The 115,343-nt window shown below is 57.3% G+C and carries 101 protein-coding genes and 2 pseudogenes (2 of these 103 cut by a window edge); 65 read left to right on the top strand and 38 right to left on the bottom strand.

Annotated features, from left to right (window positions below; translation table 11 throughout):
- From ACODS3_RS01285 to ACODS3_RS01270, 4 genes are all read right to left on the bottom strand, one after another.
- A protein-coding gene (locus ACODS3_RS01285; RefSeq protein ID WP_304575520.1) for an ABC transporter permease subunit crosses the window boundary here: on the bottom strand, positions 1-545 show its 5' portion. Its footprint begins 229 nt before the window's first position; only the first 545 of its 774 coding nucleotides appear in the window; the start codon lies at positions 543-545; its stop codon lies off the left edge, out of view.
- Entirely contained in the window at positions 542-1,162 is a 621-nt protein-coding gene (locus ACODS3_RS01280) for an amino acid ABC transporter permease (protein ID WP_201018745.1), read from the bottom strand. The genes ACODS3_RS01285 and ACODS3_RS01280 overlap by 4 nt, the downstream gene beginning before the upstream one ends.
- Complete coding sequence (locus tag ACODS3_RS01275; RefSeq protein ID WP_201018746.1) at positions 1,159-1,980, bottom strand: substrate-binding periplasmic protein; 822 nt, start codon at positions 1,978-1,980, stop codon at positions 1,159-1,161. The genes ACODS3_RS01280 and ACODS3_RS01275 overlap by 4 nt, the downstream gene beginning before the upstream one ends.
- A gap of 120 nt (positions 1,981-2,100) precedes the next feature.
- The gene (locus ACODS3_RS01270; protein WP_489032917.1) at positions 2,101-2,829 is read right to left on the bottom strand and encodes an amino acid ABC transporter ATP-binding protein; all 729 of its coding nucleotides are present in this window, start codon (positions 2,827-2,829) and stop codon (positions 2,101-2,103) included.
- Positions 2,830-3,124: 295 nt separating this feature from the next.
- On the opposite strand from ACODS3_RS01270, the gene ACODS3_RS01265 reads away from it, so the two are divergent.
- Positions 3,125-4,840 carry a sigma 54-interacting transcriptional regulator gene (locus ACODS3_RS01265; protein WP_489032915.1) on the top strand — a complete coding sequence of 572 codons (1,716 nt, stop codon included), beginning with the start codon at positions 3,125-3,127 and terminating at the stop codon, positions 4,838-4,840.
- 50 nt (positions 4,841-4,890) lie between these two features.
- Here ACODS3_RS01265 and ACODS3_RS01260 read toward each other — a convergent pair whose 3' ends face one another.
- The 4 genes from ACODS3_RS01260 to ACODS3_RS01245 all read right to left on the bottom strand — a co-directional run bounded on the left by ACODS3_RS01260 (position 4,891) and on the right by ACODS3_RS01245 (position 7,601).
- Positions 4,891-6,189: an NAD(P)/FAD-dependent oxidoreductase gene (locus tag ACODS3_RS01260; RefSeq protein ID WP_201018749.1), complete on the bottom strand. Its 1,299-nt coding sequence runs from the start codon at positions 6,187-6,189 to the stop codon at positions 4,891-4,893.
- Positions 6,190-6,255: 66 nt separating this feature from the next.
- Positions 6,256-6,429, bottom strand: a complete 174-nt coding sequence (locus tag ACODS3_RS01255; protein WP_201006294.1) for a DUF3094 family protein — start codon at positions 6,427-6,429, stop codon at positions 6,256-6,258.
- A gap of 36 nt (positions 6,430-6,465) precedes the next feature.
- Positions 6,466-6,975, bottom strand: a complete 510-nt coding sequence (locus ACODS3_RS01250; protein WP_201006292.1) for an MOSC domain-containing protein — start codon at positions 6,973-6,975, stop codon at positions 6,466-6,468.
- Complete coding sequence (locus tag ACODS3_RS01245) at positions 6,972-7,601, bottom strand: DUF1780 domain-containing protein (RefSeq protein WP_201006290.1); 630 nt, start codon at positions 7,599-7,601, stop codon at positions 6,972-6,974. The genes ACODS3_RS01250 and ACODS3_RS01245 overlap by 4 nt, the downstream gene beginning before the upstream one ends.
- 199 nt (positions 7,602-7,800) lie before the next feature.
- On the opposite strand from ACODS3_RS01245, the gene ACODS3_RS01240 reads away from it, so the two are divergent.
- The 9 genes and pseudogenes from ACODS3_RS01240 to ACODS3_RS01200 all read left to right on the top strand — a co-directional run bounded on the left by ACODS3_RS01240 (position 7,801) and on the right by ACODS3_RS01200 (position 31,914).
- Complete coding sequence (locus ACODS3_RS01240; RefSeq protein ID WP_201006288.1) at positions 7,801-9,207, top strand: TolC family outer membrane protein; 1,407 nt, start codon at positions 7,801-7,803, stop codon at positions 9,205-9,207.
- Between the two features lie 149 nt (positions 9,208-9,356).
- Positions 9,357-11,519, top strand: a complete 2,163-nt coding sequence (locus ACODS3_RS01235; protein WP_307726220.1) for a type I secretion system permease/ATPase — start codon at positions 9,357-9,359, stop codon at positions 11,517-11,519.
- Entirely contained in the window at positions 11,512-12,933 is a 1,422-nt protein-coding gene (locus ACODS3_RS01230) for an HlyD family type I secretion periplasmic adaptor subunit (RefSeq protein ID WP_201018750.1), read from the top strand. The genes ACODS3_RS01235 and ACODS3_RS01230 overlap by 8 nt, the downstream gene beginning before the upstream one ends.
- A gap of 227 nt (positions 12,934-13,160) precedes the next feature.
- Positions 13,161-13,505: a hypothetical protein gene (locus ACODS3_RS01225; RefSeq protein WP_201018751.1), complete on the top strand. Its 345-nt coding sequence runs from the start codon at positions 13,161-13,163 to the stop codon at positions 13,503-13,505.
- Between the two features lie 146 nt (positions 13,506-13,651).
- Positions 13,652-13,918, top strand: coding sequence for a hypothetical protein (locus tag ACODS3_RS01220; protein ID WP_201018752.1), 267 nt, complete (start codon positions 13,652-13,654; stop codon positions 13,916-13,918).
- A gap of 38 nt (positions 13,919-13,956) precedes the next feature.
- Positions 13,957-14,682: pseudogene (locus ACODS3_RS01215) on the top strand (hypothetical protein); the annotation flags it as partial.
- A 975-nt stretch (positions 14,683-15,657) separates the two neighbouring features.
- Positions 15,658-28,704: pseudogene (locus tag ACODS3_RS01210) on the top strand (calcium-binding protein); the annotation flags it as partial.
- 656 nt (positions 28,705-29,360) lie between these two features.
- A complete protein-coding gene (locus ACODS3_RS01205) occupies positions 29,361-31,244 on the top strand; it encodes a methyl-accepting chemotaxis protein (protein WP_489032910.1) in 1,884 nt (627 codons plus the stop codon).
- 202 nt (positions 31,245-31,446) lie between these two features.
- On the top strand, positions 31,447-31,914 hold the full coding sequence (locus tag ACODS3_RS01200; RefSeq protein ID WP_201005866.1) for a hypothetical protein: 468 nt from the start codon (positions 31,447-31,449) through the stop codon (positions 31,912-31,914).
- Here ACODS3_RS01200 and yacG read toward each other — a convergent pair.
- Genes yacG through pilB form a run of 5 tightly spaced genes read right to left on the bottom strand, consistent with a single transcriptional unit; the run spans position 31,908 to position 36,525 of the window.
- The gene (gene yacG / locus ACODS3_RS01195; RefSeq protein ID WP_095067745.1) at positions 31,908-32,117 is read right to left on the bottom strand and encodes a DNA gyrase inhibitor YacG; all 210 of its coding nucleotides are present in this window, start codon (positions 32,115-32,117) and stop codon (positions 31,908-31,910) included. The two genes, ACODS3_RS01200 and yacG, sit on opposite strands and share 7 nt — an antisense overlap.
- Positions 32,114-32,737, bottom strand: coding sequence for a dephospho-CoA kinase (gene coaE, locus ACODS3_RS01190; protein ID WP_201018756.1), 624 nt, complete (start codon positions 32,735-32,737; stop codon positions 32,114-32,116). The genes yacG and coaE overlap by 4 nt, the downstream gene beginning before the upstream one ends.
- On the bottom strand, positions 32,734-33,606 hold the full coding sequence (locus ACODS3_RS01185) for a prepilin peptidase (protein WP_201018757.1): 873 nt from the start codon (positions 33,604-33,606) through the stop codon (positions 32,734-32,736). Before ACODS3_RS01185 ends, coaE begins: the two co-directional genes overlap by 4 nt.
- A gap of 1 nt (position 33,607) precedes the next feature.
- Positions 33,608-34,825 carry a type II secretion system F family protein gene (locus tag ACODS3_RS01180; protein WP_489032907.1) on the bottom strand — a complete coding sequence of 406 codons (1,218 nt, stop codon included), beginning with the start codon at positions 34,823-34,825 and terminating at the stop codon, positions 33,608-33,610.
- Between the two features lie 2 nt (positions 34,826-34,827).
- Positions 34,828-36,525: a type IV-A pilus assembly ATPase PilB gene (gene pilB, locus ACODS3_RS01175; RefSeq protein WP_489032905.1), complete on the bottom strand. Its 1,698-nt coding sequence runs from the start codon at positions 36,523-36,525 to the stop codon at positions 34,828-34,830.
- A 226-nt stretch (positions 36,526-36,751) separates the two neighbouring features.
- On the opposite strand from pilB, the gene ACODS3_RS01170 reads away from it, so the two are divergent.
- The gene (locus ACODS3_RS01170; RefSeq protein WP_489032903.1) at positions 36,752-37,141 is read left to right on the top strand and encodes a pilin; all 390 of its coding nucleotides are present in this window, start codon (positions 36,752-36,754) and stop codon (positions 37,139-37,141) included.
- Positions 37,142-37,176: 35 nt separating this feature from the next.
- The gene (locus ACODS3_RS01165) at positions 37,177-38,616 is read left to right on the top strand and encodes an O-antigen ligase family protein (protein ID WP_489032901.1); all 1,440 of its coding nucleotides are present in this window, start codon (positions 37,177-37,179) and stop codon (positions 38,614-38,616) included.
- 4 nt (positions 38,617-38,620) lie between these two features.
- Here the strand turns inward: ACODS3_RS01165 and ACODS3_RS01160 are convergent, their stop codons facing one another.
- The gene (locus ACODS3_RS01160; RefSeq protein WP_201018760.1) at positions 38,621-39,169 is read right to left on the bottom strand and encodes a DUF1523 family protein; all 549 of its coding nucleotides are present in this window, start codon (positions 39,167-39,169) and stop codon (positions 38,621-38,623) included.
- A gap of 122 nt (positions 39,170-39,291) precedes the next feature.
- Between ACODS3_RS01160 and ACODS3_RS01155 the strand changes: the two genes are divergently transcribed.
- The 13 genes from ACODS3_RS01155 (at position 39,292) to ACODS3_RS01095 (ending at position 50,802) form a co-directional block, all read left to right on the top strand.
- Positions 39,292-40,290: an ATP-grasp domain-containing protein gene (locus ACODS3_RS01155; RefSeq protein ID WP_201005857.1), complete on the top strand. Its 999-nt coding sequence runs from the start codon at positions 39,292-39,294 to the stop codon at positions 40,288-40,290.
- A 52-nt stretch (positions 40,291-40,342) separates the two neighbouring features.
- Entirely contained in the window at positions 40,343-41,479 is a 1,137-nt protein-coding gene (locus ACODS3_RS01150; RefSeq protein ID WP_201005855.1) for a trypsin-like peptidase domain-containing protein, read from the top strand.
- A gap of 68 nt (positions 41,480-41,547) precedes the next feature.
- A complete protein-coding gene (locus ACODS3_RS01145) occupies positions 41,548-42,681 on the top strand; it encodes a phosphoribosyltransferase domain-containing protein (protein ID WP_304575538.1) in 1,134 nt (377 codons plus the stop codon).
- Complete coding sequence (locus ACODS3_RS01140) at positions 42,674-43,432, top strand: HAD family hydrolase (RefSeq protein ID WP_201018764.1); 759 nt, start codon at positions 42,674-42,676, stop codon at positions 43,430-43,432. The genes ACODS3_RS01145 and ACODS3_RS01140 overlap by 8 nt, the downstream gene beginning before the upstream one ends.
- Complete coding sequence (locus ACODS3_RS01135; RefSeq protein WP_201018765.1) at positions 43,425-44,519, top strand: cysteine protease StiP domain-containing protein; 1,095 nt, start codon at positions 43,425-43,427, stop codon at positions 44,517-44,519. Before ACODS3_RS01140 ends, ACODS3_RS01135 begins: the two co-directional genes overlap by 8 nt.
- Entirely contained in the window at positions 44,519-45,469 is a 951-nt protein-coding gene (locus ACODS3_RS01130) for an HpcH/HpaI aldolase/citrate lyase family protein (protein WP_201005848.1), read from the top strand. The genes ACODS3_RS01135 and ACODS3_RS01130 overlap by 1 nt, the downstream gene beginning before the upstream one ends.
- Complete coding sequence (locus tag ACODS3_RS01125; protein ID WP_201018766.1) at positions 45,470-46,174, top strand: HAD-IB family hydrolase; 705 nt, start codon at positions 45,470-45,472, stop codon at positions 46,172-46,174.
- 47 nt (positions 46,175-46,221) lie between these two features.
- Complete coding sequence (locus ACODS3_RS01120; protein WP_201018767.1) at positions 46,222-46,815, top strand: TerD family protein; 594 nt, start codon at positions 46,222-46,224, stop codon at positions 46,813-46,815.
- On the top strand, positions 46,812-48,014 hold the full coding sequence (locus ACODS3_RS01115; RefSeq protein ID WP_489032896.1) for a TerD family protein: 1,203 nt from the start codon (positions 46,812-46,814) through the stop codon (positions 48,012-48,014). The genes ACODS3_RS01120 and ACODS3_RS01115 overlap by 4 nt, the downstream gene beginning before the upstream one ends.
- Positions 48,015-48,067: 53 nt before the next feature.
- Positions 48,068-48,517: a tellurite resistance TerB family protein gene (locus ACODS3_RS01110; RefSeq protein WP_201005840.1), complete on the top strand. Its 450-nt coding sequence runs from the start codon at positions 48,068-48,070 to the stop codon at positions 48,515-48,517.
- A 29-nt stretch (positions 48,518-48,546) separates the two neighbouring features.
- The gene (locus ACODS3_RS01105; protein WP_201018769.1) at positions 48,547-49,581 is read left to right on the top strand and encodes a TerC/Alx family metal homeostasis membrane protein; all 1,035 of its coding nucleotides are present in this window, start codon (positions 48,547-48,549) and stop codon (positions 49,579-49,581) included.
- A 27-nt stretch (positions 49,582-49,608) separates the two neighbouring features.
- Positions 49,609-50,184: a TerD family protein gene (locus ACODS3_RS01100; RefSeq protein WP_201005834.1), complete on the top strand. Its 576-nt coding sequence runs from the start codon at positions 49,609-49,611 to the stop codon at positions 50,182-50,184.
- 39 nt (positions 50,185-50,223) lie between these two features.
- Positions 50,224-50,802: a TerD family protein gene (locus tag ACODS3_RS01095; RefSeq protein WP_025261815.1), complete on the top strand. Its 579-nt coding sequence runs from the start codon at positions 50,224-50,226 to the stop codon at positions 50,800-50,802.
- Between the two features lie 167 nt (positions 50,803-50,969).
- Here ACODS3_RS01095 and ACODS3_RS01090 read toward each other — a convergent pair whose 3' ends face one another.
- The 3 genes from ACODS3_RS01090 to nadC are packed head-to-tail and all read right to left on the bottom strand — an operon-like array spanning position 50,970 to position 54,206.
- Positions 50,970-52,202, bottom strand: coding sequence for a VWA domain-containing protein (locus ACODS3_RS01090; protein WP_489032893.1), 1,233 nt, complete (start codon positions 52,200-52,202; stop codon positions 50,970-50,972).
- Between the two features lie 46 nt (positions 52,203-52,248).
- Positions 52,249-53,325 (bottom strand): TIGR00266 family protein, encoded by a 1,077-nt coding sequence (locus ACODS3_RS01085; protein WP_489032891.1) that lies wholly within the window; start codon positions 53,323-53,325, stop codon positions 52,249-52,251.
- A 32-nt stretch (positions 53,326-53,357) separates the two neighbouring features.
- Positions 53,358-54,206, bottom strand: a complete 849-nt coding sequence (gene nadC / locus ACODS3_RS01080; protein WP_201005827.1) for a carboxylating nicotinate-nucleotide diphosphorylase — start codon at positions 54,204-54,206, stop codon at positions 53,358-53,360.
- A gap of 345 nt (positions 54,207-54,551) precedes the next feature.
- Here nadC and ACODS3_RS01075 point away from each other — a divergent pair, with 345 nt between their 5' ends.
- From ACODS3_RS01075 to ampE, 3 genes are all read left to right on the top strand, one after another.
- Positions 54,552-56,807: a DUF1631 domain-containing protein gene (locus tag ACODS3_RS01075; RefSeq protein ID WP_304575543.1), complete on the top strand. Its 2,256-nt coding sequence runs from the start codon at positions 54,552-54,554 to the stop codon at positions 56,805-56,807.
- A 132-nt stretch (positions 56,808-56,939) separates the two neighbouring features.
- Entirely contained in the window at positions 56,940-57,488 is a 549-nt protein-coding gene (ampD, locus tag ACODS3_RS01070; protein ID WP_489032888.1) for a 1,6-anhydro-N-acetylmuramyl-L-alanine amidase AmpD, read from the top strand.
- Between the two features lie 16 nt (positions 57,489-57,504).
- Positions 57,505-58,341, top strand: a complete 837-nt coding sequence (ampE, locus tag ACODS3_RS01065) for a regulatory signaling modulator protein AmpE (protein ID WP_489032886.1) — start codon at positions 57,505-57,507, stop codon at positions 58,339-58,341.
- 6 nt (positions 58,342-58,347) lie between these two features.
- Here ampE and ACODS3_RS01060 read toward each other — a convergent pair whose 3' ends face one another.
- Both ACODS3_RS01060 and cra read right to left on the bottom strand, forming a co-directional pair.
- Positions 58,348-59,142, bottom strand: a complete 795-nt coding sequence (locus ACODS3_RS01060; protein WP_201018811.1) for a TatD family hydrolase — start codon at positions 59,140-59,142, stop codon at positions 58,348-58,350.
- Positions 59,139-60,134 (bottom strand): catabolite repressor/activator, encoded by a 996-nt coding sequence (gene cra / locus ACODS3_RS01055; RefSeq protein WP_201018776.1) that lies wholly within the window; start codon positions 60,132-60,134, stop codon positions 59,139-59,141. The genes ACODS3_RS01060 and cra overlap by 4 nt, the downstream gene beginning before the upstream one ends.
- 337 nt (positions 60,135-60,471) lie before the next feature.
- On the opposite strand from cra, the gene ptsP reads away from it, so the two are divergent.
- The 6 genes from ptsP (at position 60,472) to ACODS3_RS01025 (ending at position 69,459) form a co-directional block, all read left to right on the top strand.
- On the top strand, positions 60,472-63,339 hold the full coding sequence (ptsP, locus tag ACODS3_RS01050) for a phosphoenolpyruvate--protein phosphotransferase (RefSeq protein ID WP_489032884.1): 2,868 nt from the start codon (positions 60,472-60,474) through the stop codon (positions 63,337-63,339).
- A complete protein-coding gene (gene pfkB / locus ACODS3_RS01045) occupies positions 63,339-64,280 on the top strand; it encodes a 1-phosphofructokinase (protein WP_489032882.1) in 942 nt (313 codons plus the stop codon). Before ptsP ends, pfkB begins: the two co-directional genes overlap by 1 nt.
- Before the next feature lie 12 nt (positions 64,281-64,292).
- A complete protein-coding gene (locus ACODS3_RS01040) occupies positions 64,293-66,032 on the top strand; it encodes a PTS fructose-like transporter subunit IIB (protein ID WP_489032880.1) in 1,740 nt (579 codons plus the stop codon).
- 80 nt (positions 66,033-66,112) lie between these two features.
- Complete coding sequence (locus ACODS3_RS01035; RefSeq protein WP_489032878.1) at positions 66,113-67,669, top strand: alkaline phosphatase D family protein; 1,557 nt, start codon at positions 66,113-66,115, stop codon at positions 67,667-67,669.
- A 191-nt stretch (positions 67,670-67,860) separates the two neighbouring features.
- Complete coding sequence (locus tag ACODS3_RS01030) at positions 67,861-68,319, top strand: REP-associated tyrosine transposase (protein WP_304575545.1); 459 nt, start codon at positions 67,861-67,863, stop codon at positions 68,317-68,319.
- A gap of 198 nt (positions 68,320-68,517) precedes the next feature.
- Complete coding sequence (locus ACODS3_RS01025) at positions 68,518-69,459, top strand: AEC family transporter (RefSeq protein ID WP_201018781.1); 942 nt, start codon at positions 68,518-68,520, stop codon at positions 69,457-69,459.
- Here ACODS3_RS01025 and ACODS3_RS01020 read toward each other — a convergent pair.
- From ACODS3_RS01020 to gatC, 6 genes are all read right to left on the bottom strand, one after another.
- Positions 69,456-69,839: a carboxymuconolactone decarboxylase family protein gene (locus ACODS3_RS01020; RefSeq protein ID WP_201005813.1), complete on the bottom strand. Its 384-nt coding sequence runs from the start codon at positions 69,837-69,839 to the stop codon at positions 69,456-69,458. The two genes, ACODS3_RS01025 and ACODS3_RS01020, sit on opposite strands and share 4 nt — an antisense overlap.
- 16 nt (positions 69,840-69,855) lie before the next feature.
- Complete coding sequence (locus ACODS3_RS01015; protein WP_201018812.1) at positions 69,856-70,887, bottom strand: calcium/sodium antiporter; 1,032 nt, start codon at positions 70,885-70,887, stop codon at positions 69,856-69,858.
- 53 nt (positions 70,888-70,940) lie between these two features.
- Positions 70,941-71,309, bottom strand: coding sequence for a septal ring lytic transglycosylase RlpA family protein (locus ACODS3_RS01010; protein WP_201005812.1), 369 nt, complete (start codon positions 71,307-71,309; stop codon positions 70,941-70,943).
- A gap of 102 nt (positions 71,310-71,411) precedes the next feature.
- A complete protein-coding gene (gatB, locus tag ACODS3_RS01005; protein ID WP_201005811.1) occupies positions 71,412-72,857 on the bottom strand; it encodes an Asp-tRNA(Asn)/Glu-tRNA(Gln) amidotransferase subunit GatB in 1,446 nt (481 codons plus the stop codon).
- Positions 72,858-72,869: 12 nt separating this feature from the next.
- Positions 72,870-74,321: an Asp-tRNA(Asn)/Glu-tRNA(Gln) amidotransferase subunit GatA gene (gene gatA / locus ACODS3_RS01000; protein ID WP_201005810.1), complete on the bottom strand. Its 1,452-nt coding sequence runs from the start codon at positions 74,319-74,321 to the stop codon at positions 72,870-72,872.
- Positions 74,322-74,335: 14 nt separating this feature from the next.
- Positions 74,336-74,623, bottom strand: a complete 288-nt coding sequence (gatC, locus tag ACODS3_RS00995) for an Asp-tRNA(Asn)/Glu-tRNA(Gln) amidotransferase subunit GatC (RefSeq protein ID WP_201005809.1) — start codon at positions 74,621-74,623, stop codon at positions 74,336-74,338.
- A gap of 208 nt (positions 74,624-74,831) precedes the next feature.
- Between gatC and mreB the strand changes: the two genes are divergently transcribed.
- From mreB to tldD, 8 genes are all read left to right on the top strand, one after another.
- A complete protein-coding gene (gene mreB, locus ACODS3_RS00990) occupies positions 74,832-75,869 on the top strand; it encodes a rod shape-determining protein MreB (RefSeq protein ID WP_002555108.1) in 1,038 nt (345 codons plus the stop codon).
- A 184-nt stretch (positions 75,870-76,053) separates the two neighbouring features.
- Positions 76,054-77,175, top strand: coding sequence for a rod shape-determining protein MreC (gene mreC, locus ACODS3_RS00985; protein ID WP_201005883.1), 1,122 nt, complete (start codon positions 76,054-76,056; stop codon positions 77,173-77,175).
- Entirely contained in the window at positions 77,168-77,659 is a 492-nt protein-coding gene (gene mreD / locus ACODS3_RS00980; protein WP_201005807.1) for a rod shape-determining protein MreD, read from the top strand. The genes mreC and mreD overlap by 8 nt, the downstream gene beginning before the upstream one ends.
- A 63-nt stretch (positions 77,660-77,722) precedes the next feature.
- Positions 77,723-78,322 carry a Maf family protein gene (locus tag ACODS3_RS00975; protein WP_201018784.1) on the top strand — a complete coding sequence of 200 codons (600 nt, stop codon included), beginning with the start codon at positions 77,723-77,725 and terminating at the stop codon, positions 78,320-78,322.
- Positions 78,319-79,776: a ribonuclease G gene (rng, locus tag ACODS3_RS00970; protein WP_201005803.1), complete on the top strand. Its 1,458-nt coding sequence runs from the start codon at positions 78,319-78,321 to the stop codon at positions 79,774-79,776. The genes ACODS3_RS00975 and rng overlap by 4 nt, the downstream gene beginning before the upstream one ends.
- A 172-nt stretch (positions 79,777-79,948) precedes the next feature.
- Entirely contained in the window at positions 79,949-83,764 is a 3,816-nt protein-coding gene (locus ACODS3_RS00965) for a YhdP family protein (RefSeq protein WP_489032854.1), read from the top strand.
- 45 nt (positions 83,765-83,809) lie between these two features.
- Entirely contained in the window at positions 83,810-84,655 is an 846-nt protein-coding gene (locus ACODS3_RS00960; RefSeq protein WP_201018786.1) for a carbon-nitrogen hydrolase family protein, read from the top strand.
- Between the two features lie 2 nt (positions 84,656-84,657).
- On the top strand, positions 84,658-86,097 hold the full coding sequence (tldD, locus tag ACODS3_RS00955) for a metalloprotease TldD (RefSeq protein WP_304575323.1): 1,440 nt from the start codon (positions 84,658-84,660) through the stop codon (positions 86,095-86,097).
- 57 nt (positions 86,098-86,154) lie between these two features.
- On the opposite strand, the gene yjgA is transcribed toward tldD, so the two are convergent.
- Positions 86,155-86,676 carry a ribosome biogenesis factor YjgA gene (gene yjgA, locus ACODS3_RS00950; RefSeq protein ID WP_117165779.1) on the bottom strand — a complete coding sequence of 174 codons (522 nt, stop codon included), beginning with the start codon at positions 86,674-86,676 and terminating at the stop codon, positions 86,155-86,157.
- A gap of 107 nt (positions 86,677-86,783) precedes the next feature.
- Between yjgA and pmbA the strand changes: the two genes are divergently transcribed.
- The 8 genes from pmbA to ACODS3_RS00910 all read left to right on the top strand — a co-directional run bounded on the left by pmbA (position 86,784) and on the right by ACODS3_RS00910 (position 92,935).
- A complete protein-coding gene (gene pmbA, locus ACODS3_RS00945; RefSeq protein ID WP_489032851.1) occupies positions 86,784-88,130 on the top strand; it encodes a metalloprotease PmbA in 1,347 nt (448 codons plus the stop codon).
- Between the two features lie 176 nt (positions 88,131-88,306).
- Positions 88,307-88,702: a FagA protein gene (locus ACODS3_RS00940; RefSeq protein ID WP_489032850.1), complete on the top strand. Its 396-nt coding sequence runs from the start codon at positions 88,307-88,309 to the stop codon at positions 88,700-88,702.
- On the top strand, positions 88,695-90,071 hold the full coding sequence (locus ACODS3_RS00935) for a class II fumarate hydratase (protein WP_489032848.1): 1,377 nt from the start codon (positions 88,695-88,697) through the stop codon (positions 90,069-90,071). Before ACODS3_RS00940 ends, ACODS3_RS00935 begins: the two co-directional genes overlap by 8 nt.
- A 24-nt stretch (positions 90,072-90,095) precedes the next feature.
- Positions 90,096-90,557 carry a DUF2753 family protein gene (locus tag ACODS3_RS00930; RefSeq protein WP_201005788.1) on the top strand — a complete coding sequence of 154 codons (462 nt, stop codon included), beginning with the start codon at positions 90,096-90,098 and terminating at the stop codon, positions 90,555-90,557.
- A 1-nt stretch (position 90,558) separates the two neighbouring features.
- Positions 90,559-91,170, top strand: a complete 612-nt coding sequence (locus tag ACODS3_RS00925) for a superoxide dismutase (protein ID WP_201005786.1) — start codon at positions 90,559-90,561, stop codon at positions 91,168-91,170.
- A 29-nt stretch (positions 91,171-91,199) separates the two neighbouring features.
- The gene (locus tag ACODS3_RS00920) at positions 91,200-92,087 is read left to right on the top strand and encodes a ZIP family metal transporter (RefSeq protein WP_201005784.1); all 888 of its coding nucleotides are present in this window, start codon (positions 91,200-91,202) and stop codon (positions 92,085-92,087) included.
- A 115-nt stretch (positions 92,088-92,202) separates the two neighbouring features.
- Positions 92,203-92,385 (top strand): type II toxin-antitoxin system HicA family toxin, encoded by a 183-nt coding sequence (locus tag ACODS3_RS00915; RefSeq protein ID WP_200994626.1) that lies wholly within the window; start codon positions 92,203-92,205, stop codon positions 92,383-92,385.
- 148 nt (positions 92,386-92,533) lie between these two features.
- Positions 92,534-92,935: a type II toxin-antitoxin system HicB family antitoxin gene (locus ACODS3_RS00910; protein WP_201018790.1), complete on the top strand. Its 402-nt coding sequence runs from the start codon at positions 92,534-92,536 to the stop codon at positions 92,933-92,935.
- A 114-nt stretch (positions 92,936-93,049) separates the two neighbouring features.
- Here ACODS3_RS00910 and ACODS3_RS00905 read toward each other — a convergent pair whose 3' ends face one another.
- From ACODS3_RS00905 to ACODS3_RS00860, 10 genes are all read right to left on the bottom strand, one after another.
- Positions 93,050-93,322 carry an HPr family phosphocarrier protein gene (locus ACODS3_RS00905; protein ID WP_201018791.1) on the bottom strand — a complete coding sequence of 91 codons (273 nt, stop codon included), beginning with the start codon at positions 93,320-93,322 and terminating at the stop codon, positions 93,050-93,052.
- 16 nt (positions 93,323-93,338) lie between these two features.
- Positions 93,339-94,196 carry an RNase adapter RapZ gene (rapZ, locus tag ACODS3_RS00900; protein ID WP_201005778.1) on the bottom strand — a complete coding sequence of 286 codons (858 nt, stop codon included), beginning with the start codon at positions 94,194-94,196 and terminating at the stop codon, positions 93,339-93,341.
- 2 nt (positions 94,197-94,198) lie between these two features.
- Complete coding sequence (ptsN, locus tag ACODS3_RS00895) at positions 94,199-94,663, bottom strand: PTS IIA-like nitrogen regulatory protein PtsN (RefSeq protein ID WP_201005777.1); 465 nt, start codon at positions 94,661-94,663, stop codon at positions 94,199-94,201.
- Positions 94,664-94,674: 11 nt separating this feature from the next.
- The gene (hpf, locus tag ACODS3_RS00890) at positions 94,675-94,983 is read right to left on the bottom strand and encodes a ribosome hibernation-promoting factor, HPF/YfiA family (protein WP_025261779.1); all 309 of its coding nucleotides are present in this window, start codon (positions 94,981-94,983) and stop codon (positions 94,675-94,677) included.
- Positions 94,984-95,059: 76 nt separating this feature from the next.
- Positions 95,060-96,553: an RNA polymerase factor sigma-54 gene (locus ACODS3_RS00885; protein WP_201005776.1), complete on the bottom strand. Its 1,494-nt coding sequence runs from the start codon at positions 96,551-96,553 to the stop codon at positions 95,060-95,062.
- Between the two features lie 184 nt (positions 96,554-96,737).
- Positions 96,738-97,463, bottom strand: a complete 726-nt coding sequence (gene lptB / locus ACODS3_RS00880; RefSeq protein ID WP_201005775.1) for an LPS export ABC transporter ATP-binding protein — start codon at positions 97,461-97,463, stop codon at positions 96,738-96,740.
- Positions 97,464-98,009, bottom strand: a complete 546-nt coding sequence (gene lptA, locus ACODS3_RS00875) for a lipopolysaccharide transport periplasmic protein LptA (RefSeq protein WP_201005774.1) — start codon at positions 98,007-98,009, stop codon at positions 97,464-97,466.
- A complete protein-coding gene (lptC, locus tag ACODS3_RS00870) occupies positions 97,996-98,568 on the bottom strand; it encodes an LPS export ABC transporter periplasmic protein LptC (protein ID WP_201018792.1) in 573 nt (190 codons plus the stop codon). Before lptC ends, lptA begins: the two co-directional genes overlap by 14 nt.
- Positions 98,569-98,580: 12 nt before the next feature.
- On the bottom strand, positions 98,581-98,733 hold the full coding sequence (locus tag ACODS3_RS00865; protein WP_201018793.1) for a hypothetical protein: 153 nt from the start codon (positions 98,731-98,733) through the stop codon (positions 98,581-98,583).
- Positions 98,733-99,707 carry a KpsF/GutQ family sugar-phosphate isomerase gene (locus tag ACODS3_RS00860; RefSeq protein ID WP_489032842.1) on the bottom strand — a complete coding sequence of 325 codons (975 nt, stop codon included), beginning with the start codon at positions 99,705-99,707 and terminating at the stop codon, positions 98,733-98,735. Before ACODS3_RS00860 ends, ACODS3_RS00865 begins: the two co-directional genes overlap by 1 nt.
- A gap of 317 nt (positions 99,708-100,024) precedes the next feature.
- Between ACODS3_RS00860 and ACODS3_RS00855 the strand changes: the two genes are divergently transcribed.
- The 10 genes from ACODS3_RS00855 (at position 100,025) to hisC (ending at position 108,023) form a co-directional block, all read left to right on the top strand.
- Positions 100,025-100,834: an ATP-binding cassette domain-containing protein gene (locus tag ACODS3_RS00855; RefSeq protein ID WP_201005768.1), complete on the top strand. Its 810-nt coding sequence runs from the start codon at positions 100,025-100,027 to the stop codon at positions 100,832-100,834.
- Positions 100,834-101,631 carry a lipid asymmetry maintenance ABC transporter permease subunit MlaE gene (mlaE, locus tag ACODS3_RS00850; protein WP_201005767.1) on the top strand — a complete coding sequence of 266 codons (798 nt, stop codon included), beginning with the start codon at positions 100,834-100,836 and terminating at the stop codon, positions 101,629-101,631. The genes ACODS3_RS00855 and mlaE overlap by 1 nt, the downstream gene beginning before the upstream one ends.
- Complete coding sequence (gene mlaD, locus ACODS3_RS00845; RefSeq protein WP_201005766.1) at positions 101,631-102,098, top strand: outer membrane lipid asymmetry maintenance protein MlaD; 468 nt, start codon at positions 101,631-101,633, stop codon at positions 102,096-102,098. Before mlaE ends, mlaD begins: the two co-directional genes overlap by 1 nt.
- A gap of 10 nt (positions 102,099-102,108) precedes the next feature.
- On the top strand, positions 102,109-102,762 hold the full coding sequence (locus ACODS3_RS00840) for an MlaC/ttg2D family ABC transporter substrate-binding protein (RefSeq protein WP_201005765.1): 654 nt from the start codon (positions 102,109-102,111) through the stop codon (positions 102,760-102,762).
- Positions 102,759-103,064, top strand: coding sequence for an STAS domain-containing protein (locus ACODS3_RS00835; protein WP_201018795.1), 306 nt, complete (start codon positions 102,759-102,761; stop codon positions 103,062-103,064). The genes ACODS3_RS00840 and ACODS3_RS00835 overlap by 4 nt, the downstream gene beginning before the upstream one ends.
- 114 nt (positions 103,065-103,178) lie before the next feature.
- Positions 103,179-103,418, top strand: coding sequence for a BolA family protein (locus ACODS3_RS00830; protein ID WP_025261768.1), 240 nt, complete (start codon positions 103,179-103,181; stop codon positions 103,416-103,418).
- Between the two features lie 22 nt (positions 103,419-103,440).
- Entirely contained in the window at positions 103,441-104,706 is a 1,266-nt protein-coding gene (gene murA / locus ACODS3_RS00825; RefSeq protein ID WP_025261767.1) for a UDP-N-acetylglucosamine 1-carboxyvinyltransferase, read from the top strand.
- A gap of 159 nt (positions 104,707-104,865) precedes the next feature.
- Positions 104,866-105,501 carry an ATP phosphoribosyltransferase gene (gene hisG, locus ACODS3_RS00820; RefSeq protein ID WP_201005761.1) on the top strand — a complete coding sequence of 212 codons (636 nt, stop codon included), beginning with the start codon at positions 104,866-104,868 and terminating at the stop codon, positions 105,499-105,501.
- 123 nt (positions 105,502-105,624) lie between these two features.
- Positions 105,625-106,971 carry a histidinol dehydrogenase gene (gene hisD, locus ACODS3_RS00815; RefSeq protein WP_201018796.1) on the top strand — a complete coding sequence of 449 codons (1,347 nt, stop codon included), beginning with the start codon at positions 105,625-105,627 and terminating at the stop codon, positions 106,969-106,971.
- Positions 106,971-108,023, top strand: a complete 1,053-nt coding sequence (gene hisC, locus ACODS3_RS00810; RefSeq protein ID WP_201018797.1) for a histidinol-phosphate transaminase — start codon at positions 106,971-106,973, stop codon at positions 108,021-108,023. The genes hisD and hisC overlap by 1 nt, the downstream gene beginning before the upstream one ends.
- Before the next feature lie 61 nt (positions 108,024-108,084).
- Here the strand turns inward: hisC and algW are convergent, their stop codons facing one another.
- A complete protein-coding gene (gene algW, locus ACODS3_RS00805; protein ID WP_201005755.1) occupies positions 108,085-109,245 on the bottom strand; it encodes a Do family serine endopeptidase AlgW in 1,161 nt (386 codons plus the stop codon).
- A 110-nt stretch (positions 109,246-109,355) separates the two neighbouring features.
- Here algW and ACODS3_RS00800 point away from each other — a divergent pair, with 110 nt between their 5' ends.
- From ACODS3_RS00800 to ACODS3_RS00785, 4 genes are all read left to right on the top strand, one after another.
- Positions 109,356-110,114, top strand: a complete 759-nt coding sequence (locus ACODS3_RS00800) for a Nif3-like dinuclear metal center hexameric protein (protein ID WP_201005753.1) — start codon at positions 109,356-109,358, stop codon at positions 110,112-110,114.
- A 215-nt stretch (positions 110,115-110,329) separates the two neighbouring features.
- Positions 110,330-111,247 (top strand): sulfate adenylyltransferase subunit CysD, encoded by a 918-nt coding sequence (gene cysD, locus ACODS3_RS00795; protein WP_201005743.1) that lies wholly within the window; start codon positions 110,330-110,332, stop codon positions 111,245-111,247.
- A gap of 172 nt (positions 111,248-111,419) precedes the next feature.
- The gene (cysN, locus tag ACODS3_RS00790) at positions 111,420-113,318 is read left to right on the top strand and encodes a sulfate adenylyltransferase subunit CysN (RefSeq protein ID WP_304575326.1); all 1,899 of its coding nucleotides are present in this window, start codon (positions 111,420-111,422) and stop codon (positions 113,316-113,318) included.
- A 329-nt stretch (positions 113,319-113,647) separates the two neighbouring features.
- Positions 113,648-114,130, top strand: a complete 483-nt coding sequence (locus tag ACODS3_RS00785; RefSeq protein ID WP_304575327.1) for a hypothetical protein — start codon at positions 113,648-113,650, stop codon at positions 114,128-114,130.
- Between the two features lie 332 nt (positions 114,131-114,462).
- On the opposite strand, the gene ACODS3_RS00780 is transcribed toward ACODS3_RS00785, so the two are convergent.
- Positions 114,463-114,900, bottom strand: coding sequence for a Z-ring associated ZapG family protein (locus tag ACODS3_RS00780; protein ID WP_117165805.1), 438 nt, complete (start codon positions 114,898-114,900; stop codon positions 114,463-114,465).
- Positions 114,901-115,044: 144 nt separating this feature from the next.
- On the opposite strand from ACODS3_RS00780, the gene ACODS3_RS00775 reads away from it, so the two are divergent.
- Positions 115,045-115,343, top strand: the start of a protein-coding gene (locus tag ACODS3_RS00775) for an alpha/beta hydrolase (protein ID WP_201005739.1). It continues 331 nt past the right edge of the window; the window shows 299 of its 630 coding nt (coding positions 1-299); its start codon is at positions 115,045-115,047; its stop codon lies off the right edge, out of view.

The following is a 115,343-nucleotide window of genomic DNA, read 5'->3' as shown; positions in this document are numbered from 1 at the left end:
AAAACCACAATGGAGATCGCGCCCAGCGCCGGGACGCAGGAGATAAGCGCCTGGGGCAATATGATGCGAAGCAATGTTGTTCTGCGTGACAGGCCGGTGATTTCAGCGGCTTCGATCTGTAGCTGTTCGACTCCCGCGATTGCACTGCGCAGGGCTTCGCAATAATAGCTTCCCCCGATCACGGTCAGTGCCACGACTGCGGCCGTTGCGGGTGTCACTCTGAACGGTAATACCTCCGGTGATACCAGATAGGCTGCGCTGATAATGAAGAGCGGCGGCACGGCTTGAGTGGCTACAACAATGAAGCCCCCGATAAAACCCGCAAGGCCTCCGGCAAGCCGCAGACTTGCCAATAATCCACCGAAGAGCAAACCCAGTACTACGCCTGCCAGGGAATAGATGGCTGTCGTATAAAGACCCTCCAGAAAAAACTGCCAGGACGAAGCCAGTTCTTTCCAGATCGGATCGAGCAGAGCCCATACACCAAAAAGAGCCAGGATGATCAGCAATCGGTATCTGCCAATAATGGACAGGACGGTTTTCATATCCTGCTCCGTAATCTTTTTTCCATGAAATAGCCGGCGGCCATTATCGGGAGTGTCAGCACTGCATAGGAGGCCGCTGCGGCGAGGAAACCGCGCAAGTATTCAAAGGTTTGAGACTGCAATGTTTCCGATGCGCCGGTGAGTTCTACAACACCAATGAGCGAGACTATCGAGGTGTTTTTAATGATTTCTGCGGTTTGCAGTACCAGCGAGGGAGCGACCAGACGCAAGGCTTCCGGTAGCCGGATTGAAAAAGCGGTTCTCGACCATGACAAACCTGAACTCAGAGCAGCGTCTTCATACTCGGTGGGAACGGCTCTCAGCCCTCCCGACAGGATTTCGGCGCAATACCCGACTTGATGCAGTACAAGCGCAATGACTCCGCATATCAGTGGATTGAGTTGCAGAAGATAAAAGCACACGAAAAGTTTGACGATCAAAGGGACTTTCATCGCGAGGTCTACATATCCCCGGGCCCATGCAGACCTGGCATGCAGTGCCAGAGCGACAGGCGCACTGAGGATTGCAGTAATGCCCAGGCTTATGACGGCCAAAAGCAGAGTCGTGGTAAAAGCCGAGGCGAACAGAGTGCTCGCCTCATCCCAGAACGATATCAATTCTCGATACCTGGCTGCAGTCTGTATTGAGACCAGAGGGTGAATTCAGGTTTGTAGCCAAAATGCTTTTCGTACAGTTCGGCAAACTCGCCACGGGCCCAGATCTTCTGAATGGTATGGTTCAGATAATTACGCCAGAGTGAATCGTTCTGTCGCACGATGATTGCCTGTGGATCGGTAAAGAATGCTTCGCCAATCTTCAGGCTGTCGCCATAACGTTTGGCGTAGGCCTTGGCTGAAAAACTGTTGAGCAGCACGGCATCTGTCTGATTGGAGCGCAGGGCTTCAACGGCATCGCTGTAGTTGTCAAAGAACGTCACCTGGCCGGTTGGCACAAGGTCTTTGAAGAGTTGAGCCGCGTAATTGTTCTTGGACGTGGAAACACGTTTGGGTGGCGTGTAGGTCTTGATATCGCCACTGTCACCGGCCCGAACCAGCGGCACTACATAGTCCCAGTTATAAACGATGGTGAAATCCAGTACCTGCTCACGTTTTACAGTGGGTGTGGTCGACCCGAACATCGCATCGATGTCGCCGTTCTTGATGGCGGGAATCTGAACGGCTCCGGAGATGGGTTTGAACTCGACACTCACATTCAGCTCTTTAGCCACGGCACGGGCAAGATCCGGGGCGAAACCGACGCTCTGACCATCCGCGCCGATCTGCGCCATGGGCGGGGCGCTGGGGTCTACGCCGATAACGAGCTTTGAGCGCTGTTTGACCTGATCCAGTATCGATACCGGTTCGGCTGCGACGGCTGGCAGAGAAAGACAAGAGGAGATGGCCAGAATCCCTGCCCATAACAAATTTGTTTTCATAGGCATACCCCATATAAGTATCCAGTAGGTTGTTTCGGAATACAGTTATTCTCACTGGCCGCTATCGGTAGAGGTCAGTGTGTTGTAACGGTATGGCGGAGAGTTTTTATTAATACGTTATTAGCGATGTAGGATACTTTCGATAAACCGAGCGGCCCGATCCGTTTGCGGGCTTCTGAAAAAGTCCTCGGCAGGTTGTGTTTCGAGGTTTTTGCCCTGGTCGAAAAAGGCCACTTCATGAGCTACTTCCCGGGCAAAGGCAAGCTCATGGGTTGCCACGGCCATCGTTGTCCCGCCGCGGGCCAGACCGCGCATGACTTCAAGCACTTCATGGACAAGTTCCGGGTCCAGAGCAGAAGTGGGCTCATCCAGCAGCAGTACATCCGGCTCAAGCGCCAGCGCGCGGGCTATGGATGCGCGCTGAGCCTGGCCACCGGACAACGTAGCGGGCCAGGCCGTGCTTTTGTCGGTAAGGCGAACTTTGCCAAGGGCTTCATAAGCCTTCTCTTGCGCGTCCTGATGAGACAGTTGCCTGACTTTACGCAAGGCCAGCGTGATGTTTTCCATCACTCGCATATTGGGGTAAAGCGCCGGACGCTGGAAAACAAAGCCAATACGGCCACGCACTTCAGGCTTGCGCAAGGCTTCACGGTTGATGGGAGTATCGCCAAGAAGAACCGCACCACGAGTGGACGGCTCAAGTCCGCTCAAGATCCGCAGTAAAGTACTTTTTCCACAGCCACTGGGACCGCAAAGTGCCAGAACCTTTCCCTTTTCAAGTGAAATGGAGACGCCGTCCAATACCATTCTATCTCCAAAAAATTTATATAATTCTTTGGCTTCTAGCATGAAATAACTCCACGGTGGGAAACGAGATATCCCTTGATACTGCCGGGTAAGTTCAGCGTATGGAGATTCCACAATATGGTCGGTAAACTATCAGTCGTTTAAATGCTTTGCAAATAACAAAAGATTCTATTCTTAGAGATCGGGGTGAGGGCGTTTTTGATTTGTTGTAAAAAAACTTTACATTTATGTGAGTGTGGTCATATCTTCACAGTGCTTGAACGGTAAAGGATTAACCGATTTTGAGCGGGCCTGCAGGCCGGTGTGATTTTATGGTAGAAAGAGAGCGATAATCTACATGGCAGGCTATGAAGTGGGCATCAATGGAATGAGGGCATCGCACCACGGCGAGCCTTGTGATTTTGATTATGAGTTGAACCTGGTGTGGGATGTGTTGGTTCCTGTTGTTGGCGAGTACAATTTCTCGCTCGCCATTTACGATCATAACAGTAGTGTTGTTGCGTCTCGTGGCCTGGTTTATATTCCGAGTATGCTGCCTCAAGACCTGAAAGAGCGCTCAGGGGTATTGCCCTCAGACAAGAGTCATGCGCATTTACTGTACTGGAAGATATTGCCTGATCAAGTCGATATGTTTTTTGTCGTTTCCATCAAGAAAGACGGCAGGGCGCCAGTCGATGAAAGTATCCTGTCGGTGGTCGGCCGCATCGGTGTTCACTTCTTTGGGCAAAATATTCTGCTCAACAAGTTTTCAATATTTCTCAGGCAGTCCATTCGCGAGCGAGATGCCGTGAGCGGGCTGATTGAAGACGGCTTGCTTGTCCTCGATCAGTCCGGTTTCCTCAAATACATAAATGACGCCGGGAAGAAGATTCTCAAGATAGACGATGCGAAACGCCAGTTTCGCGATCTTCTCGGGTTTGAGCCTGTCATTGGTGATGTCTTCAAGCAGAAGCGTGGTTATGTAAACAAGAAGGTTGTCATTCTGCGAGGTGAAGACGAGATTCCGTTGGTGGATACCGCCATACCCATTGCAGATGATGACGGCAGAATTGTTTCCGTTGTAAATATATTCAGAAGGTTTTCTACAGCGCCCACGCTTCCCGATCCAGGTCTGAGGAGGGAGTCAGGCATCGGGTTCGATACATTGGTGGGAGCGTCCACGCTCTTTCTGAGCGCACTGGATATTGCGAAGCACTATGCCGGGTTGAGCGAAGTCGTGTTGATCTCTGGGGAGCCGGGCACCGGAAAGAGCACCTTTGCACAAGCGATTCATGGTGTTGATGAAAGTCCCCAAAAAGGCATGCTGGTCATCGACTGCCCTGGGTTGTCTGTTTCGGATTTCAAGGAAAAGGTCCTGTCGTATGTCATCGCGGATGATCAAACCGGCAGGTGGGAATTTCATCCCGATATTCTTCAGGATGCCTATAACCGAACCTTGTTTATTGATGGCGTGGATGTGCTTCCCGTATCAACACAGTTGTACCTTGTTCAAGCCCTGAAAGCATATGGAAAAACATCCGGGCTCAAGATTGTCATGGCCACAACCGATGCGATGGACGTGGTACTTCACGAGCAGAGGCTGCATCCAAAACTGCTCGGGATATTGAGTCGTCATAATCTTGAGCTGCCACCTTTGCGCAAAAGGCCAAAAGATGTGGAGCTGTATGCGAGCTTTTTCTGGAATGAGGAAAGTACGCAGGGTAAAAGATCAGCTATTCCCGCTCGTCTTTGCAAACTTCTGAAAAAACAGGACTGGAAAGAAAACATTTCACAGTTGAAGCGGGTGGTTCGGAAACTTGTCAATGCTCCCCGGCGCTTCAGGTCCGAGGAAGAGTATATTAATGAAGTCAATGAGCTTGTCAGGCAATCTGCTGTTTCCCATCAGGCGATACGCCCTGACTTTGATCAGCCCTTGATGCACGATGCCGAAAAACAAGCCATTTTTCTTGCACTGCAAGCCATGAACTTCAACGTCTCCAAAGCCGCTCTGGCGTTGGGAATAAGTCGCCCGACACTGTATTCGAAAATGAAAAAGTACGAAATAAGCGCCTGAACCTCCAGGCGCCTATTTAAACTTTACAGCTTACAGCTTACAGCTTACGCTTAGTGCAACTTCATCCTTGGCTCGGTCCCTTTACCAATCTTGCTCCCGAGCATCAACATCAAGGTACGGAAAGTGCCATATAGCGCCATCTGGTGCATGCGGTACAACGAGATATAGAACATCCGCGCCAGCCAGCCTTCAAGCATCACGCTGCCCATCAGATTCCCCATCAGGTTACCCACAGCCGAGAAGCTCGACAGGGAGATCAGGGAGCCGTAATCCTTGTAGGTGTATTCCGGCAGTTCCTTGCCCTCGATCCGCAGACGCAGCGATTTGACCAGCAACGACGCCTGTTGATGAGCGGCCTGGGCGCGGGGTGGAACGTTGCGGTCGGTGCCTTTTTGCGGACAGGCAGCGCAGTCGCCAAAGGCAAAGATGTTTTCATCTCGCGTGGTTTGCAGAGTCGGCAGCACTTGCAACTGGTTGATGCGATTGCTTTCCAGCCCGTCGAGTTCATGCAGGAAAGCCGGTGCCCGAATGCCCGCTGCCCACACCTTCAAGACCGCCGGAATGACCTGGCCGCTGGCCGTGATCAGGCCTTCGGCAGTCACTTCGCTGACTGATGCATTGGTCAGAACCGTAACGCCCAGCTTCTCCAGGGTTTTATGTACCGGCGCACCAATGCGCTCAGGCAAGGCGGGCAGCACCCGTGGGCCGGCTTCGATCACTGTGATTCGCAGGTTTTCCGGTTTGATCTGGCCCAGTCCGTAAGACGCCAGCTCATGGGCGGCGTTGTGCAGTTCGGCGGCCAGTTCCACGCCGGTTGCGCCAGCGCCGACGATGGCCACGGTGATTTCCTGAGCGCTGTCGGCTTGTCCGGCGTGAGCGCGCAGGTAGTGGTTGAGCAGTTGCTGGTGGAAGCGTTCTGCCTGTTTGCGACTGTCCAGGAACAGGCAGTGCTCGGCTGCGCCCTTGGTGCCGAAATCATTGGTGGTACTGCCCACGGCCAGCACCAGCGAGTCGTAACCCAGGCTGCGTGCCGGAACCAGTTCTGCACCGTTCTCGTCCAGCGTGGCGGCCAGGTGAATCTGGCGGCTTTCACGATCCAGCCCGGTCATGCGCCCGAGTTGAAACTGGAAGTTGTTCCACTTGGCCTGCGCCACGTAGTTCAGCTCATCCTCATAAGAGTTGAGCGAGCCGGCGGCAACCTCGTGCAACAGGGGTTTCCAGATGTGAGTCAGGTTGGCGTCTACCAGCGTCACGCTGGCTGTGCCTTTCTTGCCCAGGGTTTTACCCAGGCGGGTCGCCAGTTCCAGACCGCCAGCGCCGCCGCCAACGATGACAATACGATGAGTCATAAGGATTACTCGGAAGGTTTAAGGAATTCGGGGGTGAGAGCTCGATCTTCGCGAGCGCCAGGCTGCTCATAGCGTCAGATAGCTCAGTAAACGGCTCAACAGACCCAGACCGATGACCACGGCAAGCACCAGAACAAGGAGCAGCCATGGCCGAAAAGGCCTGCGCTCGACTTGATGCTGGGGGGCGTTGAGGTAGTGTTGGACACGTCTTTGGTCGTCCGGGTTCAGACGGCTGCTCATTTTTGCCTCTCGCAGACGTTGCCTGCTGTCAGTACGTTATACCGCGGGCAGATCCAAGGGTTCTACTCGCAGCATATCGTCCAGTCGGATGATTCCACTTTGTATCACTCGGGCAGTAATTCCGCCATGGCCACGTACAGCCTGGAAGGTTCCATGCCCCAGGCGTTGCTCAAGCCGGGCGCAGGGCTGGCACCAGCCGGTGGTTTCCAGGATCGCCTGACCGACCCTGAAGCGTCGGCCCTTGAGGCTGAACAGGTTGATGCCGCTGATGACCAGGTTGCGGCGCAGGTCCTGCGGCACGATGGGGTTATCCACAGGGCGACCCAGCAGTGAACTGACCACCGCCAGATGTTCCCACTGAATCAGCGTGACCTGCCGAGCATTACGGGGGCCGGGACGCGAGTGATCCCCGGTCAATCCTGCTTCGCGACGAGCTTCCACGGCTTGCAGCTCGATCATGTCGAGGCGTGACTGCGGACGCACGCCGATCCAGCGCACCAGGCCTTGTTGAGGCACATCGGCCAGCAGTTCTTGCAGGGGGCTCATAAACTGATTCCAACATCGAAGACGACACTGCGTCCCAGGTTGGTTCGCAGAAAATCCGGAGCATCTGGATGGGCAAACAATACTCGGGCGAAGGTCGGGCCTACCAGCGACAACGAGCGCCAGCCCTGGCGCAGGTATTCAGTCGGTGGTGGAAAGTGGCTGTTGAGGTCCAGCACTTCGCGTTTGAGGCTGGCAAAAGCGATGATATCCAGCTCGCCCAGATTCAGGCCGCGCTCACGGTAATTACTGGCTTTCTTGCGCAGTGTAGGCGCCAGCCTTCGCAGTAGCTCTGACGCCGGAATACGTTTGGGCTTGGCCTCCCGTCGTACCAACTGGCTCAGCGAGAACGCGCTACGTCGTCGTTCCAGCTCCTCACGCCACTCATCATTGAGGCGTCGTCCTTCATCCAGAACAAAGAACACCTCGAAGCAGGCATCCCGAAACAGCACGTCAGGAGGCTCCTGACCCGCAGGCAGGAAGTCTTCGTGGCGATGGGAAATATTCAGGCCTTGCAGCAGCCGCTGACAAACCCAACGCTCGCGCTCCCACTTTCGCGCATTGGAAAGGAAGGAGTTGGCTTGTTCGGCCTGGCTCGTGAGCAGGCGTAAATAGTCTGAGTCATCCATGGCCCAAGCTTAGCGCCCAAATGTGAACGTGAAAAACAAAGACTGAGGTGTTTCGAGAGTTTTTTGTGGAGGGAAGAGGGCATGGATGCCTTCTTTAAAAAATACCGTTTTTACGACCTAAAGCTTTTCCTTTTTACGCCGAACCCATGGCGAGCCAATTAAATGACGCTCAGGAATTCCTTTCTTGCATGGAACGTAGATGAATCCCTCATTTTCTCTTGGCCTTGTCATCCTGTGCTGCGCCTGTGCATACAGCGGCTCGGCTTTATCACGTGATTTGTCTGGGCAACATGCGGATCTGCTAGGTGTTTATCAGGCCGCAGCAGTCAACGATGCGCAATTGTCGGCTGCACGCCATGCCTACAAGGCCCAGCGCGAAGCGGTTCCGCAGGCGAGGGCAGGACTGCTTCCGAATCTGACCGCCGGGGCGACGTCTGAAGTAACCCGTCTGGAGCGGGATGAGCCCTCGCTGAATCGCGAGCGCAGCGGCACGACCTTTCGTGCCAACCTCAACCAGCCGTTGTTCCGTATCGATCGCTGGTTCCAGTTGAAAGCAGCACAGTCGAGCGTGAGCCAGGCCGAACTGACGCTTTCCGCTCAAGAGCAGACGCTGGTGCTGACGGCTGCTCAAGCCTACTTTGAAACCCTGCGCCAACTGGACGGTTTTGCCGCTGCCCAGGCTGAAGAGGCTGCACTGTTGCGCCAGCGCGATCAGGCTCAGGGTCGTCTGGAAGACGGTGCTTCTAGCATCACCGACGTGTATGACGCTCAGGCTGCCTATGACAATGCCCGCGCCAACCGTCAGCAGGTCCAGCGAAGAGTGGACGATGCCTATGAGGCACTGGAGCGCCTGACCAAACACACTTACACCTCGATTGCCGGCATGGGCCATCAACTGCCGGTCGAAGCGCCTGTTCCTAATGATGCCCGCGCCTGGGTGGATACCGCCGTGCGGCAGAACCTGGAGCTGCAAGCCAGCGAACATGCGGTCACTGCCGCCGAGCAGACGCTCAATCAACGCAAGGCCGGGCATGCGCCGACCATCGATGCCGTGGCCTCCTATCGCAAGGGCGACAACGACAGTTTTGGCTACAGCAACCCTACCGATTTTGGCAGTAACGGTTATCGCGACAAGGTTGCACAAAGCAGCATCGGCATTGAGCTCAGCATTCCCCTTTATTCGGGCGGGATGACCAACTCCCAGATCAAGGAGTCCACCGAGCGCCTTTATCAGAGCCAGGACGAACAGGAAGACCGCCGCCGCGAAGTGGTGTTGAACACGCGCAATGCCTTTCGCGGTATCAACGCCGGGATAGAGCAGATCACGGCCCGCCGGCAAAGCATTGTGTCTGGCCAGAAGTCCGTGGAAGCCAACCAGGTCGGTGTGGATGTCGGCTCGCGCAATATTGCTGACGTGCTCAATGCCCAGCGCCAGTTGTACGCGGCAGTCCGTGACTACAACGATGCCCGCTATGACTACATTCTCGACAATCTCAGGCTTAAACAGGCGGCTGGCACCCTCAGCCCCGATGACCTCAAGGCGCTCGCTTTGTACCTGAAACAGGACTATGACCCGGCCCGGGATTTTCTGCCGCCAGGGCTTTGAGCGAGGTTTTTGAGGGTGCGTAGCTCAAAAGTAACGATGTCGATACATTAGTTTCAAAAAGTGTGATACTCGTCACAGTGGCTTATTGCTACTGTTTAACAACTTGATCAGATTTGCCCATCCAAGTGGCATGTCGGCAGGGAAGCGCTATGAACGATTCAGGAATGGGCACTGCGGTGCCCGAAAGCGCCCCGCGCCTCGACACTGGCCTGGCCTCGCTGGTCATGCTTGCCCGCTTTCATCAGGTGGCGGCTTCGCCTGATCAACTCGCCCATGAGTTCGGCAGCCCCGACCAGAATCTGCCCCTGGAAAGCCTGCTGCTGGCCGCCCGCAAGCTAGGCCTCAAGGCCAAGGTTGCCAAAACCAGCACAGAGCGTCTGGACCGCACGCCACTGCCTGCCATCGCGGCGGATAACAACGGCGGCTTCTTTATCATCGCGCGTCTGGACCAAGGCAAGGCGCTGATCCATGACCCTCTCGCCCAGCGTCCTGAAGTCATTACCTTCGAGGCCTTGCAGGAACGCTGGACCGGCCAGTTGGTGCTGATCCGCTCGGAAGCCGGCACACCGGGCGAGTCCTCCCGTTTCGATTTCACCTGGTTCATCCCGGCCATCGTCAAATATCGCAAGTTGCTGGGTGAAGTGATGCTGGTGTCCTTCGTCCTGCAGATTTTCTCCCTGATCACGCCGCTGTTCTTTCAGGTGGTGATGGACAAGGTGCTGGTGCATCACGGCCTGACGACGCTCGACGTGATTGCCATCGGTCTGGCTGGCGTCATGCTGTTCGAGTCGGCGCTGTCGGGCTTGCGCACTTATGTCTTCGCCCATACCGCCAGCCGCATTGATGTGGAACTCGGCTCGAAACTGTTTCGTCACCTGATTACCTTGCCGCTGTCGTACTTTCAGGCGCGTCGCGTGGGGGATTCCGTGGCGCGGGTTCGTGAGCTGGAAAACATCCGCAACTTCCTGACCGGCAACGCCATCACCCTGCTGCTGGATGTGCTGTTCTCGGTGGTCTTCATCGCCGTGATGTTCTACTACAGCGGCTGGCTGACCTTGATCGTCTTGCTGTCGCTGCCCTTGTATGTGCTGGTGTCGGTGCTGATTACCCCGGTGCTGCGTAAGCGCCTCAATGACAGCTTTGCTCGCGGCGCCGAGAACCAGGCGTTTCTGGTGGAAACCGTCAACGGCATCGATACCCTCAAGTCCATGGCCGTGGAGCCCCAGGCCATCCGCAAGTGGGACAACCAGCTCGCAGGCTATGTCGCTGCCGGTTTCAAGACCCAGAACCTGTCCACCATTGCCAACGAAAGCGTCTCCCTGATCGGCAAGCTGGTAACCGTCGCGACCTTGTGGTTCGGCGCCCGATTGGTGATCGACGGCCAGCTTTCGGTCGGCCAGTTGATTGCCTTCAATATGCTGGCCGGGCGCGTGGCCCAGCCGATCATGCGTCTGGCGCAACTGTGGACCAACTTCCAGCAGACTGGTGTCTCCGTTCAGCGCTTGGGCGACATCCTTAACACTCGTAACGAACTTTCCCAGGCCACTCGCAGCGCCTTGCCGCCCATCAAGGGCCGCATCGAGTTCGATCAGGTTCATTTCCGCTATCGCCCTGACGGTTCTGAGATCCTGCGCGGCATCAACCTCACCATCATGCCGGGCCAGGTGATTGGCGTAGTGGGTCGCTCGGGGTCGGGTAAAAGTACCCTGACACGCCTGTTGCAGCGGCTTTATGTACCCGAGCGTGGTCGCGTGCTGGTGGACGGCATGGACCTGGCGCTGGCTGATGTGTCCTCGCTGCGTCGACAGATCGGTGTGGTGCTGCAGGACAACATGCTGTTCAACCGCAGCATCCGCGAAAACATCGCCCTGAGCGATGCCGGCGCGCCGCTGGAAACCGTCATGCAAATGGCCAGACTGGCGGGTGCCCATGATTTCATCCTGGAACTGCCGGAAGGCTACGACACCATGGTCGGCGAGCACGGGGCCTCGCTGTCGGGTGGTCAACGCCAACGCATCGCCATCGCCCGGGCCTTGATGGGCAACCCGCGCATCCTGATTTTCGACGAAGCCACCAGTGCGCTGGACTATGAGTCCGAACGCATCGTCCAGCAGAACATGCAGGCCATCTGCAAGGGCCGCACCGTGATCATCATCGCTCACAGGCTGTCGGCGGTGCGCGATGCCAACCGTATCGTGGTCGTTGATCGCGGACAGATCGTCGAACAAGGTACCCACGCCGAATTGCTGACTCATCAGGCTGGCCATTACTCACGTCTGCATCGCCTGCAGCAAGGAGGCGGTCATGTCTAACGCCGAATCAAACGGACTGCTGCAACGTTATCGCCGGGTATGGCGCCAGTCCTGGCGTCGCCGTCATGAAATGGATGCGCCCAAGCGTCTGGCCCATGAAGTGCAATTCCTGCCCGCAGCCCTTGAGTTGCAGGACAAACCCAGCCACCCCGCACCGCGGATCTTCATGTGGGCGATCATGGCCTTTGCCACACTGGCATTGCTCTGGGCCTGCCTGGGCCGGATCGATGTAGTGGCCACCGCCAGCGGCAAGGTCATCCCCAGCGGCAAGACCAAAACCATCCAGTCCAGTGAGACGGCGGTAGTCAAGGCGATTCATGTGCGTGACGGGCAATCGGTCAAGGCTGGCCAGTTGCTGCTGGAGCTGGACTCCACCGCCGCCGATGCCGATGTCGGCCGCGTACGCAGCGACCTGTTGGCAGCCCGCATCGACAGCGCCCGTGCTGCCGCCATGCTCGACTCCATCAACCAGCGCAAACCGCCTCGGGACCTGACGGGCACCATCCCCGAAGCCGACCCCGAACACGTGCTGGCCGCCGAGCGCTGGCTGCAAGGCCAATACCAGGAATACCGCAGCAGCCTGGACTTGGTCGAAGCCGAGATCCAGCAACGCCAGGCCGATATCCAGGCCGCTCGTATCCAGGTCGCGAGCTTGCAGAAAACCCTGCCCATCGCCACCAAACTGGCCAACGATTACGAAAGCCTCCTGCAAAAACAATACATCGCACGCCATGCCTACCTGGAAAAGGAGCAGGCCCGTCTCGACCTCGAACGCCAGCTCAGCGTCCAGCAAGCCAGCGTGCTGCAATCCACCGCCGCCCGCCAGGAAGCCGAACGCCGCCGCGAAGGCGTCGTGGCCCAGACCCGCCGCGCCATGCTCGACCTGCTGCAACAGGCCGACCAGAAAATCGCGGCCTTCAGCCAGGACCTCACCAAAGCCCGCTATCAGGAAGACCTCACCACCCTCGAAGCCCCGGTGGACGGCACCGTTCAGCAACTGAACGTCCACACCGTCGGCGGCGTCGTCACCCCCGCACAACCCCTGATGATCCTCGTCCCCGATGGCCAGCCCGTGGAAGTGGAAGCCATGCTGGAAAACAAGGACGTCGGCTTCGTCCGCGCCGGCCAGCCCGTCACCGTCAAAGTCGAAACCTTCACCTTCACCAAGTACGGCACCATCGAAGGCGAAGTCATCAGCGTCTCCAGTGACGCCATCGAAGACGAAAAACGCGGCTTGATCTACAGCAGCAAGATCCGCCTCAACAGCGACACGCTGAATATCAATGGGACAGATATCAAGTTGTCGCCGGGTATGGCGGTGACGGCGGAAGTGAAGACGAACAAGCGGCGGGTGATTGAGTATTTCCTGAGTCCGTTGCAGCAGCATGCACAGGAAAGTTTGAGGGAGCGGTAGAAGAAAGTTTTATGTGGCCAATAGCAAGGATGAGCAGTTTGAAGAGTTCTTTATTGCTGTTTTACTGTTGTTTCTTATTGGTCGTATTTTCGTTTCCAGAGACCTCTCAATCCTATGATGGTCGCTGTGACGTTGCTCGAATGGAGTTTAGTGTTTCCTCGGCGACGTGTGACATATTGAAGTCTACTTCTTCGGGTGTTGTGACGTTTGGCGTTAATACCGAGGACATGAGTATCGTTGCTCCTGGGAAGGCTAGGAGTAATCAGGTCATTGTACGTATTCGTCGTGTCGAGATACCGGTTGCGCGCTCGCAAATTGGTTTGCGCGGTTTTGAGCCTGTTTCAATCAACGAGGGACGCTCGAAATACGAGGTTCGCGGCCGTGTGGTTTATACATTTATCGATAAGAGCGGTGAAGTTGTATACGTGACTCGCGGCCTGAGTACCTATGAAGGCAATCGAATTTTGAAAGGGGGTATTGAGCTTTTGTATCAGTTCGATATTGCTCGCGATGATTTTGAGTCGCTGAATGAAAAGCTGTTGAAATTACTTGAATCTATGGGCATTCACTGAGAGGGACGTCATGAGTATTGTAAATCTTAATCCAGGCCAAGTCTCCACGTTAGGTAGTTTGCAAGCTCAGGGTAATTATCCCGGTGCGTATGCCTATCTTAAAACTATTGTAGATCAGCAGGTGGCATCCGATCCCGGTGGGCAAAATGCGGTTGAGCTGGGGAAAATATCAAACTGGCTTTCTGCTGCTCAGTCCATCAATCAGAATGATGGTAGTTTTTACAGTGACATGGTTCGTGGATCGGTACGTTTTGCCGCCGCTGCCGATGGCAGGTCTTTATCGGATGCCGATTTTCAAATTGCATCTGATGCGCTGGCGAATAATGTTCTTAATGATGTCATTGGGCAAAATGGTATTCCACCGTTACAGGATATTATTGATGCTGATGTGCAATCTGCTGTTTCAGATCTGAATCTTCAGCGCTGGAACTGGGCTGGGACTATTGGAGATATGCTTCCTCCACCCTTGGGGCTTGATGGTGACTATGTGCAAATAGGAGGGGATACCTTCAGCGAGTACATGGGGAATCTGACAGAAGCCTTGCTTCAAAACGTTGCGGGCCTGATGAAGTATTCGGGTTTGGATGAGCCTATCGCCTCTGTTTTTGAATGGATGTGGGACGACCTTGGCTTAGATGAATTTGGCAGGTCACTGGGTGGATTTATCTATGACACCGTTCAGAAGTACTTCTCTGACGCATATTCATATATCGATCCTTTGGTGTTGGATCTTGATGGCGATGGTGTCGAGACAGTTTCGCGAGATAAAGGAATCGTTTTTGACCACGATGGAGATGGGCATAAGCTTGGAACGGGTTGGGTCAGCGCGGATGATGCACTGCTGGTACTCGACAAAAATAAAAATGGCACCATAGACAATGGTTCTGAATTGTTTGGTGTTAATACTGTATTGAGGAATGGTAAAACCGCTTCAAACGGGTTTGAAGCTATTGCGGATCTTGATGATAACGAAGACGGCATCTTTGATCAGCAGGATGCCGCTTTTGCTTCGGTCAAGGTCTGGCAAGATCATAATCAGGATGGTATTTCCCAGTCGAATGAATTAAAGACGTTGGCAGCTCTGGGCGTTACGTCAATCAATGTGACAGGTGCAGTACACGGCTCTGCCAATAACGGAAATATCATATCCAATCTGGGCTCTTATACGCGTATCGATGCCCAGACAGGAGTGGAAACCCAAGGTATCGTAGGTACCATTGATTTCGCCCAAAATACGTTTTATAGAGAGTTTCCCGACAAGATAGCGTTGGATGAAGAGGCAAGAAAACTGGCCGATATGCAGGGCTCAGGCACTGTGCGTGATCTTCGTGAAGCCAGCATGCTCAGCAGTTCTTTAAAGCAGGCTTTGTCTGAGTATTCATCCGCTACTACTCGTCAAGCGCAGTTGGCGTTGGTAGATCGTTTGCTGGGGGCATGGGCTGGGACGAGCACCATGGATTCCTTTGATGAGCGAGTCGAGGACCTGGGGACCGGTTTTTATCAGGTAAAATTCAGTTACTCGTGGGAAAAGCCCTCGTCCATTTTTATAGCCAGTGATAATGGTGGGAATAATACACCTCCCCCTTCTCGAGAGCCTACTGCTACACAGCTTGCTCAGCAAAATGCTCTTGAAAAGATAAAGATACTGGAAGCATTTACGGGTATTGAGTATTTCAGTTTTTCTTCCCGAGAGGAAGGTGAGGGTGATAACAAGAAAGTATTCTTGTCAGCCAGTTCCGGGAACAGTGCCGGGGGGCATCGCACGGTTGGCGCTTTGCTGATGGGAACAATATATATAACTGAAGAAAATCTGAGCTTGCAAAGCTTTCAGATTGACCAGATCAACAAAGCTTATGATGCTTTGGTCGAGTCGGTTTATAGAGGCCTGTTGTTGCAGACGCGTTTGCAGAATTATACCTCGCTGCTGGGCATTTCATGGAGTGGGGATGGTTTCGTCATTGATTACAATGCCATCACTCAGGAGCTAGCGCGCGTTCATGCACTTGATCCGGTCAAGGCCATTGTAGACGGAGCAGAGTTGGGCGCTTCGTTGAAGAAAGGTATGTGGAACGAGTCGATATCAACTTGGCTAAATGAGCTTGATGATGTTGGCCTGGCACAGTTGAAAGATGTATACGGTGGAAAAAATGCCGTGCTGTTGGGTACGGTTGCCGGAGATAGTTACAATGGTACGGAGCAAGACGATTTTCTGGTCGGTGCAAAAGGTAATGATTATTTAGCGGGCGGCGGTGGCAATGACTTCCTTATTGGAGGTGATGATAATGATTATCTTGGTGGCGGAGTGGGTGCCGATGTACTAAGTGGTGGGGAGGGCAGTGATAATATTTATGGCGACGTTGGTGATGATCTTCTGCTAGGTGATGCCGGTAATGATTACCTCTACGGTGGCGATGGCTCGGATACCTATTTCTTTCGTTCCGGCTGGGGACAAGACACTGTCAATAACTATGACCTGACGACTAACAAACAGGACGCCATAGAGTTTTCCGAAGAAATTGCGCCTTCCGATATTATTGTAAGCCGTTATTATGATGATCTGCTGTTGAGTCGACGTGGCAGCACTGATCGTATCACTGTCAGTAGCTATTTCAACCGTGACGCTGCTGGTCCTTATGCACTGGAAAGCATACGTTTTGCTAATGGTACTCAGTGGTCTGTAGATGAAATCAAGGCGATGGTTGTCGTCGCTACTGATGGTAATGACTCTATATGGGGTTATTCCTCAGACGATACCCTTCGTGGCGGCCTGGGTGATGACACGCTTCAAGGTCTGGCGGGTAATGACACCTTGCTCGGCGAAGCTGGCAACGACTATCTGTACGGCGGCACTGGTGCAGATCAACTGTCAGGTGGCGATGGCTCGGATTATTTGACTGCCGGTGAGGGCAACGACACGCTGCTGGGCGATGCGGGCAATGACACTCTGTATGGCGACTCGGGCAACGATATCCTGGATGGCGGTATCGGCAACGATTATCTCTATGGCGGAGAGGGTTCCGACACTTACCGTTTCAGCCGTGGCTGGGGTCAGGATTCGATCAATAACTACGACTCCAGTGTTGGCAAGCTCGATGTTATCGAGTTCGCGGCAGATATCTTGCCGACTGACATCGTTATCACCCGTTCAGGTTCTGATCTTGTCTTGTCGTTGAAAAACGCCTCTGACAAGATCACTGTTTCCAGTTACTTCCATAATGACGGAGATACTCCTTACGCTCTGGAGCAGATCCGATTTGCTGACGGGACTCAATGGAGTATCGAGCAAGTCAAGGTCATGGCTGTCCTCAGCACCGATGGCAGCGATGTTCTTACGGGCTACGCATCTGATGATCGTGTCAGTGGCGGCCTGGGAGGCGACACCCTCAGCGGCCTTGCCGGTGACGATGTGCTGAATGGTGATGGTGGTAACGACACCTTATACGGCGGCATTGGTCAGGACACCCTGAACGGTGGTGCCGGCTCGGATTACCTGTATGGCGAAGACGGTAACGACATCCTGGATGGCGGCACCGGCAACGATACCCTTGATGGTGGTCGTGGCTCCGACACTTATCGGTTTGCCAAGGGCTATGGTCAGGACGTTATCAATAATGGTACCTACTCCGAAACAGCCTCAGACAAGGTTGATGCCATCCAGCTCGATGGCCTCAATCCAGCCGATCTGCGGTTCTCGCGTTCGAGCGACGACCTTGTCATTCAGATCAAGGCGACAGGCGATACCCTGACCGTACGTTCGCATTTCAGCCAGGACGGCACCACGGCCTATGCCATCGACCAACTGAAGTTTGCCGATGGTTCCGTGTGGGATGGCGCGCAGATAAAGTCTGCCGTTATCCAGGCTTCGGAGGTGGCTGACACCCTTACAGGTTATGCCACAGCAGACAGCCTTTCCGGGCTGGATGGAAATGACACGCTCAGTGGCCGTGCAGGCGATGACGTGCTTGACGGCGGCAACGGTGCGGACACCTTGAATGGTGACGAAGGTAACGACACCTTGCTGGGTGGTGCAGGTAATGACTCGCTCAGTGGCGGCTATGGCAATGACGTACTTGATGGCGGCAGCGGTAACGACTCGTTGGATGGCGGCTATGGTTCCGATACCTATGTCTTCCGCAAGGGCTCTGGCCAGGACAGCATTTCCAACGGCGTCTACAACGAAACTGCGGTGGGCAAGCAGGATGTGATCCGTCTGGAAGGGCTCAACCTGAGCGACATCAGTCTGCGTCGCGAGTCCAGTGACCTGGTCATCCAGATCAAGGAAACCGGCGATACCCTGCGGGTTTCCTCGCACTTCTCTCCCGCCAGTACTTACTACAACTACGCCATCGATCAACTGCAGTTCGCTGACGGTACGGTCTGGGGCGTGGAGCAAATCAAGGCATCTCTGCTGACGGGGGGCGAGTTCAACGACACGCTTACCGGTTACGACACCGACGATACCCTCCAAGGTCTGGCAGGCAATGACACGCTCTATGGTGCCCTTGGCAACGACACTCTGCTGGGAGGTGCCGGGCGCGATACGTTATATGGCGACGACGGTGATGACACGCTGCTCGGCGGTGCCGACAACGACAGTCTGAGTGGCGGAAACGGTAACGATGTTCTGGATGGCGGTGCGGGTAATGACACGCTTGAAGGCGGTAAGGGATCGGACACCTATATCTTCGCCAAAGGGTCTGGCTCCGATGCAATCGATAACTCGACTTACAACGATACGACTGTCAACAAACTCGATGTAGTGCGTCTCGATGGTTTGAATGGCGAAGATGTCAGTCTGCGTCGCGAGTCCGATGATCTGATTGTGCAGATTCGTGAGACTGGCGAAACCCTGCGTATCCGTTCGCATTTCAGTGCTGATTCCAGCAACTGGAGTTATGCCATCGATCAACTGCAATTTGCCGACGGCACCGTCTGGGATCGAGCGCAAATTACCGCCAGCCTTCTCAATGGCACTGAAGGCAACGACACCATCACGGGTTATGACACTGCCGATACGCTGTCCGGGTTGGCTGGCAATGACACCCTCAACGGGCGTAATGGCAATGATGTACTCGATGGCGGTGACGGTCGAGATACCCTGAACGGCGAGGCGGGTGATGACACCCTTCTGGGTGGCGCTGGCAATGACACGCTCTCTGGCGGTTCTGGCAACGATATTCTGGACGGCGGCAGCGGCAATGACTCGCTGGACGGCGGCTTTGGCTCCGATACTTACGTGTTCCGCAAAGGTTCGGGCCAGGACACCATCAGCAACTATGCCTACAACGACACTACGCTGAACAAGCTCGATGTTGTCCGTCTGGAAGGCTTGAACGCCGATGACGTGAGTATCCGCCGCGAGTCCGACGATCTGATTATTCAGATCCGTCAAACGGGCGAAACTCTGCGGGTCAGTTCGCATTTCTACAGCGATCAAAGCTATGGCTATGCGATCGATCAGTTGCAGTTTGCCGATGGCACGGTCTGGGACCAGGCCAAAATCACTTCAGCGCTTTTGATTGGCACAGAGGGCAGCGATAGCATTACCGGCTATGCGACAGCTGATGAGCTGATTGGCCTGGAAGGTGATGACACACTTAATGGTCGTGCTGGCGACGACTTGCTCAGTGGTGGTGATGGTCGCGATACCCTCTACGGCGAAGAGGGCAATGACACTCTTCTGGGTGGTCTTGGCAACGATACCCTGTCCGGTGGCGCAGGCAACGATACGCTCGATGGCGGTGCCGGTAATGATTCCCTGGAGGGTGGCAAGGGCTCTGATATCTATGTTTATCGCAAGGGCTCCGGGCAGGACACCATCAGCAACTACTCCTATAACGACAGTACGCCCAACAAGCTGGATGTCGTTCGCCTGGAGGGTCTGAATACCAGTGATGTCAGTATCCGCCGCGAATCCGACGACCTTCTGATCCAGATTCGCCAGACCGGCGAAACCCTGCGGGTCAGCTCGCATTTCTACAGCGATCAAAGCTATGGCTATGCGATCAACCAGTTGCAGTTTGCCGATGGCACTGTCTGGGATGAGGCAAAGATCACGGCAGCCTTGCTGATTGGTACTGAGGGTGATGACAGCGTTACTGGCTATGCCAGCGACGATGAACTCATCGGCCTGTCGGGCAATGACACCCTGAGCGGCCGTGCTGGCGATGACCTGCTCGACGGTGGGGACGGTAAGGACACACTCTCCGGCGAGGAAGGTAACGATACGCTGCTGGGTGGCGCAGGTAACGATGCTCTGAGCGGTGGAACGGGTAACGACCTGCTTGACGGTGGTGCCGGTAACGACACCCTGGACGGCGGTAAAGGCTCTGACACCTATGTATTCGGCAAGGGGTATGGCCGCGACACTATCAACAATTATGCCTACAACGACACCACGCCGGACAAGCTGGATATTGTGCGTCTGGAGGGGCTGACCACGGAAGATGTCAGCATCCGCCGCGAGTCTGATGACCTGGTGATCCAGATTCGTCAGACGGGCGAAACCCTGCGGGTCAGCTCGCATTTCTACAGCGATCCAAGCTATGGCTATGCGATCAACCAGTTGCAGTTCGCTGACGGTGTCGTCTGGGATCAGGCTCAGATCACAGCAGCCTTGCTGATTGGCACAGAAACCGACGACAGCATTACCGGTTACGCGAGCGATGACCGTTTGTCCGGCGCCCAGGGCAACGACATTCTCTACGGCCGTGCCGGTAACGACACCCTGGAAGGTGGTGACGGCAAGGACACGCTCTACGGTGAAGATGGCAACGATACGCTGCTGGGCGAGGCAGGCAATGACACCCTCACCGGTGGCTATGGCAATGACACCCTGGACGGCGGCGCTGGTAATGACTCGCTGGATGGCGGCTATGGCTCCGACACCTATGTGTTCCGCAAGGGCTCGGGCCAGGACACCATCAGCAACTATGCCTACAACGACACCACGGTCAACAAACTGGACGTGATCCGTCTGGAGGGCCTGAACGCTGCCGATGTGGTGATGCGCCGTGAGTCCGATGACCTGATCATTCAGATCAAGGACAGCGGTGAAACCCTGCGGGTCAGCTCGCATTTCAGCACCAGCGTTCTCTATGGCTATAACATTGACCAGGTGCAGTTTGCCGATGGTACGGTGCTGAGCAATGAGCAGATTCGTACGGCGTTGCTGGCCGGTTCGGAAGTCGATGAGACCCTTACAGGTTACGAGTCTGCCGACAGCCTCTTCGGCCTGTCGGGCAACGACACCCTGAATGGTCGTGCCGGTGGCGATATCCTCGACGGTGGCGATGGCCGTGACACCCTCAACGGTGAGGATGGCAACGACACGCTGCTGGGTGGCGCAGGCAATGACACGCTGAACGGTGGTTATGGCAACGACACCCTGGACGGCGGCAGTGGTAATGACTCACTGGATGGCGGCTATGGCTCCGACACTTATGTGTTCCGCAAGGGGGCGGGCCAGGACACCATCAATAACTATTCCTACAACGACACCACGGCCAACAAGCAGGACGTGATCCGTCTGGAAGGTCTGAACGCTGGTGATGTAGTGATGCGTCGTGAGTCCGATGACCTGATCATCCAGATCAAGGACAGCGGTGAAACCTTGCGGGTCAGCTCGCACTTCTACAGCAGTGCGATCTATGGCTATGGCATCGATCAGGTGCAGTTTGCCGATGGCACGGTACTGACGAATGAGCAGATCCGTACGGCGTTGCTGACCGGTACGGAAGTCGATGAAACCCTTACAGGTTACGAGTCTGCCGACAGTCTGTTCGGCTTGTCGGGTAACGACACCCTGAATGGTCGTGCCGGTGATGACATTCTCGACGGTGGTGACGGCCGCGACACCCTTAACGGTGAAGACGGTAACGACACGTTGCTGGGTGGTGCAGGCAATGACACGCTGACTGGCGGTTATGGCAACGACACCTTGGACGGCGGTATCGGTAACGACTCGCTGGACGGTGGCTATGGCTCCGACACTTACGTGTTCCGCAAGGGCTCGGGCCAGGACACCATCAGCAACTACGCCTACAACGACACCACGGCCAACAAACTGGACGTGATTCGTCTGGAAGGCCTGAATGCTGCCGATGTGGTGATGCGCCGTGAGTCCGATGACCTGATCATCCAGATCAAGGACGGCGGTGAAACCCTGCGGGTCAGCTCGCACTTCAGCACCAGCGTTCTCTACGGCTATAACATTGACCAGATTCAGTTTGCCGATGGCACGACGCTGAGCAACGAACAGATTCGTACGGCTCTGCTGACCGGTACCGAAGTTGATGAGACCGTTACAGGTTACGAGTCGGCAGACAATCTGTTCGGCCTGTCGGGCAACGACACCCTGAATGGTCGTGCCGGTGACGATATCCTCGACGGCGGCGATGGCAATGACACCCTCAATGGTGGAGATGGCAACGACACTCTGGATGGAGGCAGTGGCAATGACTTGTTGAGTGGTGACTACGGCTCCGACACCTACGTATTCCGCAAGGGCTCGGGCCAGGACACCATCAGCAACTACGCCTACAACGACACCACCGCCAACAAACTGGACGTGATCCGTCTGGAGGGCCTGAACGCTGCCGATGTGGTGCTGCGCCGTGAGTCCGATGACCTGATCATCCAGATCAAGGACAGCGGTGAAACCCTGCGGGTCAGCTCGCATTTCAGCACCAGCGCTCTCTACGGCTATAACATTGATCAGGTGCAGTTTGCCGATGGTACGGTGCTGAGCAATGAGCAGATTCGTACAGCGCTGCTGACCGGTACGGAAGTCGATGAGACCCTGACAGGGTACGAGTCGGCAGACAGTCTGTTTGGCCTGTCGGGCAACGACACCCTGAATGGCCGTGCCGGTGATGACATCCTCAACGGTGGCGATGGCCGTGACACCCTCAATGGTGGAGATGGCAACGACACTCTGGATGGAGGCAGTGGCAATGACTCGTTGAGTGGTGACTACGGCTCCGATACCTACGTATTCCGCAAGGGCTCGGGCCAGGACACCATCAACAACTACGCCTACAACGACACCACGGCCAACAAACTGGACGTGATTCGCCTGGAAGGCCTGAATGCCGACGATGTGGTACTGCGCCGTGAGTCCGATGATCTGATTATCCAGATCAAGGACAGCGGTGAAACCTTGCGGGTCAGCTCGCACTTCAGCACCAGCGTTCTCTACGGCTATAACATTGATCAGGTGCAATTTGCCGATGGGGTGATCTGGAACAAGGAAGACATCAGCGCCAATCTGTTCACACCTGCAGTGGTCAGTGCATTGACTGTCTCCGGCACGGAAGGAAGCGAAACCCTCACCGGTGGTGCCGGTAACGATACGCTCTACGGTTATGGTGGCGACGATGTGCTAGACGGTGGTGCCGGTAATGACCGTCTGGACGGTGGTTCTGGCAATGACACCTATCTGTTTGGCGCAGGTTCAGGCCAGGATACTGTCTCGGCTTATGATCCAGCGCAGAACAAGGTCGATACCGTCAGGCTGGTCGGGCTCAACAGCAGCGATGTCACTGTGACTCGCGAAAGTAATGACCTGGTGATCAAGGTAATCGGTACCACGGACATCCTCCGAGTCAGCAGCCACTTTGTCAGCGATGCGACTTATGGTTATCAGATCAGCCAGATCCAGTTTGCAGATGGCAGCATCTGGGATCAGCAGGCCATCAAGACCCAGGTCCTACAGGGCAGTGATGTCGACCAGTCTCTGTGGGGCTACGCCAGTGATGACCAGATCGATGGTGGTGCTGGTGACGATACCCTCAGCGGTGGTGCTGGCAACGACAGTCTGGTCGGTGGTTCCGGTGCCGATACCCTGAACGGTGAAGAGGGTAATGATCTGCTGCAAGGTGGTGCCGGTAATGACACCCTCAACGGTGGTGTCGGCAACGATGTGCTTGATGGCGGTGCGGGCAATGACCGTCTGGATGGCGGTGCCGGTGATGACACCTACCTGTTCGGCAAGGGCTCGGGCCAGGACATTGTCTCGGCTTATGATTCAACGCAGAACAAGGTCGATACCGTCAGGCTGGTCGGGCTGAACAGCAGCGATGTGATTGTTTCCCGGGAAAGCAATGACCTGGTGATCAGGGTGATCGGTACCACGGACAGCATTCGAGTCAGCAGCCACTTCGTGAGCGATGCGACCTATGGTTATCAGATCAGCCAGATCCAGTTCGCAGATGGCACTGTCTGGGATCAGCAGGCCATCAAGACCCAGGTGCTGAAGGGGCGTGATGCCGATCAGTCTCTGTGGGGCTATGCCAGCGATGATCTGATCGAAGGTGGTGCCGGTGCCGATACCCTGAATGGTGAAGAGGGTAACGATCTGCTGCAAGGCGGTGCCGGTAATGACACCCTCAACGGTGGCGCCGGTAACGATGTACTTGATGGTGGTGCGGGCAATGACCGTCTGGATGGCGGTGCCGGTAATGATACCTACTTGTTCGGCAAGGGCTCAGGCCAGGATATTGTCTCGGCTTATGATTCAACGCAGAACAAGGTCGATACCGTCCAACTGGTCGGGCTGAACAGCAGCGATGTGATCGTCTCCCGTGAAAGCAGTGACCTTGTGATCAGGGTGATCGGTACCACGGACAGCATTCGAGTCAGCAATCACTTCATCAACGATGCGACCTATGGCTATCAGATCAACCAGATTCAGTTTGCCGATGGTAGCGTCTGGGATCTGCAGGCCATCAAGACCCAGGTTCTGGAAGGGCGTGATGCCGATCAGTCTCTGTGGGGTTACGCCAGCGATGATCTGATCGAGGGCGGTGCCGGTGACGACTCCCTCAGTGGTGCTGCTGGCAACGACAACCTGTCCGGTGGTTCCGGTGCCGATACCCTGAACGGCGACGAGGGCAATGACTTGCTGCAAGGCGGGGCGGGCAATGACGTCCTTAATGGCGGGTCAGGCAATGACATCCTCGATGGTGGAGCGGGTAATGACCGTCTTGACGGTGGTGTCGGTGACGATACCTACCTGTTCGGTAAGGGCTCGGGTCAGGACACCATCTACTACGCCAATGAAAGTCGTGCAGGCAAGCTTGATCAGGTCAAACTGGTTGATCTGAATGCTGCCGATGTCAGCGTGGCGCGTGACGGTTATGACCTGGTGATTCGTATCAACGGCACGACCGATACCCTGCGCGTCGTTTATCACTTCATGGGTGATGCGACCTCCGGTTATCAGATCGACCGCATCCAGTTCGCCGATGGCAGCGCCTGGGATCAGGACGCGATCAAGACTCAGGTACTGCAAGGCAGTGATGCCGACCAGTCTCTGGCGGGTTACGCCACCGATGATCTGATCGAAGCGGGTGCCGGCGACGACACCATCAGCGGTGGTGCTGGCAACGACAGCCTGGCCGGTGGTTCGGGTGCCGATACCCTGAACGGTGAAGAGGGTAATGATCTGCTGCAAGGCGGGTCGGGCAATGACACCCTCAACGGCGGTGCTGGCAACGATGTACTCGATGGCGGTGCGGGTAATGATCGCCTGGATGGTGGTGCCGGTGACGATACCTACCTGTTCGGCAAGGGCTCGGGCCAGGACACCATCTACTACGCCAACGAAAGTCGTGTCGGCAAGGTCGATACCATCAAACTGGTTGACCTGAATGCAGCAGATGTCAGCGTCGCACGCGATGGTTATGACCTGGTTGTTCGTATCAACAACACGACCGACAGCTTGCGCGTTGTCTATCACTTCATGAGCGACGCCACGGCTGGTTATCAGATCGATCGTATCGAGTTTGCCGACGGCAGCTTCTGGGATCAGAGCGCAATAAAAGTACAAGTGCTGACCAGCAGCCCTGCTGATCAGACACTGGCCGGTTTTGCCAGCGATGATCTGATCGATGGCGGCGCAGGCGACGACACCCTCAGTGGCGCAGCAGGCAACGACAGCCTGTTGGGAGGCGATGGTGCCGATACCCTGAACGGCGACGAGGGTAACGACCTGCTGCAAGGCGGATCGGGCAACGACATCCTCTACGGTGGCAGCGGCAATGACATCCTCGATGGCGGTGCTGGCAATGACCGTCTGGATGGCGGTGCCGGTGACGATACCTATCTGTTCGGTAAAGGCTCGGGCCAGGACACCATCTACTACGCCAATGAAAGCCGCGCAGGCAAGGTCGATCAGGTGAAACTGGTTGATCTCAATGCCGCCGATGTCAGCGTGGCGCGTGATGGTTATGACCTGGTGATCCGTATCAACGGCACGACCGACACCTTGCGCGTTGTCTATCACTTCATGAGCGATGCCACTGCGGGTTATCAGATCGACCGGATTGCGTTTGCTGATGGCAGCTTCTGGGATCAAACCGCGATCAAGGCGCAAGTGCTGCAAGGCACTGAGGCGGATGAAACTCTGGCCGGTACGAGCAGTGATGACACCATCAATGCCGCTGCGGGTGACGATGTCATCAACGGTGGCAGCGGCAACGACACCCTTTCGGGCGGTAGCGGTGCCGACACCTTGAATGGCGAGGATGGCAATGATGTGCTGAACGGGGGCGACGGTAAGGACACTCTCAACGGCGGCAATGGCAACGACCAACTCGATGGTGGTGCTGGCAATGACATGCTGGACGGCGGAAATGGCGACGACATTTACCTGTTCGGCAAAGGCTCGGGTCAGGACAGTATCTACTACGCCTATGAGGGGCGCTCAGACAAGCTCGATACAGTGAAGCTGATCGACTTGAATGCGGTGGATGTGAGCGTGCGTCGCGAGGGTAACGACTTGCTCATTCGCGTGCTGGGCACCACCGACAGCCTGCGCGTGGTGAGCCACTTCACCAATGACGCAACCTATGGTTACCAGATCGACCAGATCCAGTTCGCTGACGGTAGCACCTGGAATCAGGCCGCGATCAAGTCCGCCGTTCTGCAAGGTACCGATGCCGATGAGACGCTGGCGGGTACCGCCACTAATGACAGCATTGATGCAGGCGCCGGTGACGACACCGTCAATGGTGGCAGCGGCAACGATACGCTGTCAGGCAGCAAGGGCGCAGATACTCTCAATGGTGAAGCCGGAGATGATCTGTTGCTGGGCGGTCTGGGTAACGACACCCTTAATGGCGGTCTTGGTAACGATATCCTTGATGGCGGTGCGGGTAACGATCGTCTCGATGGCGGAGATGGCGACGATACCTATCTGTTTGCCAAGGGATCCGGTCAGGACACCATTTACTACGCCTATGAAAACCGTGCGGGCAAGCTCGATACCGTCAAGTTGGTTGACCTGAATGCCGCAGATGTCAGCGTGCGTCGTGATGGTAGCGACCTGCTCATTCGTGTGCTGGGCAGCACTGATAGCCTGCGTGTGGTTTATCACTTCCAGAGTGACGCCACGGGTGGTTATCAAATCGACCGTATCCAGTTCGCCGATGGAAGCTTCTGGGATCAGGCAGCTATCAAGAACCAGGTCCTGCAGGGCAGCGAAGCTGAAGAAACCCTGTCGGGTACCAGTGGTGACGATGTCATCGATGCGGGAGCGGGTGATGACATCATCAATGGCGCAGCCGGTAACGAGACTCTGGCCGGCAATGCGGGTGCCGATACCCTGAACGGCAACGAAGGCAATGACCTGCTGCAGGGCGGTTCGGGCAACGACACGCTCAATGGCGGCACCGGCGATGACATCCTTGATGGCGGCTTGGGCAACGATCAACTCGACGGTGGCGAGGGCAACGATACGTATCTGTTCGGCAAGGGTGCGGGTCAAGACACCATTTACTACGCCTATGAAAATCGTGAGGGCAAGCTCGACACCATCAAGCTCACCGACCTCAATGCCTCTGATGTCAGCGTGCGCCGTGATGGTAACGACCTGATCATCCGGGTGCTGGGCAGCACCGACAGTCTGCGAGTGGTCTACCACTTCCAGGGCGACGCCGCTGGCGGTTATCAAATCGACCGTATCCAGTTTGCCGATGGCAGTTTCTGGGATCAGAACCAGATCAAGTTCCAGGTACTGCAAGGCTCGGGCATCGATGAAACCCTCTCGGGAACGTCCAGCAATGACGTGATCGACGCAGGTGCTGGCGACGATACGGTCAACGGCGGCGGTGGCAACGACACCTTGTCCGGCAGTGCTGGTGCTGACACGCTTAACGGCGATGCTGGCGATGACTTGCTGCAGGGTGGTGTCGGAAATGACACGCTCTACGGCGGAGACGGCAATGATGTTCTGGACGGCGGTGCAGGCAACGATCAACTGAACGGCGGTAACGGCGACGATACTTACCTGTTCGGTAAAGGCGCAGGCCAGGACACCATCTACTACGCCCACGAAGGCCGTATCGGCAAGCTCGATACCGTGAAGCTTGCTGATCTCAACGCGACCGATGTCAGCATCGTTCGTGAGAGCAATGATCTGATCATTCGCGTGAATGGTACGACCGACAGCCTGCGAGTGATGAGCCACTTCTCTGAGGACGCAGCGGGTGGCTATCAGATCGACCAACTGCAATTTGCCGATGGCACGATCTGGAACCAGTCGCTCATCAAGTCGCAAGTATTGCTCGGCAGTGCATCCGACCAGACCCTGCGTGGCTACACCAGTGACGATGTCATCAGCGCTGGCGACGGCGATGACAGTCTCTTTGGTGATGCCGGGAATGACAACCTGTTCGGCGGCACTGGCACCGATACGCTATATGGCGACGCAGGCAACGATAACCTCTTCGGCGATGCCGGCAACGACACGCTCTATGGTGGGACGGGCAATGACGTGCTCAATGGCGGCGCTGGCAATGACTACCTCAGTGGTGGTGATGGCAGTGACACCTACGAGTTCGGCATCGGTTCGGGTAGAGACACCATCAGCAACTACGACACCGGCAGCAGCACGGATGTACTGCAGTTCGGCGCCGATGTAAGCCTGGAAGACCTGTGGTTCCGTCGCAGTGGCAACGATCTGGAAGTCAGCGTCATCGACACCAACGACAAGGTGTTGGTAAGCAATTGGTATGCAGCCAACGACTACCAGGTGGATCAGTTCAAAACGGCCGATGGCAAAACCCTGCTCGACAGCCAGGTACAAAACCTGGTCGACAGCATGGCGTCATTCGGGGTGGATGCAGGAGCAGAGAGAAACCTGACGGCTGCACAACAAACGCAACTGGAGGCAGTGCTGGCTGCTAACTGGCAGTAAGTCTGGGGAAGAGGTGTTCCGGTTATTGACGGGGCACCTCTTTTTAAACCGTACTGAAGTTATATGCGCCCAAGTAGATTTTCGCGTATGAAAGATTTGCGCGATTTGAGTTGTAAGCACTAACCAAATTTTGAACTGTAAGTTTTTACAGTTTCATACTTAATTTTCCTGAAAACGGATCAGATCCCATCTGATCCGCATTTTTCTCAACCACCTGAATCTGTACCTCAACCCACCCTCTCCTCACAATACCCACACCGCAGCCCTCCCAGAGGAGTCTGCCACCCGCTGTATCGCAAACCTGTTCCTGTAGGAGGCCTGAGATGGCTAAGCTTGCATTGTTCCTGATCGGTTTTTTGATCCTGACCATCGGCATTGGTCTGCTTGGCACCATTTCTCCTGTCTAAGCGGGGGAATTCCGGGACGGCGCCGTGTGTGATGTAAAAGAGATTATCTGCATGCCAAGCACCTGTAACAGGCAGATTCTGTCGCTGATGAATATATTCTGTCGTGCATGGGCATGATTTTTCGTATTCATGAAATAGATAGTCACAAATAGGCGAAGTGTAAAAAGTCTGTGTAATCAAACGTTTGATTGCACATAGCCATTATCCTGTTTACGATAAATCTTCTTTCTAAACGCACGGAGCGACTTGATGAAGATTGTCCATAAAGCTGGTCTGGCCGCTGCTTTCGTATTGTTCTGTACCACCAGTTTGTTGTCGGTGACGCAGGTCAGCAAGGTTCGTGACTCTCTTCACAATCAGGTTTCGGCAAGCATTGCCGAATCGAGCAATACGCTGGCCAGACAGATCGAGAACTGGCTGAACTCCAAGCTCAAGCTCATGGATCTGTTGAGCCAGAATATCGACAGCAATTACAGCGCCGAAAACCTTCAGCACTTGATTGGCAGCCCGCTGCTCAAGGACGAGTTCATTCTGGTTTTTGGTGCCTTGCAAAGCGATGGCAAGCCCATCAAGAACCTCGACTCCTGGAAGCCAAAACCTGAGTGGGATGGCCGCACGCGCCCTTGGTATGCGACAGGCAAGGCGACCGGGCAGGCAGTGCTCACCGAGCCCTATGTCGACTCCACAACCGGAGAGACGCTGATTTCTGCCGTTACGCCGCTGCGCAATGCCGGTGAGTTTCTTGGCGTGATCGGCGGAGATGTCCGGTTGAAAAGCGTATCCGATGCGATTAACACCATGGACTTCAATGGTGCCGGTTACGCTTTTCTGATGAGCAGCACTGGCAACATCATTTCTCACCCGAACAGCGGGTTGAATGGCAAGAGCTACAGCGAGCTGTTCGAGGGCAAGAGCCCGTCCCTGGAAAACAGGCTGCAACCGATCAGCGCTTCAGGCAAGGACCTGCTGGTGTCTTTCACTCCGCTGTCCAACCTCAAGGGCATGAACTGGTACATCGGCGTCGTACTGGATAACAGTATCGTCATGGCTGAGGCCAACAGCCTGAGCTGGCGAGCTGCGATTGCAACTTTGCTGGGCGTTCTCATCAGTCTGATTGTGCTGGGTGCTCTGATGAAGCGCTTGCTCAAGCCGCTTGATCTCTTGCATACCTCCTTGCGTGAAATGAATAACGGTGAAGGTGACCTGACACGTCGTCTGCCTGATTCCGGCAATGATGAAATTGCCCTGCTGTCCCGCGAATTCAATCGCTTCATGGAGAGCCTGCAAACCTTGATCGTTCAGGTTATGGGCAGCTCGAAGCAGGTTCACGAAAGCACCAACCGGACTTCCGGCGAAGCCAATCAGGCCGATGGCCGCCTGCAACGACAATTGCAGGAACTCGATCAATTGGCTACGGCGATGCAGGAGATGGCTTCCACTGCCGAAGAGGTGGCGCGTAACGCTCAGGCTGCGGCTCAGGCGGCGCTCTCTGCCAATGAAGAAGTCGACAGTGGTGTGCGTGTGGTGTCGCGTTCGACCGATGCGATCAAGAGTCTGGCTGTGGAAATGGATGAGGCCAGCCAGGCGATTACCGAGCTGGCCAGGCTCAGCCAGAATATCGAATCGATTCTGTCGGTGATCAACAGCATTGCCGAGCAGACCAACCTGTTGGCCTTGAACGCAGCAATCGAAGCAGCGCGTGCGGGTGAGTCCGGGCGTGGTTTTGCGGTGGTTGCCGATGAAGTTCGCTCGCTGGCGTCGCGTACTCAGCAATCGACCCAGGAAATTCGTCAGATGATCGATCAGTTGCAGACCGGCGTTAAACAAGCCGAGTCGCGTATGCAACTGAACCGCGACAGTGCCAGCAAGACCGCTGAAGAGGCGGGTGCGGCCAATGAAATGCTGACGGATATCCGTCAGGCAATCATCCGCATCAATGACATGAACATGCAGATCGCCACTGCCGCAGAACAGCAGAGCGCGACCACTGAAGAGATCAACCTCAATACCACCAATATCCGCGACATCAGCCATGAAGTTGCGGCCAGCGCCGAAGTTCAGGTACGTCAATGTGCTTTGATGGTGGAGCAGGTGGATCAGCAGGATCGCTTGCTGAGACGCTTCAATGTCTGAGTTTTTTAGAGTCGTGATGTCAAAAAACGGGTAGTTTGGCTCACAACCCGTGGGAGGGGCCTTGGCCGCGACAGCCAGTTTGAAGGCGATGAAAATGTGTTGCCTTCAAGCGGGTCGTCGCGGCCAAGGCCCTTCCCGCTTTATGAGGCATGTCTGTGAAAGCATTCATGCCCACTGTCACTCATGCTCAAGGACTCGCACATTGAAATTTTTGCCCATCCTGCTTCTGGCTTTATTGCCACTGACCGCCCAGGCTTTGCAAGTCGGTGACCAGCTGACGCCGTGGACGCTGCTCGACCAGCACGATCAGCCTTATACCCTGAACAACCAGACCCAGACGCTATTGGTCGCTCGCAGCATGGATGCGGCCAAACTGGTCAACGTTGCGCTCAAGGACAAGCCCAAGGGCTTTCTGGAGTCTCGGCAAACCGTGTTTTTGGCCGATATCCAGAAGATGCCCAGTGTGATTGCCAGCCTGTTTGCGATCCCCAAGATGCGTAACTATTCCTACCGCGTCATCCTAGACCGTGATGCGCGCGTCGTACCGCAATATGCTGGCGATGAAGACAAGGTGCTGTGGTTGCAATTGCGAGACGGGCAGCTGGTTAGCCAGCAGCAGTTCAGCAGTGCCGAGCAGTTACTGTCGGCACTTGATCGACAAGGTCAGTGATCGCGTAGCGGTCGGTCAAGATCGCCGGAGAACAGCTCGTCTTCGGCATCCGGGCTGACCGGAATCGCATGTTCTTCGGATGCCCATGCGCCCAGGTCGATCAGCTTGCAGCGATCTGAGCAGAACGGGCGGGCCGGACTGGCGGCGCTCCATTCCACCGGGGCGCCACAGGTCGGGCATTGGACGGTTGTTGGTTGGCTCACGATTGGCCTCCGGGCAAAGTAAGAAAAAAGTGATGCAGCCGCTCGACTTCGCTTTTCAGCCACGCCGGGTCGCGATCATTGGTCAGCACATTGTCGGCATGTCGCAGCCGCTCTTCGCGTTGCGCCTGGACCTTCAGAATGGCCTGGACCTGCTCCTGGCTGGAGCCGTCACGCTGCATGGTGCGTTCTATTTGCAGGTTTTCGGGAGCATCGATCACCAGAATCCGCTGCACCATCTTGTATTGCCCTGACTCGATCAGCAGCGGTGAAACCAGAATCGCGTAAGGCGATTGAGCCTGAGCCAGATAGCTGACGATCTCCTGATTGATCAGCGGATGCAGCAAGGCTTCCAGCCAGCGTCGTTCTTCAGGGTGCTGGAAAATCCGCGCACGCAGAGCGCCACGATCAAGTTCGCCACTGGCTTGAAGCACGTCAGCGCCGAAGTGTTCGGCAATCTGCGCCAGTGCCGGACGTCCGGGTTCGACCACCCAACGTGCGACATGGTCGGCATCCACGGTATGGACACCCAGGTCGATAAAGCACTGTGCCGCTGCACTTTTACCGCTACCGATGCCGCCGGTCAGGCCAAGAATCCAGGGTTTGAAAGCAGGGTTGGTCATTTGAAACCGGCAAACTGCAAATAGGAGTCGGTTATTTGACCACCCCAGAGCAAAGCGATCCACCCCGCGATGGCCAGATAAGGACCGAAGGGAATCGGTGTTCCCGCCTCGACCTGGCGAATGCGCATCAGGATCACGCCCAGCACAGCGCCCACCAGCGACGATAAAAGGATCGTCAACGGCAGAATCTGCCAGCCGCCCCAGGCCCCGAGCATGCCGAGCAACTTGAAGTCACCGTAACCCATGCCTTCTTTGCCTGTGAGCAATTTGAACAGCCAGAACACCGACCATAGCGCCAGATAGCCGGCCACCGCTCCCCACATGGCATCGCTGAGGGAGCTGAACAAGCCGAAGGCATTGACGATAAGCCCCAGCCATAACAATGGCAGCACCAGAGAGTCCGGCAGCAACTGGTGATCGGCATCGATCAGGCTCATGGCCAACAAACCCCAGCTCAGCACCAGCATCGCCGCAGCCTGCCAGCCAAAACCGAAATGCCAGGCGATATAGCCTGACACTATCCCGCAGGCCAGCTCGACCAGCGGGTAGCGCTTGCTGATCGGAGCCTTGCAGTTCGAGCATTTTCCGCCAAGGGCCAGATAACTGATGACCGGCAGGTTTTCCCACGGACGAATCCGATGGTTGCATTGCGTGCAACTGGAATGCGGAAGGATCAGGTTGAAGGTGTCCGGCTTGGGTTCGGCGGGCAAGCCAAGTACTTCCCGGGCCTGAATCTTCCAGTCGCGCTCCATCATCTTGGGCAGTCGATAAACCACCACATTGAGGAAGCTCCCAACCAACAGGCCTAAAACAAAAGTGGAAATAACGAAGGCCAGCACGGAGCTGGCCAGGAAATCGAGGAGAGTCATGTCAGACGACGTTTCCGAGTTTGAAGATAGGCAAGTACATGGCAAGCACCAGACCACCCACGATAACGCCGAGTACTGCCATGATCATCGGCTCCATCAGGCTGGTCAGGCTGTCGACCATATTGTCTACCTCGTCCTCATAGTAAGTCGCAACCTTGTCGAGCATGGAATCCAGAGCACCGGACTCTTCTCCAATAGCAGTCATTTGAATGGCCAGGCTCGGGAAGACATTCACTGAGCGCATGGAGAAGTTCAACTGCATACCGGTTGAAACGTCTTGCTTGATCTTGTTGACCGCATTCTTGAACACCACATTGCCGGTTGCGCCAGCCACGGAGTCCAGCGCTTCCACCAGTGGAACACCAGCAGCAAAAGTTGTTGCCAGGGTTCGTGAATAACGAGCTACCGACGATTTGAAAATCAACGGCCCTATGATCGGGACTTTCAGCAGGAATCTATCGATACGGTCGCGAAAGTTCTGAGACTGCTTATAGGCTCGTTTGAACATGAAAAAGCTGACAATAAAAAGACCGACGATGGCCAGCCACCAATTTTGCACAATCTCTGATAGCCCGATGACCATCAAGGTAAAGGCGGGTAATTCAGCGTTAAAACCTGCAAATACCGACTGAAATTGCGGAACGACCTTGATCAGCAAAATACCCGAAACAATCACCGCTACAACCATGACCGCGATAGGGTAGGTCATTGCCTTCTTGATCTTGGACTTGAGTGCTTCGGTTTTTTCCTTATAGGTCGCAACTCGATCCAACAGACTTTCAAGCGCACCGGCCTGCTCACCGGCATCCACCAGGTTGCAGTACAGATCGTCGAAGTACTCGGGCTTTTGCCGCAAGGCCGTTGCCAGGCTGTTACCCGCCGATACTTCCTGCTTCAGGAAGTCCACCAGTGCGCGCATGTTCGGATTTTCGGCACCTTCGCTGATGATGTCGAACGATTGCAGCAGTGGAACTCCCGCTTTCATCATCGTTGCCATTTGCCGTGAGAAAAAGGCGATATCCAGCGGTTTGATCTTCTTGCCGTTACCGAATATCGAGACGGACTTTTTACGTACTTTGGTTGGGTTGATACCTTGCTTGCGCAGTTGGGCCTTGATGAGCGCCGGATTATGGCCGCTCAGTTCCCCACTCATTTTCGCGCCTTTCTTGTCCAGGCCTTCCCACGTGTAAACAGTGACTTTTACTGCCTTGCTAGCCATGTTTAATCCTTGGTCACGCGGTTGACTTCTTCAAGACTGGTAATGCCCTGCATGGCTTTGTGCAAGCCAGAAGTGCGTAAATCACTGAAGCCGTCCTTGCGCATCTGTTTTGAAATGTCCAATGCGTTGCCTTCTTCCATGATGATGCGTTCCAGCTCCGGTGTTTTCTTGACCACTTCGTAAATACCGACCCGGCCTCTATAGCCGCCATTGCAGTTATCGCAGCCAACGGGGCCGTAGATCTTGAACTTGCCGATTTCCGATTCCGGGAAGCCTTCCTTGAGCAGGGTTTCCCGTGGCACATCGATTTCTTTCTTGCAGTGAGGGCAGAGTTTACGGGCCAGACGCTGGGCAATGATCAGGTTGATAGCCGTGGCAATGTTAAAGGCTGCGACGCCCATATGGTGCAGGCGTGTTAGCGTTTCCGCCGCGCTATTGGTGTGCAGGGTGGAAAGCACCATATGGCCGGTCTGGGAGGCCTTGATCGCGATTTCTGCGGTTTCCAGGTCGCGGATCTCGCCCACCATGATGACGTCCGGGTCCTGACGCAAAAAGGCCCGCAGCGCCTGGGAAAAGTCCATGCCCTGGCGCGGGTTGACGTTGACCTGATTAATACCTTCCAGGTTGATCTCCACCGGGTCTTCTGCGGTAGAAATATTGATATCCACGGTATTGAGGATATTCAGGCCGGTATAGAGCGAAACGGTTTTACCCGAGCCGGTGGGGCCGGTGACCAGGATCATCCCTTGCGGCTGTTTGAGAGCTTCCAGATACAGTGCCTTTTGCTCCGGCTCATACCCCAGCGCATCGATACCCATCTGTGCGCTGGTGGGGTCCAGGATCCGCATCACGATCTTTTCGCCCCACAGCGTCGGCAGGGTGTTCATACGAAAATCGATGGCCTTGCTTTTGGATACTCGCAGTTTTACCCGGCCATCCTGAGGTTTGCGCCGCTCCGAGATATCCAGGCTGGCCATGACTTTCAGGCGTGCGGCAATCCGGCTGGCCAGATGGATAGGGGGCCTGGCGGCCTCGTGCAAAATGCCATCGGTACGAAAGCGCACGCGAAAGACCTTTTCATAAGGCTCGAAGTGCAAGTCTGAAGAGCCCATACGTATGGCATCCATCAGCATCTTGTTGACGAAGCGCACGACTGGCGCGTCGTCGGCATCGTCTTTCCCGGATATCGAGGTTTCTTTGGTGTTCTCGGCCTGTTCGATATCCAGTCCAAGGTCGACATCGGCCATTTCCCCCAGCCCCATGCCTGTGTCGAACAGCTTTTCAATGGCATCGCTGAGCTTGTCGTCTTCGACCAGAATCGCTTCGGTATTGAGGCCTGTACTGAACTGGATATCGGTAACGGCCTGATGGTTGGTGGGGTCCGATACGCCCACGAACAGCTTGTTGCCGCGTCGCCATAAAGGCAGTGCATGGTGCTGGCGTACCAGTTTTTCACTGACCAGCCCCTTGGGCTGGCTTTCCTTGTCCAGGCAGTTGAGGTCAAGGAAGGGGACACCGAACTGATCGGATGCCAGTTCTGCCAGTACCAGACTTTTGACCAGTTTGTTCTGTACCAGATAGCTGACCAGCGAAATCTTGTCGCGCCGTGCCTGTTGGTAAGCCTGCTGCGCAGTTTTTTCAGTAAGAAGCTCGGCTTCGACCAATTGCTTGGCCAGACCAGTGAGGACGACATCAGACATAAAACCACCAGACACAGACAGTGTGAGGTTTATAGCGCAGTCGGGCTTTGCTGCCAAATGGCAGTATGGGATGTGACGAAAATTGTCAGTTTCTGATGATTTCGGTGGGCACGAAGAGCGCTTATGGTTGATTTTGGTCAATCAATTGTGCGGTATCTGGATTTGGCATGGCCTGTGCTTTTATTCCTGCAAGGCACCACCTCATTGACGCCTTGGAGATGTATCCATGCAAACACAAAAAGGTTTTACGTTGATCGAGCTGATGATCGTGGTTGCGATCATCGGTATTCTGGCTGCTGTAGCCATTCCGTCCTATCAAAATTATACCTTGCGAGCGCAGGCCTCCGCTGCGCTCGCAAGCCTTGACTCCGCTAAATTGGCGGTTGCGGAGAACTGGTCTAATGGAATTGCAGCTGCTGATGTTTGCGGTACTGGTGCAAGTGCGATTAGCGGATGTAGCGCCGGAGGTTTGTTGACGGCTACTCGTTCAAACCCTACGGTTACAGTTCGCCTTCAAGCAGGATTTCCGTCAACTACAACTGTAGGTGGCGTTGTTTCTTGGACATGTACTGTCACACCAGCAAACGCCGCTCCTAGCGGATGCCAAGGCTCGTAATAGCTTGAAAGAAAGGCGCTTCGGCGCCTTTTTTGATGTCGGAGGTCTGGAGTCTCCAAGTGTTATCTACAGCAAAAAACCATATTTTTTTCTTCTTCTGTTGCATCACGCTTTTTATCTGCGCTGGCACCTTTGAGTTTTCCGGCCACAACTTCCAGAGGCTGGCACAGTTTCTTATTGGCACCCTCTCCGTATTGACCCTTTGTCTGTATTCGATCAAGGGTTTGAACGCCAGTGTGTTTCAACCTGGTATCAAGGCTGTTTTTTCATGTGTGTTGCTGGGTGGAGTCATTTCCAGCCTGACAGCCCATCAACCCCTGTGGGCATTGATCGAGTTATCGGTCTTGTTGCTGTGTTGCGCCATCGCCAGTGCATTTGCCCAACAGCGACGAATTCATGGCGCTCAGCTTGATCGGTTTTTCATTGGTTTCGTTGTCTTCATTTGTTCTATCAAAACACTTCAGTTTCTTTCGGCAACTGCTGCAGCCTTCCTTAGCTTTCCCTCTTCGCTGGATACAGATCTGCTGTTGGAAGGTTTTTCCAACAAGCGTTTCTATGGCCAGTTTCAGACGTTCACCTTGCCGTTGCTTGCATTGCCACTGCTTCTTGTTTCGGCGCGGCGCTCTATCAAGGTCTCAATCTTTGTCTTGCTGAGCCTCTGGTGGATGATCGCCGTGACTGGTGGTACGCGAGGTACATGGCTGGGTATGGGAACTGCCGTGATCGTAGCTTCTTGTCTCGGACGTGCTGGCCGCTACTGGGCAGGCTGGCAACTGGCAGCAGCTTTTGTGGGGGTATTGCAGTTTCTTCTTCTTTTCAGTCTGTTACCGACCTGGCTGGGCATTGAAGTCGCCAACTTTGCAGGTGAGCGGCTGAATACTTCGCTGTCTGCACGTGAGCTGCTGTGGCAGCAGGCATGGACCATGATCAAGGAGCGTCCGCTGCTGGGTTTTGGACCGATGCATTTTGCTGATATCTGGAACCCGTATGGCGCGCATCCGCATCAGGCGATCCTGCAGTGGGCAAGCGAGTGGGGAATACCTTCCGCATTGTGCGTCGCCGGGCTGGCTTTGTATGGAGGCGTGGTCACAGGGCTCTTGTTACTCAAGCAGGCTCACTCTCTAGAGCCTGTCGATCTGCTACGGCTTTGCCTGTTCGCAAGCCTGGTTGGTGCGCTGACACAGGCGATGGTCGATGGTGTCATTGTCATGCCGTATTCGCAGTTATGGCTGGCAATCATTGTTGGCTGGTTATTGGCCCTGCATGAATGGCAGGTCACACCGGCTTCGCGCAACCTGATTCTTGATCGGTTATGGATGGCCTGTCTCGTTCTGGCAGCAGGCCTGATTTTCTATACGATCGTTCGCGACTTTCCCGATTTGGAGACTCTTCAGCAGCAGTCCGGGCAGAGTTTTGGAGGTCCTTCTCTGCCCCGTTTCTGGCTGCGGGGGAGCATCGCGCATCCCCCCGAATAAATTTCTACCCCCTCACAACCCCATCCACACGCGGCTGCTTACGAAACCGGCGCTTGACCACAATCACCACGACCAGCACCAGCAGAATCAGCACGCTGAAGAAGATCGCGTTGAAGATCGGGAACGGTTGGTCGCGGTTGCTGGTGATTTCGATCTCGGTGATGTTGGGGAACATCGACAGGATCTGGATGCGCCAGCCGTAGTAGCGGATCAGTGCCAGTTGCTGCGAGTCACGGGAATAGCCCTGGGCTTTTGCCTGGATATCTGCCGAGTCGAACTTGAAGTACCACGGAAAGCTCCAGCCGGTGTCTTCGTTGCGGTAGACCACGACTTTCTTGGTGTCCGGGTCTTCGGTGTTGATGAAGTAGACGTCGCGGGTCGGGCCGTCGGCCACGTTGTCGGCGTTGATCACGCCGTCCGCATCCATTCTTTTTACTTCCACACCCGTGACCATCACGACATCATGACGCGGCAATACGTAGTAGAGGCTGAGTGCGCCGATCCCGAATGCAACGAAAACCAAAAGCCAAATCGACCGCTTGAGCCACTTCATGTCATTGTCCCCTAGTGAAAAATGGCGTGACTTTGCCCTAATCCGAACATTTTGAAGCAAAACAGTTATTACAAAATTCGACAAAGCTGCTTAGAAAGCTGCTTTGTTTTCTGGAGAGTCACATGATTTGGTTCCTTGAAGGGCAGTCCAGCCAGCGCGAAGTCATCATGGGCGCGCGTGATGCCTTGCCGGCATCGGTGCGGATTATCGCTTCCCATCGCCAGGATCGCTCGGAAATTACCGGGCAGGCCGACGTTGCCTTGCAGGAGCCTCGCAATAACGCTGAGCGCATTGACTGGGTTCTTGAGACGGCCCGTGAACTGGGTGTCAAAGTCATTATCGCCGGGCGTGTCGGCAGTTTTTATGAGGCGCATCGTGAGCGTTTCGTGGCCGAGGGTTTTGACCTGGTTACCGGCGGTACCAGCATGCAGACCTTTCTCAATGTAGACGACAAAAGCCTTTTTACTGCCGCCGCCGAGCAGGCCGGGCTGGCCTGCATACCGGGGATCAGTGCAAGCAATACCGAAGAGTTGCTGGCCGCTTACGAAACCCTGTCCCGCACAGGTGAGGTCTGCATCAAGCCGACGGTAGGAATTTTCGGGCATGGTTTCTGGCGCTTCAAGGCCGGTGTCGATGACTTCCGTTGCTTCGCCAATCCTGACGCTCGGGAAACCAGCTTCGAGGCTTATCTGAACGCCTATCGCCAATCGGATGACAGGCCGCCCATGCTGCTCATGCCGTATATGCCGGGCAGTGAATGTTCGGTGGATATGGTCTGTGAGCATGGCAAGGCCGTGGCCTTCGTCGGTCGGCGCAAGCAGGGCATGAACCAGACTTTCGAGCGCGACAGCGAAGCTGTCCGGCTGGCCGTGCAGGCGGCCGAGCATTTTGGCTGCGACGGCCTGATCAACGTGCAGACTCGTGATGATGCCGACGGCAAGCCGCACCTGCTTGAAATCAATCCTCGCTACTCGGGCGGTATTGGTTACACACGGGAAACGGGTGTCAATCTGCCGGGAATTTTCGCGACTCGTCGGCTTGGGCTGAAAGAACCGGAAACACATTGGCTGGATAATATCCGGGTCAAGGCGATCACCGTGGCTGTACTGGCTTCGGTTTGATCGGGATAATAGTTTTTTGCTATTAAATTGCTCTTATCAGGGAGGATTGGGCATGAAAGTGTTGGCACCGGGCGCAAATACAGCAATTGCGAATGCACATTGCACGTGGTTGCTGGAAAGCGGAAAGGCTTCGGTATTCGGCGAATACGTAGCGGTAGCCTTGCTGCCGGTTGACGAAAAACGTCAGCCCAAGGGCGATCCGGCATTGCTGCACCGCGAACAGAACTGGATGGAGTGGAGCGACGGACCAGAGCGTGTCGGTTGCTCGCTCAAGCTGGATCGCCTGCCCGCTGGCAGTGATCGTGTTCTGGTGATGGTTTACGTCTATGCCGCCACCGGGCCAATTCGCGATATTTCCAGCTTGCGACTGGTGATCGACAAGGAAATCGAAGTCCAGGCAGATCTGCGGGACAACGGTGAGGCTTCGATCATCATCGGTGAGTTTTACCAGCGCAACGATCAATGGAAGTTTCGAGCGCTGCATGAAGGTTCTGCCTACGGACTGGCAGCGTTTGGACGCAAGATCGGCCTTGAGGTCAATGATCATCACCCTCGGCGCAGTTCCATCAACTCTCCGGGCGGTCATCATCAGTCGGCGACAGGTACCGCGTTTGTGGTCGGGCCTTCCCATGTGATGACGTGTGCCCATGTCATTGAAGACATGAGCGTGCTGTATATCAGTTCGCTGGAAGGGCGCTTCAAGGTCGAGCCAGTGGTGGTCGATCGTCGAAACGACATCGCATTGCTGCGGGTGCAAGGTGCTTCGCCGCTCAAGCCGGTCACGTTTCGTGAGGGGCAGGGTGCCGAGCCTGGCGATACGGTGGTGGCGCTGGGTTATCCACTGGCTTCGATTTCCGGTGGTAGCCTGCAAGTGACTCAAGGCGGGATATCCGGTCTGTTCGGCTTGCACAGCGATGCCAGCCTGTTTCAGTTCACGGCGCCCATTCAGCCGGGCTCCAGTGGCAGTCCACTGTTCGACAACGGTGGCGCGGTTATCGGGATGGTGACCTCAAGTGTGCCGGATGCACAGAACATGAATTTCGCGGTGAAGTCGGCATTGCTTCTGTCTTTTCTGGAAGCCTGTCGCGTAACGGCATCCCATGCCCGTCCCGAGAGGACGTACACCACGACTGAAATTACACGCTCTGCCCAGTCGGCGCTGTGGCTTCTTGAGGCCTCGCGCACATAACGACCGCTTCCCTTCGGGATACGGGGCAGGCGCCAGGGGCATTGGCCCCGTTAACCAGGAATCTATCGATGGACAGCAGCTCAGCTCTTTCAACCCCTACAAGGCTTCGCGCTGATCTGCTTCGTGGTCGTCTCGACGTGATGGTCGATTCGTCCACCATTGCTCCGGACTCACTGTTCGGCTTTGCCGAGCGACGCAATCCCAAGCGGGCATTCCTGTTTGTTTCCCGAGTGCTGGGGCGACATATTCCGGTGCGTCCCGGTGTCATGCTCAAAAGCTTTCAGGACCTTGCGCACAAGATCCCTGCTGATCTCCCGGGCCCGGTGCTGGTCATCGGCATGGCCGAGACGGCAGTCGGGCTTGGGGCAGGCGTGCATCGTGCCTATAGCGAATCGCGCCCGGACTCGCTGTATCTGGTCAGTACCCGTCACCCGACCGGCACCGAGCTGTTCGCCCGTTTCGAGGAGGAGCACAGCCACGCCAGTGCCCACCTGATTCACTTGCCCACCGACCCTGCGCTGCGCGAAATGATGCTTGGCGCTCGTTCGCTGGTACTGGTCGATGACGAAGCCTCCACCGGCAAGACATTCATCAATCTCTATCGGGCGCTGGTCGAGGCCGGGCTGAGCAAGGTCGAGCGTGTCGTGACCTGTGTATTGACCGACTGGTCGGCCGGTGCGGTCAGTACCACGATGGGCAATGTGGCCGAGCAGGTTTCGCTGCTGCAGGGTTCCTACTCCTTCGCTGAGGATCTGGCTGCGCCACTGCCGGACATGCCGGAAGTCGGCACTGTTGCCATGGGGGACTGGCCATTGGTTACCGCCAATGACTGGGGACGTCTCGGTGTGCGCTCCGTGGCCGACACCCTGGCGCCGGGTATTCAGGTCGCCAAGGGCGAGCGTGTGCTGGTGGTCGGTACCAGCGAGTTCGTCTGGCGTCCATTCCTGTTGGCCGAGCGCCTGGAAAAGGCCGGTGCGGATGTGCATTTCAGCTCCACCAGCCGTTCACCCATCGCTCTGGGGCATGCCATCGATCATGCGCTGTCGTTCTCCGATAACTACGGGCTGGGTATTCCCAATTTTCTCTACAACGTACGGCCCGGTCAGTTCGATCGCGTACTGATCTGCACCGAAACCCCTCAGCAGGCCGTGCCTGCCGAGCTGGTCGAAGCGCTGAATGCCGAGGTCATCTGTGATGAGTAACGAACGCCCGCTGATATTCGTGGATCTGGACGACACCCTGTTCCAGACCGCCCGCAAAACAGCTCCCGGTATCGAGAAGCATGTCGCGACCGTGGACCTCACAGGCAATGCCAATGGCTACATGACTAATGTGCAGAAGTCCTTCGTGAACTGGCTGCTGGCCCATTCCGATGTAGTGCCGGTCACGGCGCGCAGTGTCGAGGCCTATAGCCGGGTGAAGTTGCCCTTCAGTGTTGGCGCCATCTGCTCACATGGCGGTGTGATGCTCGATGCTGGCGGCCGCCTGGACAGCGACTGGAATGCACAGATGAAACAGACCCTGGCCGCTTATCAGGGGCGTTTGCATGAACTGAGCGCTGCCACCTTGGCCATTGGTCAGGAAATGGGCGTTTCGTTGCGCGGCTGGGTAGTGGAGGAGGCGAATCTTTTCCATTATGTAGTGACCAAACATAACGAAAGCGATGACAGCATCCTGACTCGCGTGCTGGCCGAAGTGCAGGCACGTGGCCTGCTCGATGACATGCATGTGCATGGCAACGGCAACAATCTGGCGTTCCTGCCCAACGGGTTGGCCAAGCGTTACGCCGTTCAGGAATGGTTACGTCGCGATCAGGCCGTCAATGGCGAGCGCCCGGTGCTGGGCTTTGGTGACAGCATCACCGACCTGGGTTTCATGGACGAGTGTCACTGGTGGGCAACGCCTGCCCGCAGTCAGCTGGCCAGGATGTTCGCCGGTGCTGCGCATGAGTAATCCCGTTCACGGGCTCGATACGGTGGGCAGCGGTAGCTATCTCGCGGATGACGTGCATTTTCTGCTGCGCGGCATTGAGATGGACACCACCGATGTCGAAGAAAAAGAACGTCTGATCCAGACGAAGCAAAAGCATTATTCGGAAATGATCAGCCAGGAGTCCGCGCCCGGCGAGGCTCATTGTGCCTTGTTCGAGCGTGCGCTGATGCAGAACGGCGTGCGCATGGCGACCGACGTGCAGGCGCTGGCGCTGGCTCTCGATCAGGCTTGTCAGGGACCTGAAATCATTCTGGTGTCATTCGTACGCGCCGGTTTGCCGTTGGGGGTCTTGTTGCGTCGGGCCTTGATCGAACTGGGGCGTGAAACGCATCACTATGGCATCAGCATCATTCGTGACCGTGGGATCGACTCGGTTGCGCTTGAGGCCATCATTCAGGCCCATGGTGCCCAGAACATTGTTTTCGTGGATGGCTGGACCGGCAAGGGCGCGATTTCCGGGGAGATCAAGCGCAGTCTGGCGGGCGATGTCCGGTTCCCCGAAGAGCCGCGTCTGGTTGTGTTGGCCGACCCGTGCGGCAGTGCGTGGCTGGCGGCGTCCTCGGAGGACTGGGTCATACCGTCCGGCATTCTGGGCGCCACGGTGTCCGGGCTGGTGTCGCGCTCCATATGGCCTGCTGATGGCGGGCTGCATGGGTGTGTCGTTTACGATCACTTGCAGGAACATGACGTGACCCGCTCGTTCATCGAACGGATCGAAAGCCAGCGCCGGGGCTTGAGCAGCGTGACCCCGGCTCTGCCCTGGGCTCCCGGCCAGCGTATCGAACTCAAGACCGCAGCCCGGCAGGTTGTCGACAGCCTGGCCGAGCGGTTCGGGGTCAATAACCTCAATCGTGTGAAACCCGGGATTGCCGAGGCGACCCGTGCTGTCATGCGCCGGGTGCCCGATCATGTGCTGGTGCGCAATACCACTGACAGCGATGTGCAATTACTCATGCACCTGACCGAAAAAGCGGGCATCCCTGTCGAAGAAGCCGGAAATGCCCTGGGGCCCTATCGGGCGGTAACCATCATTCGGAGTCTCAGCTAATGGCCATACCTTCGCCTTATGCTTTGGGTGCAACGCTGTATATGCCTGCAACCCGCGACGACATTCTCGATGTGGTATTCGGAGAGAAGATCCCCGAATTGCGCTCGCTGGTCGTATGTCTGGAAGATGCCGTCGCCCTTATCGATGTCGAGACCGCGCTGGTCAACCTGCGCAATGTGCTGACGCGCATCCAGGATCGTGGCGGTCGGCCAGACAATGGCCCGCTGCTGTTCGTGCGCCCTCGCGATGCGGCAATGGCGAAGATTCTCAATGACTGGCCGCTTATGGCCCACGTCGACGGGTTCGTTGTTCCCAAGCTCTCGCTGCAAAGTCTGACAAGCTGGGAGGATGCTGTTACCAATCCAGACCTGGCTTTGATGCCTACACTGGAGACGCCTGAAGTGTTCAACCCGACGGCCATGGTCGAACTGGGGCAGGCACTCAAGGTCAATCTGGGCGAGCGGATCATCGCCTTGCGCATTGGTGGCAACGATCTGATGGGCTGTCTCGGGCTGCGCCGCAATCCGGCCATGACGCTGTATGGCACACCGATGGGGTATGTCATTCCGATGCTGGCCGGGGTGATGGGGTCGCAGGGGTTCGCCTTGACGGCTCCCGTCTTCGAGCAACTGGCGACGCCCGACATCATGGAGCAGGAACTGGTGCTGGATATCTCCAACGGTATGGTGGGCAAGACAGCAATCCACCCCTCGCAGGTCAATATCATTCAGAATGCGTTTCGGGTGAGCCTGGAAGACCTGAATTGCGCACGGATGATTTTGAACTCTGTCGCTCCGGCGGTGTTCAAGTACAACGATGCGATGTGTGAACCGGCCACTCATTACAAATGGGCAACCCACATCATGGAGCGCGCCAAATGGCACGGAGTCCTGCCGACTCCCGCTTCGATCGTGGATGCCAGCATTCGACTCGCTGAGGCAGTTAGCTAGATGATAGAGCCTGATCTTGAAGTGGAAGTGGAGCAACGCCTGTTGGCGGTGTTCGATTTTGACGGGACACTGACCCGCCATGACAGCTTTGTCCCATTTCTCAAATTCGCTTTTGGGCAGCGTGCCTTTTCCATCCGCATGGCCAGGCTGGTTCTGCCGAGCCTGGGCTATCTGGCCAAGCGTGTGACACGAGATGAGCTCAAGGGCCGTCTGATCAAGGCCTTTCTGACCGGCGTGGACGCGCAATGGCTGCAACAGAAGGCTGAAGCGTTCTGTGAGCTGTACTGGACACGCCTGATGCGCCCTGCGGCGCTGGAGTCCGTTGCTGCGGAAATCGAAAAGGGCGCCATTGTCACGCTATGTTCAGCATCGCCTGCTATGGTCCTGCAACCTTTCGCAAATCGCCTGAAAGTCGAGCTGATTGGCACCAATCTGGAAGTGATCGACGGCAAGCTCACCGGCCTGATCGAGGGCAGCAACTGTCGCTGCGACTCCAAGGTGATGCGTCTTGAGGGTGTTTATGGCCCGCTTTCGCAGTTCCGGGTGCGGGCCTGGGGCGATACGCGCGGCGACCATGAATTACTGGCGGCAGCACAGGATGCGCACTGGCGTTTGTTCCATCCAGCGTGGCGTCGAGGCCGCTATAAAGGCCCTGTTAACGCCAAGTTACATAATCGGGATGGCATTGATGGCCCATCGCGGTAAGGCTGTAACACTTTTATCCGAATTCCGTAGTTCACATGGAGCGAAAAATGGCACTCTCGTTGGCAAAAAACCAGACGATTTCTCTTGAGAAAACCGCTGGTACAGGCCTCAAAAAAGTCAGCATGGGCCTGGGATGGGACCCTGAAAAGCCGAGCGGTTTCTTCGGTAAACTGCTGGGCGGCGGTGGCGGTGATATCGACCTGGACGCTTCCTGCATCATGCTCGATGCCGACAAGAAGCCTCTCGATCTGGTCTGGTTCCGTCAGTTGCAATCGCGTGACGGTGCCATCCACCACTCCGGCGACAACCGTACCGGTGAAGGCGCGGGCGATGACGAAACCATCAGCGTCGATCTGGAAAAACTGCCAGCAGCCGTGAAATATCTGGTGTTCACCGTCAACTCGTTTACCGGTCAGAACTTTGAAAAAGTCGCCAATGCCTACTGCCGTATCGTTGATCTCGGTACCCGCAATGAGCTGGGCCGTTTCGACCTGTCCGAAAAAGGCCAGCACACTGGTGTGGTGATGTCCTATCTGTCACGTACTTCCAGCGGCTGGGATTTCACCGCTGTAGGTCAGGCCACCAATGGCCGCACTGCAGACGATCTGGTCGATCTGGCCATTGGAGCAGTACGCGCATGACTCAACTTGTCCCAGGCGCAAATGCGCCAGTAGCTGCTGGCCCATTGACGGTCGACGTCAGCTATTCCCCTCTAGCGGGCGCGGACATCGATGTCTCCGCGTTCCTGCTGACCAGTTCCGGCAAGGTCCGCGGCGATCAGGACATGTGTTTCTTCGGTCAGAAGAGCGTGAGTGGCGGTGCGGTTCAGTTGACGGAAGCGTCGTCTGGCCGTGCCGTATTCAGCCTTGATCCGGGCCGCCTGGATGCTGCCATCGAGAAGGTCGCGCTCACTGCGACCATCTATGAAAACAAGTCCAGCTTCGACAGCGTGTCGCGTCTGGCCCTGACGATCACAGGTGGCATCGAATCGGTCATTCCTACCAGTGGCATGAAGGAAACCGCGCTTATTCTCGGCGAGTTCTATCTGCGTCAGGGCGCATGGAAGTTCCGTTGTGTTGCCCAGGGCTTTGCCGGTGGCCTTGAGCCTCTGGCCAAGAACTTCGGTGTTGAAGTCGCGGCGCCGCAAGCCGAGCCTCCTGCACCTGCACCTGCACCTGCACCTGCACCTGCACCTGCACCTGCAGCCGCTCCCGCGCCCAAGCCCACGGTCAACCTCAGCAAGATCACTCTGGACAAGACACGTGCTTCCGTCAGTCTGGAAAAAACCAGTGCCGGCTTCGGCGAGATCAGGGTCAACCTGAACTGGAACCGCCGTAGCGAGAGCAAGGGCGGTGGCTTCTTTTCGATGAAAAAGAGCAATGCGATCGACCTTGATGTAGGCTGCCTGTTCGAGTTACAGGACGGTTACAAAGGCGCAGTCCAGGCTTTGGGTAATTCGTTCGGATCGCTCAACACCGAGCCTTTCATCAAGTTGATGGGTGATGACCGTACAGGCTCCGTCAGTGATGGCGAGTGGTTGCATATCAACGGTGCGCACTGGGGCAAGATTCGTCGCATTCTGGTTTACGCATTCATCTATGAAGGTGCGCCGAACTGGAAGGAGACCGACGGTGTTGTCACCATCCACGCTCCGGGCCAGCCACCTATCGAGGTTCGCCTCAACGAGGAAGGCGGTCGTCAGGGCATGTGTGCAATCGCGCTGCTGGAAAACGACAACGGTGCCGTCAAGGTGACCCGCCGTGTGGACTTCCACAATGGTCACAGCAACATGGACAAGGCTTACAGCTGGGGCATGCGCTGGGCCGCGGGTTCCAAGTAAACAACACGATTGATTTTTTCTGAGGCGGCCTGGCTGCCTCGTAGGGGATTGAAATGCTGGACTGGTTGAAAACAAACGCAACAGCAGCTCGTGACAAGCTTGCTTCCGAAGTCTCGAAGTTCAAGAATCGTGAGTTCATGGATGCAGTGGTTTCAGGTTGTGCCCTGGTATCTGCAGCCGATGGCGATATCAGCTCCAGTGAAAAACAGAAAATGGCTGGCTTCATTCAGAACTCTCAGGAACTGAAAGTTTTTGACATGAAAGACGTCATCCAGGCTTTTCAGGAGGCATGCGCCAAGTTCGACTTCGATGTCGAGATCGGCCGTGCCGAAGCGCTGAAAACCATCGGCAAGATCAAGAAAAAAGAAGATGCTGCCCGTTTGCTGGTACGTGTCTGCTGTGCCATCGGTGGTGCAGATGGCAGCTTCGACGAGAAGGAACGTGCAGTTTGCCGTTCTATCTGTAACGAGCTTGGCCTGAACCCGTCCGATTTCGACCTGTAATTTTTACCCCCTTTGAGGAACGCAGTTAAATGGAAAGCACCGCTCTAGGCTTCCCTCCACTTACCATGGCCGTTTTTATCGGCCTGGCCATCTCGGCCTTGGCCGTCGACATGTTTTCTCACCGGGGAAACAAGCCGATCACATTGACCCAGGCATCGGCCTGGTCGATTTTCTGGGTGGCCATCTCGCTGGCATTCGCCGGTTTCCTGTACGTTCAGCACGGCTCTGAAGTCGCCACGCTGTTCGTGACCGGTTATGCACTGGAAAAAGTCCTGAGCGTCGATAACCTCTTCGTGTTCATGGCCTTGTTCGCCTGGTTCAAGATCCCGGATGGCCTGCGCCATCGCGTTCTGTACTGGGGCATCATCGGTGCCATCGTCTTCCGCGGCATTTTCGTCGCCATCGGTACAGGCCTTCTGGCTCTGGGCCCGTGGGTCGAAGTGGTGTTTGCGGTAATCGTTGCCTGGACAGCCATCATGATGCTCAGGGCTGGCGATAACGACGACGAAGAAATCGACTACTCCCAGCACATGGCGTATCGCTTCGCCAAGAAACTGTTCCCGGTGTGGCCAAAGCTGCACGGCAACAATTTCTTCGTAAGGCGCTCAGTCCTGGAAGAGGAAATCAAGAAGCCCGAGAACAGTGGCATCACCCTGGCTGCCAAGGGCGCGATCTTTGCGACCCCTCTGTTCCTGTGTCTGGTCGTGGCTGAAATCTCCGACGTACTGTTCGCATTCGACTCCGTACCGGCAATCATCGCCGTGAGCCGCGAGCCGCTGATCGTATTCTCGGCCATGCTGTTCGCGATTCTGGGTCTGCGTACCCTGTACTTCGTACTTGAAGCTCTGAAGCGCTATCTGGTCCACCTGGAGAAAGCGGTTATCGCACTGCTGTTCTTCATCGCGATCAAGCTGGGCCTGAACGCAACTGACCACTTGTTCCACCATGGATACAGCATCAGCGCCAACACCAGCCTGCTGGTTGTGATGGTGGTGTTGGTAATCGGTATTGTCGCTAGCCTGCTCTTCCCGGGAAAAGACGAGTCGGCTGAAGAAAAAGCGTAAACACTGGAAAAAGGAGATAAACGAATCATGGCTTTGACTCTGCAAAAAGGTGGCAACCTTTCGCTGTCCAAAACCGACCCGACCTTGACCAATGTATTGATCGGCCTGGGCTGGGACCCGCGTGCCACTGACGGCCAGGAGTTTGACCTGGACGCCAGCGCATTCCTGCTGGGCGCCAACGGTAAAGTTCGCAGCGAAGCCGACTTCATTTTCTACAACCAGCTCAAGAGCGCCGATGGCTCCGTGGAGCATGCCGGTGACAACCGTACCGGCGCTGGCGATGGTGATGATGAAGTCGTGAAGGTCGATCTGACCCGCGTGCCTGCCGACGTCGAGAAAATCGTATTCGTCGTGACCATTCACGACGCTGACAGCCGCAAGCAGAACTTCGGTCAGGTGGGTGGTTCTTTCATCCGCGTACTGAACGAGAAGTCCAGCGCTGAAATCGTTCGCTATGATCTGGCCGAAGATGCTTCGACCGAAACCGCGATGATCTTTGCCGAGCTGTATCGCAATAACGGTGAGTGGAAATTCCGCGCCGTAGGCCAGGGTTACGCAGGTGGCCTGAAGGCTGTGGCCAACGCTCACGGTATGAATTTCTGATTCATACCCTTACTACTTCTTTAGAAAAGGATTACGCACATGGCTGTAAGTCTGAGTAAAGGCGGTAACGTTTCCCTGTCCAAAGAGGCTCCTGGCCTGACCGAAATCACCGTAGGCCTGGGCTGGGACCCACGTGTCACCGACGGCACCGAATTCGACCTGGATGCTTCTGTTTTTGTCGTGGGTGAGAACGGCAAGGTTCTGGATGACAGCGGCTTCATTTTCTACAACAACAAGAAGTCGGCTGACGGTTCGGTCGAGCACCTGGGCGACAACCGCTCCGGCGCTGGCGACGGCGACGACGAGTCTGTTCTGGTCAAGCTGCCAACCCTGAACGCTGCTGTGAAGAAGCTGGTTTTCGGCGTCACCATCCACTCGGCTGACGAGCGCAAGCAAAGCTTCGGTCAAGTGGCCAACGCCTACATCCGCGTTCTGAACAAGGCTGACGGCAAGGAAATCGCTCGTTACGACCTGTCGGAAGACGCATCGACTGAAACCGCGATGATCTTCGGCGAGCTGTATCGTCATGGCGACGAGTTCAAGTTCAAGGCCATCGGCCAAGGCTTCGCAGGCGGCTTGAAGCCTCTGGCAGAAGCACACGGCGTATCGATCGGCTAAACCCGGTCAGCGTCATGAAAAACCCTGTCAGCGATGGCAGGGTTTTTTATTTGTGGAACGCTTTGATGTGGGAGGGGCCTTGGCCGCGACAGCATGTACAGGCGCTGAAAATGTATTGCCTGTCAGCATGTCGTCGCGACCAAGGCCCCTCCCACTGTCTGGAAAATTTACAGAATCCCGGCACCCTTGGCGGCCTTGAGCCAGTCCGGGAACTCTTCCATCAGCAAGTCGTAAAGTTTCTCTTCCGGGACTTCATCCAGTCTGTCCAGAGCGAAGAAGTTACAGTTATCCACAGTCCGTCCGGTCATGTCGTCGAGCTTTTCCAGGATTCCGTAGCCGCGTCCGCCCAGGCCCACGAATTGCCAGAAGATAGGCAGTTTTGCCGCCTCGATCATCAGTCTGGTGATTTCCCTGTCCTGATGAACACCGCCATCGCTGATGAACAGGATGTAGATCGGCGTCTTGTCGCCTGACTTCTTGTAGTAGTCGATGACCATGCGCATGGCTTTGGGCTCATCATTCACCCGTGCGCCCAACTCCCAGTTTTTCCAGCCACCGTTGTCGGTCTGGATAAAGTCCTTGAAGTTGCTCAACGACACCGACGACAACTGACAAGGCCGGGCACCGAAGGCCCAGCAGTCCAGTGCGCCGTCATCATCGAAATGCACCGCCAGAGGAATCAGGCGGTTGACGACTTCCTGCACATGGCCACGGCTGTATTGCGCGTTCATGGAGCCGGAAGCATCCAGTACCAGCCCGACACGAGCTTTGGTATCGGTCAGTCTGGCTTTCTCAAGACTGACCTGAGCTTTTTTCGCCAGGCTGACCAGTTGCGGAGCGGCCTCGGCGATTTTCTTCTCCAGCGAAACCTTGGCTGGCGCAGGAGCAGGCGCCTCCGAGACTTCGCCTCCGAAGTGCACCACCAGTGCATCCAGACCGGCGTTGTAGCCTTGCAGGTTCGATGCAATGCGCCATTCACCGTTCTTGCGGTAGATATCGGTGACCATGATGGCTTTCTCGGCAGCAAAGGTTGCGCCAGAGAACTCGCTGCGAGCGACTTCGCGGCCTGCGTCCTTGATGCTGAAATGGCTGGCCTGAATGTCGCTCATCGCTCCTGCGCCATCGATGGATGCAGTGAACACAAGCCGGTCGATAGAGGCGGGCAGCCCGGCGAGGGCAATCTGAAAGTCACCGCCGTTTACCTGCCTGACACTGTTGCAAGGGCTGTTGGGTTGATTGAAGAAGATCATGTAGCGGTCATCCGACAGCTTGCCCTGGGCGTCGACGCCGAAGCAGACGTAATCGATCACGTGGGAGGACTTGATGTCGATGGACAGGGTGAGATCCGAGCCTCGAATCAGGCTGGAAAGCGGGACTCGTTGGCCTTGGGTGATTTGCATGTCTCGTCCTTGTGCATTCCGGGCCGCAAGCCGGCCCGGGTATTATTCAGCGCTCGCTTCGTGCCACTCCTGCCGGGCTCGCCGCCAGCATGCGTCCGGCCAGACGTGAGAAGGGCAGGCTTTGCAGCCATACCGTGCCGGGGCCGGTCAGTTTGGCGAAAAATACGCCTTCACCGCCAAACAGCATCGACTTGATGCCGCCGACCATACGGATGTCGTAATCGACGCCTTGGGTCATGGCTGCGAGGCAGCCGGTATCCACATCCAGCGACTCGCCCGCTGCCAGTTCGATCTTGCGAACGGTGCCGCCCATGTGAACGAACACCCAGCCGTCGCCTTCGAGTTTTTGCAACACAAAGCCCTCACCACCAAACAGGCCGGTAAGGATTTTCTTCTGGAACTGAATGCCGATGGAGACACCTTTGGCACCTGCCAGAAAGCTGTCCTTCTGGCAGATCAACTTGCCACCGAAGTCACGCAGGCGCAGAGGCAGGATGGTGCCGGGGTAGGGTGCAGCGAATGCGACGCGACCTTTGCCGGAGCCTTGTTGCGAGAACACGGTAGTGAACAGGCTTTCGCCGGTGAGCATGCGTTTGCCCGCGCCGAAGAGCGAACCCAGCAGCCCTGAAGACTGGCTGCTGCCGTCGCCGAAGATGGTTTCCATCTGCACGTCGCAGGTCTTGTACATCATCGAGCCTGCTTCGGCCACGGCGCTCTCGCCTCGGTCCAGTTCAAGTTCGACGAATTGTGTTTCGGTGCCGTACAGCTTGAAATCCACGCCATCGGTTGCCTGGCCGGAGCCGAAGCCGCTTGAAGTATTTGGATCGGGAGTGAACGAAGGTCGTCTGATAGCTGGAGCTGGAGCTGGAGCTGGAGCTGGAGCTGCATGCGCAGGCAGGGCTGAGGGCCGGGGCTGGATCATGTCGGGCGTCGGGTCCGGAAAGGGCGTGATGCCGTCTTTCTTCATGGCCCGGACTTCCTGCACCTGATAAATCGGCTGCCAGTCCGGCATGCCCTGCTTCCAGCACCATGCGCCCGGCGCCTCACGAGCAATGAGGCGTGCGGCTGCTGCATCCATGGGGCCGAGTTGCTTGCCCGCATTCACTACAAACCATTGTTCCAAGATGACGACTCCTCTCTCGACCTGTGGATAAATCAGAGGCTCAAGCGCATGGACAAGTCCACAGCCTTCACGTCCTTGGTCATCGCGCCGATCGAGATATAGTCCACGCCGGTTTCAGCGATCACTCGCAAGGTATCGTCATTGATGCCGCCGCTGGCTTCAAGCCTGGCGCGTCCTGCGGTCAGGCGTACGGCCTCGCGCATGTCATCCAGGCTCAGTTCGTCGAGCATGATGATGTCGGCACCGGCATCGAGCGCCTGTTTGAGTTCACTCAGGCTTTCAACTTCGACTTCCACTGGCTTGCCTGGCGCAATCTTGTGCGCGGCGGCCACGGCCTGGGCAATGCCGCCACAGGCTGCAATGTGGTTTTCCTTGATCAGGAAGGCGTCGTACAGACCTATGCGGTGGTTATGGCAGCCGCCACAGGTCACGGCATATTTCTGCGCGAGACGCAGGCCGGGCAGGGTCTTGCGGGTATCGAGCAGCTTGACCTGAGTGTCGCTCACGATGTCTGCATAGTGCTGCGCACGGGTGGCAACGCCTGACAGCAATTGCAGAAAGTTGAGTGCGCTACGTTCTCCGGTCAGCAGGGAGCGAGCCGGGCCTTCCAGATGAAACAACGCCTGATTGGGGCTTACACGGTCACCATCGGCCACTTGCCAGTGAACGGCGACCCGTGGGTCCAGTTGACGAAAAACCGTATCGACCCATGCGGCACCTGCGATCACCGCCGCATCGCGGGAAATGATCGTTGCCTTGGCCAGCCGCTCGGCAGGGATCAATTGAGCGGTGATATCGCCACTGCCGACATCTTCAAGCAATGCGCGCCGCACATTGGCTTCGATTTCAGCTGTCAGGTCGGCGAGTCGTAAATTCGGCATAGCGGGCTCCACTAACAAAGTCGCACGAGTATAAGGCACGCCACCTTTGTAACCCACCTGTACGGCCGGCCATGCGCGCAAAGTGTGCTGTTGGTCGGTTTTGTAAATTCCTTTGCGATATATGTCGATTGGCGTTGTCTATCGCAGCACATCCTCTTTGTGTATTGCGCCTGTTACAGAGCGAAATACTTTGCTGGCGTTCGATACAAGTTTTGAAAGATAATCCGACTTGTATTTGACGTCATAGCTTTGACGTAGCGCAAAGACCAAGGGGATCGCTTCACAGGCGAGGGTTGCAAGCCGCGTTTGTGATGGGATTTAAGCCGTTTCCTGTCAGGGGGTTTGATGCAAAACGACGAAAACGTTGTGCCGTTGAGCAAGGGAATCCCTGCGCAGGGTACAAGTACGCCTTTGGCCCGGCTGCCCGTCGTGTTGTTGCAGGTGCGTGATAAAGCCGCACAGCAGCTCAAGGATGCCTTGCAAGCGTTGTTCGATAACGCTGACGACACCCTTTTTGAAATGGCTGATCGCGCCATCAGCAATACCGAACAGAACACCTTTTTCGAGGCCATGCGCGATTTGCGCCTCAAGCGCAAAAGCATCGAGCGTGCCTTTCTCGACAAGTTCTACGAGTCTTTCCTGGCGTTGGGTCAGTATCAGATCACCGAACCGGTGCTGCCGGCGGCGGTCGCTTTCGACAAGCTGTCACTGGTGCCCAACGACGAGCTGGAAAAAACCGTGGCCGTCGACTCGATGGTGGCCAAGGTCATGAGCCGCGATGGCGTTGCCTTGAGCCAGTTGACCGCGCGCTTGAACGAGCTGCTTCCCCAATCCATTACAGTCGATGCCAACCCCATGGGGCCGGCAATGCTGTGCAATTTCTTTCTCCAGGCCAAGCGCAGCCTGGGGGTCGAGATCAAGGTCAAGCTGATCATTCTCAAGCTGTTCGAGAAATACATCCTGGCCAACACCGATCATTTGTATAGCGAAGCCAACCAGTTGCTGATCGCTACCGGCATCCTGCCTGAAATGAAAGCCTTGCCGGCCCGTCGCTCATCCGATCGCGCAGCTCCCAGGAAGCGTGCCAGCGAACTGTCCGACCCAGCTCTGGCGCAGGCCGCTGACAAGCTCGACAAGGGCGTGCTCGAAGTGTTTTCGGCGCTGCAGGAATTGTTGCTGCAAGTCAGGGGCAATCTGACGCCTCGTCATGGTCCAGGCTCCGAAGTCCGCCCGATTTCCAGCAAGGATCTCCTGCGCCTGCTCTCGCATCTTCAGCAGTACGTACCGGCCTCGGATGCTCCGGAAGATTTCGACCTGCGTAACCAGTTGGAGCAACTGCTGACCCGCGTCAGCGTAAAGAGCGGCAAGTCTCGCGGCGTTGGTGCAGGCGACGAAGATGTGATCAACCTGATCGCCATGCTCTTTGAATTCATTCTCGACGATCGCAACCTGCCTCACTCTCTGCGGGCGTTGATCGGGCGGTTGCAGATCCCGATGCTGAAAGTCGCAGTGATCGACAAGAGCTTCTTCAGCCGTGGCAGCCATCCTGCCCGTCGTCTGCTCAACGAGATTGCGACCGCCGCACTGGGTTGGGGTGGACGTGACGATTATCAGCGCGACTCGCTTTACATGCGTGTCGATCAGATCGTGCAGCGTCTGCTCAATGATTTTGTCGACGATCCGGCGATTTTCTCCGAGCTGCTGGCGGACTTCCTGGCCTTCACCAGCGATGAGCGTCGGCGCAGCGAACTGCTTGAACAGCGCACCCGCGATGCCGAAGAAGGGCGCACCCGCGCCGAGCTGGCGCGTCAGCAGGTCCAGCATGAACTGAACCAGCGCTTGCTGGGCAAGACCTTGCCGGAGGCGGTCGTGCGTCTGTTGCAGCAGGCCTGGAGCAAGGTGCTGTTGCTGACATGCCTCAAGCATGGCGAAGGTTCGAGCGAGTGGCTGGCCGGGCTGCAAGCCATGGACGACCTGATCTGGAGTGTCGAACTGCACGAAGACCCGGAAGCACGGCAGAGGCTGCTTGAGCTGGTGCCCGGGCTGCTCAAGTCATTGCGTGAGGGGTTGACCAGCGCCGCTTTTGACCCGTTCGCCACCAGTGAATTCTTCAGTCAGCTGGAAGTGCTGCATGTCCAGGCTTTCCAGCATTTCTCACGCCTTCAGGATGTTCAGGGCGAGGAGCTTCAAAGCTCTGTAGCACTGGCTGAAGCCGAGCCTGCTGAAGGTCCGGCAATGATGGTCGTGATGGAGGAAATCGTCCTGACCGCGCCGGACGAGCCTTTGAGCAATGAAAGTGTCCTGCAATTGCCCAATGACGATGCCGGTCTGCAAATGGTCGACAAGCTGCGTGTGGGGAACTGGGTCGAGATTCAGGAAGACGAAGAGAACAAGCTGCGCTGCAAGCTCACGGCTATCGTTGAGCCTACCGGCCGCTACGTGTTCGTCAATCGTACCGGCATGAAGGTTCTGGAAAAGTCCCGCATGGGGCTGGCAATCGAATTGCGTCGCGGCACCATCCGCATTCTCGACGATGCCTTGCTGTTCGACCGTGCGCTGGAGTCGGTGATCAGCAGCCTGCGCAAGCTCAAGGGCGCATAAAACCTGATATGGGAGAGGGCCCGGCCCACGAAGATCCATCGCCTGAAATACCTTCGCGAATGAATTCGCTCCTACCGGTGATGCTGTTTGGGCATACTTGCGCCTATCGAACCCTTTCTCCAAGGAGCCTTCATGCAGTTGGACCCCGCCAGCGGTTGGTGTGACGGCGTGCAGCATTGCCCTTCACCCAATTTCAATGCGCGACCCGAGGGCGAAATCTCGCTACTGGTGATCCACAACATCAGCCTGCCGCCTGCCCAGTTCAAGACGGGCAAGGTCCAGTGTTTTTTTCAGAATCAGCTGGATATCACCGAGCATCCCTATTTCGAGGGCATTGCCGACTTGCGCGTTTCGGCGCATTTTCTGATCGAGCGTGATGGCGAGGTCACTCAATTCGTCTCATGTCTTGACCGCGCCTGGCATGCTGGCGTTTCCTGTTTCCAGGGGCGCGAAGCCTGTAATGACTTTTCCATCGGTATCGAGCTGGAAGGCACGGATGACCAGCCCTTTACCGATGCGCAATATGCCGCCTTGATCGATCTGACGCGCCAGTTGCGTCAGGCGTTTGTGGCAATTACGCCTGAGCGCATCTGTGGGCACAGCAATATCGCTCCGGGACGCAAGACCGATCCGGGGCCGTGTTTCGACTGGGCCCGTTTTCAAGCCGCTTTGCAGGACTGAAGTGAGGGATTAAGCAATGAGTTTTCTGGTGTTGCTGCTGGCAGTCTGGGTCGAAAAATTCTCGGCACTGCGTCAGCGTGTACAACGTGACGGGGCTTGGCTGAAGGAGTTGGCCAGGCTTGAATCAAGTCCGCGAACCGCCTCTCGCCCGTGGGTCATCCTGGCCCTGCTGATCCTGCTGCCGCTTCTGATATTGCAACTGGCGCTGACCATCGTCGGCTCGGTTGCTTACGGCTGGCTGGCATTGCCGATCCACCTTCTGGTGCTGATCTACAGCCTTGGCCGTGGCGATCTGCTTGCTGCGTTGGGACCCTTTCGTGATGCCTGCCGGCGTGGCGACGAACAGGCCGCCGTGCATGTGGCTGAAAGAGACATGGGCGTGTTGGCGGACAATGGCGAGCAACTGCTGGAGGGCGTTCAAGGTTACATGCTCTGGCAGGCTTACCAGAGTTTCTTCGTCGTGATCTTCTGGTACTTCCTGCTGGGGCCTGTTGCTGCACTGGCTTACCGCCTGCTGGCGCTGGCGGCCGAAAATGGCAAGACCCAGGCCTTGGTAGAGCGGGCGACACAATTGCGGCATGCCTTTGACTGGATACCGGTCAGGTTGCTGGCGGCCAGTTTCGCACTGGTGGGCAACTTCGTTGCAGTCAGCCGGGTGATGCTGCATGAACTGCTCAACTGGAACATCAGCGCCGCACAACTGATTACCCGTATCGGCCGCGTTGCCAGCGAGGTTCCGGCACCTGTCATGGGCGCTGATGGCGTGACCAGCCTCGATCTGCTCTGGGAGTTGCTGATACGCGCCGCAGTGGTCTGGTATGCGGGTTTTGCGCTGTGGACATTGTTGATCTGAGTCAGCTCATTCGCGAGCAGGCCACCCGAACAACTCACAGGCATTGCGCGTACTCACTTGCGCTAACTGCTCCGGGCTGACTTTCAACAGCCCGGCCAGCGCCCGGGATATTTCCGGCAAATGCTCTGGACTATTGCGCTGATTCGGATACATCGCCGGAGCCATGTCCGGTGAGTCGGTTTCCAGCACAATGCTTTCCAGTGGTAACTCGGCGATGACCCGATGCATGCGTAACGCCTGTGGCCAGGTCGCTGCACCGCCAAGGCCGAGCTTGAAACCCAGCCTGATATATTCCCGAGCCTCCTCTCGACTGCCGGCAAATGCATGGATGATCCCGCTGCGTTTGAGCTTGTGACGCTTGAGTGTCGCGATCACATCGGCGTGGCTGCGTCGCACATGCAACAGCGCTGGCAGATCGAAATCAGCGGCCAGTTGCAGCTGCGCCTCGAAGACTTGCTGCTGGCTGTGGCGGTCCAGGTTTTCAACGTAGTAATCCAGACCGATCTCGCCCACCGCGCACAACCGGGAATTGCCCTTCAGGCGCGTCAACCAGTCGCCCAGTTCGTTCAAGTGCTCGGGGCGATGCTCGTCGATGTAGATAGGGTGCAGGCCGAACGCCGCATACAACTCTGGATGCTCTTGGGTCAAATCCCACAAACGTTGCCAGTTACGCTGATAAACCCCCAGAACCACCATGCGCTCCACGCCCAATACGCGGCAGTTATCCAGAACCTGAGCCCGATCGGCGTCGAAGTCCGGAAAGTCCAGGTGGGTGTGGGTGTCGATCAGCGTCACCGTCAGGCCTCGTGAATGCGTTGCTTGAAGGTTCGCACGATGGCATGCACGCCGGGTTGATATTGGTTGTTCTCGATGGCGGCCAGTGCCAGTTGCAGGGCTTTTTCGGCAATCAACTGATGCTGCTGGGCCATGGCATTGACCGGCAACGGCAGGAAGTCCAGCAACTGGGTATCACCGAATGTGCCCAGATGCAGTTGCGCCGGGTTGAGTTCCTGGCTTTGCAGCACATCGAAAACCCCCTGCAGCAACACGTAGGATGTTGTGATCAGCGCATTGGGCAGGTGACCCAGGCGTTGCAGCATGTCGTTCATCAAACGCTGGCCGCACTCGCGGCTGAAGGACTGGCCATGTTCAATCGTGGTCGTGCCGGTAAAGCCATCGAGCGCATGCCGGAACCCCTCCGCGCGTGCCTGGCTGACACTCAGCTCAGGTCGTGCTCCGAGCAAGGCGATATGTTCGGGATGGGTCTGGAGCAGGCTGCGGGTCAGTTGCAGGCTGGCGTCGTGGTCGTCGCTGACCACCGAGCAGAAGAACTCGGGGTTCATTTCCCGGTCAATGGCGATGATTGGCAAGCCTTTGTTCTGCAATTCCCGGTAACTGTCGTCACTGGCGGGCAGGCAACTGGCGACCAGCAACGCATCGCAGCGGCGGGCACGGAAGACTTGCAGCAGTTGTTGCTCACTGATGGGGTCGTCGTCGGAACTGGCGATCAGTAACTGATAGCCATGGGCGCGGGCTCCTTGCTCCAGCAACTTGGCGATACGGGCGTAACTGGGGTTTTCCAGATCCGGCAGGATGAACCCCAGGGTGCGGCTGTGACGGCTGCGCAAGCCTGCGGCTTGAGGGTTGGGGCGAAAGTCATGTTGTTCGACCACCGCCTTTACACGCTCGACGGTCGCAGGGCTGATGCGTTGTTGTTCGGCCTTGCCATTGATTACGTAACTGGCCGTGGTGACGGAAACACCTGCCAGACGCGCAATATCGCTGAGTTTCACGCGAAAAGTTCCTTTTCGTGGTTGTCTCGAATCAGCGAGGATTTTCGCTGATCGCAGAGCATCTTTACAGCAGACCATAGGGGATGCCCAAGTGCTCGGTCTATTTTACGACGTCTCCTACAGCTATCGGACCGACCGGGCTTCAATGAAAGCCCATAATCGAGTAACGTGCCGTCCAATTGTAGATTAAACGATTCAGCAGGCTGATATTTGCTGCAAATCAAGATGAAAGTGATATCCGACAGGCAGCACTTTCATCACCTAAGCTGTCGATCACTCATGGTCGTCATTAAAACAAGAATCAGGTAGCGCTCTGGCGCTGCACAGGAGTCAAGGCATGCTCGAACTCTCTCTGGAGCAAATATCCATGGGCCGCTCGGCGGTGGATAAGTCTGGCGCATTGCAACTGATCGCAGACCATCTGGTCGCTGACGGTCTGGTTGCAGAGGGTTATCTCAACGGACTGATGAACCGCGAGCAGCAAGGTTCGACCTTCCTCGGCCAGGGTATCGCGATCCCCCATGGCACGCCTGAAACCCGCGATCTGGTATTCACTACCGGCGTGCGCCTGATGCAATTTCCCGAAGGCGTGGACTGGGGCGACGGGCAAATCGTCTATCTGGCCATCGGTATCGCAGCCAAGTCGGACGAACATCTGCGACTTCTGCAACTGCTGACCCGTGCATTGGGCGAAGCGGACCTTGGTCAGGCTCTGCGCGAGGCGAAAACGCCGGAAGATCTGCTCCGGCTGTTGCAGGGCGCGCCTCAGGAGCTGGCCCTCGATGCCCAGATGATCAGCCTCGGCGTATCGGCCGATGATTTTGAAGAACTGGTCTGGCGTGGTGCTCGCCTGTTGCGTCGGGCTGATTGCGTCAACAACGGTTTTGCCGCGATTCTCCAGCAGGTCGAGGCCTTGTCGCTGGGTGACGGCCTGTGGTGGCTGCACAGCGAGCAGACGGTCAAGCGTCCCGGCCTGGCCTTTGTGACACCGGACAAACCCTTGCGCTATCTGGGGCAGCCGCTGACCGGGCTGTTCTGCCTGGCCAGTCTGGGAGAAGGGCACCAGGCATTGCTTGAGCGCCTGTGCTCGCTGTTGATCGAAGGCCGTGGCCACGAATTGGGCCATGCCACCAACAGCCGCGTCATCCTCCAGGCCCTGGGCGGTGAATTGCCTGCCGAGTGGCCGACCCGGCAGATCGCTCTGGCTAACGCCCATGGCCTGCATGCCCGCCCGGCCAAGGTGCTGGCGCAACTGGCCAAGGAGTTTGAAGGCGAGATTCGCGTGCGTGTGCTGGAAACCGGCGAAACCGCAGTGTCGGCCAAGAGCTTGAGCAAGCTGCTCAGCCTCGGCGCACGTCGCGGGCAGACGCTGGAATTCATCGCTGAACCGAGCATCGCGCAAGACGCTTTGCCTGCCTTGTTGGCGGCGGTGGAGCAAGGTCTGGGCGAAGAGGTCGAGCCATTGCCGGTCGCGACCGAGCCGCAACCGGCTCCCCAGAAATCCGCTGTGGCCAAGGCCGTGGTTGCGCCCCTCGATGGCGCCGTGTTGCAGGCTGTCTCGGCTTCGCCGGGCATTGTCATGGGGCCTGCGCATGTTCAAGTGCTGCAAGCATTCGATTATCCGCAGCAAGGCGAATCGGTTGCCGCCGAGCGTGAGCGTCTGCAACAGGCTCTGGTCGAAGTACGCGAGGATATCGAAAGCCTGATCCAGCGGAGCAAGGCCAAGGCCATCCGCGAAATCTTCATTACCCACCAGGAAATGCTCGATGACCCGGAGCTGGGCAACGAAGCCGAACTGCGTCTGAACAAGGGCGAAAGTGCTGCCGCTGCCTGGGCTGGAGTGATCGATGCTGCTGCATCCCGGCAGGAGCAATTGAATGATGTGCTGCTGGCCGAGCGTGCAGCGGACCTGCGGGATGTGGGGCGTCGTGTGCTGGCGCAAATCTGCGGTGTCGAAACCGTGGCGGCTCCGGACGAGCCTTACATCCTGGTGATGGACGAAGTCGGCCCGTCCGACGTGGCACGACTGGACCCGGCGCATGTCGCGGGTATTCTCACTGCGCGTGGCGGCGCAACGGCGCACAGCGCTATCGTGGCTCGCGCCCTTGGTATTCCGGCGCTGGTGGGGGCAGGTGACGAAGTATTGCAGCTCAAGCCAGGCACTGTTCTGCTGCTCGACTGCCAGCGCGGTCGTTTGACTGTCGCACCGGACGAGTCGACCTTGCAGCGTGCGGTTCAGGATCGCGATGCCCGCGAGCAGCGCCTCAAGGCCGCTGCGGCCTTGCGCATGGAACCTGCCGTGACCCGCGATGGCCATGCCGTCGAAGTCTTCGCCAACATCGGCGACAGCACCGGCACGCCAGCGGCGGTAGAGCAGGGCGCCGAAGGCATTGGCCTGCTGCGCACCGAATTGCTGTTCATGGCCCATTCACAGGCGCCTGACGAGGCTACCCAGGAAGCTGAATACCGCCGCGTGCTCACCGACTTGGGTGGCCGGCCTTTGGTGGTCCGTACTCTGGACGTCGGCGGTGACAAGCCGCTGCCGTACTGGCCTATCGACAAGGAAGAAAACCCGTTCCTCGGTGTGCGTGGCATTCGCCTGACCCTGCAACGTCCCGACGTGATGGAAAGCCAGTTGCGTGCCTTGTTGCGCTCAGCCGACAGCGGCCCGCTGCGGATCATGTTTCCCATGATCGGCACTGTTGAGGAGTGGCGTCAGGCGCGTGACATGACTCAGCGTCTGCGAGAGGAGATCCCGGTCAGCGACCTGCAACTGGGGATCATGATCGAAGTGCCTTCGGCCGCCTTGCTGGCACCGGTACTGGCCAGGGAAGTGGACTTCTTCAGCGTCGGCACCAACGACCTGACGCAATACACCATGGCCATCGACCGTGGCCATCCGACCCTTTCCGCTCAGGCTGACGGTTTGCATCCAAGCGTGCTGCAACTGATCGACATGACCGTGCGCGCCGCCCATGCCAATGGCAAGTGGGTGGGCGTTTGCGGCGAACTGGCGGCGGACCCGCTGGCTGTCCCGGTACTGGTCGGGCTGGGTGTGGATGAGTTGAGTGTTTCGGCGCGCAGCATTGGCGAGGTCAAGGCGTGCGTGCGGGAGCTGGAACTGAGTACTGCTCAAAAACTGGCGCAACAGGCGCTGACGGCAGCTAGCGCCGCCGAAGTGCGTGCGCTTGTGGAGGCTTTGTAATGGCGAAGATTCTAACCCTGACCATGAACCCGGCGCTGGACCTGACTGTGCAGTTGGGCAAGCTGGAACTCGGGCAGGTCAATCGCAGCGATGCCATGCTCAGCCATGCGGCAGGCAAGGGCCTGAACGTGGCTCAAGTGCTGGCCGATCTGGGGCATGAGCTGACCGTGGCCGGATTTCTCGGCATCGACAATCAGCAGCCGTTCGAGGCTCTGTTTACCCGGCGAGGTTTTGTCGACGAGTTCGTTCGTGTGCCGGGAGAAACCCGCAGCAATATCAAACTGGCCGAAGGCAGTGGCCGTATCACTGACCTGAACGGTCCCGGCCCGCAGGTCAGCGACGAGGCTCAACAAGCCCTGTTCGCCAGAGTCGAGCAGATCGCTTCCGGTTTTGATGCCGTGGTAGTCGCAGGCAGCCTGCCTCGTGGCGTTACGCCCGAGTGGCTGCAAAAGCTCTTGCTCATGCTCAAGAGTCTTGGCCTCAAAGTGGCGCTGGACAGCAGCGGTCTGGCTCTGCGTGCCGGTCTTGCCGCAGGCCCTTGGCTGATCAAACCCAATACCGAAGAGCTGGCCGATGCGCTCGATGCTCCGATCATCTCCATCGCCGCTCAGGCCGAAGCGGCAACGCGCCTGCGTGCGAAAGGCATCGAGCATGTGGTGATTTCCCAGGGCTCCGAGGGCGTTCACTGGTTCAGCACCGGCACCGCGTTACATTCCCTGCCGCCGAAAGTCACCGTCGCCAGCACCGTGGGTGCCGGGGATTCTTTGCTGGCGGGCATGGTTCACGGTTTGCTCAGCGGTCATGAACCTCAGAAAACCTTGCGCACGGCGACGGCGATTGCCGCCATGGCAGTGACCCAGATCGGTTTCGGCATTACCGATGCCGCCCAACTCAAACGGCTTGAAGGCGGCGTTACTGTGCGCAGCCTGACAGAACAATAAGAGAGGCTCGTGATGAAGTTAGCCATTGTAACGGCCTGCCCGAACGGCAAGGTCAGCAGCGTCCTCAGCGCACGATTGCTTGAAGCGGCAGCTCAGCGTCAGGGCTGGGAAACCAGCGTTGAAATCGTGGATCCGAACAAGTCCGAACAGCACCTTTCGGTGCTGGATATCGAAGCCGCCGATCTGGTGCTGGTGGTCAACACCGGTCCGCTGGACCTGAGCCGTTTTGTCGGCAAGCGCCTGTTTCAGGACACGCCCGCCCATGCCTTGCAGGATGTGGATGCTTTCCTGAAGCGTGCCGTCGATGAGGCCCAAGTCTATGCTGCGCCTGCGGCCGGTGAGGGTGTTGCAGTCACTTCGGGCAGTCAGCCGCGCATCGTCGCCATTACCGCTTGCCCGACCGGCGTTGCTCACACCTTCATGGCGGCCGAGGCGATTCAGCAGGCTGCCAAACGCCTGAACTACGAGCTGCAAGTGGAAACCCAGGGGTCGGTCGGCGCTCGCAACCCGCTTAGCCCGCAAGCCATTGCCGATGCGGACGTGGTGCTGCTGGCGACGGATATCGAGGTCAACACCGACCGGTTCGCAGGCAAGAAGATTTACCGCTGCGGTACCGGCATCGCTCTCAAACAGTCCGAGGCGACCCTGAAAAAGGCCCTGGCCGAGGGGCAGATCGAATCTGCGGGCGAGGCGACCAGGTCGCCGTCCAAAAAAGAAGGGACTGGCGTCTACAAGCACTTGCTGACCGGTGTGTCGTTCATGCTGCCGATGGTGGTGGCCGGTGGTTTGTTGATTGCGTTGTCGTTCGTGTTCGGCATCACCGCGTTCAAGGAAGAGGGCACGTTGGCGGCGGCCTTGATGCAGATCGGCGGCGAGGCTGCATTCAAACTGATGGTGCCGTTGCTGGCCGGCTACATCGCCTACTCCATTGCAGACCGTCCGGGGTTGGCACCAGGCATGATCGGTGGTTTGCTGGCCAGTACGCTGGGTGCCGGTTTCATTGGCGGTATCGTGGCCGGTTTCCTGGCCGGTTACAGCGCACAGTTGATCAACCGCTATGCGCGCTTGCCCGCGAGTGTCGAAGCGCTCAAGCCGATCCTGATCATTCCGCTGCTGGCGAGCCTGTTCACCGGATTAGTGATGATCTATGTGGTGGGCAAGCCGGTTGCGGGCATGCTCGCCAGCCTGACCACTTTCCTGGACAGCATGGGCACCACCAACGCGATTCTGCTGGGCGTGCTGCTCGGTGCGATGATGTGCGTGGATTTGGGTGGGCCGATCAACAAGGCTTCCTATGCGTTTTCCGTAGGTTTGCTGGCGTCCCAGAGTTACGCCCCCATGGCGGCTGCCATGGCCGCCGGTATGGTGCCGCCGATCGGCATGGGCATCGCCACGATCCTGGCGCGCCGCAAGTTCGCACAAAGCGAGCGCGAGGCAGGCAAGGCCGCGTTCGTGCTGGGGCTGTGTTTCATTTCCGAAGGCGCGATCCCCTTTGCTGCCAAGGACCCACTGCGCGTGATTCCTGCCAGTGTTATCGGCGGTGCGTTGACCGGTGCCTTGTCGATGTACTTCGGTTGCAAGCTGATGGCTCCGCATGGCGGCCTGTTCGTGATGCTGATCCCCAACGCCATCAACCATGCGTTGCTTTACCTGCTGGCGATTGTCGTCGGCAGCGTGGCGACCGGTGTGATCTATGCGCTGCTCAAGCGGCCTGAAGTGGTGGAGATGGAACTGACCAAAGCCACCGCCTGATAGCTGTTGGAGCGGGTTGTCATCTCTCTCCAACATTCCCCTGCTAGGTTTCCCCTTTCCCATCTTGAAAGGGGTTAACCATGAGCCAGTTCGATCTCAAGCGTCGTCGTGTCATTCAGGCTGTTGGCGCAGGTTTCCTGTTGCCAGGTCTGGCCCCCGCAGTCATTGCCTCGGTGCAGGATCGCCCGAAGGTGACCGACGGCGTGCAGTCCGGGGATCTGCTGGGGGATCGGGCGATGGTCTGGAGCCGCAGCGACCGGCCATCGCGCATGGTGGTGGAGTGGGACACCCGCAGCATGTTCACCAACCCGCGTCGGCTGGTGTCGGCGCTGGCCGATCAGCGTACCGACTTCACGGCTCGGGTCGAGCTGAGCGGCCTGCCTGTCGATCAGGCGATTTTCTACCGCGTTCATTTCGAGGATGCCCAGTCGGGTGTCGCCAGCGAACCCTGGTTCGGCCATTTGCGCAGCATGCCGCAACAGCGCCGTGACATCCGTTTTGTGTGGAGTGGCGACACCGTCGGCCAAGGCTTCGGCATCAACCCGGACATTGGTGGCATGCGTATCTATGAAGCCATGCGCCTGCGCTTGCCTGACTTCTTTATCCACAGCGGCGACACCATTTACGCCGACGGCCCGATCCCGGAGCAGATCACGACTGAAGGCGGGCGTATCTGGCGCAACATCACCAGCGAAGCGAAAAGCAAGGTCGCAGAGACGCTGGACGAGTATCGCGGCAATTACCGCTACAACCTGATGGACGAAAACCTGCGCCGCTTCAATGCCGAGGTGCCGCAGATCTGGCAATGGGATGACCATGAGGTCACCAACAACTGGTCGCCCAGCAAACAGCTGGATGATCGTTACAAGGTCAAGGACATCCAGTTGCTGTCAGCTCGCGGGCGGCAGGCCTTTCTGGAATACGCGCCCATGCGTTTGCAACAGGCCGATAACGGTGGTCGCATCTACCGGAAGATTCCTTACGGCCCGATGCTCGATGTGTTCGTGCTGGACATGCGCAGTTATCGCGATGGCAACGATGCGAACCTGGCAGACAAGCCGGGGCCAACCACTGCTTTTCTGGGGCGTGAGCAACTGGACTGGCTCAAGCGCGAACTCAAGGCTTCCAGTGCTCAATGGAAAGTCATCGCGGCAGACATGCCTATCGGCCTTGGTGTCCCGGATGGGGAAGTCAGCCCCGGTGTGGCACGTTGGGAAGCCATCGCCAACGGCAACGATGGCCCGGCCTCGGGGCGTGAGCTGGAAGTCGCCGAACTGCTTGCCTTTCTTCGTGCGCAAAAGATCCGTGATTGCGTCTGGCTGACCGCCGATGTCCACTACTGCGCGGCACACCACTATCAACCTGACCGCGCCGTGTTCCAGGATTTCGACCCGTTCTGGGAGTTCGTGGCTGGCCCGCTCAACGCCGGCAGCTTCGGCCCCAACCCGCTGGACAAGACCTTCGGCCCGGAACTGGTCTTCCAGAAAGCCCCGCCCGCACAGAACACCTCACCCTTTGCCGGGTTCCAGTTTTTCGGGGAAGTGAACATCGATGGGCAAACCGCAGAGATGACCGTAACCCTGAGAGATCTGGATGGTGTGTCGGTGTTTGAGCGCAAGTTGCAGCCTGTTACTTAAAGTCCCTGTCGCCAGCAAGCTGCCTCCCACAGGATTGGATTCATCCCCAGCTTCAGTGTGCACTTCATACCTCTGTGGGAGGCAGCTTGCTGGCGACAGCACTTCGACACACACAGTAAAACCATAAGTCCCCTGAAAAAGATCTCTGGATAGTAGATTCGGAATCTACTCGTTAAGAAAAGGGCAAAGGAATGCCTGAAAAATCACACTCACGAAATTTGCGTAAAGGCCGCTTCTCCGGAAGAGGGCAACTCTATCTGGTGACTGCAACCACGCTCGGTCGGGAGCCGGTATTTACGGATTGGCTTCTCGGTCGCCTGCTCGTGAATGAGTTGAGACATGTTCATGAAATGGAGCTTGTTCACTCACTGGCCTGGGTTGTGATGCCTGATCACTTGCATTGGCTATTTGAGTTGCGCACAGACTCACTGCCGCGAGTCATGCAGAGGGTCAAATCCAGAAGCACAATAACGTTGAACAAAGCCAGCAAGCGCACAGGTCGGCTTTGGCAAGATGGATATCACGATAGGGCCATACGACGGGAGCAAGATATCCTTGCCGTTGCGCGCTACATCGTTGCAAATCCTGAACGCGCAGGCTTGGTCAACAACATCCGGGAATATTCGCTCTGGGATGCTGCATGGATTTAGTGCTGCCTGAGCCTCAGTCGTCGCCAGCAAGCTGCCTCCCACAGGTTTGGATTCATACCCTGCTTCAGTGTGCACTTCATACCCCTGTGGGAGGCAGCTTGCTGGCGACAGCGGTGTGACGAACTGAAATTCCTTGCAACACCTTTCCCCCTGCTGGCTTATGATGAGGTCACCTTACGACAGGACCGGGTCTGCGGCATGCTGGCTATTTTTCTTGAAACCCTGAACATTACCGCGCCTGTGTTTGCCATGTTGTTCCTGGGTGTGGTCCTCAAGCGTATCCATGCGATCAATGATGGTTTCATCGTTGTGGCGTCGAGCCTGGTGTTTAACGTCACCATGCCGGCTCTGCTGTTTCTGGGGATCATTCACGCCAATCTGAACGAGGCACTGCAACCCAAGCTGCTGGTTTTCTTCAGCCTCGCGACTCTGTTGAGCTTCGCAGCTACGTGGGGCTGGGCGATCTGGCGTTGCCCTCGGGAGGATCGGGGCGTTTACGTTCAAGGTGCGTTTCGCGGTAACAATGGTGTGGTGGGGCTGGCGCTGGCCGCCAGTATGTATGGCGCATACGGTATTTCGCTGGGTGCGATTCTCGCGGCCTTGGTCATTGTGTTCTACAACGCACTCTCGACCATCGTGCTGGCGGTCTACAGCCCGGTCATCAAGTCCGATCCGTGGAGTGTGTTCAAGAGTGTTCTGGCCAATCCACTGATCATCAGTGTCATCGTCGCTTCGCCTTTCGCCTATTTCAGCATCGGCCTGCCCAAGTGGCTGGAAACCTCCGGCAGCTATCTGGCGCAGATGACTCTGCCGCTGGCGCTGATCTGTATCGGTGGCACGCTGTCGCTGGCGTCCTTGCGCAAAAGCGGCGCGCTGGCGATCAGTGCAAGCATGGTGAAAATGGTCTGGCTGCCATTGATCTGCACTTTTGCAGCGTGGCTGGTGGGCTTTCGCGGTGCTGAGCTGGGGATTCTGTTCCTGTACTTCGGCAGCCCGACGGCGGCAGCCAGCTACATCATGGCTCGCACCGCCAATGGCAATTACGAGCTGGCCGCCGCGATTATCGTCATCACCACCCTGGCGGCGGCGGTGACGACCAATATCGGGATTTTCCTGTTGCAGTGGGGCGGCTGGATCTAGTCGGCTTTCTGATAGGCGTCTATCACTTCCTGTGCCGAGCGGAACGCTTCGATAGCGGCGGGCACCCCGGCATACACAGCGCAATGCAGCAGGGCTTCGCGAATTTCTTCCACGGTGCAGCCGTTGTTCAGGGCACCACGCACATGACCTTTGAGTTCCTGTGAGCACTTGAGCGCAGTCAGCGTCGCCAAGGTAATCAGGCTGCGGGTTTTCAGGTCCAGACCTTCGCGTTGCCAGACGCTACCCCAGGCGTGTTCGTTGACGAAATCCTGCAGTGGCTGACTGAACTCGGTGGCGTTGCCCAGCGCACGGTCGACGAATACATCGCCCATGACCTGACGCCGCATCTGTTCGCCCTTGCCGATTGTCTTGTCTGTCATGGCGTTTCCCCCTGGGTCAATGTTGGCGCCGCCAGGCCTTCACGATGCCGAAGGCAACCGCGGTGCCGAGCAGCGGCAGGATGAACTGGATCATCAGGTGTTCAAGCCTTTCAGCCAGCAGCATGCCGGTACTGAACGACACGATATGCAGCCCGTAGGTCAGATACAACGCCAACAGCAGCAGCCCCTCAAGGCGGGTGATGCGATAACCGGCGTAAAACAGCGGCAGGCAGAGCACGGCGACGCCGAGCATGATCGGCAGGTCGAAAACCAGCGCGTTGGGAGATATCGTCAATGGCACAGGCGAGATCAGGGCAGTCAGGCCCAGTACGCCCAGCAGGTTGAACAGGTTGCTGCCGATCACATTGCCCACTGCGATATCCCGCTCGCCGCGCAGTGCGGCGATCAGGGAAGTCATCAGGGCTGGCAGCGAGGTAACGATGGCGATCAGTGTCAGGCCGATGATGCGCTCGGACAGCCCCAGATTGATCGCGACCACCACCGCCGCATCCACCAGCAGATGGCCGCCAGACGCCAGCAACAGCAGGCCGCAGACCAGCAGGGCAATGCAAGTCAGTGAACGGGGTTTTTCGGTGCTGTGCGTGTGGCCATGACGTGCGCCATGACTGGCCTGGCGCAGGACGATAACAAGACAGGCCAGCAGGGCACCCAACAGCAACACGCCATCGAACTTGCTGAACTCGCCATTCCAGGACAGACCGATGACCAGCAGGCTGGCCCCGATCATCAGCGGGATATCGATGCGCAAGACCTGGCGGGCGACCCGCAGCGGAATGATCAGGGCGCACAGCCCCAGCGTCACCAGCACATTGAAGATATTGCTGCCTATGACACTGCCTACGCCAATGTCGGTACTGTCGGAAAACGCGGCTTGCAGGCTGACTGCCATCTGCGGCGCGCTACTGCCCAGGGCGACAACGGTCAGGCCGATGATCAGCGGACGAATATTGAGGATGGAGGCCATGCGTACGGCGGCGCGTACTGACAGCTCGGCGCCGATCAGTAAAAGTAGAAGACCACTCACCAGCTGGATGAGTGCGGGGGCGGGAAGGTTCGATAGCTGGATAATTCCGGGTGTCCTCAGTCGAGGCTCTGGACGCGCACTGGCGCGGTTCCGCTGCGCAGCATGCCCAGTTGCTCGGCCGCTTCGCGGGATACATCGATCAGCCTCCCTCGAATGTGAGGGCCACGATCGTTGATACGCAAGACAACGCTCTTGTCGTTGTCCAGGTTGGTGACTTTGACGCGCGTGCCGAAAGGCAGCTCGCGATGGGCTGCGGTCAAGGCATTCTGATTGAAAGGTTCGCCACTGGCGGTACGTTTGCCGTGATGTCTGGCGCCGTAATACGAGGCCCTGCCGGTTTCGTCGTAGCCGTGAGGATCGATGTCATGACTGGCGCAACCGGCCAGCAGTGTGAGCAGGGAGCAGGCAGTGAGAAGTCGGCGCATCGGTCAGATCCTGTGATGCCTGTTTAACCATGTAGGAGCGGATTCATCCGCGAAAAGCCCGGAATAAGACTTTCGCGAATAAATTCGCTCCTACGGCTTGAGTTAGCCTTCGAGCTTGGCCTTCAGCAGTTCGTTCACTTGCTGCGGGTTGGCCTTGCCTTTGGAGGCTTTCATCGCCTGACCAACGAAGAAACCGAACATCTTGCCGCGCTTGGCTTCGTCTGCGGCGCGGTACTGCTCGACCTGCTCGGCATTGGCGGCGAGCATTTCGTCGAGCATCGATTCGATGGCACCGCTGTCGGTAACCTGCTTCAGGCCACGCTTCTCGATGACTTCGTCGGCGCTGCCTTCACCATTGGCCATGGCCTCGAACACCATCTTGGCGATCTTGCCGGAGATTGTGTTGTCCAGGATGCGCTTGAGCATGCCACCCAGTTGCTCGGCGCTGACCGGCGACTCTTCGATTTCCAGGCCTTGCTTGTTCAGCAGGCTGCCCAGTTCGACCATGACCCAGTTGGCCGCCAGCTTGGCGTCGCCGCCGATGCTGACCACTTGCTCGAAGTAGTCGGCTTGCTCGCGGCTGGAAGCCAGCACGCTGGCGTCGTAGGCCGACAGACCGAACTGGCTCTGGAAGCGCTCGCGTTTCTGCGGCGGCAGCTCCGGCAGGGTGGCGCGGGTTTCGTCGAGGAACGAGTCTTCGATGATGACCGGCAACAGGTCCGGATCGGGGAAGTAACGGTAGTCGTTGGCTTCCTCCTTGCTGCGCATGGCACGGGTTTCGTTGGTGTTCGGGTCGTACAGGCGAGTCTGCTGGATGACCTTGCCACCGTCTTCGATCAGGTCGATCTGGCGCTGGATCTCGCTGTTGATCGCCTTCTCGATGAAGCGGAACGAGTTGACGTTCTTGATCTCGCAGCGAGTACCGAATTCGGCCTGGCCCTTGGGGCGAACCGACACGTTGCAGTCGCAACGCAGCGAGCCTTCGGCCATGTTGCCGTCGCAGATGCCCAGGTAGCGAACCAGCGCATGGATTGCCTTGACGTAAGCCACGGCTTCCTTGGCGCTGCGCATGTCCGGTTCGGACACGATTTCCAGCAGCGGAGTGCCGGCGCGGTTCAGGTCGATGCCGGTCATGCCGCTGTAGTCTTCGTGCAGGCTCTTGCCCGCATCTTCTTCCAGGTGAGCGCGGGTAATGCCGATGCGCTTGACCGTGCCGTCTTCAAGGGTGATGTCCATATGGCCCTTGCCGACGATCGGCAATTCCATCTGGCTGATCTGGTAACCCTTGGGCAGGTCCGGGTAGAAGTAGTTCTTGCGGGCGAACACGTTGTGCTGACCGATTTCGGCATTGACCGCCAGGCCGAACTTGACGGCCATGCGCACGGCTTCCTTGTTGAGCACCGGCAACACGCCCGGCATGCCCAGATCCACAAGGCTGGCCTGGGTGTTGGGCTCGGAGCCGAACGTGGTGGCGCTACCGGAGAAAATCTTCGATTGGGTCGAAAGCTGGGTGTGAATCTCCAGCCCGATGACGACTTCCCATTGCATATTAATTGCTCCTCAGAAGCCTTCAGGTGTGCGTGTGTGCCAGTCAGTGACTTGCTGATACTGATGGGCCACGTTCAGCAGACGGCCTTCCTGGAAATACGGCGCAAGCAATTGCACACCGACCGGCAGGCCGTCGACGAAACCTGCTGGCATGGACAAGCCCGGCAGACCCGCAAGGTTGGCGGTGATGGTGTAGAAGTCTTCCAGATATGCAGAGACCGGGTCGTTGTTCTTGGCACCGATCTTCCAGGCCGGGTTTGGCGTGGTAGGGCCGAGAATCACGTCGACTTCGGCGAAGGCGTTCATGAAGTCGTTCTTGATCAGGCGACGGATCTTCTGCGCTTGCAGGTAGTAGGCGTCGTAGTAGCCAGCCGAGAGCGCATAGGCACCGACCATGATGCGACGCTGTACTTCAGGGCCGAAGCCTTCGGCGCGGGAGCGCTTGTACAGATCGGTCAGGTCCTTGGGCTCTTCGCAGCGATAGCCGAAACGTACGCCGTCGAAGCGCGACAGGTTGGATGAAGCTTCTGCCGGAGCGATGACGTAATAGGCTGGAATCGCATGCTGGTTGTTCGGCAGGCTGATTTCCTTGACGATCGCGCCGAGCTTTTCCAGCTCCTTGACGCTTTCGTGTACCAGTTGCGCGATGCGTGGGTCGAGGCCGGCGCTGAAGTATTCCTTCGGCAAACCGACACGCAGGCCCTTGAGCGAGGTGTTGAGGCTGGCGGAGTAATCCGGCACAGGCTCATCGATACTGGTGGAATCCTGCGGATCGAAGCCGGCCATGCCTTGCAGCAGCAGGGCGCAGTCTTCGGCGGTGCGCGCCATTGGGCCTGCCTGATCGAGGCTGGAAGCGTAGGCGATCATGCCCCAGCGGGAAACACGGCCATAGGTCGGTTTCAGGCCGGTGAGGTTGGTCAGTGCAGCGGGCTGGCGAATCGAACCGCCGGTGTCGGTGCCGGTGGCAGCAGGCAGCAGGCGTGCAGCAACTGCCGCAGCCGAGCCGCCGGACGAACCGCCTGGTACGTGTTCCAGGGCCCAGGGGTTTTTCACCGCGCCGTAGTAGCTGGACTCGTTGGCCGAACCCATGGCGAATTCGTCCATGTTGGTCTTGCCAAGTGTCACGGTGCCCGCGGCCGCCAGTCGGGCAACCACGGTTGCGTCATACGGTGCCTTGAAGTTGTCGAGCATGCGCGAGGCGCAACTGGTGCGGATACCCTGGGTGCAGAACAGGTCTTTGTGTGCCAGAGGCGCGCCCAGCAAGGCGCCATTCTCACCGGCAGCGCGGCGTGCGTCTGCGGCCTGGGCCTGAGTGATGGCCAGGTCTTCGGTCAGGGTGATGAAGCTGTTGAGCTGAGGGTCGAGCTGCGCGATGCGCGCCAGCAGGACACGGGTCAGTTCTTCGGAAGAAAACTTTTTATCGGCGAGTCCGCGGGCGATCTCGGCCAGAGTCATTTGATGCATGCAGGCTCTTTCCCTTACTCGATGACTTTCGGAACCAGATAAAGCCCGTCCTGGACCGCTGGTGCGATGACTTGGTAAGTATCGCGACGATTGTGCTCTGTAACGGCGTCTTCGCGCAGGCGCTGGGAGGCTTCCAGCGGGTGAGCCAGCGGCTCGATGCCTGTGGTATCGACCGCTTGCATCTGATCGACCAGCCCAAGAATGCTGTTAAGTGCTTCGGTAGTACGCGGGATATCGGCGTCATCCAGGCCCAGTCGGGCCAGATGGGCGATCTTTTCCACGTCGGAGCGTTCAAGCGCCATGGGGTATCTCCAGTGGAATGCTGACGAATCGGGTCTGTCAGCAAATTGCGGAACACCACCGCGTTTGTGCGGTCTTAAAGCCGCAAACGTCGGGGGGCGTGTTCAGAAAACCGCCAATTTAACATATTGGCTCCTTGCCCAAAATCCCTGTCGTTGTTAGAGTTTGCCGCACTTTTTTACCCACGCGTTCCCTAGGGTCCCATATCCCATGTTCAAGAAACTGCGTGGCATGTTTTCCAGTGATCTTTCCATCGACCTGGGCACTGCCAACACCCTTATTTACGTGCGTGAGCGCGGTATCGTTCTGAATGAACCCTCTGTTGTTGCCATTCGTACCCACGGCAACCAGAAAAGTGTCGTGGCTGTCGGTACCGAAGCCAAACGTATGCTGGGCCGTACTCCAGGCAACATCGCAGCCATTCGTCCGATGAAAGACGGCGTTATTGCCGACTTCAGCGTCTGCGAGAAGATGCTTCAGTATTTCATCAACAAGGTTCATGAAAACAGCTTTCTGCAGCCCAGCCCTCGTGTGCTGATCTGCGTGCCGTGCAAGTCCACTCAGGTCGAGCGTCGCGCAATCCGCGAATCGGCTCTGGGCGCTGGTGCCCGTGAAGTATTCCTGATCGAAGAGCCAATGGCCGCTGCCATCGGTGCCGGTCTGCCGGTCGAAGAAGCCCGTGGCTCGATGGTCGTCGATATCGGTGGTGGTACCACTGAAATCGCCCTGATCTCGCTCAACGGTGTTGTCTATGCCGAATCCGTTCGTGTCGGCGGCGACCGTTTCGACGAAGCGATCATCACTTACGTGCGTCGCAACTACGGCAGCCTGATCGGTGAATCCACCGCAGAGCGCATCAAGCAGGAAATCGGTACAGCCTATCCAGGCGGCGAAGTCCGTGAAGTCGACGTGCGCGGCCGTAATCTGGCCGAAGGCGTTCCACGTGCCTTCACCCTGAACTCCAACGAAGTGCTCGAAGCCCTTCAGGAGTCTCTGGCAACTATCGTTCAGGCTGTCAAAAGTGCTCTGGAGCAATCTCCGCCGGAGCTGGCTTCCGATATCGCCGAACGTGGTCTGGTGCTGACCGGTGGCGGCGCGCTGTTGCGTGACCTGGACAAACTGCTGGCTCAGGAAACCGGTTTGCCGGTCATCGTTGCCGAAGACCCGCTGACCTGTGTGGCGCGTGGTGGTGGTCGTGCGCTGGAAATGATGGATAAGCACACCATGGACCTGCTCTCCAGCGAGTAATTCGCCGGGGCGCTGTTCATAGGGGTCTTTTGTATGCAGGTAGCGCTTGTGCTACCTGTATGCGTTAGGCTGACGCCGAAACAAGGTGCCTATTTCTTTCATCTGTCCAGGCCGGTTCCATACCGCATGAATAACAGCCAATTGAAGCTCGATCCTTTGATCGCATGCCCGGGAGGAGCGGCCTATTAAACCGCTTTTCGCAAAAGGCCCATCGCTGGGCGTACGTCTGCTGGTGCTGGTCGTGCTGTCGGTCGCGCTGATGGTGGTGGACGCACGCTTCTCGCTGCTCAAGCCCGTGCGCAGTCAGATGTCGCTGGTCTTGATGCAGGCCTACTGGATCGTCGATCTGCCGCAACGCATGTTTCAGGGGGTTGCCAGCCAGTTCGGCAGCCGTACCGAGCTGATCGCCGAAAATGAAAAACTCAAGACCGAAACCCTGCTCCTGCAAGGTCGCCTGCAAAAGCTGGCGGCACTGACCGAGCAGAACGTTCGCCTGCGTGAGTTGCTCAACTCCTCGGCACTGGTCAACGAGAAGGTCGAGGTCGCCGAACTGATCGGCATGGACCCCAACCCCTTCACTCACCGCATCATCATCAACAAGGGCGAGCGCGATGGCGTTGTCCTTGGCCAGCCGGTGCTCGATGCCCGTGGTCTGATGGGGCAGGTGGTCGAATTGATGCCTTACACCTCGCGTGTCCTGCTGCTGACGGACACCACCCACAGCATTCCCGTGCAGGTCAACCGCAACGGCCTGCGAGCCATCGCCAGCGGCACCGGCAACCCGGAGCGTCTGGAACTGCGGCATGTGGCGGATACCGCAGACATCAAGGAAGGTGATCTGTTGGTCAGTTCCGGCCTGGGGCAGCGTTTCCCGGCGGGCTATCCGGTGGCGACGGTCAAGGAGGTCATTCATGACTCCGGGCAGCCATTTGCCATTGTTCGCGCCGTTCCCACTGCGGCCTTGAATCGCAGCCGTTACCTGCTGCTGGTGTTCTCCGATGGCCGTTCGCCGGAAGAGCGTGCCGCCGATGCGGCTCAGGCGCAGGAATCTCTTGAGAAAGGCATCGAGCCGACAGTGGCGCCAACGATTCCGCCGCTGTCACCTGCTTTCCCGATGGTGCCGGTACCAGCGATTCCGTCGTTCCCGACCAGCACCACCCACGCCAGGCCTGCCGCCCACGGTACTTCGGCTCCGGCCGCAGCCCCGGCGACTCAGCAGGCACCGGCACGACCTGCCGCAAGACCCGCTACGTCTCAGCCCCCGGCGTCTACACCTTCCAACACTCGGGAGCGAATCGATGGTTAGTCATGTCTCCGGGCGCAATGGCTGGGTTGTCTGGCTCACGTTCGCCATTGGTCTGCTGCTGAGCATTTCGCCTCTGCCGCAGTTCATGGAAATCTTTCGCCCGCTGTGGCTGGCGTTGCTCCTGAGCTTCTGGGTCCTGGCTCTGCCGCAAAAGGTCGGCATGACCACTGCCTGGCTGCTGGGCCTGATGGAAGATGTGCTATACGGCAATTATCTGGGGCAGAACGCCTTGATCCTGACGCTGATCGCGTTTCTGGTCATGTCTTTGCAGCAACGTCTGCGCATGTTCCCCATGTGGCAGCAATGCCTTGTGCTGCTGGTGGTCTTTGGTCTGGCACAGCTTGCCCAGTTGTGGATCAGCGCCTTGAACGGCAATCGCCAGCCAACGCTGGCTCTTGTCCTGCCCGCATTGGTCAGCGCCTTGTTGTGGCCATGGGTGAGTTATGGGTTACGTGGGTTGCGCAAGCGTTTGAAAATCAACTAAGCGCAGCCTGAGCGCAGACCTGCGTCGTGCTGCGCTCATCGTCACAGACACGGAGATGTCCTTATGCCCTTGCTTTATCTGGCTTCTGGCTCACCGCGCCGCCGTGAACTGCTCACTCAGATCGGTGTGCCTTTCACTGCGCTGAGTGCGCAAATCGACGAAACCCCTCTGATCGATGAAGCCCCGACGGCCTATGTCGAGCGTCTGGCGCTTGGCAAGGCTAAAGCCGGTCTGGCGTTGCTGGACGATGAGGCAGCTTGCGTGTTGGGGGCCGACACCGCCGTAGTGCTCGACGGCCGCATTCTCGGCAAGCCAGTCGATGAGGCCGATGCCTTGGCAATGCTGACCGCGCTGTCCGGGCGTGAGCATCAAGTGCTGACGGCCATTGCGCTGGTCAGTCATCAGCGCAGCGAGGCCCGTGTCGTGGCCAGTCGCGTGCGCTTTCGTCCTGTTCAACCCCTTGAAATCCAGGCCTATTGGGCCAGTGGCGAGCCGCAGGACAAGGCGGGCAGTTATGCTATTCAAGGCCTGGCAGCGATCTTCGTCGAAGAGCTGCATGGCAGCTATTCTGGAGTTGTTGGGCTACCTCTGTGCGAAACCGCAGAACTGCTGGGCAGTTTCGGCATACCCTGTTGGCAATGCCTGGAAGGTGAAAAGCCATGAGTGAAGAGATTCTGATCAATATCACCCCGATGGAGTCGCGGGTGGCAGTGGTGGAAAACGGTGTTCTGCAGGAGGTCCATGTCGAGCGGACCCAGCGTCGGGGCATCGTCGGCAATATCTACAAAGGCAAGGTCGTGCGGGTGTTGCCCGGCATGCAGGCCGCGTTCATCGATATCGGTCTGGATCGCGCCGCTTTCATTCATGCGTCGGAAATTTCCATGCGTGAAGGCCCGGCTGTGGAAACCATCAGCTCTCTGGTCCATGAAGGCCAGAGTCTGGTCGTGCAGGTCACCAAGGACCCGATTGGCAGCAAGGGCGCACGCCTGACGACTCAACTGTCGATTCCGTCGCGTTATCTGGTGTACATGCCACGCACGGCCCATGTGGGCATTTCCCTGAAGATCGAAGACGAGGGCGAGCGCGAACGGCTGAAGAAAGTCGTCAGCGATTGCGTGGCGCTGGAAGGCATCAAGGAGGCGGGCGGTTTTATCCTGCGCACCGCTGCCGAAGGTGCAGGTGCCGACGAGATCCTCATGGACATTCGTTACCTGCGTCGTTTGTGGGACCAGATCGGCGAGCAGATCAAGACCATCAGCCCGCCCAACGTGATTTATGAAGACCTCGGCCTGGCGCTGCGTACCCTGCGCGATCTGGTCAGCCCGCGTATCGAGAAGATTCGCATCGACTCCCGGGAAACCTTCCAGAAAACCACGCAGTTCGTGGCTGAACTGATGCCGGAAATTGCCGATCGCCTGGAGCATTACCCCGGCGAGCGCCCGATCTTTGACCTGTACGGCGTGGAAGACGAAATCCAGAAGGCCCTGGAGCGCAAGGTGCCGCTCAAGTCGGGTGGCTATCTGGTGGTCGATCCGGCCGAGGCAATGAGCACCATCGACGTCAATACCGGTGCGTTCGTCGGCCATCGCAACCTGGAAGAAACCATCTTCAAGACCAACCTGGAAGCTGCGACGGCCATTGCGAGGCAACTGCGCCTGCGCAATCTGGGCGGCATCATCATCATCGACTTCATCGATATGGAGGATGGCGAGCATCAGCGCCAGGTCCTGCGCACTCTGGAAAAACAGCTGGAGCGCGACCATGCCAAGACCAACATCATCGGGATCACCGAGTTGGGGCTGGTGCAGATGACCCGCAAGCGTACCCGTGAAAGCCTGGAGCAAGTGCTGTGCGAGCCTTGCCACTGCTGCCAGGGGCGCGGCAAGCTCAAGACGCCGGAAACCATCTGTTACGAGATTTTCCGCGAAATCCTGCGTGAGGCCCGGGCCTATCAGGCGCTGGGCTATCGTGTATTGGCCAACCAGCGGGTTGTGGACCGGCTGCTCGATGAAGAGTCGGGTAATGTGGCTGAACTGGAGAGCTTTATCGGACGCACCATTCGTTTTCAGGTAGAAACCATGTATTCGCAGGAACAATATGACGTGGTGCTGCTCTGAAGTTGCTCGCTTTGTAAAAGCCTGATGCACAGGCCGGCGAGCCGTAAGCCCTTATAACGAGAATGATGCGTGGTAAATGAGCAAAACCTGTACCGGGCCGCACCTGCACTATTGAGCCAGGTTCATTTCAGCAAGGCTGACTGGCGAACTTTATTGCGGAGGGCCTTCTGATATGGAGCGTCTGTCCCGTTTCTTTTCTGCCCTGACTCGCTGGGGGCTTGGTCTTTGCGCGCTGGCGCTGATTCTGGCTGCCTTGTATGTCAGCCTCGGGCGTCAACTGATGCCGATGGTTGCCGAGTATCGGGTCGATGTCGAAACCCGTGCCAGTGCTGCGCTTGGCATGCCGTTGAGCGTCGGGAGTCTGGAAGGAAGCTGGAGCGGTTTTTCTCCGGTGCTGGTTGCTCGTGATGTGATGGTTGGCGAGGGCGCCAGTGCCTTGCGTCTGGATCAGGTCAAGGTCTTGCCCGATATCTGGGGCAGCCTGAAATCCCGGGGTGTGCGTATCGCGCATCTTGAGGTCGGCGGCCTGCAGGTCATTCTCAAGCAGGACAAGGACGGTGCCTGGGCAGTCCAGGGCTTGCCGGTGCAGGACAACGCGCCACTCGATCCCGAAAAAATGCTCAACCAGATGCAGATCGTGTCGCGCCTGTCGTTGCTCGACAGTCAGGTGACACTGCAACCTTTCAATGAGTCGCCGCTGACCCTCACCTATGTCAGCTTCAGCCTGATGACCGGCAGTTATCATCAGCGTCTTGATGCGCGCATGACCCTGCCGGACGGCCAGCCGCTGAGTTTGAACCTGCGCTCGCGTATCCAGGCCAGCCAGTGGAAGGACGGCGAAGCCGACCTGTATCTGAGCCTGCCACAGAGCGACTGGGCCAAATGGCTGCCCAAGGCTCTGACTCGTGAATGGAAGGTTTCCACGCTCAAGGCGGGTGGCGAGTTCTGGTTGACTTGGGGCAAGGGCACGGTCCAGAGCGCTGTCGCACGACTCAATGCGCCGCAGGTCAAGACGGGATACGCCGAGCGCAAGCCTGCGACTGTCGACAATCTGGCCCTCAATGCCTGGTTCCAGCGCAGCGAGACGGGCTTCGATCTGACTCTGGATTCGCTGGCCATGAGCCTGGGCAAGGATCGCTGGGAAAGTCGTCTGAAACTGACCCGGACGGCTGCCACATCTGATCGCGAAGAGCTTTGGCATGTTCAGGCCGACAAGCTGGACCTGACGCCCGTCACGCCGCTGCTCGACTCCGTTGCGCCACTTCCAGAAGGTTTCAGGACGGTACTCAACAACCTCAAGGCGACTGGCGGCCTGCGCAATGTTCTGCTCGATTACCGGCCTCAGGAAACGGGCGACAAGCGTCTGAGCTTTGCCGCCAATCTGGACAAGGTGGGTTTCAACGCTTACCACGGCGCTCCGGCAGCCGGAAACGTCAGTGGCGCCATCAGTGGTGATCTGGGGCAGGGTGAACTGCGTCTGGCCACCGATGACTTCATGTTGCATCTGGACCCGATCTTCAAGAATCCCTGGCACTACCTCAAGGCCAATGCTCGTCTGACCTGGAAGCTGGATGATCAGGGCTTCACCCTGATTGCTCCTTACATCAAGGTCCTGGGCGAAGAAGGCAAGATTGCGGCTGACTTCCTGATCCGCCTGCACTTCAACAATGATCAGGAAGATTACATGGACCTGCGGGTCGGCATGGTCGATGGCGACGGTCGCTATACCGGCAAGTACCTGCCTGCCGTATTGAGCCCGGAGCTGGATAAATGGCTGCGCACTGCGGTTGTCGGGGGAGCGGTCAATCAGGGTTTCTTCCAGTATCAGGGGTCGCTGAACAAGAACTCGCCGGATACCGCCCGGGTCATCAGCCTGTTTTTCGATGTGCATGACGCCACGCTGGCATTCCAGCCGGGCTGGCCATCGCTCAAGGGCGTGGATGGCAAGGTGTATGTCGAAAACAGCGGCGTGCGTGTCAAGGCCAGCAAAGGACAATTGCTCGATACTCAAGTCAGCAATGTGCTGGTGAATATTCCCCATGTCCCGGCCGGGCAGCCAAGCCATCTGTTGGTGGATGGCGAGTTTGCCGGCACTGTGGCCGATGGGATGAAGATTCTTCAGGAGGCGCCCATCGGCACCGGCAGTACATTTGCAGGCTGGCAGGGCGAAGGGCCGCTCAAGGGCAAGTTGAAACTGGATATTCCGCTGGCCAAGGAAGGTGAGCCGAAGGTCGCCGTGGATTTCAGTACCGAGGGCGCGCGCTTGAAGATCGCCGATCCGGTGCTGGAGCTTACCCAGCTCAAAGGTGATTTCCGCTTCGACAGTGCCAAGGGCGTCAGCGGCAAGGGGATTCGTGCCCAGGCCTTCGATCGTCCGGTGACGGCGGAGGTCGTTGCAGAAGGCAAGCCGGGCGCCAACGTGACCCGTGTCGTTGCCAGCGGGCAGATCACGCTGAAAAAACTGACCGAATGGCTGGGGATCAGCCAGCCGTTGCCTGTATCGGGCGATTTACCTTATCAACTGCAACTGACCCTCAATGAGGGCGATAGCTCTTTGCTCATCAACTCCGGGCTCAAAGGTGTGGCGGTCGATCTGCCGGCTCCCTTCGGCAAGGCCAGTGAAGAAGAGCGTGCCAGTGAGTTCCGCATGACACTTCAGGGCGCCGAGCGGCGTTTCGGGGCGTCCTATGGCGGGCTGGCGAATCTGGCTTTTGCCGCTCCAGGCGGCAAGTTGGCAGACGGACGAGGTGAGTTGTTTCTGGGGCAGGGGAGCGCCATCGTTCCCGATGCCAAGGGCTTGCGCCTGCGTGGCAACCTGTCTGAGCTGGATGTCGCGCCCTGGCAGGCCATTGCTCAGCGTTATTCGGGCAACGATCCGGGCGGTAGTGCCAGGCAGTTGCTCAGTGGTGTGGACTTGCAGGTCGGCAAGCTGACTGCAATGGGCATGACGCTGGATCAGGTTCGTGTGCAGTTGCAGCGTAATGCGAGCGTATGGGCGCTTTCGCTGGACAGCGGGCTGGTCAAGGGCTCGGCCACGCTGCCGGATAGCAAGGCCGTTCCGATTGGTATTGACCTGCTGTATGTACGCTTGCCTGCTCCCGATCCGAACGCTGCCGTGGTCGAAAATCCGCCCGACCCACTGGCTGATGTCGACCCGAGCAAGATCCCGGCGACGGATATCAAGATTGCCCAGCTGTATCAGGGCGAGCAATTGCTGGGAAGCTGGGCCTTGAAGATCAGGCCTTCGGCAACCGGGATTCGCTTGTCCGACATGAACCTGGAACTCAAGGGGCTGTTGCTGAAGGGCGATGGCAGTTGGGAGGGCGCGCCGGGAGCGAGCAGCAGTTGGTTCAAAGGTCAGCTCAGTGGCAAGAATCTGGCTGACGTCCTGAAAGCCTGGGGTTTTGCACCCACGGTCACCAGTGAAAGTTTCGAGATGGACGCCGATGGGCGCTGGCCGGGCTCGCCTGCCTGGGTCGGGCTCAAGCGTTTCTCTGGCAGCCTCGATGCCACGCTGCGCCAGGGGCAGTTCGTGGAAGTGGAGGGTGGTGCGCAGGCCTTGCGGGTCTTCGGTCTGCTGAACTTCAACTCGATCGGCCGTCGCCTGCGGCTGGACTTCTCCGACCTGCTGGGCAAAGGCCTGAGTTACGACCGGGTCAAAGGGCTGCTGGTGGCCAGTGATGGTGTTTATGTCACACGCAACCCCATTACCTTGACCGGCCCGTCGAGCAACCTTGAGCTCAACGGTACGCTGGATATGGTGCGTGACCGCGTCGATGCCAAACTGCTGGTCACCCTGCCGGTCACCAATAATCTGCCGATTGCCGCGCTGATTGTCGGTGCCCCGGCCATTGGTGGCGCGCTGTTTCTGGTAGACAAGTTATTGGGTGATCGCGTTGCGCGTTTTGCCAGCGTGCAGTACAAGGTCGAAGGGCCATGGAAAGAGCCGAAGATCACGTTCGACAAGCCTTTTGAAAAACCTCAATAGCGCGTCATGGAGTACAGTGACGACAGGCCATGTAAGGGAAGTGCCATGTCTTTTGCCGTGATTCAGATGGTCAGCCAGAGCGACGTTCTCGGCAATCTTGCCCAGGCTCGCAGGCTGCTGGAGCAAGCTGCCGAGAGCGGGGCGCGCCTTGCGGTGTTGCCCGAGAACTTTGCCGCCATGGGGCGTCGTGACGTTGCCGATATTGGTCGCGCCGAGGCCCGTGGGCAAGGTCCGATCCTGCCGTGGTTGAAACTGGCTGCCCGTGACCTCAAGTTATGGATTGTTGCCGGAACATTGCCATTGCCGCCCAATGATCGGCCCGATGGCAAGGTCACGGCCTGTTCGTTGCTGGTGGACGAGCAGGGCGAGCAGGTCGCTCGCTATGACAAGCTGCATTTGTTCGATGTCGACGTCGCTGATAATCGCGGTCGCTATCGTGAATCGGATGACTATGCTCATGGGAACAATGTGGTTGTTGCCGACACACCCGTAGGCCGATTGGGCTTGAGTGTCTGTTACGACCTGCGTTTCCCGGAGCTTTACACCGCCCTGCGCGAAGCCGGGGCTGAATTGATTACCGCGCCGTCGGCCTTCACGGCAGTGACCGGCGCGGCGCATTGGGAGGTTCTGGTCAGGGCGCGTGCCATCGAAACCCAGTGTTATCTGCTGGCGGCCGCGCAAGGCGGAATTCATCCGGGGCCTCGCGAAACCTACGGGCACGCGGCTATCGTCGATCCATGGGGTCGTGTGCTGGGCCGGCAGGAACAGGGTGAAGCTGTGCTGCTGGCCGAACGAGACAGTGAAGAACAGGCGTCCATACGGGCGCGGATGCCGGTGTCCAGTCACCGGCGCTTTATTTCGCAGGACGCCGTGCGGCCTGCTTCGGAGTGAATATGAGTGGCTTGTCCTCTGTCAGCGAACATCTTCTGGCGCCCGGTGGCTTGACTCTGGACAGCCTGCAATCGGTTCTGGGCGAGCTGGCCGGGCCTGGAATCGATGCGGCTGACCTTTATTTTCAGGGGATGATCTCGGAGTCCTGGTCTCTGGAGGACGGCATCGTCAAGGAAGGCAGCTTCAACCTCGATCAGGGGGTTGGCGTGCGTGCGCAATCGGGTGAGAAAACCGGTTTTGCCTACAGCAATGCAATCACGCTGGAAGCCTTGAACACTGCGGCCCGTGCCGCTCGCTCCATTTCCCGTGCGGGCCAGAATGGCCGGGTTCAGGCATTCACCTCCCAGGATGTGACCCAGTTGTATGCACCGGATAACCCGCTCGAAGTGCTGACCCGTGCCGAGAAGGTCGAACTGCTCAAGAGCGTCGACGTTGCTACCCGCGCTCTGGACCCGCGTATCCAGAAGGTTTCGGTGAGCATGTCCGGGGTCTGGGAGCGCATTCTGGTGGCTGCCGCCGACGGCACGCTGGCCTCCGATGTCCGGCCGCTGGTGCGTTTCAATGTCAGCGTCATCGTCGAGCAGAACGGTCGCCGCGAGCGCGGCGGTCATGGCGGCGGCGGGCGTACCGACTACCGTTATTTCCTATCTGAAGACCGTGCCATGGGCTATGCCCGTGAAGCGTTGCGTCAGGCGCTGGTGAACCTTGAAGCGATTCCGGCGCCAGCGGGCACCTTGCCTGTGGTGCTGGGTTCCGGCTGGTCCGGTGTATTGCTGCACGAAGCGGTCGGGCATGGCCTGGAAGGCGACTTCAACCGCAAGGGCAGTTCGGCCTACAGCGGTCGGATCGGTGAAAGGGTTGCTTCCAGCCTTTGCACCATCGTCGATGACGGTACGCTGGCCGGGCGTCGCGGCTCGCTGAGCGTGGACGACGAAGGTACCCCGACCGAATGCACGACCCTGATCGAGAACGGGGTTCTCAAGGGTTACATGCAGGACAAGCTCAATGCGCGCCTGATGGGTGTGGGCCGCACGGGCAACGGTCGTCGTGAGTCCTATGCACATCTGCCGATGCCACGGATGACCAACACCTACATGCTGGGTGGCGAGAGTGATCCGCAGGAAATCATCGCGTCGGTGAAGAAGGGTATTTATTGCGCCAACCTGGGCGGTGGTCAGGTCGACATCACCAGCGGCAAGTTCGTGTTCTCCACCAGCGAAGCCTATCTGATCGAAGACGGCAAGATCACTGCGCCGGTCAAGGGCGCGACCCTGATCGGCAACGGCCCGGAAGCCATGAGCCGGGTGTCGATGGTCGGTAACGATCTGTCGCTCGACAGCGGTGTGGGCGTGTGTGGCAAGGATGGACAGTCGGTGCCGGTAGGCGTCGGTCAGCCAACCCTGAAGATTGATGCAATCACTGTGGGTGGCACAGGCGGTTGAGGGTGAGCGGGGCTGGCCGCTTGCGATCAGCCCCGGTCGTTCGTGACTCTGTCGTGATCAACGCAGACCGCGTTGAATCTCGTCCAGATCACGGATGTATTTGAAGATTTTGCGGCTGGTGGCCGGCGGTTTGTTGCGTGCAACTTCGTGTTGAGCCTGACGGATCAACGAGCGCAGTTGCTGGCGGTCAGCATCCGGGTAATCGATGACGAACTTTTCCAGATCGCCGTCATTGCCCGATATCAAGCGATCACGCCAGCGCTCCAGAGCGTGGAAGCGTTCGTTGTACTGGCGAGTGGAGGCATCGAGTTGGTCCAGCAATTCCAGAATGGCTTCCTGGTCCTGATCGCGCATCAGCTTGCCAATGAACTGAATGTGGCGCTTGCGGGCAATGTGCGCCGTGTGTTTGGGCGCATCTGCCAGAGCCTTGCGCAAGGCGTCGGTCAGAGGCAGCTTTGCCAGCACATCGGGCTTGAATGTCGTCAGTCGCTCGCCAAGATCAACCAGAGCATGCAGCTCGCGTTTTACCTGGCTTTTGCTTTTCTCCCCGTCGAGGGAGTCGTCGTAAGAATCAACCATGGGGGCCGTCCGCAAATAAACGCCGCCATGATAACCAGTCGAGGGCCGCTTGTCCGGCCCGGTCGGTATTCGGCGTGTGCCGAAAGCAGAATTTGATGGAGAAAATCATGAGTGCAACCCAAAGCGTCGGCCCTCAGGCCTTGCCCGAGCTGCAGGAACAGGTCGAGCAGATCATTGCCGAAGCCAGGCGTCAGGGCGCCAGCGCCTGCGAAGTTGCCGTGTCGCTGGAGCAGGGGCTGTCGACATCCGTTCGTCAGCGTGAAGTGGAAACCGTGGAGTTCAACCGCGATCAAGGCTTTGGCATCACCTTGTACGTGGGGCAGCGCAAAGGCTCGGCCAGCACTTCGGCCAGTGGCGCAGATGCCATCCGCGAAACCGTTGCCGCAGCATTGGCGATTGCCAAGCATACCTCCGAGGACGAAAGCTCCGGTCTTGCCGATGCTGCACTGATGGCCAAGGAAGACAAGGATTTCGATCTGTTCCATGCCTGGGACATCACCCCAGAGCAAGCCATTGAACAGGCCCTGATCTGCGAAGCGGCAGCCTTCGACGCCGACAGCCGGATCAAGAACGCCGATGGCACCACGCTCAATACTCACCAGGGCTGCCGTGTCTATGGCAACAGCAACGGCTTTATCGGTGGTTATGCCTCGACTCGCCACAGTCTCAGTTGCGTGATGATCGCCGAAGGCGAAGGCCAGATGCAGCGTGATTACTGGTATGACGTCAATCGTATCGGCTCCTTGCTGGCCGATGCCCAGAGCATCGGTCGCAAGGCTGCGCAACGTGCCGCCAGTCGCCTGGGCGCACGTCCTGTTCCGACCTGCGAAGTTCCAGTGCTGTTCTCCGCTGAAATGGCGGGTGGGTTGTTCGGCAGTCTTCTGTCGGCGATTGCCGGTGGCAATCTGTATCGCAAGTCCTCCTTCCTTGAAGGCACGCTGGGTGAGCGCCTGTTCCCTGAGTGGCTGACCATCGATGAGCGTCCACACCTGCTGCGTGCCATGGGCAGCTCTGCTTTTGATGGTGATGGTCTGGCGACTTATGCCAAGCCGTTCGTGGAAAACGGCACGCTGGTTTCCTATGTCCTGAGCACCTATTCGGGCCGAAAACTGGGTCTGCCCAGCACGGCGAACGCTGGTGGCGTGCATAACCTGTTCGTCACCCACGGCACTGAAGACCAGGCCGCGCTGATCCGGCGCATGGGGCGTGGCCTGTTGGTGACCGAATTGATGGGCAGCGGCCTGAACATCGTGACTGGCGATTATTCGCGTGGTGCGGCGGGTTTCTGGATCGAGAACGGCGAGATCCAGTTCCCGGTTCAGGAAGTGACCATTGCCGGCAATATGCGCGACATGTTCAAGCAGATTGTCGCGATTGGCAGCGATCTTGAGTTGCGCAGCAATATTCGCACAGGCTCGGTACTGATCGAGCGCATGACTGTAGCGGGTAGCTAAAACGCCTCTTCGCGAATGAATCCGCTCCTACACCCGTAGGAGCGGATTCATTCGCGAAAAACCATCCCAATTCTTCCTTTCATACCCTCATCTTTTAGACCCTCTCCAACTCCGCACTTGTTTTGATTCTTAATCTCATTCAATAATGAATATCATTTCTAAAATGAGATGCGGTCATGGGGTCTGTGTTGCACGAGCTGCCTTATCTGGAAAACTGGCGCGGGCTGAGTCTGCGGATTCGCTGTGCCCTTGAGCCTGACGAACAGCGCCTCATCGATCATTACCTGGCTGAAGGGCGCTATCTGGCGCGTTTCACGGCTACGCCCCAGACGCTTATCGCCGAAACCACATTCCGCCTGTTGATGGACACCGCACGCGACACCGTCTTGCCGTGGCATTGGCGCTGCCTGTGTCTGGATCAGGCATGGCGGCCATTGCGCGATGTGAAAGCGCTGGCCTCCACTCCCGCACGCAAGCAGCGCTGGGAAGTCTACGTGCATCAACTGGCTTCCTGCGTTTTGCAGCCTTCGATTTCTCTCTCTGAACTGGTGCAAGGACATTCCGATGAGTAATACCCGTATCGAACGCGACAGCATGGGCGAACTGCAAGTCCCGGCCGAGGCCTTGTATGGCGCACAGACTCAGCGTGCGGTGGATAACTTTCCGATCAGCCAGCAGCGTATGCCCAAGCAATTCATTCGGGCCTTGCTGCTGGCCAAGGCGGCTGCAGCCCAGGCGAATCTTGAGCTGGAGCAGATCAGCGAAGGGCAGAGCAAAGCCATCGTCAGCGCCGTGAAGGAACTGCTGGCGGGTGATTTCATGACTCACTTCCCGGTGGATATCTACCAGACCGGCTCCGGCACCAGCACCAACATGAATGCCAACGAGGTGATTTCGACTCTCGCCACACGTGTGCTGGGTGAAACGGTCAACGCGAACGATCACGTCAACTGCGGCCAGAGCAGCAATGACATCATCCCGACCACCATTCACGTCAGCGCTGCCCTGGCATTGCATGAGCAATTGCTGCCAGCCTTGAATCATCTGGTGCAGGTCACTGAGCACAAGGCTGTGCAGGTGCATGCCTTCGTCAAGACTGGCCGTACCCATTTGATGGATGCGATGCCGGTTCGCCTGAGCCAGGTCCTCAATGGTTGGGCTCAGCAGATCCGCGCCAACATCGAACACCTGCAAGGTCTGCAACCGAGCCTGCAGGCCTTGGCTCAAGGCGGTACTGCAGTCGGAACCGGCATCAACGCGCATCCTGAATTCGCAAAGCGTTTCAGCACGCACCTGAGCGCTTTGAGTGGCGTGCAGTTCGAGCCCGGCAAGGATCTTTTTGCCCTGATCGGTTCCCAGGACACCGCCGTGGCGGTTTCCGGGCAGCTCAAGGCAACAGCTGTTTCCCTGATGAAAATCGCCAATGACCTGCGCTGGATGAACTCCGGCCCGCTGGCCGGCCTGGGTGAGATCGAGCTGCAAGCCTTGCAGCCTGGCTCGTCGATCATGCCGGGCAAGGTCAATCCGGTGATCCCGGAAGCGACTGCCATGGTTGCGGCGCAGGTCATCGGCAACGATGCGGCGATTACCGTGGCAGGGCAGTCCGGCAACTTCGAGCTGAATGTGATGCTGCCGATCATTGCCCAGAACCTGCTCAGCAGCATCGAGTTGCTGGCCAATTCCAGCCGCCTGCTGGCTGACAAGGCGATTGCCAGCTTCAAGGTCAACGAAGCCAAGCTCAAGGAAGCGTTGTCACGCAACCCGATCCTGGTGACTGCGCTCAATCCGATCATCGGTTACCAGAAGGCCGCCGAGATCGCCAAGAAGGCGTATCAGCAAGGGCGTCCGATCATCGATGTCGCCCTTGAACACACCGATTTGCAGCGCAGTCAGCTTGAAGTGCTGCTCAATCCCGAAAAACTCACTGCTGGCGGCATCTGATTCAAGCCCGCCTGGAGGTATGTCATGCAGCATTGGAAACGCACCATCGAACTGGCCAATCGCTGTTTCAATCAGGGTGAGTGGGTCGAGGCCCGCGAGCTTTACCTTCAGGCGCTGGCTTTGGCTCAAGTGCTGTTTGAGCGCTGGCCGGATGCCGATGAAGCGGTAGCGGCCTGTGTCATTTCCCATCACAACCTGGCCGATCTGCATTTGAGCCTGGGGCAGCCGGAAGAGAGCGCCGAGTACCTGTGCTCGATTCACCAGCATCTGCTGCAAACCATGCAGGAGCCGCGTCTGCCCAAGGCCTTGCGCGAGGCCGCGCTGCGCCACAGCAACAAGACCTATGCCGAACTGTTGGGCTTCATCGGAGAACACGGCGAATACCCAAGGACGCATAGATTGCTGAACAGCAACGGCGAGCATACGCGCTCATCGTTGCAGCGAGATTCAGCCGCCACTCCTGGCCTTTTCTACGGAGCACATTGATATGCCTTATACCTTGCCTGCACTGCCTTATGCCTACGACGCCCTGGAACCGCACATCGATGCGCAAACCATGGAAATTCACTACACCAAGCACCACCAGACCTACATCAACAACCTCAACGCCGCTGTCGAGGGCACCGAGTTCGCTGAGTGGCCAATCGAGAAACTGGTCGCCAGCGTCCAGCAATTGCCTGAAAAACTGCGCCCGGCGGTTATCAATCAGGGTGGCGGTCATGCCAACCACTCACTGTTCTGGACCGTGATGGTTCCAGGTGGCGGCGGTCTTCCTCAAGGCGAGGTTGCCAAGGCTATCGATGAGCAACTGGGCGGTTTCGACAGCTTCAAGGACGCTTTCACCAAGGCTGCGCTGACCCGTTTCGGCAGTGGCTGGGCCTGGCTGAGCGTGACGCCCGAGAAAAAACTCGTGGTCGAAAGCAGCGGTAACCAGGACAGCCCGCTGATGAATGGCAATACGCCGATTCTGGGTCTGGACGTGTGGGAGCACGCTTACTACCTGCTGTACCAGAACCGTCGTCCTGAATACATCAATGCGTTTTACAACGTGATCAATTGGGATGAGGTGTCCCGGCGCTACCAGGCCGCTCTGGCCTGATTTTTCAATAAAAAGACCTAAGGCAGTTTATGCGTTCGGAAATACTCACGATCAGCAGTGTGCGGTTGTTTCGTCTGGCAATCGGGACAGTGCTGCTGTTGGCCGGTATGGCATTACTGGTCGCGCAGGGACTGGCCTGGCTCAACCTGGAACCACGCTTGATGCGGGCGCTGGAGGGTGGCGCCATTTGTGCATTGGGCACGGCTCTGGGGGCTGTTCCGGTGCTGGTGATTCGCAACATGCCCATCATGGTGTCCGATGGATTACTCGGTTTTGGTGCTGGCGTCATGCTGGCGGCGACTGCGTTTTCCTTGATCGTGCCAGGGCTTGAGGCTGCCGAAGGTCTTGGCTTTTCTGCCTGGGGAGCGGGCGCCCTGATCAGTGCGGGTATCGCCGTTGGTGCGTTGTGCCTGTTCATGGTCGACTACAGCGTCTCCAGAGGTTCACCGCTGGGCGGTACTGCCGAGCATCCGGCAATCGCCCCGCGAATCTGGCTATTCGTGATTGCGATAGTGGCTCACAACATCCCGGAAGGCATGGCGATTGGCGTTTCGGCGGGCGGTGGTCTCTCGGAGGCCGACAGCCTGGCCATCGGCATTGCCTTGCAGGACGTACCCGAAGGGCTGGTTATCGCGATGGTGCTGGCCGGAGCGGGAATGTCGCGGGGCAAGGCGTTCCTGATTGGTGCGGCCTCTGGTCTTGTCGAACCGCTTTTTGCCTTGCTCGGTGCATGGCTGGTGGGCATTGCCGAGCAACTGCTCCCATTCGGCCTGGCCTTGGCGGCTGGCGCAATGCTGCTGGTGGTGACCCATGAAATCATCCCGGAGTCACGCCTGAACGGGCATAACAAGATCGCCAGTCTGGGATTGATTGCGGGTTTTTGTTTAATGATGGTGATGGATACGGCGCTGGTTTGAAGGGGCGCCAGTCGTGAGAGCGCGGGTAAAATTATTGTGTATCGTGTGTATTCTGCTTTGACGAAGCCATTATGCGTGTGTATCGTACACAACATAAGGCGTGATGAGTGGGCAGATGCGAAGTCGAGATTTGATTGAAATGATTGAGGCGGATGGATGGTTTGAAGTGGCGGTGAAGGGAAGTCATCATCAGTTCAAACATCCAACCAAAAAAGGCCGGGTAACTGTTCCGCACCCCAAGTCTGAAATAGCTAAAGGAACGCTACACAACATATTGAAAAGCGCCGGCCTGAAGTGAGTACGGAGTGACTACCGAATGTCCGGTAGGGTGTCAGTAAAGTGGTGCTGGGCGACTGATTGGCCTTACGGGGCTCTCAAATCTACAGTTACTGCTCTCAAGGGCTCTGTGTAACGAGCGCTTTAATTCTCAAGGGAGAATTACGTTAATGAAATTCCCAGTTGTAATACATAAAGATGCTGACTCTGATTTTAGTGTGACTGTGCCCGATGTGCCTGGATGCTTCTCGGCCGGTACCTCCTTCTCGCAAGCGCTTGAAAATGTACATGAAGCACTGGCGCTGCACCTGGAGGGGCTCGTTGCTGATGATGAGGCTTTACCTCGGGCGCAAGAAGTAGACGCGCATCTCGGTAATCCGGATTACGCAGATGGCATATGGGCTTTGGTTGATTTCGACTTGACCCCTTATCTGGGGAAGTCGGTGAGGTTTAACGCTTCTCTGCCGGAGCATCTTCTGAACAGGATTGATGAAAAGGTTCAGAAGGATCACCGCTACGCTTCGCGATCAGGCTTTCTGGCCACTGCTGCATTACGCGAGTTGTGTACCTGATTGAGCAACATGTCAATCGGCGTAATGCTGATCAGTCAAGGTGAAGTGCGCGGCCAAGGCCCCCACCACGGATTTTGCCCCAGCCTCTTCACTGCCTGGCATTAGCCAGTCGCCTTACTCGCCTTCATCGAACTTGTTATTGATGAGTTCGACCAGCCCGTCCAGGGCGTCCTGCTCGCCTTCGCCTTCGGTCAGCAGATGAATGTCCGTGCCTTTGCCGGCAGCCAGCATCATCACGGCCATGATGCTTTTGCCGTCGACCATGCTGTCCGGTGAGCGGCCAACTCTGATCTGGCAGGGAAACTTGCCTGCGACGCCCACGAACTTGGCGGCAGCTCGGGCATGCAGGCCCAGTTTGTTGATGATGGTGATTTGACGAGCGGGCATCGCAGTGAAAATCCTTTCAGCTTAGGTCGCGGTGGCGGACCTGAACGTTCTTGAGTGATTGTTGCAGCACCTGACCCAGACGTTCTGTCAGGTAGACGGAGCGGTGATGCCCGCCTGTGCAGCCAATGGCAATGGTGACGTATGAGCGGTTGCTGGCAGCGAAGCGAGGCAGCCATTTGTTGAGGTAGGAAAAAATGTCCTGGAACATCTCCTCGACATCAGGCTGTGCTGCCAGGTATTCGACAACGGGAGCGTCAAGGCCGGAGTAGTCGCGTAGTTCCGGCTTCCAGTATGGATTGGGCAGGCAGCGAACATCGAACACCAAGTCCGCATCTACAGGCATGCCACGCTTGAAGCCAAACGATTCGATCAGGAAGGCGGTACCGGCCTCGGGCCTGTTCAGCAGGCGAAGCTTGATGGTATCGCGCAGTTGATAGAGGTTCAGGTGTGTGGTGTTGATCTTGAGGTCGGCCAGATCGATGATCGGCCCCAGCAACGTCGTTTCGTCGTGTATGGCCTCGGCCAATGAGCGATTGGCTGTGCTCAGGGGGTGACGACGGCGTGTTTCGGAGAACCGCTTGAGCAAGGTCGCTTCGTCGGCATCCAGATAAAGAATGTCGCACTGGATATTGCGTGCACGAACCTCGGCGAGCATTTGCGGGAAGCGCGTCAAGTGGCTCGGGAGGTTGCGTGCATCAATGGACACCGCCAGCAGCGGTTCGGCCAGTTCGGTGTTTATCAGGGCGCGTTCGGCCAGTTCAGGCAGCAGGCCGGCAGGGAGGTTGTCAACGCAATAGAAACCGTTGTCCTCCAGTACATCCAGAGCTGTGCTCTTGCCGGAGCCTGAGCGACCACTGACGACGATCATGCGCATGATCAGTTACCGTTCTGTACGTCCAGCACCACTTTATAAAGCGTTTCACCGCTTTCGGCACTGCGTAGGCGGTCACGTACTTCTGTGCGGTCAAGCATACTGGCTATCTGGCGCAGCAGCTCCAGGTGTTCATCGGTAGCAGCTTCCGGGACGAGCAGGACGAATAGCAGGTCTACCGGGGCGCCATCGATGGCGTCGAAATCGATGGGGGATTCCAGGCGCATAACAGCGCTGACAGGCGTTTCACAGCCTGCAAGGCGGCAATGGGGGATGGCAATGCCGTTGCCGAAACCGGTAGATCCCAGTTTTTCGCGGGCAACAAGGCTTTCAAACACACTTTGCTGATCCATGCTCGGTACTTCACGACCGATCAGGTTGGCAATTTGTTCGAGTACACGTTTTTTACTGCCGCCCGACACGTTCACGCATGAACGGCCGGGGGTCAGGATATTTTCAAGTCGGATCATTGGGATGAGTGTCAGCGAGCTGTCGCACCTTTAAGGATGTTCTGCTGCTTCTCCTTATGCTTGAGCAATTGTCTGTCGAGCTTATCAGTGAGAAGGTCGATTGCCGCGTACATGTCGTCATGTTCGGCGTTGGCTACGACCTCTCCACCATGGATGTGCAGAGTGGCTTCGATTTTCTGTTTCAGCTTCTCGACAGCCAGCGTGACCTGCACATTAGTAATCTTGTCAAAATGCCCTTCGAGCTTCTTGAGCTTGAGCTCAACGTATTCACGAAGGGGCTTGGTCACTTCCAGTTGGTGTCCACTGATATTGACTTGCATACAGCTTTCTCCTTTGCCAGTGCATAAAGAGGCAGGTGTTGAGTCCTGCCGCTGGAACGCTGTGGCTCTGCCTGCATCACATCAGTCGCTTGCGTTCACTCGAAGGTGCAATCCCCAGTGATTCGCGGTACTTGGCAACTGTGCGACGGGCTACTTGAATGCCTTGTGCCTCCAGTAAACCAGCGATCTTGCTATCACTCAACGGCTTTTTCTGATTTTCGGCAGCAACCAGTTTTTTAATGATTGCGCGGATAGCTGTCGAAGAGCATTCGCCGCCTTCGGAGGTGCTTACGTGGCTGGAAAAGAAGTATTTCAGCTCGTAAATGCCCCGTGGGGTGTGCATGAACTTCTGAGTGGTCACGCGGGAAATCGTCGACTCGTGCATGCCTACCGCTTCGGCGATGTCATGCAGGACGAGCGGTTTCATGGCCTCATCGCCGTATTCGAGAAAACCGCGCTGGTGCTCGACGATCTGGGTGGCAACCTTCATCAGTGTTTCGTTGCGGCTTTGCAGGCTCTTGATGAACCAGCGTGCTTCCTGCAACTGGTTGCGCATGAAGGTGTTGTCGGCGCTGGTGTCGGCACGGCGCACGAATCCGGCGTACTGAGGGTTGACGCGCAGGCGCGGTACCGACTCCTGATTCAGCTCTACCAGCCAGCGCTCGTTGTCCTTGCGTACGATCACGTCGGGCACGACGTATTCGGCTTCTGTGGACTCGATCTGGGAGCCGGGGCGAGGATTAAGGCTCTGGACCAGTTCGATGACCTGGCGCAGTTCGTCTTCCTTGAGCTTCATGCGGCGCATGAGCTGCGTATAGTCGCGGCTGCCCAGCAGATCGATGTAGTCGGTTACCAGGCGCTGGGCTTCTGCCAGCCAGCGGGTTTTTACCGGCAACTGACGCAGTTGCAGCAACAGGCATTCGCTCAGGTTGCGAGCGCCGATACCAGCGGGTTCAAATTGCTGAATGCGGTGCAGAACGGCTTCGATTTCGTCGAGTTCGATATCCAGCTCGGGGTCGAAGGCTTCGACTATCTCTTCGAGGGTTTCGTCGAGATAACCCTGGTTATTGATGCAGTCGATCAGGGTGACGGCAATCAGCCGGTCCTTGTCGGACATCGGCGCGACATTCAATTGCCATAGCAGGTGGCTTTGCAGGCTTTCGCCAGCGGATGTACGGGTGGTGAAGTCCCATTCATCGTCATCGTTGCTGGGCAGGCTGCTGGCGCTGGTCTGATAGACATCTTCCCAGGCGGTGTCGACAGGTAATTCGTTTGGAATGCGTTCGTTCCACTCGCCGTCTTCCAGGTTATCCACAGTCGGTGCGGTTTCCTGGTAGCTGGGTTCCTGAACGTCTGTATTGGGCTTTTGCTCGATGTTGTCAGCCAGAGGGTCGGAGTTGTCGAAGTCGTCGCCTTCTTCCTGACGTTCCAGCATAGGGTTGGATTCCAGTGCTTCCTGAATCTCTTGCTGGAGGTCCAGGGTCGATAACTGGAGCAAGCGGATAGCCTGTTGCAGCTGCGGCGTCATCGTCAGCTGCTGGCCCATTCTCAAGACTAGCGATGGTTTCATGGCAGGGGCTAAACACCTTATTCGCCGGCGCACATGCGCCATCCACTACAGGGCGCCGAAGCGCCAGCTTAAGCAAGTTATATGCCTGAATCTGAAGTGTTTGCCTAGAGCATCATGACAAAAAATGCATTGTCAACAGGATGTCCAGGCAAAGCTCGCATCAAAAGAGCTCACACAGGGTCGACTACAGGCGGAACTCGTGGCCGAGGTAGACTTCTTTCACCAACTGGTTGGCCAGAATGGTTTGCGAGTCGCCTTCGGCAATCAGTTGTCCATCGTTGACGATGTAAGCGGTTTCGCAGATATCCAGGGTTTCGCGGACGTTGTGATCGGTGATCAGCACGCCGATGCCCTTGGCTTTCAGGTGATGAATGATCTGTTTGATATCGCCCACCGAGATGGGGTCAACGCCTGCGAAAGGCTCATCGAGCAGGATGAACTTGGGGGCGGTGGCCAGTGCGCGGGCAATTTCCACGCGGCGACGTTCGCCACCCGAAAGGCTCATGCCCAGGTTGTCGCGGATATGGGTGATGTGGAATTCCTGAAGCAGGCTTTCCAGCTCCTTGCGACGTGCAGCGCCGTCGAGTTCCTTGCGGGTTTCAAGGATGGCCATGATGTTGTCGGCCACGGACAGCTTGCGGAAGATCGAGGCTTCCTGTGGCAGGTAGCCAATACCGGCACGGGCGCGCCCGTGCATCGGCTGGTGGCTGACATCGAGGTCGTCGATCAGGACGCGGCCCTGATCGGCCTGTACCAGGCCGACAATCATGTAGAAGCAGGTCGTCTTGCCTGCACCGTTAGGGCCGAGCAAGCCTACGATCTGACCGCTGTCGATGGACAGGCTGACATCGCGTACGACCTGACGACTCTTGTAGCTTTTAGCCAGGTGCTGGGCTTTAAGCGTCGCCATTTACTGGGCCTTCTGCTGTTCGGTTTTCTTTTTGGGCTGGATGACCATGTCGATCCGCGGGCGTGGCGCAGTCACTTTGGAGCCGCCATTGGCGCGGCCGGCAGTGACGATCTGCTTCACAGTGTCGTAGACGATCTTCTCGCCTTCGGAGGTGTTGCCGTCATTGATGACCTTGGCCTTGTCGATCAGCACGATGCGGTCTTGTGCCGCGTAATACTGGATGGTCACGCCATAAGCCTGCACGATCGGCTTGTCTACCGAGGGTTTCTGCTCGTAATAGGCAAGGTTGCCGACGGAGGTGAATACGTCGACTTCGCCTTGGGCATTACGAGTGATGGTCACGGTGTTGCCGGTGATCTTCATCGAACCCTGAGTGATGATGACGTTACCTTTGTAGGTGGCAACGCCTTTCTTGTCATCGAGCTGCGCGTCGTCAGACTGGATGTGGATAGGCTGATCGCGGTCGGTTGGCAGGGACCAGGCGCTCGGGCTTCCCAGTGCTGCGCCCAGGCCGAGCAAAAAAGGAAGAGTTTTAACGAGACTCATACTGTCCTCTTACGTTGGACAGCAGGTCCATCCTGCCGTCGTTCAAATACGCTTTCATTCCCTTGGCTGTCGTTACACCGCCAGCGGCGTCGATTCTAACGATTTGCTCGGTCTGCGCATATTGCTTCTGTGGGAATACGGTCATACGGCTACTGGTAATGATAGTCGTACGTTGTTTTTCGTCGGTGCGTGCAACACGTACCGAATCGATCAGTTCGACCTCTGTGCCGCCAGGCGAAACTTCGCCGCGTTCACTCTGGACGTGCCACGGGAACAGGGTGCCGCGGTACATATGCAGATCGGGCTTGGTCAGCAGGGTCACATCCGTGGCCTTGACGTGTTCGACCTTGTCTGCGGTCATGTCGTATTGCATCTTGCCGTCGGGCAGGTACTGCACGCTATGGGCATTGATGGCGTAATAGTCGATAGCGGTGTCGTCTTTTGTGGCGACAGGCTGATCCATGAAGCTTTCCGGGCTTATGTTCCAGTAGCCCGCTGCGGCAAGCAGCAGCGCCAGCACCCCGAAAAGCAGAAACGTACGAACTTTCTTGTTGAACATAAAAAATGGCTTCTATAAGGAGGCGGATTGGGCTGCTTCGAGGCTGCCCTGTTCGCGACTGACATGCCGGATCAATGGCAAGTCTGGCAGATCGTCGGCCGGATAGGTGACTTGTTCATGCTCATGGCCCGGATTCGGGGCTTTCGCAAACAGGGTGGCGGCCATTACATGACACCCGCACGCAGGAGATCCTGCAGGTTGAACGCACCTACCGGGTGGTCGTTGGCGTCGACGACGATCAGGGCGCTGATCTTGTGATCCTCCATGATCTTCAGGGCTTCGGCTGCAAGCATGTCTGGGCGGGCCGTCTTGCCGTGAATCGTCATGACTTCATCAATAGTGGTTTCGCGAATATCGATCGGACGATCCAGCGTGCGGCGCAGGTCGCCGTCGGTGAAGATCCCGGCCAGCTTGCCGTCGGCGTCGACGATTGCGGTCATGCCCAGGCCCTTGCGGGTCATTTCAAGCAGTGCATCGCGTAGCGGGGTGCCGCGCTGTACCTTGGGCAGGGTGTCGCCGGTATGCATGACGTTCTCGACTTTCAGCAGCAGGCGTCGACCCAATGCACCTCCAGGGTGCGAGAACGCAAAGTCTTCGGCGGTAAAGCCACGGGCTTCAAGCAGGGCAACTGCCAGAGCATCGCCCATCACGAGAGCGGCGGTTGTCGATGACGTTGGCGCCAGGTTCAGCGGACAGGCTTCGTGTTCCACCTGAACGTTGAGGTTGACGTCGGCGGCCTTGGCCATGACTGAGTTCGGGTTGCCGGTCACGCTGATCATCTGGATGCCCAGGCGCTTGATCAGTGGCAACAGCGTGACGATTTCGTTGGTCGTGCCGGAGTTGGACAGAGCCAGAATGATGTCGTCACGGGTAATCATGCCCATGTCGCCATGGCTGGCTTCGGCTGGATGCACGAAATACGAGGTCGTGCCGGTGCTTGCCAGGGTGGCGGCGATCTTTCTGCCGATGTGCCCGGACTTGCCCATGCCGACCACTACGACACGTCCCTTGCTGGCCAGAATCATTTCGCACGCGCGCACGAAATCGCCATCGAGATGGCCAAGCAAGCCTTGTATGGCTTCCATTTCGAGGCGGATGGTTCGTTGCGCGGATTGAGTCAGGTCGCTGGATCGGCTCATATCTTGAATTAGTCGGCTTGCTGAAAGGCGGCGATTATAGCGGTAATGTACGATTCCCTCACGTCTGATCGTCATGGAGTTGTATTCGGGGCGGCTTGTTCAGCTTTTCAGGTTTATTGCAAGGGCTGTCCTGAGGTTTATTTCAACATGCAAAGGGTGTCTGCAAGGTGCGTCAGGGTATCTAACAAACAGGTTCTCTTCTTGGGTGGCGTGCTGCTGCGGTGATATAGTTCGCGGCTTGTTCGGCTGGCCCGCACTGTCTGTCTCTCGTCAGAGCACGACAGGAGAAGGGAGAGGCTGTATCGCAAGGAGTTTAGATGAGCGCCGATGACGCCTACGCGGTCGATTTGAAAGGTGTGTCCTTCAAACGCGGCACGCGCAGCATATTCAGTAATGTCGATATCCGTATTCCCAGAGGGAAGGTCACCGGGATCATGGGGCCTTCCGGCTGTGGCAAGACTACCTTGCTGCGTCTGATGGGTGCGCAGTTGCGCCCAAGTGCAGGCGAGGTCTGGGTCAATGGCCAGAACCTGCCCGAGCTGTCACGCAGCGATCTGTTCGATGCGCGCAAGAACATGGGCGTCCTGTTTCAGAGCGGCGCGTTGTTCACCGATCTGGATGTGTTCGAGAACGTTGCATTTCCCTTGCGCGTTCACACCGAGTTACCGGAAGAGATGATCCGCGACATTGTCCTGCTCAAATTGCAGGCAGTAGGTTTGCGTGGGGCTCTGGAGCTGATGCCTGACGAATTGTCCGGCGGCATGAAGCGCCGTGTGGCGCTTGCCCGTGCAATCGCTCTCGACCCGCAGATTCTCATGTACGACGAACCCTTTGTCGGGCAGGACCCGATAGCCATGGGGGTGCTGGTTCGTCTGATCCGTTTGCTCAACGATGCGCTGGGGATAACCAGCATCGTGGTGTCTCATGATCTTTCAGAGACGGCAAGTATCGCGGATTACCTGTACGTCGTCGGAGACGGGCAGGTGTTGGGGCAGGGTACGCCGCAGGAATTGATGTCCTCGGATAATCCGCGCATTCGTCAGTTCATGACCGGCGAGCCGGACGGCCCCGTTCCGTTTCACTATCCGGCACCGGATTTTCGTGAAGATCTTTTGGGGAAGCGCTGATGCGCAATAAGTCATTGCTGGACCGTATCCGCCTGTTTGGGCGTTCGGCCATTGATACCGTGGCAGTGCTGGGGCGATCCGGCATCTTCCTGGGCCATGCTCTGGTAGGGCGTGGTGGCATCGGCGGCGGTTTTTCGCTGTTGATCAAGCAGTTGTATTCTGTGGGCGTGATGTCTCTGGTCATCATCGTCGTGTCCGGTATTTTCATTGGCATGGTGCTGGCGCTTCAGGGGTTCAGCATCCTCGCCAGATACGGTTCGGAGCAGGCGGTGGGCCAGATGGTCGCATTGACCCTGCTGCGCGAGCTTGGCCCGGTGGTCACTGCGCTGCTGTTCGCCGGGCGTGCAGGCTCCGCACTGACTGCGGAGATCGGCAACATGAAATCCACCGAGCAGCTGTCGAGCCTTGAGATGATCGGGGTCGATCCGCTCAAGTACATCATTGCGCCACGCCTGTGGGCCGGGTTCATTTCCCTGCCGCTGCTGGCGATCATTTTCAGTGTGGTCGGAATCTGGGGTGGCTCTTGGGTCGCTATCGACTGGCTGGGCGTCTATGAAGGCTCCTTCTGGGCGAACATGCAGAGCAGCGTTTCCTTCACCAGTGATGTGCTCAATGGTGTTATCAAAAGTGTCGTCTTTGCCTTCGTGGTGACCTGGATTGCTGTGTTCCAGGGCTATGACTGTGAGCCCACTTCCGAGGGCATCAGTCGGGCTACGACCAAAACGGTTGTATATGCCTCGCTGGCAGTGCTGGGCCTCGACTTTATTCTGACCGCCTTGATGTTTGGAGATTTCTGATGCAAAACCGCGCAATCGAAACCGGTGTCGGCCTGTTCCTGCTGGCCGGGATCCTGGCTTTGCTATTGCTCGCCCTGCGTGTCAGCGGCTTGAGCGCCAGTGCGACCAATGACAGCTATAAACTTTACGCTTACTTCGACAATATCGCCGGTTTGACTGTCAGAGCCAAGGTGAGCATGGCGGGTGTCCCGATTGGCCGTGTAACGGCAATCGATCTGGATCGTGACACCTTTACCGGTCGTGTAACGCTGGAGATCCAGAAGAAGGTGGACAACCTGCCTTCCGACTCCACGGCCTCGATCCTGACCGCCGGCTTGCTGGGTGAAAAATACATTGGTATCAGCGTGGGCGGTGACCAGGCTCTGCTCAAGGATGGAAGTACGATCCATGACACGCAGTCATCGCTTGTGCTGGAAGACCTGATCGGGAAATTCCTGCTCAATACCGTGAGTAAAGAAGCCAAATGAGGAGCTTTAAATGATCTCTATCCTGCGCCGTGGTCTGCTGGTATTGCTGGCCGTGCTGCCCATGATGGCAAATGCGGCGACAACTCCGTCTGCTCATGACCTGGTAGATCGCACCACCAAGGAGTTGCTGAGCGACCTGGCCAGCAATAAAGAGCAGTACAAATCCAATCCGAGCGCGTTCTACGATGCCTTGAACCGTATCGTTGGCCCGGTGGTTGACGCTGACGGCATTTCCAGAAGCATCATGACCGTCAAGTATTCTCGCAAGGCTTCGCCTGAGCAGATGCAGCGCTTCCAGGAAAACTTCAAGCGCAGCCTGATGCAGTTCTATGGCAATGCGTTGCTTGAGTACAACAACCAGGGCATTACCGTTTCGCCAGCCAAGGATGAGGGTGCGGACCGCACCAGCGTCGACATGCAGGTAAAAGGCAATAACGGCGCGGTCTATCCTGTTTCCTACACCCTTGAGAAAATCAACGGTGAGTGGAAGGTTCGTAACGTCATCATCAATGGCATCAACATCGGCAAGCTGTTCCGTGATCAGTTCGCCGACGCCATGCAGCGTAATGGCAACGACCTGGACAAGACCATCGATGGCTGGGCAGGTGAAGTCGCCAAGGCCAAGGAAGTGACGACCGAAGCTGCGCAGAAGTCGGCGCAATGAGTGAGTCTGCCGTAAGCCTTGGTTCGCCGGGTCAATTGCAGCTGACGGGCGTGCTGGATTACCGTAGCGGGCCGCAACTGCGCAAGCAGGGCGCGGCCCTCATCAAGTCCAGCGATGCGTCGAACCTGATTCTGGACTGCTCCGGTGTGGTGAAGTCCAGCAGTGTAGGCCTTGCCTTGTTGCTGGCGTTCATGCGTGACGCCAAGGATGCAGGCAAGTCGGTCAGCGTGCAGTCATTGCCTGAGGATATGCGGGAAATTGCCCGGGTATCGGGCTTGAGCGAGCTTTTGGACATTCATTAATAGCGGTTATCGGAAAAGCCCTTTGTCTGGCGCCCCGTCGTTGGGGTTCGCATAGCATGGGCTTTTTTGTATGATGGCCGACCCGCGCGCGTAGGGCGCCGATCGAGGTTAAGCATGCAGGCTGTAGAAGTTAAGAGCTTCCTTGAAGGAAAGCTGCCCGAAATCCAGGTGGAAGTTGAAGGCCAAGGCTGCAATTTCCAGCTGAACATCATTAGTGACGAGATGGCCAGCCTGAGCCCCGTCAAGCGTCAGCAAAACATCTATGCCCATCTGAACCCTTGGATTGCCGATGGCAGTATCCACGCGGTCACTATGAAATTTTTCAGCCGCGCTGCCTGGGCCGAGCGCACCTGAGCCAATTGGTGTCGAGATTCTAATGGATAAATTGATTATTACCGGCGGCGTTCGTCTTGATGGCGAAATTCGCATTTCCGGGGCAAAGAACTCCGCCCTGCCGATCCTCTCGGCAACATTGCTGGCCGATGGGCCTGTAGTTGTTCAGAACCTGCCGCACCTGCACGACATCACCACCATGATCGAGCTGTTCGGTCGGATGGGCATCGAGCCTGTGATCGACGAAAAACTCAGCGTCGAGATCGACCCGCGCACCATCAAGACACTGGTTGCGCCGTACGAGCTGGTGAAAACCATGCGTGCGTCGATTCTGGTGCTGGGGCCGATGGTTGCCCGTTTCGGTGAAGCTGAAGTCGCACTCCCTGGCGGCTGCGCCATCGGTTCGCGTCCGGTTGACCTGCACATCCGTGGCCTTGAAGCCATGGGCGCAATCATTGATGTCGAAGGTGGCTACATCAAGGCCAAGGCCCCTGAAGGCGGCCTGCGTGGTGCCAACTTCTTCTTCGATACCGTGAGCGTGACCGGTACCGAGAACATCATGATGGCTGCCAGCCTGGCAAACGGCCGCAGCGTCCTGCAAAACGCCGCTCGCGAGCCTGAAGTCGTCGATCTGGCGAACTTCCTGATCGCCATGGGGGCGAAAATCCAGGGTGCCGGTACCGATACCATCACCATTGATGGCGTGAAGCGCCTGGGGTCAGCGACTTATAAAGTCATGCCGGACCGTATCGAAACCGGTACTTACCTGGTTGCCGCTGCTGCCACCGGTGGCCGGGTCAAGGTCAAGGACACCGACCCAACGATTCTTGAGGCGGTATTGCTCAAGCTTCAGGAAGCCGGCGCTGAAATCACCAGCGGCGAAGACTGGATCGAGCTGAACATGCACGGCAAGCGCCCCAAGGCGGTCAACGTGCGTACTGCGCCTTACCCGGCGTTCCCGACCGATATGCAGGCGCAGTTCATCTCGCTCAACGCTATCGCGGAAGGCACTGGTGCGGTTATCGAAACCATCTTTGAAAACCGCTTCATGCACGTCTATGAAATGCATCGCATGGGCGCGCATATTCAGGTTGAAGGCAACACTGCAATCGTGACCGGAACCGAAGTGCTCAAGGGCGCGCCTGTGATGGCGACCGACCTGCGTGCATCGGCCAGTCTGGTGATCTCGGCGCTGGTTGCTCAGGGCGATACTCTGATCGATCGCATCTACCACATCGACCGTGGTTACGAGTGCATCGAAGAGAAGCTGCAAATGCTGGGTGCCAAGATCCGTCGCGTTCCGGGCTAGTAGCATGTGGCTCTGCTGCCCCTGGGGGAGTGGAGCCACCTGATTCATGCTGGTGCGATTTCTGATTCGTTTTACCTTGAGCCAGTAGTATCGGGCTCAAGTGTTGCTCTGGGCCACCTGCGCAGGGCAAAAGTTTCCTGATAAGGACTTACGTTTTCCATGTTGACCATCGCACTGTCCAAGGGCCGTATCCTCGACGATACACTGCCGCTTCTTGCCGAAGCGGGCATTGTGCCGACCGAGAATCCGGACAAGAGCCGCAAGCTGATCATCCCCACGACTCAAGACGACGTACGCCTGCTGATCGTGCGCGCTACCGATGTGCCGACCTATGTCGAGCATGGCGCTGCCGATCTGGGTGTTGCGGGCAAGGATGTGTTGATGGAGTACAGCGGCCAGGGGTTGTATGAGCCGCTGGATCTGCAGATTGCCAAGTGCAAGCTCATGACCGCAGGAGCCATTGGCGCAGCCGAGCCAAAAGGCCGCCTGCGTGTGGCGACCAAGTTCGTGAATGTTGCCAAGCGTTATTACGCCGAGCAGGGTCGTCAGGTCGATATCATCAAGCTCTATGGCTCGATGGAACTGGCTCCGCTGATCGGTCTGGCCGACAAGATCATCGACGTGGTCGACACTGGCAACACCTTGCGCGCCAACGGTCTTGAGCCCCAGGAACTGATCGCAACCATCAGTTCGCGTCTGGTGGTGAACAAGGCTTCGATGAAAATGCAGCATGCGCGCATCCAGGCGCTCATCGACACACTGCGCAAGGCAGTGGAGTCGCGACACCGCAGCTGATCTGATTGCGCGGCCTTGAGTCGCGTCCAGCTATCCGTGTCATAGCCAAATTTCTCAGGTGCCTGCGCGGATAGCTTGGTAGCTTATGGCACCTGAGCATCCGCCACTTATTGAGATATCGCTATGACCACTCCCACTGCAATACGCCGACTCGATGCTGCCGATCCGGATTTCGCACGACATCTGGATCATCTGCTGAGCTGGGAAAGTGTGTCTGACGATTCGGTCAACCAGCGTGTGCTCGACATCATCAAGGCCGTGCGTGAGCGTGGTGACGCCGCCCTGGTCGAGTTCACCCAGCGTTTCGATGGCCTGCAAGTGGCGTCGATGGCTGACCTTATCCTGCCTCGCGAGCGCCTGGAACTGGCGCTGACACGCATTTCCCCGGCCCAGCGCCAGGCGCTGGAAACGGCTGCCGCCCGGGTGCGCAGCTACCACGAAAAGCAGAAGCAGGACTCCTGGAGCTACACCGAAGCCGATGGCACGGTGCTTGGCCAGAAAGTCACGCCTCTGGATCGTGCTGGCCTGTACGTGCCAGGTGGCAAGGCCTCTTATCCTTCATCGGTATTGATGAATGCCATTCCGGCGAAAGTGGCCGGCGTGACTGAAGTGGTCATGGTCGTGCCGACTCCGCGTGGCGAGATCAACGAGCTGGTACTGGCCGCTGCCTGCATCGCTGGTGTGGATCGCGTCTTCACCATTGGTGGCGCGCAGGCCGTTGCCGCACTGGCGTACGGGACTGAAAGCGTGCCTCAGGTCGATAAAGTCGTCGGCCCCGGCAACATTTATGTCGCCACTGCCAAGCGCCATGTGTTCGGTCAGGTCGGCATCGACATGATTGCCGGGCCTTCGGAAATCCTCGTGGTGTGCGATGGCCAGACCGATCCGGACTGGATTGCCATGGACCTGTTCTCCCAGGCCGAGCACGACGAGGACGCCCAGGCGATTCTGGTCAGCCCCGATGCCGAGTTCCTCGACAAGGTTGCCGCCAGCATCACCCGTTTGCTGCCGACCATGGAGCGTGCTGCCATCGTCGAAACCTCGATCAACGGCCGCGGTGCCTTGATCAAGGTGGCCGACATGCAGCAAGCCATCGATGTCGCCAACCGTATCGCGCCGGAACACCTTGAGCTGTCGGTTGCCGATCCTGAGGCCTGGCTGCCGCAGATTCGTCATGCCGGTGCGATTTTCATGGGACGCCACACGTCCGAGGCATTGGGTGACTACTGCGCCGGTCCGAACCATGTGCTGCCGACTTCCGGCACTGCGCGTTTCTCTTCGCCGCTGGGTGTCTATGACTTCCAGAAGCGTTCATCGATCATCTACTGCTCGCCGCAAGGCGCATCCGAGCTGGGCAAGACCGCTTCGATCCTGGCCCGTGGCGAATCGTTGACCGGCCATGCTCGCAGTGCCGAGTACCGTATCACCGATACCAACTGGAGTGCGGGCAGCACAGAGGAAGGCAAGTAATGAGTAAATTCTGGAGTCCTTTCGTCAGCAGTCTGGTGCCTTATGTGCCGGGTGAGCAGCCGAAGCTGACCAAGTTGGTCAAGCTCAATACCAATGAAAACCCTTACGGCCCTTCGCCCAAGGCGCTTGAGGCGATGCGGGCTGCATTGACCGATGATCTGCGTCTGTACCCGGATCCCAACAGCGACCTGCTCAAGCAGGCGGTTGCTGGCTATTACGGCGTACAAGCCAGCCAGGTGTTCCTGGGCAATGGTTCCGATGAAGTGCTGGCGCACATTTTCCACGCACTGTTCCAGCACGATAAGCCGTTGCTGTTCCCGGATATCAGCTACAGCTTCTATCCGGTCTACTGCGGTCTGTACGGCATTGACTATGACGCTGTCGCACTGGACGAAAAGTTCCAGATTCGCGTGGCCGATTATGCCAGGCCGAACGCCGGCATCATCTTCCCGAATCCGAACGCACCCACCGGCTGCCTGCTGCCGCTGGAAGCGGTCGAGCAGATCGTCAAGGCCAGCCCGGATTCGGTCGTGGTGGTCGATGAGGCGTATGTCGATTTTGGCGGTGAAACGGCGATAGCGCTGGTTGACCGTTATCCGAACCTGCTGGTGACCCAGACGTTGTCCAAGTCCCGTTCACTGGCCGGGCTGCGGGTCGGGTTTGCGGTAGGTCATCCTGATCTGATCGAGGCATTGGAGCGAGTCAAGAACAGCTTCAACTCCTACCCTCTGGATCGTCTGGCGATTGTCGGTGCGACCGCAGCCTTCGAAGATCGGGAGCACTTCGATTTTACCCGTAATGCGGTGATCGCCAGCCGTGAGGCATTGGTCGAGAAGCTGGAAGGTATTGGCTTTGAAGTGCTGCCTTCGGCGGCCAACTTCATCTTTGCCCGCCACCCGCAACATGATGCGGCAGGCCTGGCAGCGAAGCTGCGCGAGCAGGGCGTTATCGTGCGTCACTTCAAACAGGAGCGCATTGCCCAGTTCCTGCGTATCAGCATCGGTACGGCTGAGCAGAATCAGGCCTTGCTGGATGGGTTGAGCGGGATCTAGTTCTTTCGCGAACGAATTCGCTCCTGCTGTGTGGGAGTGAATTCATTCGCGAAGACTGGTTTTACTGTTCCTTCACTGCTGGCGTCGGTGCCGGTGGTGGCCGCAGGCCTACCTCGGCGCTCAGGCGCAATTCCTTGCCGTTGCGCATGACATCAATCGCTATCTTGTCCTTTGGCTTGGTGCGCGCCACCTGGTTCATCGAGCGTCGGCCGTCACCTGCCGGTTCGCCATTGATGCTCAGGATCACATCTCCCAGTTGCAGGCCGGCTTTCTGTGCCGGGCCATCGCGGAAGATTCCTGCGACCACAATGCCTGGGCGGTCTTTCAGACCGAAGGAGTCGGCCAGTTCCTGCGTCAGGGGTTGAACTTCGATACCCAGCCAGCCACGAATGACCTGACCGTGCTCGATGATCGACTTCATGACATCCATTGCCAGTTTGGTCGGGATAGCAAAGCCGATGCCTTGCGAGCCGCCTGACTTGGAGAAGATTGCGGTATTGATGCCGGTCAGGTTGCCAGCAGCATCCACCAGCGCGCCACCCGAGTTGCCGGGGTTGATGGCGGCGTCGGTCTGGATGAAGTCTTCATAGGTATTGAGGCCCAACTGGTTGCGGCCGGTCGCGCTGATGATGCCCATGGTGACGGTCTGGCCCACCCCGAACGGGTTGCCGATGGCCAGTGCCACGTCGCCGATACGAATGCTGTCGGAGCGCGCAATGGTAATGGAAGGCAGGTTTTTCAGGTCGATCTTCAGAACGGCCAGATCGGTTTCAGGATCGTTGCCAATCACTCGTGCGATGGTTTCGCGACCGTCCTTGAGAGCGACCACGATCTGGTCCGCACCCGTCGTAACGTGGTTGTTGGTCAGCAGGTAGCCTTCGGGGCTCATGATCACACCGGAGCCGAGGCTGGATTCCATGCGTTTCTGCTTGGGAACGTTGTCGCCGAAGAACCTTCTGAACTGAGGGTCCTCGAACATGGGGTTGTTGCTCTTGTTGACCATCTTGGTGGTGTAGAGATTGACCACGGCTGGTGCAGCGGCACTCACTGCATCGGCATAAGACGTCGGGCCCTGCATCACTACAGTGGCCTTGGGAGCCTGTTGCAGGTTTACATCCCGGCTGGGCAGCCCTACCCATTCCGGGTAACGCTGAATAATCAACATGGCGATGAGCACGCCAGCCAGCAATGGCCAGCCGAAAAAGCGCAGTGCCTTTAACATTGAGCAAGTCCTGATGGTTACAGGCGCAAAGATTTTTCCGCGGGTGCGCCATAATGGCGGGCATTATACGAGCACAAAGCAGCTCTGAACTGCATATTTAGGAGTCTTTTATGGCTGTTGCCCTGAGTACCCTGGTCGAAGAGGCCGACCGTTATCTCAACAGTGCCCGCATTCAGGATTACTGCCCCAATGGTTTGCAGGTCGAAGGTCGCCCGCAGATCATGCGTATCGTCAGTGGTGTGACGGCCAGCCAGGCCTTGCTGGACGCAGCGGTCGAGGCTCAGGCCGACCTGATTCTGGTCCACCATGGTTACTTCTGGAAGGGCGAGAATCCCTGTGTCGTGGGCATGAAGCAGCGTCGTTTGAAGACATTGCTCAAGCATGACATCAGCCTGCTGGCCTATCACCTGCCCCTGGATGTGCATCCGGATGTGGGCAATAACGTGCAGTTGGCTCGCCAGCTGGACATTACGGTCGAAGGTCCGCTGGACCCCGAGAATCCCAAGGTGGTCGGTCTGGTCGGTTCCCTTTCCGAGCCGGTGACGCCTCGCGACTTTGCCCGTCGCGTGCAGGACGCGCTGGGGCGTGAGCCGTTATTGATCGAAGGCAGCCAGATGATCCGTCGTGTCGGCTGGTGCAGCGGTGGAGGGCAGGGCTATATCGATCAGGCAGTGCTTGAGGGCGTGGACTTGTTCCTCAGTGGCGAAGCCTCGGAACAGACTTTTCACAGTGCCCGTGAGAACGACATCAGCTTTATCGCCGCGGGGCACCACGCCACCGAACGCTATGGTGTTCAGGCCTTGGGTGACTATCTGGCACGGCGTTTTGCCCTTGAGCATATTTTCATCGATTGCCCGAATCCGATCTGAAACAGGCGCGTGAAAATTCAGCGTGACCGAGCGCAGCAGTTTTCACGCTGTCTGGGAAGGTCCAAACGACGAGCTATATGGATAGATCGTTTCGATCTATCCAGCGCGCTGATCCTGCGGTATCCCTCATGATAAAGTGCGCGGCTCGAATACGGCCCGCTGGCCGCCCGGGGGGATTTTTCCCGGCCCACAACGATTGCAATCCGTGAGTAACCATGGTTGACAAACTGACGCATCTGAAACAGCTGGAAGCGGAAAGCATCCACATCATCCGCGAGGTCGCCGCCGAGTTCGACAACCCGGTGATGTTGTACTCGATCGGCAAGGACTCTGCCGTGATGCTGCATCTGGCACGCAAGGCCTTCTTTCCGGGCAAACTGCCGTTCCCGGTCATGCACGTCGATACCCGGTGGAAATTCCGGGAAATGTATAGCTTCCGCGACAAGATGGTCGAGGAAATGGGCCTGGATCTGATCACCCACGTCAACCCTGATGGTGTTGCGCAGGGCATCAACCCTTTCACCCACGGCAGTGCCAAGCACACCGATATCATGAAGACCGAGGGCCTGAAGCAGGCACTGGACAAGCATGGTTTCGACGCAGCTTTCGGCGGCGCGCGGCGTGACGAGGAAAAATCCCGTGCCAAGGAACGTGTCTACTCGTTCCGCGACAGCAAGCATCGCTGGGACCCGAAGAACCAGCGTCCCGAGCTGTGGAACGTCTATAACGGCAACGTCAACAAGGGCGAGTCGATCCGCGTCTTCCCGCTGTCGAACTGGACCGAACTGGACATCTGGCAGTACATCTACCTCGAAGGCATCCCGATCGTGCCGCTGTACTTTGCAGCCGAGCGCGACGTCATCGAGAAGAACGGCACCCTGATCATGATCGACGACGATCGCATCCTCGAGCACCTTACCGACGAGGAAAAGGCCCGCATCGTCAAAAAGAAAGTGCGCTTCCGTACCCTCGGCTGCTACCCGCTGACCGGTGCCGTCGAATCCGAGGCGACCAGCCTGACCGACATCATCCAGGAAATGCTCCTGACACGAACTTCCGAACGCCAGGGCCGGGTCATCGACCACGACGGCGCAGGCTCGATGGAAGAAAAGAAACGGCAGGGGTATTTCTAAGCTTCAAGTTACAAGCGGCAAGCTGCAAGTTGGAAGCACATTGCGTAGCTTCAGGGTTTTGCAGGTTGCCGCCCTTTGTGGGCGTATTTGAGCGCTCATAACAAAAAAATTCTGACTAGTTGTACGCCGACAAGCTTGCCGCTTGAAGCTTACAGCTTGGAGCTTAAACCCTATGAGCCATCAATCCGAATTGATCAGCGAGGACATCCTCGCCTATCTGGGCCAGCACGAACGCAAGGAAATGCTGCGCTTTCTTACCTGTGGCAACGTCGATGACGGCAAGAGCACGCTGATCGGGCGTCTGCTGCATGACTCCAAGATGATCTATGAAGATCACCTGGAAGCCATTACCCGCGACTCGAAGAAGTCCGGCACCACTGGCGATGACGTGGATCTGGCGCTGCTGGTGGATGGCCTGCAGGCCGAGCGTGAGCAGGGCATCACCATTGATGTCGCTTATCGCTATTTCTCTACGGCCAAGCGCAAGTTCATCATTGCCGATACGCCGGGCCACGAGCAGTACACCCGTAACATGGCGACCGGTGCATCGACCTGCGATCTGGCGATCATTCTGGTCGACGCCCGTTATGGCGTGCAGACCCAGACCCGTCGTCACAGCTACATCGCTTCGCTGCTGGGCATCAAGCACATTGTCGTGGCCATCAACAAGATGGACCTCAATGGCTTCGATGAGAGCATTTTCGAGTCGATCAAGGCCGATTACCTGAAGTTTGCCGAAGGCCTGGCCTTCAAGCCGACCACCATGGCATTCGTGCCGATGTCGGCGCTCAAGGGCGATAACGTGGTGAACAAGAGCGAGCGTTCGCCCTGGTACACCGGTCAGTCGTTGATGGAAATTCTGGAAACCGTGGAGATCTCCAGTGACCGCAACTATGCGGACCTGCGTTTCCCGGTGCAGTACGTCAACCGCCCGAACCTGAACTTCCGTGGCTTCGCTGGCACTCTGGCCAGCGGCATCGTGCATAAGGGCGATGAAATCGTCGTGCTGCCGTCGGGCAAGAGCAGTCGCATCAAGTCCATCGTCACCTTTGAAGGTGAACTGGAGCAGGCAGGTCCAGGCCAGGCCGTGACCCTGACTATGGAAGACGAGATCGATATCTCCCGTGGTGACCTGTTGGTGCATGCCGACAACGTTCCGCAAGTCAGCGATGCATTCGATGCCATGCTGGTATGGATGGCTGAAGAGCCGATGCTGCCGGGCAAGAAATACGACATCAAGCGCGCTACCAGCTACGTGCCGGGCTCGATTGCCAGCATCACACATCGCGTCGATGTGAACACGCTGGTCGAAGGTCCTGCCAGCGCCTTGCAACTGAACGAGATTGGCCGCGTCAAGATCAGCCTCGATGCACCTATCGCGCTGGACGGTTACGAAAGCAACCGCACCACCGGTGCGTTCATCGTCATTGATCGCCTGACCAACGGCACTGTCGCGGCGGGCATGATCATCGCCAAGCCAGTCAGTGCGGGCGGCGCGAATCACCATGGCGAACTGGCTCACGTGTCGACTCAGGAACGCGCCCAGCGCTTCGGTCAGCAACCGGCTACCGTGCTGTTCAGCGGTCTGTCGGGCGCAGGCAAAAGCACGCTGGCCTACGCGGTCGAGCGCAAGCTGTTCGACATGGGGCGTGCGGTTTATGTCCTCGATGGCCAGAACCTGCGTCACGACCTGAACAAAGGTCTGCCACAGAACCGTGCCGGTCGTACCGAGAACTGGAGCCGTGCTGCTCACGTAGCCCGTCAGTTCAACGAAGCCGGCCTGCTGACCCTGGCAGCCTTCGTCGCACCGGATGCAGAAGGCCGTGAGCGCGCCAAGGCGCTGCTTGGCAAGGAACGTTTGCTGACCGTCTACGTCCAGGCTTCGCCAAGCGTCTGCCGCGAGCGTGATCCGCAAGGTCTGTATGCCGCCGATGGCGACAACATCCCAGGCGAATCCTTCCCGTACGACGTACCGCTGGATGCCGACCTCGTGATCGATACACAGTCGTTGAGCGTGGAAGAGGGCGTCAAGCTGGTACTGGACTTGTTGCGCACCCGCGGCGCGATCTAAGTTCTTCGCGAATGAATTCGCTCCCACACATGGTCTGTGGGAGCGAATTCATTGGCTCTGTGTGCGTTAAGTGTTGCACCTGGAAAAGAATGCGATTTTATTCAATAAAATCAATTAATTAGGCTTTTCTTGTAACGTCCACTTTACGCACCCCTGAAACCCGCATTGCAGAGCCTTAGGCAGGGGTTGCACGGTGCGAGTTTAGTCATCTGCAACACTTAACGCAGACAGAGCCAATTCATTAGCGAAATGCGGTATATATTTATCGCATATCACTCCCCTCTGATGATTAGTTGAATACTCAATCTATAGCTTTCAAGGTGAAAGAGATGAGTATTCAATACGGTTCGTTTAATGGAAGTGGCTCTCCTGTATTGCCGCCCAATCAAATGATGACCCCTGGGCAGTTTCTGCTGTCGCCTAACGGGCGCTTTCGTCTGGACTTACAGGGCGATGGTAATCTTGTAATCAAGGATAATGGCGTTGTTATATGGGCCGCTGATGGTAGTCAGCCCTATAGTCTTACACTTTCTCGCAAGCAAAGAGGCGCACCCTGGTTTGTCGTAAGCAATAGCGGTTTTCTCTACGATCCGGCCAGAGCTCGCCTCTGGGTGGCAGAAAGCACTCACAGCAAGGATAAGTCATATTGGTATCACAGCCATATGTCCATGCAGGATGACGGTAATCTGATCATCTATGACGAGCGCACAGGCAGCCTTTTATGGGCTCGGTTTGGTTTCATACCTGGGCGAAACAATAGAACCATTCGGGTTTTGATAGAGCCCTTCAAGATCTATACATGGAAGTTTTGATTTCTGTTAGTGGATTGCTTCCATATTTATCGTTGCACGGGGCAGTCAGATCGGTTTGGGTCCATTTCGCATTTGTACAGAAGTTCGGGATTATGTCTTCCCATCATGTAACAGTTGTGAGTGCAGTCGCCGGAGACGCAACCTGATAGTAATAGGCATGCAGTCAGTATTTTTATCGCTTTCATTTGTTTCTCCAGTTTTTGGAGAGGGTAAATGTGTGCAGAATTTATACATAGACGTTGCAGTCTTGAAAATGCGTAGGATGTTTCTGTAGCGTCCACAAAAAAGCCCGCCATTCGATCTGAATGGCGGGCTTTTTGTTTATCGGTCGCTTACGGCTTTTTCAGACCGTAATGCTCATCCAGCATGCCAGGCGTGTTGGGTGCCTTTGGCGCGTAGTCTTTTGGTGCTTCGCTGTCACGTGGCGGTGTAAGGCGGTCGCGTGGTGCCTGGTTGGCCTCTGGATGCAAGGCCGCCAGCAGGCGTTGGCGGGTCAGTTCGTCAAGGGCCAGACGATTGGCGCCCTCGGCGAGATGCTCCTGTACTTCCTGATAGCTTTGCGAGAGTTTCTGTACCAGGGTAGCCGTGCTGTTGAAGTGTGTGACCACCTCGTTCTGATAGGTATCGAAGCGCTCCTGAATGCTATCCAGCTGGCGCTGGGTGTTATTCGGAACGGTATTGGGCAGCAGACGTGCGACCAGGAAACCAATGACGACACCGGCAACCAGGGCAAGAGTCGGCAACAACCAAACTAAGAGCGAGTGTTCCACGAGTCCTTCCTCTATAAACGGCTTTGCTTTACGTTAACGGCTCTAACCTGCGCTGTATACCCGCGACACGTCGCTTATATGTCAGCCACAGACAATCAGCTAGACGAGTCGATCCATTTCGAGGTCACGGAGTTTATTTTGTCCATGCGTGAAACCCCCGTATTCATTGATGGCCCCGAAGGCCAGCTTGAAGCGCTTTATCAGGATCTGCCCGATGCTGTGGGCCTGGCGCTGATTTGCCATCCTAACCCGATCCAGGGTGGGACGATGCTCAATAAAGTGGTTTCGACGTTGCAGCGTACCGCCCGCGATGCCGGTCTGGTTACGTTACGTTTCAATTATCGTGGCGTCGGTGCCAGCGCTGGCACATCGGTTGCCGGGCCGGAGGAGGTCGAAGATGCGGTTGCGGTCGCGCAATGGCTTCGCAAGCAGCAGCCGGATCT

It is taken from the genome of Pseudomonas sp. FG43, assembly GCF_057809175.1.
This window is presented reverse-complemented; position numbering and strand designations above follow the sequence as displayed.

Bases quoted from the DNA above. Each gene is read 5' to 3' on its own strand.
- ACODS3_RS01275 (WP_201018746.1), bottom strand. From the start codon at position 1,980: ATGAAAACAAATTTGTTATGGGCAGGGATTCTGGCCATCTCCTCTTGT.
- ACODS3_RS01270 (WP_489032917.1), bottom strand. From the start codon at position 2,829: ATGCTAGAAGCCAAAGAATTATATAAATTTTTTGGAGATAGAATGGTA.
- ACODS3_RS01265 (WP_489032915.1), top strand. From the start codon at position 3,125: ATGGCAGGCTATGAAGTGGGCATCAATGGAATGAGGGCATCGCACCAC.
- ACODS3_RS01260 (WP_201018749.1), bottom strand. From the start codon at position 6,189: ATGACTCATCGTATTGTCATCGTTGGCGGCGGCGCTGGCGGTCTGGAA.
- ACODS3_RS01255 (WP_201006294.1), bottom strand. From the start codon at position 6,429: ATGAGCAGCCGTCTGAACCCGGACGACCAAAGACGTGTCCAACACTAC.
- ACODS3_RS01250 (WP_201006292.1), bottom strand. From the start codon at position 6,975: ATGAGCCCCCTGCAAGAACTGCTGGCCGATGTGCCTCAACAAGGCCTG.
- ACODS3_RS01245 (WP_201006290.1), bottom strand. From the start codon at position 7,601: ATGGATGACTCAGACTATTTACGCCTGCTCACGAGCCAGGCCGAACAA.
- ACODS3_RS01240 (WP_201006288.1), top strand. From the start codon at position 7,801: ATGAATCCCTCATTTTCTCTTGGCCTTGTCATCCTGTGCTGCGCCTGT.
- ACODS3_RS01235 (WP_307726220.1), top strand. From the start codon at position 9,357: ATGAACGATTCAGGAATGGGCACTGCGGTGCCCGAAAGCGCCCCGCGC.
- ACODS3_RS01230 (WP_201018750.1), top strand. From the start codon at position 11,512: ATGTCTAACGCCGAATCAAACGGACTGCTGCAACGTTATCGCCGGGTA.
- ACODS3_RS01225 (WP_201018751.1), top strand. From the start codon at position 13,161: ATGAGTATCGTTGCTCCTGGGAAGGCTAGGAGTAATCAGGTCATTGTA.
- ACODS3_RS01220 (WP_201018752.1), top strand. From the start codon at position 13,652: ATGCGGTTGAGCTGGGGAAAATATCAAACTGGCTTTCTGCTGCTCAGT.
- ACODS3_RS01205 (WP_489032910.1), top strand. From the start codon at position 29,361: ATGAAGATTGTCCATAAAGCTGGTCTGGCCGCTGCTTTCGTATTGTTC.
- coaE (WP_201018756.1), bottom strand. From the start codon at position 32,737: ATGACCAACCCTGCTTTCAAACCCTGGATTCTTGGCCTGACCGGCGGC.
- ACODS3_RS01185 (WP_201018757.1), bottom strand. From the start codon at position 33,606: ATGACTCTCCTCGATTTCCTGGCCAGCTCCGTGCTGGCCTTCGTTATT.
- ACODS3_RS01180 (WP_489032907.1), bottom strand. From the start codon at position 34,825: ATGGCTAGCAAGGCAGTAAAAGTCACTGTTTACACGTGGGAAGGCCTG.
- pilB (WP_489032905.1), bottom strand. From the start codon at position 36,525: ATGTCTGATGTCGTCCTCACTGGTCTGGCCAAGCAATTGGTCGAAGCC.
- ACODS3_RS01170 (WP_489032903.1), top strand. From the start codon at position 36,752: ATGCAAACACAAAAAGGTTTTACGTTGATCGAGCTGATGATCGTGGTT.
- ACODS3_RS01165 (WP_489032901.1), top strand. From the start codon at position 37,177: ATGTCGGAGGTCTGGAGTCTCCAAGTGTTATCTACAGCAAAAAACCAT.
- ACODS3_RS01160 (WP_201018760.1), bottom strand. From the start codon at position 39,169: ATGAAGTGGCTCAAGCGGTCGATTTGGCTTTTGGTTTTCGTTGCATTC.
- ACODS3_RS01155 (WP_201005857.1), top strand. From the start codon at position 39,292: ATGATTTGGTTCCTTGAAGGGCAGTCCAGCCAGCGCGAAGTCATCATG.
- ACODS3_RS01150 (WP_201005855.1), top strand. From the start codon at position 40,343: ATGAAAGTGTTGGCACCGGGCGCAAATACAGCAATTGCGAATGCACAT.
- ACODS3_RS01145 (WP_304575538.1), top strand. From the start codon at position 41,548: ATGGACAGCAGCTCAGCTCTTTCAACCCCTACAAGGCTTCGCGCTGAT.
- ACODS3_RS01140 (WP_201018764.1), top strand. From the start codon at position 42,674: ATGAGTAACGAACGCCCGCTGATATTCGTGGATCTGGACGACACCCTG.
- ACODS3_RS01135 (WP_201018765.1), top strand. From the start codon at position 43,425: ATGAGTAATCCCGTTCACGGGCTCGATACGGTGGGCAGCGGTAGCTAT.
- ACODS3_RS01130 (WP_201005848.1), top strand. From the start codon at position 44,519: ATGGCCATACCTTCGCCTTATGCTTTGGGTGCAACGCTGTATATGCCT.
- ACODS3_RS01125 (WP_201018766.1), top strand. From the start codon at position 45,470: ATGATAGAGCCTGATCTTGAAGTGGAAGTGGAGCAACGCCTGTTGGCG.
- ACODS3_RS01120 (WP_201018767.1), top strand. From the start codon at position 46,222: ATGGCACTCTCGTTGGCAAAAAACCAGACGATTTCTCTTGAGAAAACC.
- ACODS3_RS01115 (WP_489032896.1), top strand. From the start codon at position 46,812: ATGACTCAACTTGTCCCAGGCGCAAATGCGCCAGTAGCTGCTGGCCCA.
- ACODS3_RS01110 (WP_201005840.1), top strand. From the start codon at position 48,068: ATGCTGGACTGGTTGAAAACAAACGCAACAGCAGCTCGTGACAAGCTT.
- ACODS3_RS01105 (WP_201018769.1), top strand. From the start codon at position 48,547: ATGGAAAGCACCGCTCTAGGCTTCCCTCCACTTACCATGGCCGTTTTT.
- ACODS3_RS01100 (WP_201005834.1), top strand. From the start codon at position 49,609: ATGGCTTTGACTCTGCAAAAAGGTGGCAACCTTTCGCTGTCCAAAACC.
- ACODS3_RS01095 (WP_025261815.1), top strand. From the start codon at position 50,224: ATGGCTGTAAGTCTGAGTAAAGGCGGTAACGTTTCCCTGTCCAAAGAG.
- ACODS3_RS01090 (WP_489032893.1), bottom strand. From the start codon at position 52,202: ATGCAAATCACCCAAGGCCAACGAGTCCCGCTTTCCAGCCTGATTCGA.
- nadC (WP_201005827.1), bottom strand. From the start codon at position 54,206: ATGCCGAATTTACGACTCGCCGACCTGACAGCTGAAATCGAAGCCAAT.
- ACODS3_RS01075 (WP_304575543.1), top strand. From the start codon at position 54,552: ATGCAAAACGACGAAAACGTTGTGCCGTTGAGCAAGGGAATCCCTGCG.
- ampD (WP_489032888.1), top strand. From the start codon at position 56,940: ATGCAGTTGGACCCCGCCAGCGGTTGGTGTGACGGCGTGCAGCATTGC.
- ampE (WP_489032886.1), top strand. From the start codon at position 57,505: ATGAGTTTTCTGGTGTTGCTGCTGGCAGTCTGGGTCGAAAAATTCTCG.
- ptsP (WP_489032884.1), top strand. From the start codon at position 60,472: ATGCTCGAACTCTCTCTGGAGCAAATATCCATGGGCCGCTCGGCGGTG.
- pfkB (WP_489032882.1), top strand. From the start codon at position 63,339: ATGGCGAAGATTCTAACCCTGACCATGAACCCGGCGCTGGACCTGACT.
- ACODS3_RS01040 (WP_489032880.1), top strand. From the start codon at position 64,293: ATGAAGTTAGCCATTGTAACGGCCTGCCCGAACGGCAAGGTCAGCAGC.
- ACODS3_RS01035 (WP_489032878.1), top strand. From the start codon at position 66,113: ATGAGCCAGTTCGATCTCAAGCGTCGTCGTGTCATTCAGGCTGTTGGC.
- ACODS3_RS01030 (WP_304575545.1), top strand. From the start codon at position 67,861: ATGCCTGAAAAATCACACTCACGAAATTTGCGTAAAGGCCGCTTCTCC.
- ACODS3_RS01025 (WP_201018781.1), top strand. From the start codon at position 68,518: ATGCTGGCTATTTTTCTTGAAACCCTGAACATTACCGCGCCTGTGTTT.
- ACODS3_RS01020 (WP_201005813.1), bottom strand. From the start codon at position 69,839: ATGACAGACAAGACAATCGGCAAGGGCGAACAGATGCGGCGTCAGGTC.
- ACODS3_RS01010 (WP_201005812.1), bottom strand. From the start codon at position 71,309: ATGCGCCGACTTCTCACTGCCTGCTCCCTGCTCACACTGCTGGCCGGT.
- gatB (WP_201005811.1), bottom strand. From the start codon at position 72,857: ATGCAATGGGAAGTCGTCATCGGGCTGGAGATTCACACCCAGCTTTCG.
- gatA (WP_201005810.1), bottom strand. From the start codon at position 74,321: ATGCATCAAATGACTCTGGCCGAGATCGCCCGCGGACTCGCCGATAAA.
- gatC (WP_201005809.1), bottom strand. From the start codon at position 74,623: ATGGCGCTTGAACGCTCCGACGTGGAAAAGATCGCCCATCTGGCCCGA.
- mreB (WP_002555108.1), top strand. From the start codon at position 74,832: ATGTTCAAGAAACTGCGTGGCATGTTTTCCAGTGATCTTTCCATCGAC.
- mreD (WP_201005807.1), top strand. From the start codon at position 77,168: ATGGTTAGTCATGTCTCCGGGCGCAATGGCTGGGTTGTCTGGCTCACG.
- ACODS3_RS00975 (WP_201018784.1), top strand. From the start codon at position 77,723: ATGCCCTTGCTTTATCTGGCTTCTGGCTCACCGCGCCGCCGTGAACTG.
- rng (WP_201005803.1), top strand. From the start codon at position 78,319: ATGAGTGAAGAGATTCTGATCAATATCACCCCGATGGAGTCGCGGGTG.
- ACODS3_RS00965 (WP_489032854.1), top strand. From the start codon at position 79,949: ATGGAGCGTCTGTCCCGTTTCTTTTCTGCCCTGACTCGCTGGGGGCTT.
- ACODS3_RS00960 (WP_201018786.1), top strand. From the start codon at position 83,810: ATGTCTTTTGCCGTGATTCAGATGGTCAGCCAGAGCGACGTTCTCGGC.
- tldD (WP_304575323.1), top strand. From the start codon at position 84,658: ATGAGTGGCTTGTCCTCTGTCAGCGAACATCTTCTGGCGCCCGGTGGC.
- yjgA (WP_117165779.1), bottom strand. From the start codon at position 86,676: ATGGTTGATTCTTACGACGACTCCCTCGACGGGGAGAAAAGCAAAAGC.
- pmbA (WP_489032851.1), top strand. From the start codon at position 86,784: ATGAGTGCAACCCAAAGCGTCGGCCCTCAGGCCTTGCCCGAGCTGCAG.
- ACODS3_RS00940 (WP_489032850.1), top strand. From the start codon at position 88,307: ATGGGGTCTGTGTTGCACGAGCTGCCTTATCTGGAAAACTGGCGCGGG.
- ACODS3_RS00935 (WP_489032848.1), top strand. From the start codon at position 88,695: ATGAGTAATACCCGTATCGAACGCGACAGCATGGGCGAACTGCAAGTC.
- ACODS3_RS00930 (WP_201005788.1), top strand. From the start codon at position 90,096: ATGCAGCATTGGAAACGCACCATCGAACTGGCCAATCGCTGTTTCAAT.
- ACODS3_RS00925 (WP_201005786.1), top strand. From the start codon at position 90,559: ATGCCTTATACCTTGCCTGCACTGCCTTATGCCTACGACGCCCTGGAA.
- ACODS3_RS00920 (WP_201005784.1), top strand. From the start codon at position 91,200: ATGCGTTCGGAAATACTCACGATCAGCAGTGTGCGGTTGTTTCGTCTG.
- ACODS3_RS00915 (WP_200994626.1), top strand. From the start codon at position 92,203: ATGCGAAGTCGAGATTTGATTGAAATGATTGAGGCGGATGGATGGTTT.
- ACODS3_RS00910 (WP_201018790.1), top strand. From the start codon at position 92,534: ATGAAATTCCCAGTTGTAATACATAAAGATGCTGACTCTGATTTTAGT.
- ACODS3_RS00905 (WP_201018791.1), bottom strand. From the start codon at position 93,322: ATGCCCGCTCGTCAAATCACCATCATCAACAAACTGGGCCTGCATGCC.
- rapZ (WP_201005778.1), bottom strand. From the start codon at position 94,196: ATGCGCATGATCGTCGTCAGTGGTCGCTCAGGCTCCGGCAAGAGCACA.
- ptsN (WP_201005777.1), bottom strand. From the start codon at position 94,663: ATGATCCGACTTGAAAATATCCTGACCCCCGGCCGTTCATGCGTGAAC.
- hpf (WP_025261779.1), bottom strand. From the start codon at position 94,983: ATGCAAGTCAATATCAGTGGACACCAACTGGAAGTGACCAAGCCCCTT.
- ACODS3_RS00885 (WP_201005776.1), bottom strand. From the start codon at position 96,553: ATGAAACCATCGCTAGTCTTGAGAATGGGCCAGCAGCTGACGATGACG.
- lptB (WP_201005775.1), bottom strand. From the start codon at position 97,463: ATGGCGACGCTTAAAGCCCAGCACCTGGCTAAAAGCTACAAGAGTCGT.
- lptA (WP_201005774.1), bottom strand. From the start codon at position 98,009: ATGAGTCTCGTTAAAACTCTTCCTTTTTTGCTCGGCCTGGGCGCAGCA.
- lptC (WP_201018792.1), bottom strand. From the start codon at position 98,568: ATGTTCAACAAGAAAGTTCGTACGTTTCTGCTTTTCGGGGTGCTGGCG.
- ACODS3_RS00865 (WP_201018793.1), bottom strand. From the start codon at position 98,733: ATGGCCGCCACCCTGTTTGCGAAAGCCCCGAATCCGGGCCATGAGCAT.
- ACODS3_RS00860 (WP_489032842.1), bottom strand. From the start codon at position 99,707: ATGAGCCGATCCAGCGACCTGACTCAATCCGCGCAACGAACCATCCGC.
- ACODS3_RS00855 (WP_201005768.1), top strand. From the start codon at position 100,025: ATGAGCGCCGATGACGCCTACGCGGTCGATTTGAAAGGTGTGTCCTTC.
- mlaE (WP_201005767.1), top strand. From the start codon at position 100,834: ATGCGCAATAAGTCATTGCTGGACCGTATCCGCCTGTTTGGGCGTTCG.
- mlaD (WP_201005766.1), top strand. From the start codon at position 101,631: ATGCAAAACCGCGCAATCGAAACCGGTGTCGGCCTGTTCCTGCTGGCC.
- ACODS3_RS00840 (WP_201005765.1), top strand. From the start codon at position 102,109: ATGATCTCTATCCTGCGCCGTGGTCTGCTGGTATTGCTGGCCGTGCTG.
- ACODS3_RS00835 (WP_201018795.1), top strand. From the start codon at position 102,759: ATGAGTGAGTCTGCCGTAAGCCTTGGTTCGCCGGGTCAATTGCAGCTG.
- ACODS3_RS00830 (WP_025261768.1), top strand. From the start codon at position 103,179: ATGCAGGCTGTAGAAGTTAAGAGCTTCCTTGAAGGAAAGCTGCCCGAA.
- murA (WP_025261767.1), top strand. From the start codon at position 103,441: ATGGATAAATTGATTATTACCGGCGGCGTTCGTCTTGATGGCGAAATT.
- hisG (WP_201005761.1), top strand. From the start codon at position 104,866: ATGTTGACCATCGCACTGTCCAAGGGCCGTATCCTCGACGATACACTG.
- hisD (WP_201018796.1), top strand. From the start codon at position 105,625: ATGACCACTCCCACTGCAATACGCCGACTCGATGCTGCCGATCCGGAT.
- hisC (WP_201018797.1), top strand. From the start codon at position 106,971: ATGAGTAAATTCTGGAGTCCTTTCGTCAGCAGTCTGGTGCCTTATGTG.
- algW (WP_201005755.1), bottom strand. From the start codon at position 109,245: ATGTTAAAGGCACTGCGCTTTTTCGGCTGGCCATTGCTGGCTGGCGTG.
- ACODS3_RS00800 (WP_201005753.1), top strand. From the start codon at position 109,356: ATGGCTGTTGCCCTGAGTACCCTGGTCGAAGAGGCCGACCGTTATCTC.
- cysD (WP_201005743.1), top strand. From the start codon at position 110,330: ATGGTTGACAAACTGACGCATCTGAAACAGCTGGAAGCGGAAAGCATC.
- cysN (WP_304575326.1), top strand. From the start codon at position 111,420: ATGAGCCATCAATCCGAATTGATCAGCGAGGACATCCTCGCCTATCTG.
- ACODS3_RS00785 (WP_304575327.1), top strand. From the start codon at position 113,648: ATGAGTATTCAATACGGTTCGTTTAATGGAAGTGGCTCTCCTGTATTG.